At 38.6% G+C, this 106,701-nt stretch carries 100 protein-coding genes and 2 pseudogenes; 37 read left to right on the top strand and 65 right to left on the bottom strand.

Annotated elements, in window-relative coordinates:
* Together KSU66_RS15860 and KSU66_RS15855 are read left to right on the top strand one after the other, a co-directional pair.
* Positions 1-115: IS3 family transposase (locus tag KSU66_RS15860; RefSeq protein WP_269050945.1), on the top strand; the 115-nt coding region annotated here is incomplete at its 5' end.
* A 666-nt stretch (positions 116-781) separates the two neighbouring features.
* The gene (locus tag KSU66_RS15855) at positions 782-1,705 is read left to right on the top strand and encodes a S66 peptidase family protein (RefSeq protein WP_269052448.1); all 924 of its coding nucleotides are present in this window, start codon (positions 782-784) and stop codon (positions 1,703-1,705) included.
* Between the two features lie 231 nt (positions 1,706-1,936).
* On the opposite strand, the gene KSU66_RS15850 is transcribed toward KSU66_RS15855, so the two are convergent.
* The 5 genes from KSU66_RS15850 to KSU66_RS15830 all read right to left on the bottom strand — a co-directional run bounded on the left by KSU66_RS15850 (position 1,937) and on the right by KSU66_RS15830 (position 6,976).
* Positions 1,937-2,638: a VCBS repeat-containing protein gene (locus tag KSU66_RS15850; RefSeq protein WP_269052447.1), complete on the bottom strand. Its 702-nt coding sequence runs from the start codon at positions 2,636-2,638 to the stop codon at positions 1,937-1,939.
* A 79-nt stretch (positions 2,639-2,717) separates the two neighbouring features.
* Entirely contained in the window at positions 2,718-3,536 is an 819-nt protein-coding gene (locus KSU66_RS15845) for an alpha/beta fold hydrolase (RefSeq protein ID WP_269052446.1), read from the bottom strand.
* 88 nt (positions 3,537-3,624) lie between these two features.
* Positions 3,625-5,052 (bottom strand): serine hydrolase domain-containing protein, encoded by a 1,428-nt coding sequence (locus KSU66_RS15840; RefSeq protein WP_269052445.1) that lies wholly within the window; start codon positions 5,050-5,052, stop codon positions 3,625-3,627.
* A 665-nt stretch (positions 5,053-5,717) separates the two neighbouring features.
* The gene (locus KSU66_RS15835; protein ID WP_269052444.1) at positions 5,718-6,344 is read right to left on the bottom strand and encodes an alpha/beta hydrolase; all 627 of its coding nucleotides are present in this window, start codon (positions 6,342-6,344) and stop codon (positions 5,718-5,720) included.
* Between the two features lie 92 nt (positions 6,345-6,436).
* Entirely contained in the window at positions 6,437-6,976 is a 540-nt protein-coding gene (locus KSU66_RS15830) for a hypothetical protein (protein WP_269052443.1), read from the bottom strand.
* Positions 6,977-7,038: 62 nt separating this feature from the next.
* On the opposite strand from KSU66_RS15830, the gene KSU66_RS15825 reads away from it, so the two are divergent.
* Positions 7,039-7,212, top strand: coding sequence for a TetR family transcriptional regulator C-terminal domain-containing protein (locus KSU66_RS15825; protein WP_269052442.1), 174 nt, complete (start codon positions 7,039-7,041; stop codon positions 7,210-7,212).
* A 138-nt stretch (positions 7,213-7,350) separates the two neighbouring features.
* Here KSU66_RS15825 and KSU66_RS15820 read toward each other — a convergent pair whose 3' ends face one another.
* Positions 7,351-8,820 (bottom strand): protein adenylyltransferase SelO, encoded by a 1,470-nt coding sequence (locus KSU66_RS15820; RefSeq protein ID WP_269052441.1) that lies wholly within the window; start codon positions 8,818-8,820, stop codon positions 7,351-7,353.
* Positions 8,821-9,077: 257 nt separating this feature from the next.
* On the opposite strand from KSU66_RS15820, the gene KSU66_RS15815 reads away from it, so the two are divergent.
* On the top strand, positions 9,078-9,326 hold the full coding sequence (locus tag KSU66_RS15815; RefSeq protein ID WP_269052440.1) for a GrpB family protein: 249 nt from the start codon (positions 9,078-9,080) through the stop codon (positions 9,324-9,326).
* Between the two features lie 115 nt (positions 9,327-9,441).
* On the opposite strand, the gene KSU66_RS15810 is transcribed toward KSU66_RS15815, so the two are convergent.
* From KSU66_RS15810 to KSU66_RS15775, 8 genes are all read right to left on the bottom strand, one after another.
* Positions 9,442-9,735 carry an RNA polymerase alpha subunit C-terminal domain-containing protein gene (locus tag KSU66_RS15810; protein ID WP_269052439.1) on the bottom strand — a complete coding sequence of 98 codons (294 nt, stop codon included), beginning with the start codon at positions 9,733-9,735 and terminating at the stop codon, positions 9,442-9,444.
* Positions 9,736-9,842: 107 nt separating this feature from the next.
* Positions 9,843-10,157: a hypothetical protein gene (locus tag KSU66_RS15805; RefSeq protein WP_269052438.1), complete on the bottom strand. Its 315-nt coding sequence runs from the start codon at positions 10,155-10,157 to the stop codon at positions 9,843-9,845.
* 81 nt (positions 10,158-10,238) lie between these two features.
* A complete protein-coding gene (locus tag KSU66_RS15800; RefSeq protein ID WP_269052437.1) occupies positions 10,239-10,442 on the bottom strand; it encodes a hypothetical protein in 204 nt (67 codons plus the stop codon).
* A gap of 39 nt (positions 10,443-10,481) precedes the next feature.
* Complete coding sequence (locus KSU66_RS15795; RefSeq protein WP_269052436.1) at positions 10,482-11,939, bottom strand: NCS1 family transporter; 1,458 nt, start codon at positions 11,937-11,939, stop codon at positions 10,482-10,484.
* 57 nt (positions 11,940-11,996) lie between these two features.
* Positions 11,997-13,259 carry an NAD-dependent dihydropyrimidine dehydrogenase subunit PreA gene (gene preA, locus KSU66_RS15790; protein WP_269052435.1) on the bottom strand — a complete coding sequence of 421 codons (1,263 nt, stop codon included), beginning with the start codon at positions 13,257-13,259 and terminating at the stop codon, positions 11,997-11,999.
* Positions 13,260-13,271: 12 nt separating this feature from the next.
* Positions 13,272-14,615 carry an NAD(P)-dependent oxidoreductase gene (locus tag KSU66_RS15785; protein ID WP_269052434.1) on the bottom strand — a complete coding sequence of 448 codons (1,344 nt, stop codon included), beginning with the start codon at positions 14,613-14,615 and terminating at the stop codon, positions 13,272-13,274.
* Between the two features lie 28 nt (positions 14,616-14,643).
* Positions 14,644-16,047, bottom strand: coding sequence for a dihydropyrimidinase (gene hydA, locus KSU66_RS15780; RefSeq protein ID WP_269052433.1), 1,404 nt, complete (start codon positions 16,045-16,047; stop codon positions 14,644-14,646).
* Between the two features lie 341 nt (positions 16,048-16,388).
* Positions 16,389-17,636: a Zn-dependent hydrolase gene (locus tag KSU66_RS15775; RefSeq protein ID WP_269052432.1), complete on the bottom strand. Its 1,248-nt coding sequence runs from the start codon at positions 17,634-17,636 to the stop codon at positions 16,389-16,391.
* A gap of 194 nt (positions 17,637-17,830) precedes the next feature.
* Between KSU66_RS15775 and KSU66_RS15770 the strand changes: the two genes are divergently transcribed.
* Positions 17,831-19,000 (top strand): PucR family transcriptional regulator, encoded by a 1,170-nt coding sequence (locus tag KSU66_RS15770; protein WP_269052431.1) that lies wholly within the window; start codon positions 17,831-17,833, stop codon positions 18,998-19,000.
* Between the two features lie 355 nt (positions 19,001-19,355).
* Here the strand turns inward: KSU66_RS15770 and KSU66_RS15765 are convergent, their stop codons facing one another.
* From KSU66_RS15765 to KSU66_RS15730, 8 genes are all read right to left on the bottom strand, one after another.
* Positions 19,356-21,962 (bottom strand): cation-translocating P-type ATPase, encoded by a 2,607-nt coding sequence (locus tag KSU66_RS15765; RefSeq protein ID WP_269052430.1) that lies wholly within the window; start codon positions 21,960-21,962, stop codon positions 19,356-19,358.
* Between the two features lie 483 nt (positions 21,963-22,445).
* On the bottom strand, positions 22,446-22,859 hold the full coding sequence (locus KSU66_RS15760; RefSeq protein ID WP_269052429.1) for a VOC family protein: 414 nt from the start codon (positions 22,857-22,859) through the stop codon (positions 22,446-22,448).
* A gap of 45 nt (positions 22,860-22,904) precedes the next feature.
* A complete protein-coding gene (locus tag KSU66_RS15755; protein ID WP_269052428.1) occupies positions 22,905-23,141 on the bottom strand; it encodes a hypothetical protein in 237 nt (78 codons plus the stop codon).
* A gap of 182 nt (positions 23,142-23,323) precedes the next feature.
* On the bottom strand, positions 23,324-24,301 hold the full coding sequence (locus KSU66_RS15750; RefSeq protein ID WP_269052427.1) for an NAD(P)H-dependent flavin oxidoreductase: 978 nt from the start codon (positions 24,299-24,301) through the stop codon (positions 23,324-23,326).
* Between the two features lie 206 nt (positions 24,302-24,507).
* On the bottom strand, positions 24,508-24,942 hold the full coding sequence (locus KSU66_RS15745) for a WapI family immunity protein (protein WP_269052426.1): 435 nt from the start codon (positions 24,940-24,942) through the stop codon (positions 24,508-24,510).
* Positions 24,943-25,051: 109 nt separating this feature from the next.
* Positions 25,052-26,710 (bottom strand): DUF2207 domain-containing protein, encoded by a 1,659-nt coding sequence (locus tag KSU66_RS15740; protein WP_269052425.1) that lies wholly within the window; start codon positions 26,708-26,710, stop codon positions 25,052-25,054.
* 386 nt (positions 26,711-27,096) lie between these two features.
* Positions 27,097-27,510 carry a universal stress protein gene (locus tag KSU66_RS15735; RefSeq protein ID WP_269052424.1) on the bottom strand — a complete coding sequence of 138 codons (414 nt, stop codon included), beginning with the start codon at positions 27,508-27,510 and terminating at the stop codon, positions 27,097-27,099.
* A gap of 12 nt (positions 27,511-27,522) precedes the next feature.
* Positions 27,523-28,932, bottom strand: coding sequence for a SulP family inorganic anion transporter (locus tag KSU66_RS15730; RefSeq protein ID WP_269052423.1), 1,410 nt, complete (start codon positions 28,930-28,932; stop codon positions 27,523-27,525).
* Positions 28,933-29,052: 120 nt separating this feature from the next.
* Between KSU66_RS15730 and KSU66_RS15725 the strand changes: the two genes are divergently transcribed.
* Positions 29,053-29,616 (top strand): recombinase family protein, encoded by a 564-nt coding sequence (locus tag KSU66_RS15725; protein ID WP_269052422.1) that lies wholly within the window; start codon positions 29,053-29,055, stop codon positions 29,614-29,616.
* 60 nt (positions 29,617-29,676) lie between these two features.
* On the opposite strand, the gene KSU66_RS15720 is transcribed toward KSU66_RS15725, so the two are convergent.
* The 3 genes from KSU66_RS15720 to KSU66_RS15710 all read right to left on the bottom strand — a co-directional run bounded on the left by KSU66_RS15720 (position 29,677) and on the right by KSU66_RS15710 (position 31,932).
* A complete protein-coding gene (locus KSU66_RS15720) occupies positions 29,677-30,432 on the bottom strand; it encodes a YibE/F family protein (RefSeq protein WP_269052421.1) in 756 nt (251 codons plus the stop codon).
* On the bottom strand, positions 30,429-31,562 hold the full coding sequence (locus tag KSU66_RS15715; RefSeq protein WP_443028997.1) for a YibE/F family protein: 1,134 nt from the start codon (positions 31,560-31,562) through the stop codon (positions 30,429-30,431). Before KSU66_RS15715 ends, KSU66_RS15720 begins: the two co-directional genes overlap by 4 nt.
* A 235-nt stretch (positions 31,563-31,797) precedes the next feature.
* Positions 31,798-31,932 carry a hypothetical protein gene (locus KSU66_RS15710; protein WP_269052420.1) on the bottom strand — a complete coding sequence of 45 codons (135 nt, stop codon included), beginning with the start codon at positions 31,930-31,932 and terminating at the stop codon, positions 31,798-31,800.
* 116 nt (positions 31,933-32,048) lie between these two features.
* Between KSU66_RS15710 and KSU66_RS15705 the strand changes: the two genes are divergently transcribed.
* Both KSU66_RS15705 and KSU66_RS15700 read left to right on the top strand, forming a co-directional pair.
* Positions 32,049-32,708 (top strand): CotZ-related putative spore coat protein, encoded by a 660-nt coding sequence (locus KSU66_RS15705; protein WP_269052419.1) that lies wholly within the window; start codon positions 32,049-32,051, stop codon positions 32,706-32,708.
* A gap of 92 nt (positions 32,709-32,800) precedes the next feature.
* Positions 32,801-33,193 carry an S-Ena type endospore appendage gene (locus tag KSU66_RS15700; RefSeq protein ID WP_269052418.1) on the top strand — a complete coding sequence of 131 codons (393 nt, stop codon included), beginning with the start codon at positions 32,801-32,803 and terminating at the stop codon, positions 33,191-33,193.
* A 307-nt stretch (positions 33,194-33,500) separates the two neighbouring features.
* Here KSU66_RS15700 and KSU66_RS15695 read toward each other — a convergent pair whose 3' ends face one another.
* The gene (locus tag KSU66_RS15695) at positions 33,501-34,283 is read right to left on the bottom strand and encodes a YqhG family protein (RefSeq protein ID WP_269052417.1); all 783 of its coding nucleotides are present in this window, start codon (positions 34,281-34,283) and stop codon (positions 33,501-33,503) included.
* A 357-nt stretch (positions 34,284-34,640) separates the two neighbouring features.
* On the opposite strand from KSU66_RS15695, the gene KSU66_RS15690 reads away from it, so the two are divergent.
* Positions 34,641-36,221 (top strand): malate:quinone oxidoreductase, encoded by a 1,581-nt coding sequence (locus KSU66_RS15690; protein ID WP_269052416.1) that lies wholly within the window; start codon positions 34,641-34,643, stop codon positions 36,219-36,221.
* 70 nt (positions 36,222-36,291) lie between these two features.
* Here the strand turns inward: KSU66_RS15690 and KSU66_RS15685 are convergent, their stop codons facing one another.
* The gene (locus KSU66_RS15685; protein WP_269052415.1) at positions 36,292-37,824 is read right to left on the bottom strand and encodes a DEAD/DEAH box helicase; all 1,533 of its coding nucleotides are present in this window, start codon (positions 37,822-37,824) and stop codon (positions 36,292-36,294) included.
* A gap of 436 nt (positions 37,825-38,260) precedes the next feature.
* Complete coding sequence (locus KSU66_RS15680) at positions 38,261-39,019, bottom strand: SurA N-terminal domain-containing protein (RefSeq protein ID WP_269052414.1); 759 nt, start codon at positions 39,017-39,019, stop codon at positions 38,261-38,263.
* 350 nt (positions 39,020-39,369) lie between these two features.
* On the opposite strand from KSU66_RS15680, the gene KSU66_RS15675 reads away from it, so the two are divergent.
* From KSU66_RS15675 to KSU66_RS15660, 4 genes are all read left to right on the top strand, one after another.
* On the top strand, positions 39,370-39,552 hold the full coding sequence (locus tag KSU66_RS15675; protein WP_269052413.1) for a hypothetical protein: 183 nt from the start codon (positions 39,370-39,372) through the stop codon (positions 39,550-39,552).
* Entirely contained in the window at positions 39,545-40,963 is a 1,419-nt protein-coding gene (locus KSU66_RS15670; protein WP_443028996.1) for an amidase, read from the top strand. Before KSU66_RS15675 ends, KSU66_RS15670 begins: the two co-directional genes overlap by 8 nt.
* A gap of 514 nt (positions 40,964-41,477) precedes the next feature.
* Complete coding sequence (locus KSU66_RS15665; RefSeq protein ID WP_269052412.1) at positions 41,478-41,921, top strand: hypothetical protein; 444 nt, start codon at positions 41,478-41,480, stop codon at positions 41,919-41,921.
* Between the two features lie 173 nt (positions 41,922-42,094).
* Positions 42,095-42,382 carry a hypothetical protein gene (locus KSU66_RS15660; protein WP_269052411.1) on the top strand — a complete coding sequence of 96 codons (288 nt, stop codon included), beginning with the start codon at positions 42,095-42,097 and terminating at the stop codon, positions 42,380-42,382.
* Between the two features lie 222 nt (positions 42,383-42,604).
* Here KSU66_RS15660 and ytxJ read toward each other — a convergent pair whose 3' ends face one another.
* Together ytxJ and KSU66_RS15650 are read right to left on the bottom strand one after the other, a co-directional pair.
* Complete coding sequence (gene ytxJ, locus KSU66_RS15655) at positions 42,605-42,931, bottom strand: bacillithiol system redox-active protein YtxJ (RefSeq protein WP_269052410.1); 327 nt, start codon at positions 42,929-42,931, stop codon at positions 42,605-42,607.
* 424 nt (positions 42,932-43,355) lie between these two features.
* On the bottom strand, positions 43,356-43,811 hold the full coding sequence (locus tag KSU66_RS15650; protein ID WP_269052409.1) for a carboxymuconolactone decarboxylase family protein: 456 nt from the start codon (positions 43,809-43,811) through the stop codon (positions 43,356-43,358).
* A 256-nt stretch (positions 43,812-44,067) separates the two neighbouring features.
* Here KSU66_RS15650 and KSU66_RS15645 point away from each other — a divergent pair, with 256 nt between their 5' ends.
* Positions 44,068-44,205 (top strand): hypothetical protein, encoded by a 138-nt coding sequence (locus KSU66_RS15645; protein ID WP_269052451.1) that lies wholly within the window; start codon positions 44,068-44,070, stop codon positions 44,203-44,205.
* Between the two features lie 328 nt (positions 44,206-44,533).
* Positions 44,534-44,974, top strand: coding sequence for a YugN family protein (locus KSU66_RS15640; RefSeq protein ID WP_269052408.1), 441 nt, complete (start codon positions 44,534-44,536; stop codon positions 44,972-44,974).
* A gap of 254 nt (positions 44,975-45,228) precedes the next feature.
* On the opposite strand, the gene KSU66_RS15635 is transcribed toward KSU66_RS15640, so the two are convergent.
* The 3 genes from KSU66_RS15635 to KSU66_RS15625 all read right to left on the bottom strand — a co-directional run bounded on the left by KSU66_RS15635 (position 45,229) and on the right by KSU66_RS15625 (position 47,644).
* A complete protein-coding gene (locus tag KSU66_RS15635) occupies positions 45,229-45,585 on the bottom strand; it encodes a DUF378 domain-containing protein (protein WP_269052407.1) in 357 nt (118 codons plus the stop codon).
* A 141-nt stretch (positions 45,586-45,726) separates the two neighbouring features.
* The gene (locus KSU66_RS15630) at positions 45,727-46,929 is read right to left on the bottom strand and encodes an AI-2E family transporter (protein ID WP_269052406.1); all 1,203 of its coding nucleotides are present in this window, start codon (positions 46,927-46,929) and stop codon (positions 45,727-45,729) included.
* Positions 46,930-47,230: 301 nt separating this feature from the next.
* Complete coding sequence (locus tag KSU66_RS15625; RefSeq protein ID WP_269052405.1) at positions 47,231-47,644, bottom strand: pyridoxamine 5'-phosphate oxidase family protein; 414 nt, start codon at positions 47,642-47,644, stop codon at positions 47,231-47,233.
* A 384-nt stretch (positions 47,645-48,028) separates the two neighbouring features.
* Between KSU66_RS15625 and KSU66_RS15620 the strand changes: the two genes are divergently transcribed.
* The 5 genes from KSU66_RS15620 (at position 48,029) to KSU66_RS15600 (ending at position 52,199) form a co-directional block, all read left to right on the top strand.
* Positions 48,029-48,610 carry a protein-L-isoaspartate(D-aspartate) O-methyltransferase gene (locus KSU66_RS15620; RefSeq protein WP_269052404.1) on the top strand — a complete coding sequence of 194 codons (582 nt, stop codon included), beginning with the start codon at positions 48,029-48,031 and terminating at the stop codon, positions 48,608-48,610.
* Positions 48,611-48,755: 145 nt separating this feature from the next.
* A complete protein-coding gene (locus KSU66_RS15615) occupies positions 48,756-50,294 on the top strand; it encodes an AbgT family transporter (protein ID WP_269052403.1) in 1,539 nt (512 codons plus the stop codon).
* A gap of 16 nt (positions 50,295-50,310) precedes the next feature.
* Positions 50,311-50,751: an OsmC family protein gene (locus KSU66_RS15610; protein ID WP_269052402.1), complete on the top strand. Its 441-nt coding sequence runs from the start codon at positions 50,311-50,313 to the stop codon at positions 50,749-50,751.
* A gap of 71 nt (positions 50,752-50,822) precedes the next feature.
* Positions 50,823-50,966, top strand: a complete 144-nt coding sequence (locus tag KSU66_RS15605) for a hypothetical protein (protein ID WP_269052401.1) — start codon at positions 50,823-50,825, stop codon at positions 50,964-50,966.
* A gap of 267 nt (positions 50,967-51,233) precedes the next feature.
* Positions 51,234-52,199, top strand: a complete 966-nt coding sequence (locus KSU66_RS15600) for an urea transporter (protein ID WP_269052400.1) — start codon at positions 51,234-51,236, stop codon at positions 52,197-52,199.
* 146 nt (positions 52,200-52,345) lie between these two features.
* Here KSU66_RS15600 and KSU66_RS15595 read toward each other — a convergent pair whose 3' ends face one another.
* The 3 genes from KSU66_RS15595 to KSU66_RS15585 form a co-directional block, all read right to left on the bottom strand.
* A complete protein-coding gene (locus tag KSU66_RS15595; RefSeq protein ID WP_269052399.1) occupies positions 52,346-52,876 on the bottom strand; it encodes a GNAT family N-acetyltransferase in 531 nt (176 codons plus the stop codon).
* Positions 52,877-53,058: 182 nt separating this feature from the next.
* Positions 53,059-56,070, bottom strand: a complete 3,012-nt coding sequence (locus tag KSU66_RS15590; protein WP_269052398.1) for an efflux RND transporter permease subunit — start codon at positions 56,068-56,070, stop codon at positions 53,059-53,061.
* 396 nt (positions 56,071-56,466) lie between these two features.
* Entirely contained in the window at positions 56,467-57,306 is an 840-nt protein-coding gene (locus KSU66_RS15585; RefSeq protein ID WP_269052397.1) for a malate synthase, read from the bottom strand.
* Between the two features lie 850 nt (positions 57,307-58,156).
* Here KSU66_RS15585 and ilvD point away from each other — a divergent pair.
* Positions 58,157-59,824, top strand: coding sequence for a dihydroxy-acid dehydratase (ilvD, locus tag KSU66_RS15580; protein ID WP_269052396.1), 1,668 nt, complete (start codon positions 58,157-58,159; stop codon positions 59,822-59,824).
* 305 nt (positions 59,825-60,129) lie between these two features.
* Here ilvD and KSU66_RS15575 read toward each other — a convergent pair whose 3' ends face one another.
* Positions 60,130-60,816, bottom strand: coding sequence for a DUF3888 domain-containing protein (locus KSU66_RS15575; RefSeq protein WP_269052395.1), 687 nt, complete (start codon positions 60,814-60,816; stop codon positions 60,130-60,132).
* Between the two features lie 528 nt (positions 60,817-61,344).
* On the opposite strand from KSU66_RS15575, the gene KSU66_RS15570 reads away from it, so the two are divergent.
* Together KSU66_RS15570 and KSU66_RS15565 are read left to right on the top strand one after the other, a co-directional pair.
* Positions 61,345-62,475, top strand: coding sequence for a 5-methyltetrahydropteroyltriglutamate--homocysteine S-methyltransferase (locus KSU66_RS15570; protein WP_269052394.1), 1,131 nt, complete (start codon positions 61,345-61,347; stop codon positions 62,473-62,475).
* 13 nt (positions 62,476-62,488) lie between these two features.
* The gene (locus tag KSU66_RS15565) at positions 62,489-62,860 is read left to right on the top strand and encodes an SLAP domain-containing protein (protein WP_269052393.1); all 372 of its coding nucleotides are present in this window, start codon (positions 62,489-62,491) and stop codon (positions 62,858-62,860) included.
* A 225-nt stretch (positions 62,861-63,085) separates the two neighbouring features.
* Here KSU66_RS15565 and fni read toward each other — a convergent pair whose 3' ends face one another.
* Together fni and KSU66_RS15555 are read right to left on the bottom strand one after the other, a co-directional pair.
* Positions 63,086-64,114: a type 2 isopentenyl-diphosphate Delta-isomerase gene (fni, locus tag KSU66_RS15560; RefSeq protein WP_269052392.1), complete on the bottom strand. Its 1,029-nt coding sequence runs from the start codon at positions 64,112-64,114 to the stop codon at positions 63,086-63,088.
* Positions 64,115-64,191: 77 nt separating this feature from the next.
* Positions 64,192-65,040, bottom strand: coding sequence for a squalene/phytoene synthase family protein (locus tag KSU66_RS15555; RefSeq protein WP_443028994.1), 849 nt, complete (start codon positions 65,038-65,040; stop codon positions 64,192-64,194).
* A gap of 481 nt (positions 65,041-65,521) precedes the next feature.
* Here KSU66_RS15555 and KSU66_RS15550 point away from each other — a divergent pair, with 481 nt between their 5' ends.
* Entirely contained in the window at positions 65,522-65,704 is a 183-nt protein-coding gene (locus KSU66_RS15550; protein WP_269052391.1) for a hypothetical protein, read from the top strand.
* A gap of 955 nt (positions 65,705-66,659) precedes the next feature.
* Here the strand turns inward: KSU66_RS15550 and KSU66_RS15545 are convergent.
* On the bottom strand, positions 66,660-68,939 hold the full coding sequence (locus tag KSU66_RS15545; protein WP_269052390.1) for an ATP-binding cassette domain-containing protein: 2,280 nt from the start codon (positions 68,937-68,939) through the stop codon (positions 66,660-66,662).
* A 245-nt stretch (positions 68,940-69,184) separates the two neighbouring features.
* Here KSU66_RS15545 and KSU66_RS15540 point away from each other — a divergent pair.
* The 3 genes and pseudogenes from KSU66_RS15540 to KSU66_RS15530 all read left to right on the top strand — a co-directional run.
* Positions 69,185-69,265 (top strand): annotated as a pseudogene (locus tag KSU66_RS15540) (DUF2200 family protein); the annotation flags it as partial.
* Positions 69,266-69,305: 40 nt separating this feature from the next.
* Positions 69,306-69,998 carry an SDR family oxidoreductase gene (locus KSU66_RS15535; RefSeq protein WP_269052389.1) on the top strand — a complete coding sequence of 231 codons (693 nt, stop codon included), beginning with the start codon at positions 69,306-69,308 and terminating at the stop codon, positions 69,996-69,998.
* A 324-nt stretch (positions 69,999-70,322) separates the two neighbouring features.
* Positions 70,323-71,573: an amidohydrolase family protein gene (locus tag KSU66_RS15530; protein WP_269052388.1), complete on the top strand. Its 1,251-nt coding sequence runs from the start codon at positions 70,323-70,325 to the stop codon at positions 71,571-71,573.
* Between the two features lie 559 nt (positions 71,574-72,132).
* Here the strand turns inward: KSU66_RS15530 and KSU66_RS15525 are convergent.
* The 8 genes from KSU66_RS15525 to KSU66_RS15490 all read right to left on the bottom strand — a co-directional run bounded on the left by KSU66_RS15525 (position 72,133) and on the right by KSU66_RS15490 (position 78,912).
* On the bottom strand, positions 72,133-72,537 hold the full coding sequence (locus tag KSU66_RS15525; protein ID WP_269052387.1) for an HIT family protein: 405 nt from the start codon (positions 72,535-72,537) through the stop codon (positions 72,133-72,135).
* A gap of 216 nt (positions 72,538-72,753) precedes the next feature.
* A complete protein-coding gene (locus KSU66_RS15520; protein WP_269052386.1) occupies positions 72,754-73,158 on the bottom strand; it encodes a GNAT family N-acetyltransferase in 405 nt (134 codons plus the stop codon).
* Between the two features lie 245 nt (positions 73,159-73,403).
* Complete coding sequence (locus KSU66_RS15515; RefSeq protein ID WP_269052385.1) at positions 73,404-73,790, bottom strand: DUF5071 domain-containing protein; 387 nt, start codon at positions 73,788-73,790, stop codon at positions 73,404-73,406.
* A 389-nt stretch (positions 73,791-74,179) separates the two neighbouring features.
* A complete protein-coding gene (locus KSU66_RS15510; protein ID WP_269052384.1) occupies positions 74,180-74,737 on the bottom strand; it encodes a hypothetical protein in 558 nt (185 codons plus the stop codon).
* Positions 74,738-74,844: 107 nt separating this feature from the next.
* Entirely contained in the window at positions 74,845-75,801 is a 957-nt protein-coding gene (locus KSU66_RS15505; protein ID WP_269052383.1) for a M23 family metallopeptidase, read from the bottom strand.
* Between the two features lie 189 nt (positions 75,802-75,990).
* Entirely contained in the window at positions 75,991-76,527 is a 537-nt protein-coding gene (locus tag KSU66_RS15500) for a hypothetical protein (protein ID WP_269052382.1), read from the bottom strand.
* Between the two features lie 205 nt (positions 76,528-76,732).
* Positions 76,733-77,032 (bottom strand): DUF6526 family protein, encoded by a 300-nt coding sequence (locus KSU66_RS15495; protein WP_443028998.1) that lies wholly within the window; start codon positions 77,030-77,032, stop codon positions 76,733-76,735.
* 86 nt (positions 77,033-77,118) lie between these two features.
* The gene (locus KSU66_RS15490; protein WP_269052381.1) at positions 77,119-78,912 is read right to left on the bottom strand and encodes a DUF4153 domain-containing protein; all 1,794 of its coding nucleotides are present in this window, start codon (positions 78,910-78,912) and stop codon (positions 77,119-77,121) included.
* 290 nt (positions 78,913-79,202) lie between these two features.
* Here KSU66_RS15490 and KSU66_RS15485 point away from each other — a divergent pair, with 290 nt between their 5' ends.
* Positions 79,203-79,469: a hypothetical protein gene (locus KSU66_RS15485; RefSeq protein WP_269052380.1), complete on the top strand. Its 267-nt coding sequence runs from the start codon at positions 79,203-79,205 to the stop codon at positions 79,467-79,469.
* Between the two features lie 181 nt (positions 79,470-79,650).
* Here the strand turns inward: KSU66_RS15485 and KSU66_RS15480 are convergent, their stop codons facing one another.
* Complete coding sequence (locus KSU66_RS15480) at positions 79,651-80,889, bottom strand: NADH:flavin oxidoreductase/NADH oxidase family protein (RefSeq protein ID WP_269052379.1); 1,239 nt, start codon at positions 80,887-80,889, stop codon at positions 79,651-79,653.
* Positions 80,890-81,544: 655 nt separating this feature from the next.
* Here KSU66_RS15480 and KSU66_RS15475 point away from each other — a divergent pair.
* Positions 81,545-82,045: a hypothetical protein gene (locus tag KSU66_RS15475; protein WP_269052378.1), complete on the top strand. Its 501-nt coding sequence runs from the start codon at positions 81,545-81,547 to the stop codon at positions 82,043-82,045.
* 430 nt (positions 82,046-82,475) lie between these two features.
* On the opposite strand, the gene KSU66_RS15470 is transcribed toward KSU66_RS15475, so the two are convergent.
* The 5 genes and pseudogenes from KSU66_RS15470 to KSU66_RS15450 all read right to left on the bottom strand — a co-directional run bounded on the left by KSU66_RS15470 (position 82,476) and on the right by KSU66_RS15450 (position 87,381).
* Entirely contained in the window at positions 82,476-82,847 is a 372-nt protein-coding gene (locus KSU66_RS15470; protein WP_269052377.1) for a rhodanese-like domain-containing protein, read from the bottom strand.
* 69 nt (positions 82,848-82,916) lie between these two features.
* Positions 82,917-83,446 (bottom strand): annotated as a pseudogene (locus KSU66_RS15465) (carbonate dehydratase); the annotation flags it as partial.
* Positions 83,447-83,666: 220 nt separating this feature from the next.
* Positions 83,667-84,464, bottom strand: a complete 798-nt coding sequence (locus KSU66_RS15460) for a hypothetical protein (protein ID WP_269052376.1) — start codon at positions 84,462-84,464, stop codon at positions 83,667-83,669.
* A gap of 335 nt (positions 84,465-84,799) precedes the next feature.
* The gene (locus KSU66_RS15455) at positions 84,800-86,554 is read right to left on the bottom strand and encodes a GMC family oxidoreductase (protein ID WP_269052375.1); all 1,755 of its coding nucleotides are present in this window, start codon (positions 86,552-86,554) and stop codon (positions 84,800-84,802) included.
* Positions 86,555-86,580: 26 nt separating this feature from the next.
* The gene (locus KSU66_RS15450; protein ID WP_269052374.1) at positions 86,581-87,381 is read right to left on the bottom strand and encodes a gluconate 2-dehydrogenase subunit 3 family protein; all 801 of its coding nucleotides are present in this window, start codon (positions 87,379-87,381) and stop codon (positions 86,581-86,583) included.
* A gap of 429 nt (positions 87,382-87,810) precedes the next feature.
* Between KSU66_RS15450 and KSU66_RS15445 the strand changes: the two genes are divergently transcribed.
* Genes KSU66_RS15445 through KSU66_RS15435 form a run of 3 tightly spaced genes read left to right on the top strand, consistent with a single transcriptional unit; the run spans position 87,811 to position 90,396 of the window.
* Positions 87,811-89,067, top strand: a complete 1,257-nt coding sequence (locus KSU66_RS15445; protein WP_269052373.1) for a M20/M25/M40 family metallo-hydrolase — start codon at positions 87,811-87,813, stop codon at positions 89,065-89,067.
* A gap of 55 nt (positions 89,068-89,122) precedes the next feature.
* Positions 89,123-89,911 carry a DUF3100 domain-containing protein gene (locus KSU66_RS15440; protein ID WP_269052372.1) on the top strand — a complete coding sequence of 263 codons (789 nt, stop codon included), beginning with the start codon at positions 89,123-89,125 and terminating at the stop codon, positions 89,909-89,911.
* A complete protein-coding gene (locus KSU66_RS15435) occupies positions 89,911-90,396 on the top strand; it encodes a hypothetical protein (protein WP_269052371.1) in 486 nt (161 codons plus the stop codon). Before KSU66_RS15440 ends, KSU66_RS15435 begins: the two co-directional genes overlap by 1 nt.
* A gap of 267 nt (positions 90,397-90,663) precedes the next feature.
* Here KSU66_RS15435 and KSU66_RS15430 read toward each other — a convergent pair whose 3' ends face one another.
* The 3 genes from KSU66_RS15430 to KSU66_RS15420 form a co-directional block, all read right to left on the bottom strand.
* A complete protein-coding gene (locus KSU66_RS15430) occupies positions 90,664-92,823 on the bottom strand; it encodes a M28 family peptidase (protein WP_269052370.1) in 2,160 nt (719 codons plus the stop codon).
* Between the two features lie 1,165 nt (positions 92,824-93,988).
* Positions 93,989-94,429, bottom strand: a complete 441-nt coding sequence (gene psiE, locus KSU66_RS15425) for a phosphate-starvation-inducible protein PsiE (protein WP_269052369.1) — start codon at positions 94,427-94,429, stop codon at positions 93,989-93,991.
* Positions 94,430-94,654: 225 nt separating this feature from the next.
* Positions 94,655-95,059, bottom strand: coding sequence for a hypothetical protein (locus KSU66_RS15420; protein ID WP_269052368.1), 405 nt, complete (start codon positions 95,057-95,059; stop codon positions 94,655-94,657).
* 375 nt (positions 95,060-95,434) lie between these two features.
* Between KSU66_RS15420 and KSU66_RS15415 the strand changes: the two genes are divergently transcribed.
* Positions 95,435-95,656 carry a hypothetical protein gene (locus KSU66_RS15415; protein WP_269052367.1) on the top strand — a complete coding sequence of 74 codons (222 nt, stop codon included), beginning with the start codon at positions 95,435-95,437 and terminating at the stop codon, positions 95,654-95,656.
* Positions 95,657-95,809: 153 nt separating this feature from the next.
* Positions 95,810-96,031 (top strand): hypothetical protein, encoded by a 222-nt coding sequence (locus KSU66_RS15410; protein ID WP_269052366.1) that lies wholly within the window; start codon positions 95,810-95,812, stop codon positions 96,029-96,031.
* Between the two features lie 118 nt (positions 96,032-96,149).
* Here KSU66_RS15410 and KSU66_RS15405 read toward each other — a convergent pair whose 3' ends face one another.
* From KSU66_RS15405 to KSU66_RS15380, 6 genes are all read right to left on the bottom strand, one after another.
* Positions 96,150-96,572 (bottom strand): FG-GAP repeat domain-containing protein, encoded by a 423-nt coding sequence (locus KSU66_RS15405; RefSeq protein ID WP_269052365.1) that lies wholly within the window; start codon positions 96,570-96,572, stop codon positions 96,150-96,152.
* Positions 96,573-96,726: 154 nt separating this feature from the next.
* Positions 96,727-96,981 (bottom strand): GlsB/YeaQ/YmgE family stress response membrane protein, encoded by a 255-nt coding sequence (locus KSU66_RS15400; protein ID WP_269052364.1) that lies wholly within the window; start codon positions 96,979-96,981, stop codon positions 96,727-96,729.
* Between the two features lie 298 nt (positions 96,982-97,279).
* Positions 97,280-98,008 carry a hypothetical protein gene (locus KSU66_RS15395; RefSeq protein ID WP_269052363.1) on the bottom strand — a complete coding sequence of 243 codons (729 nt, stop codon included), beginning with the start codon at positions 98,006-98,008 and terminating at the stop codon, positions 97,280-97,282.
* Positions 98,009-98,103: 95 nt separating this feature from the next.
* Positions 98,104-98,574, bottom strand: coding sequence for a peptide-methionine (S)-S-oxide reductase (locus tag KSU66_RS15390; RefSeq protein WP_269052362.1), 471 nt, complete (start codon positions 98,572-98,574; stop codon positions 98,104-98,106).
* A 156-nt stretch (positions 98,575-98,730) separates the two neighbouring features.
* Positions 98,731-99,612, bottom strand: coding sequence for a restriction endonuclease (locus tag KSU66_RS15385; protein WP_269052361.1), 882 nt, complete (start codon positions 99,610-99,612; stop codon positions 98,731-98,733).
* Between the two features lie 552 nt (positions 99,613-100,164).
* Positions 100,165-101,115, bottom strand: a complete 951-nt coding sequence (locus KSU66_RS15380; RefSeq protein ID WP_269052360.1) for an AEC family transporter — start codon at positions 101,113-101,115, stop codon at positions 100,165-100,167.
* A gap of 258 nt (positions 101,116-101,373) precedes the next feature.
* On the opposite strand from KSU66_RS15380, the gene KSU66_RS15375 reads away from it, so the two are divergent.
* Positions 101,374-101,595, top strand: coding sequence for a hypothetical protein (locus tag KSU66_RS15375; RefSeq protein ID WP_269052359.1), 222 nt, complete (start codon positions 101,374-101,376; stop codon positions 101,593-101,595).
* A gap of 664 nt (positions 101,596-102,259) precedes the next feature.
* On the opposite strand, the gene KSU66_RS15370 is transcribed toward KSU66_RS15375, so the two are convergent.
* Entirely contained in the window at positions 102,260-102,991 is a 732-nt protein-coding gene (locus KSU66_RS15370; protein WP_269052358.1) for an FG-GAP repeat domain-containing protein, read from the bottom strand.
* 183 nt (positions 102,992-103,174) lie between these two features.
* On the opposite strand from KSU66_RS15370, the gene KSU66_RS15365 reads away from it, so the two are divergent.
* A complete protein-coding gene (locus KSU66_RS15365; RefSeq protein ID WP_269052357.1) occupies positions 103,175-103,474 on the top strand; it encodes an EthD family reductase in 300 nt (99 codons plus the stop codon).
* Between the two features lie 967 nt (positions 103,475-104,441).
* On the top strand, positions 104,442-106,016 hold the full coding sequence (locus KSU66_RS15360) for a BCCT family transporter (protein WP_269052356.1): 1,575 nt from the start codon (positions 104,442-104,444) through the stop codon (positions 106,014-106,016).
* Between the two features lie 270 nt (positions 106,017-106,286).
* Here the strand turns inward: KSU66_RS15360 and KSU66_RS15355 are convergent.
* On the bottom strand, positions 106,287-106,701 hold a 415-nt coding region (locus tag KSU66_RS15355), incomplete at its 5' end, for a transposase (RefSeq protein ID WP_269052355.1).

Here is a 106,701-nt window from a genome sequence, read left to right as displayed (position 1 = left end):
AAAAAGTGATATCGAATTGTATATTCATTACTATAATAACAAACGAATCAAACAGAAATTGGCGGGCATGAGTCCGGTACAATACCGTCTTCACACCAGCCAACAAGCTGCTTAATATAAAACTCTAACTTTAAGGGGTCACATCATTGGCGGATCATGCTTTTTTTCGTTATCAAATAACGAATCTGTTCTGTTGATAAGCATATAATAAAAAAATCTGTAAAATGGCTTAACCTATATCGATACACGGATTCCATCCCAAGAAATCACTATGCTAATTACATCTTGTACACGAGGAACACTTTATGATCGGCTTATTTTCCGGAATGACTTCTCCCTTTTATATAGAAAAGACCCATATGTTTCTGCAGAGTCAATTTCTCTTTCTGGTGCGACCATTTCAAATTGAAGCTGTTTGTAAATCTCGTGATTGCCTGATGATAAGTTTAAGATTAATTGGATCAATTCTTCTTTATTTTTGCTATGTAAAGTGTTTTTTATAGTACTATACTTGATTGGATATCCAGCGTAACCGATAAGAAACAACAGACATATACTTACGAAGACTACTAGTATTTTCTTTTTCTCAACTTCCCCAATATTCTACCCTCACAATAAATAATAAATACTGATTATTCATTTCCTAGATAAAGTAACCCTTCAATTAGTGAAGGTATTATTACCCGTTAACGGGGGTATAAAAAAATTCTGTTAAATCTCTTTCTTTTTACAAGCACATTGAATAACAAGTTTATTTTTTCTTAGGAAGGGGCTTCAAAATATGGCTACGAGACCACCTCAATTGCAGTCGGGAGATACTGTCGGAATTGTTACGTTGGGAAGTCCATTAGAAGCAAGTAGAATAAACGAAGGGATTGCTACTTTAAGAGCTATGGGATTGAACGTAGTCTTAGGTAATTATGTTTATGCATCGAATGGATTCCTTGCGGCGACACCCAAGGAAATGGCATCTGATTTGATGAAGATGTTTTTAAATAAGGAAGTGAAATGGATATTACCTACTAGAGGAGGCGTTGGTGTAGCAGGCATTCTGCCGTTCCTTGACTTTTCAATCATATCCCGAAATCCTAAAATCATTTCGGGATATAGCGACATTACGGTATTACTTAATGTACTGTACGAATATGCAAATTTAATTACTTTTCAAAGCCTTCTTCTTCTTGATATTAATCCAAGAACGCCAGCGTATAATTTCAACCAATTCTTCTTCGCAACTTCAAATTTAACGGCACCATGGGAAATTAAAAATCCCCTTGGCATGTCACTTATAAGCAACGTTCCAGGAAATGTAACGGGTCCCATTGTGGGCGGTAATCTAACTTCTTTCATAGGTACTTTAGGAACGCCTTATGAAACGAATACAAAGGGGAAAATTATTTTACTCGAGGAAACACATGAACCTATCAATACCGTTTATCGATATTTAAGCCATCTTTCGTTAGCCGGAAAATTTGATGACTGCATTGGAATCATTATGGGAGAATGCACAAATTGTATTCCGGCATATGGAAAAACATATAATGACCTTATAAACGAGTTTCTCGTTCCTTTTGGGAAACCGCTTATATCCAACCTGGCTACTGCGCATGGATTATATAAAGCGACGATACCTATCGGGGCAACCATTAATATGAACGCTTACAATCGGACATTAACAGTGATGGAACCAACTGTAAGTCCGTAAGTGCATGCCGTAATCCATAAGGCTTTCGGTAACGAAAAGAGAAACAAGTCAAGCTGTTGATAAATGGTTAGCCGACCAAACAAGGGGTAATTTGTTTTACATTACATTCGTGTAATCGGTGTGAAAGAATAATTAATGGAAAGAAAGCCCTACTTTATCCAAAAAAGCAAGCTATTTACGTGCATGACTGATTTCAATTATTTCTAATCCATCAATTCCATTAATAAGATATCATTCGTAAAGTACGGCTAAATTTGTACCAGGTATAGATGCAGACAACCGATTTGAAACTAATTGGGTGTCTTTCCATGTCAATAGGTTTTCAACATATCCTAATGTACCTGCATTTGTTGGTCCAATAATACGTTGTAGCGCTAATAAATCAAAATGGTAGCTTTCGTTAGTTGTAATGATTGGATATAGCGCCCCTAAGGCATGAACCTCGCCCTGTAATGGATTTTTAAGATTTCCATTATCATCGTAATACTGCGATAAATAATCGGGTCCTTTGCTGCTAATGTCTATTGTAAACAACACGTTAAGCCGGGGACTTCCAACTTGAACTTTATAGAAATCCTCATAATTTACTTGGAATGTGTATGCTTTATTGTACTTATCAACATTAAACAGTTCATGTAAACTATTATTTCTGAAGGAATAGATAGTAAAGATGCCATATCCTCCACTCCCGCCTGTATCAATACTCACCATAATATCAAGTATCGTATCATTGTTAAAATCGCCAAGGAACAACCGCGCATTATAGCCTTCATTGTTTTTGAGATGAACGGTTGTACTTTCATAAGTCGGGCCATCTTGAATAACAAGAGTAATATTGTCAGCAAAGATACTTGGTGGTCCATCGACTTGACCATATAAATAGACGGTGTCTAAAACATCATCTCCGGTTACATCCCCCGTCTTCAATTCCAACAATGCACTTTTACTGTTAAAATCAAACCCTCCTGTTCAAATTCAATGGTAGTTCTTTGTAATATATTCCTATATCCATTCACATTTCAAATTGTTCGATAAGTTTATTAAATTTCTCATTATGTTCCCAAAACATCAAGTGTCCACCCAGCACTTCCACTTTGGACTGAGGAGAAACCTTATGAGTAAATGCAGTCGCAATTTCGGCCCAGTGTTCTGCCACAATGGTTAGTGTCGGGACCGATTCACTTGCTAATTTTGCTTCCGTACGATAATCCGAAAACATCCCCGCTGAAAACAGATTTGCAGCGATATAAAACGGTGTATTCAATGACTGGTCGACAATCCAGTTTAACTCTTCTTCCTCTAACTCGCGTTGGACCATTACATTCTTCGCATACCCTTCGATAAACGTACGTTGTCCATCCGAGTTTTGCAAATACGTCGTATAAGCCGCTGCGATATCGTCAAGCGAACCTTCCACCCAATCTTGTGCTGCGTTCGTTGATAGTGGTTTCGGTGAAAGATCTACAAAAACGGATGATTTTATGTTTGCTACGCCGTGCTGACGAATGTATTCCCAAATTGTTAAACAACCAAATGACCAACCGACAAGCGTCACATCTTCCAATTCGAGCGTTTCCAACACTTTTGCCAAATCAGCCCCATGTGTAACGTAATCATTTCCGTGTTGAGTCATTGTTGATCGACCGTGACTTCTCGGGTCGATTACAATGACACGCCTTGTTTTCGAGAAATATGCAATTTGTTCGGAAAAAACTTCGGTCGTAAACGTCCAACCCGGAATGAAAACAATTGGGTCCCCGCTTCCAACGTCTTGAACAAATAATTTTACGCCTGCTTCAACTTCAATATACTTTCCGCCTTCGTTTGTCATCATCTCACTCCCTCAATTTTAATTTCGTTAAACAGCAAGCTTTCTAAAGATAGAATAGCTAATGTTGTATCGTGCAAAAATATCTGACTTATTTATAAAGATCCCAGCCTATAATTAAGCCCGAAAGCAGCAAAGCCATTACACAAGAAAGGATATAGCTTATTTTTTTCCTTCTCGTATACGCTGCTTTTTTCCACTGCACGAAAATCATAATTACACAAACTCCGGCAAATAATATATATGCATAAAAAATCCAAAAATGAATCATAAGCGAGGCATAAGATCCATACGAATATGCTCTAAAAGCCAGAATTACGAAATTAACTAATGCTGCGCCACCCGACAAGGTTAATAATGTATTCCATTTTTTCACTGAAGTATGTGCAACTGCTTTTTTTCGATTTCTGATAGCACCAATAATCATTAGGATTATGGAAGCAATGAAATAGAAAACAGAAATAACTGCAGTAAGTAGACTAATCATAATGAACAGTTTCTTATTTGCGGATACTGGTAGCATATCAGTAGTCATCATGGACACTTTCTTCACCTCACCGGCACTCATTGTAAAATGGAGTAATAAGTTATATTCATTTGTGGATTGATACACATTAGGAGCAATCTGTTTAAAAGTCATATCAAACATTGAAAAAGTATGACTATCTTCTGCTTTTAAATGGCCCGTCATTAGCACGCCCATGAGCTTGGTAAACCCTACATAAGCCTGTCTTGCCTGCATGTAACTTCCTTCAAATTTATCGGAATCTGGCAGGATTTCTGCTCCTTTTTCCGCTTCATATTCGCCATATACCAATACTGGTAGGCCATAACACAGCCCTGATTCAGCGATTTGATTTGTTAAGACAATAACTCCCAGTTTCTCTTCTTTTGAAAAGGTAAAGTTACTTGAAAAACTATCTGTATTCCCTCCATGTTCTAGCACGTCTACAGCATACATACCTTCCCAAAATCCATGTGCATTTCGAGGTAATCCATTGTCATAAAAATCACTAGTCGTTAACATTTCACTTAACGTCTGATTGCTACGAAACAAGGAGCTGTTTTTCCCATCGGCTGGCATCAACGCCATTATAAATTTTGCCGCATCTGTTGCTGTTCCAATCGCACTACCGGCGGGATACAAACCAATGAAGATTCGTTCGCTTTTCGAGCGACTAAATTCACCATTTTCATTCACTAAATACCCATGAATTGATTCTCTTTTTTCTGCCACATCTTTATTATCTTTTTGTGACGGATGGATTGCTGTGTCCTTCATGTCGAGGACAGTAAATATATGTTCATTCACATAGTCATAAAACGGCTGACCAGTGACCCTTTCCACAATATAGCCTGCCAGTGCAACACCATAGTTGGAATAGGCAACAACTTCTCCCGGCTCGTTCACCTGACTAGGTTCGGAAATATGCAGCATTTCCTCCAGCGGTTTTACATCATCAGATGAAAGATAGAATAAATCGGTATACTTATCCTCCCATCCAGCATCGTGGTGCATAAGGTTTATTATATGATTAATAGAGTACTAGTTATTCGGATATTTTAATTAGTTCTCCACAATTAACGGAAAATATAAGGTGCCTATCCAGTAATTTATGGTGCGGTTCACCGTTCCATTCCTAACTAAACTTCTACTAATAAGTAAAAACATTAACTTTATCGCTAGGAATTTACATAGAAGTCAAAGCACAAAAGTAAAAGTCGTGGACCCATTCTCTTCGCTAGTGACGGATATTTCTCCTCCCAAACTATCTATGATTGTTTTCGCAATTGATAGCTAAACCATAACTGCCACTTTCCATTGTTCTAGAAAGATCTACTCTGTAAAACCTGTCAAATATATTCGGTAAATTTTTCCGTTAACAAAAAATGATGATATCATAAATGCCGGAAAGCCCAGAGTCCAGACCATTATTCTCCAGATCAACGCTACAATTATTATTTTTCAGGACTTGAGTGACAGATTTTGCTGCATAAGTTGTACCAATGCCATTACTTTTGTAGTCTTCCCACAAAAGTAAACGTAAAAAAATCCCCTACCGTAAAATAAGTACTGATGACTAATCAGTTTCTTATCCTACTTAAAGGAGATTTCTTATAAAAAGTGTAGACCAAAACTTAGTCTTTCAATATTATAGATCTCTGAAATAACCAGATACTGAATTATTGCCGTAAAAACGCGATTAAATCTTGACGATTTTCCGGCGTTACGCCGTGTCCGTCATTGTATGTTTTAAAAATTACATTCGCACCTTGCGCTTCGAAATACTCCTTACTTTCTTCCCCCCATTTTGGCGGAATAATATAATCATACACACCATGTGAGATAAAAATATTCAAATGTTCGACTGATTGTTTCTTATACTCCGTCTTCACAAAATTAGGCACATACCCACTTAATGCGACAACTCCTTGAATCACATTGCCCATCGTAAGCGCCAAAGACTTTGCAAGTACAGCACCTTGACTGAAGCCAAGCACATAAATTTGTTCTGTATCCAATTCAAATTCAACAATCGCCTCGCGAATAAAAGATTGAATATAAATGAGTACTTCATCGAAAACTACGCGAATCGGCTTACCTTCCTCTTCATTCGTAAAGAAAGCGTAGCCCGGTTTAAATTCAATTGGACCCCGCAAGCTGAAAATATGATGGCTCTTTTCGAAATCTTGAACAAGCTGCGGCAAATCTCCCTCATGACTACCCATTCCGTGTAATAGAAAAATAGCTGGTTGCTTTTTATTCGCCGCTTTAGGCGCCGTATGTATAAATGTAAATGGTGATTTCACTAGAAACTCTCCCCTTCCAATCATATACATCTATTTTATCGTAATCGATGCCCAGAAAGCAAAGGCCCTGTCCATTAATGACAATACACTTATTAGCCCTTCGCCTGTCTTGGCCAAATAAAATAAGTAATGGAAATCGCAATATCGATACCAAGAACAAGCGTCCAAATTTTCAACGTCCCAAACAACGCTTCCGTTCTTGACGGGTCGTCGATGTAGTAAATCATTGAGGCAAGAAAAGCAGCGCCAATGACATAAGCAAGTATATGCTGCAAAGAGCCCTTCATCGAATGGCGAGCATGCGCGAACCCGGTTTTACGAACGGGCTTCGTTCCCTTTCTTTGGATGTAATAAAGGAACTTTTCGTCCGCCCAACGGATCATACTTTTCCCAAAAGCGATGGATACACCAAGGTAGATAGCCGCAATAGCGTGTATTTGCGTTGCGGTTGCACCATTATAGAGGTCTGTAGCCGTGACGATTAGTAACACTAAGTCGATGACAGGTGTAAGTGCAAAAAAGAAGAATCCAAGTCGTTCTCGTTTGAAAATATACCTAGTCATAAGTCCAAGTAGAATGACAACCCAAAAACCAATTTCACACGCAATAATTATCCAGGCTATGAAATTCATAAGAAGCCCCCTTTTAATACAATTGTATTGTTAAGCAAATCATAACATAACACCTTTATTTTTTGGCGACGAATCAATTGTTGAAGGAAAAACTCGATCACGACATTGAAATAGAGAGATTGTACGCTTTAATTGACGGAATTGCAATGCACGCAATGCCTGATCCAAAACGGTTGGATAAAGAGCGTGTTATTCATGTCATCCATTACCATATCAATTCCATCTGTGTTGAATGACCCCCCGACAGCTGAATAGATAATCTAGAATCTGTACACTTATTATACAAGAAAACAGCGAGTCTTACCCCCGTATATAGGGTTAAGACTCGCTTACTTTAAACTATTAGGGTATTCTTTTCACTCAAGCTGCCAACTTCATGTTCCACAAAAAGTTTGGTAAAGGCCCCCAGATTCAGGCAGTATTGCATAATCAACCTGCTCCAAAGTGTGGGCATAAGGATTCAATAGGACCTTCAAAAGCTGTTCCATCACGCCATAATCGCCTTCAACCGCGGCTTCTAGTGCAGCTTCCACACGATGATTTCGGGGAATGACTGCTGGATTGTTATCCCGCATTAATTGGTGGGAAGCTTCTTTGGACTCCTGCTGCCTACCTAGTCTTGCCTGCCACAACTCATGCCACTGAGAAAATTCTGAGGTTCCAAAAAGAGCAGACTCCTCTAACTTATCAAAAGCAAATGCACGGAATGTATTTGTGTAGTCCGCGTGAACCTTCTTCATCATAATAAGCAGGTCTTTAATAAGCGTTTCATCTTCTTTCTCTTCATTAAATAAACCTAGTTTTACTCGCATGCCAGAAAGCCAATTCGACTGATATTGTTCAGGAAAATCCAATAGCGCATCTTGTGCCAATCTCATCGCCTCCGACTCCTTCGCATGTAAAATTGGAAGGAGCGTTTCAGCAAATCGAGCGAGATTCCACCCCGTAATAGACGGCTGATTGCCATAGGCATAGCGACTTTGAACGTCAATCGAACTGAAAACCGTTGCCGGGTCATAGACATCCATGAACGCACAAGGACCATAATCAATCGTCTCACCACTAATTGTCATATTGTCGGTGTTCATCACCCCATGGATAAAACCGACAAGTTGCCATTTAGAAACTAACAGGGCTTGACGCTTGATTACTTCTTGAAGTAGTGAAAGATATCGATTGTCGTCCGCCTCAATTTCTGAAAAATGGCGCTTTATTGCGTAATCGGCCAACTCCTGAAGTTCCTCGGTTGTACCCCATTTTGCAGCATATTCAAAAGTACCAAAACGTAGATGACTACTACCTATTCGAGTCAATATCGCACCAGGTAGCAACGTTTCACGCATAATCGGCTCTCCTGTCGTCACCACAGCTAAACTACGTGTCGTAGGAATACCAAGTGCGTGCATCGCTTCACTAATAATATATTCACGCAACATCGGACCAAGCGCCGCTCGGCCATCCCCCCCGCGGGAATAGGGCGTTCGGCCAGATCCTTTGAGCTGAATATCAAACCGTTCACCTGCAGGCGTGATTTGTTCGCCAATGAGCATTGCCCGGCCGTCCCCTAACATCGCAAAATGCCCAAACTGATGCCCTGCATAAGCTTGTGCAAGTGGTAAGGCACCTTCAGGAACTTCGTTACCAGCAAATACCAGAGTGCCATCCCCACTTTTTAATGCGTCGGTATTTAAACCAAGCCCTGTTGCTAAAGAATCATTGAATATGATTAATTTCGGTTCACTTACAGGATTTGGATCCACTTTAGTGAAAAAGGTTTCCGGTAGACGAGCATAACTGTTGTCAAAGTTCCATCCGGCCTCTACTGCTTCACTTCTCTTCATCATTCGTTCGCCTCTTTCTTCTTTTCGCATTCATTTATATGAAATCAATTAGATATTCTTATTCTTAAGATAATCCCTCTTAGTATCGGCTTCTAATAATTCATTATACCCTTTCTATACATGGATGAATGGTCTAGGGCTTTCCTATTCGAAGTGCACTGGTGTTCATAAATCGTGATTAACTTTATTTCTTAACGAACCTGGCATCCACATTCATAACTTAGCATAGGCTGGAGTTTCTTGTTGTGTCTAAGGAATGTATGGATGCTGCATTAGCCATCATAAAAAATCCAAGTACAATCCACATTTTCCGCGTAGAAATTGAAAGGCACTTAGCATTTAGAGATTATCTTCGGGAACACCCTGAAGTCTGCAGCCAGTATGGGCAATTAAAGAGCAAACTTGCAAATCAATATCCACATGATATTGATGGATATGGCGACGGAAAGAAGGATTTTGTCAAAAGTGTTGAAAAAGACGCCATTAAATGGCACTGGACTATCCGATAACAGTAATTTGAACTCAATCAATTACGCCCCGTGACTTTAACTTAATGGATGCTAAACACCAAAATAACGTTCGCTAAACTGGATTCTTCTCTTCGGGAAATGATAACTCCCCCTTTTAAGGTTTAAATGATAATCCACTTCCCCTTAAAGAAGCTCTGAGTTTCGGTAATGAAGCCGGCCCTATGCCGTGAAATTGTAAAATCTCTTTTTCAGTGAACGTTGATAGTTGTTGCAACGTTGTGATGCGATGATGCTCCAAAGCTCTTCTTGCAGGTGCTGAAAGCGTTGAAAGAAATCCCTCGTCCGGCTTACGTTCTTGCTCACATGTCGGACAGACTGGACAATCACTACTTTTATAGTATTCGTGTCCGTTGCTACACACCCGTAAACTTCTTTTTGAAGTTGTCATTGTTAAATCTCCCCTTTCTTAAAATCCATCTCCCCTTATTATAGAATACTTCCGTTGGACTTTTTTAATGAAAAAGCGCGAGGTTCTCATTCGCTCGTAAACCACGCTTATTTCCTTACTTTTGAAATCATCAGCCCATCACCGATTGGAATGAGAGGCGACCCTAATTGAGCATAATTGGCCACCATTTCATTGAACTTCTTCATCACTTCCGTATAGCATTTTGATTTAACCGCCTGATTCACTATACTGCCAAATCCTCTGGCTAGGCAAATTCCGCTATAGCCTCCAAGCGCACCGATTTCAAGCACATTTTTAGCCCCTGAAATAGCTATCTGCATCGTTAGCAGTTTTCCAGAAGAAGGTGAGACCGATATCGCAGGCATTCCGTTTTCTTCAATGGACGAAATAACTTCCTCCAAAAGAGCATCTTGATTCGTAAATACAGCACAGTGAAAAATCTATTCTAGTACATACTAGAATAGATTTTTCACCACTTCATATTAAATTGACATACCTTCTTGCAACAGCGTTTGTTCTTGGAGCTTTGCTGCAAAATATTTACGCGCTTCGGCGGTCAAAATCTGCAAACAAGCTTCTTCTTTCTGCCGTTCAAACTCGACAAACATCCCGCTTAAATTTTCATACACACAATGGACTTTAAAACCCCTATCTAAACAGTCATCTACTTGTTTCATTTCTTCCATGCTTAGTATATGATCCGACATACACACACCCCGCTTTTCTTATTTAGCACCTTCTGCTTCAATTTCTTGCACGACGATATCGTCCCAATCGTGACCAACTGTAATACCTAAATACTTGGCGTCACTAGGATCGTCTAGTTCGGCTTGCGGGTACTTTTTGAACCACCAATATTTCGCCAAGACATAGTACACAAGTGCCCCCACGAAAAAGCCCACTAATGCAGAATACGTTGGGAACATATTTGCTAAGGCACCACCGATTACCCAAGCGATTAACCCCGCTAAATTAAAGCCATTCATATACTTATATTGCCCGCCTAACTCATACAGATCTTTTACGTTCACTCGACGTTTACGGATTAAATAATAATCGGCGAATAATATCCCCACAATTGCTGTTAAAATACCGCCAATGATTAATAGCGCATTGACTAAGACGCCAAATAGGCTCCACGGCTGTGCTAAAATCCCAATAACCCCCGCGATTATTACAGCTGCCCCGAACGGCACTTTTGGTCCACCAATGTTTGAGAATATCGTTGCCGCGGGAATAACGTTTGCGGACGTGTTTGTTGACCATTGCGCTAACACAATCATTAGCAATAAAATTCCCAACACAATTCCACTAGCACTTTGCTGCAAGGCATTTATCGGATCAGCGGATGCGACTGCCATATAAGCGACTGCACCAATCGTTACGATAAATGTATTCGTAATTGGCATGACGATTAAAGAGCCAACTAACTGCGTTTTATTGCGTTTGAACCAATTGCGTTCATTTTTAGGCGCTTTAAAGAAACGTGATAGTGTTGGCATATCAGCTGCTAACGTTGCCCAGAACCCCATGTTGGCCATCATCACAACCATGAATGCTGTAAAAGCTGCCATCCCTGTCGTCGGTGATTCCATCCAAGTCCACACATCTTTCCCTGAAGCCGTTGCTTGATCGGCAAGCGTAATGTACATCCAGCACGATATTAAAATGATAACTGGCGCAGCAAAATCCGCAAAGCGCTCAATGGATTTAATGCCTAGCGATGTGTTAAATAACTGTAATGCCGCAAAAACAAGGAAGCATAAAAACCAATTATTAAAGTCGAATAATAAATTTAAAATCCCATTGATGGCCATTGCACCAAAATAGGTGTTAAGCCCGAACCAACAAGCAGCTGTCACCCCACGAACAAGGGATGGTATATGCGTGCCAATTGTGCCAAATGGGGCTCGCATATAAACCGGGAATGACAAGCCGTGTTCAATACCAATATCACCGATTAATGTCATCAATATGCCGATTAAAACGGAACCTATCAAAGTCGCTAAAATTACCATCGGCAATGACAAACTAATAATACCTGATCCTCCAATTGCAAAGGCGGCTAAAACGATGGCCATTCCTATCCAAATCACTGCAAAACCAAATGTCCCGACACTTCTTTTTTGATGTGTAACTGGAAGTAAATCCGGTGATTTTAAATAATCTCCACCACTTTCCATACATGTCTCTCCCTTATATTAGATTTCCAGTTAACGAACAAACAATTGACCTCTTTTTTATCGGGCAAAATTACTAATAAGTGATTGACGTTCGTTCCAAGTCATTGGCGCAATAGTGGACTTTCTTTCGACCATCGAAATCGCACCGTCTACTGGGCACACAATCGCACATAAATTACAGCCTACACAATCTTGTTCACGCACCTTTAGCATCGGACGACCACTCTCTGTGTACAGGTCAATACATTGATGTGCCGTATCTTCACACGCAATATGGCATTTATTGCAATTAATACAAATATCATTATTAATTTCGGCAACAATATTATAGTTTAAATCCAAGTCACCCCAGTTAGAATAACGTTGAACCGATTTACCGACTATATCCATCGCCGATGCTATGCCTTTTTCATCTAGATAATTATTAAGGCCATCAATCATATCTTCGACAATACTAAATCCGTGGTGCATCGCTGCTGTACAAACTTGTACGCCTGTTGCACCCATCAGCATAAATTCCGCAGCATCCTGCCAATTTGAAATTCCACCAATGCCTGAAATTGGTACATTGACGAAAGGATTTCGCGCACATTCTGCGACCATATTTAGTGCAATCGGCTTGACAGCAGGCCCAGAATATCCGCCATGTGCCCCCTTCCCACCAACATGCGGCACCGTATTCCATGAATCTAAATCGACACCCGCTAAGCTGTTAATCGTATTAATCATACTAACGGCATCTGCCCCGCCACGCACTGCCGCTTCTGCCGTCATCGTAATATCCGTAATGTTTGGCGTTAGCTTGACGATAACAGGTGTACGTGCAACTTCCTTCACCCAGTGCGTTTGCTTTTCAACCAATTCAGGGACTTGACCAGAGGCGGCCCCCATTCCTCGTTCTGCCATCCCATGTGGACAACCAAAATTAAGCTCAAGACCATCAACCCCCACAGCTTCTACTTTTTTGACAATCTCATGCCACTTTTCCTGCTGTGGCTCTACCATTAATGAAGCAATAATGGCATGATTAGGAAACCTTTTTTTCGTTTCAAGAATTTCCTGTAAATTAACCTCTAACGGACGATCCGTAATGAGCTCAATATTATTAAAGCCCGCTACTCTCTGTCCGTTAAAGCCGACAGCCGCAAAGCGCGATGAAACATTTAAAATTGGTTCGCCCAATGTTTTCCAAACTGCGCCGCCCCAGCCCGCTTCAAATGCACGTTGCACTTGATAGCCCGAATTAGTCGGTGGTGCCGATGCTAACCAAAATGGATTCGGTGATTTAATCCCCGCTAAGTCAATTTTTAAGTCTGCCATGCTACATCCCCCCTATGCGATCTCGCTCGGTTTTCTTAAACGCTCATGAATGATGTAAGCAGCATCTTTACCTTGCTGTGCAGCTGTTACCACCATTGCTTCCCCTTGGCCATTGCCGAACACGACATCTCCACAAGCAAACACTTTGTCATTCGATGTTTGCATAGTCGTTTCGTCAATGTCTACTACTCCGTTCGTATGCTGTAATCCAAACGCTTCAATAAGCGAGACAAAGCGTGTTTGTCCAATTGCTTTAATGACTGCGTCCACCTCGATAATAAACTCAGATCCCTTGATTACTTCAGGTCGTTGCCTACCGTCTGCTCCCGCGTCTCCAAGCTTCATCTTGACACATTCAAGTCCCACTACTTTCCCTGCCTCATCACCAATAATTTGTTTCGGCGCTGTCAGCCACTTGAATCCAACGCCATCCTGTTTGGCAAATTCGTATTCATATTGGTAGGCAGTCATCTGTTTTTCCGTTCTTCTATAAAGAATGTCTACTTGCTCCGCACCTAGCCGCACAGCACAGGTTGCACCATCGATGGCTGTGTTACCGGCACCGATGACCGCAACACGTTTACCGATTAAGTCTTCTGTCAGTGCACCCATTTTCGTGTGCTTTACAAACTCAATGGCATCATGAACGCCAGCTAATTCCTCACCTTTAATGCCAAGATTAGGCACGGCCCCCATACCAACCGCTATTATAACGCTGTTATATTGCTCTAAAATTTCCTCGGCAGAAATATCTACGCCTACTCTTGTGTTTGTTTTAATGTCCACACCAAGCTTTACAATCTGTGCCACTTCCCAATCTACTACATCATTCGGTAATCGGAATGACACGATGCCGTAGTTGCCCAAGCCACCTGCCTTTGCTTCTGCTTCAAAAATTGTGACACTATAGCCGAATCGACTAAGCTCACGTGCTGCCGATAAACCAGCTGGACCAGCGCCAACAATCGCTACCTTGTGTCCATTTGCTTCACCTTTTTTAAATAGCTCGACGTCTGATTCCATCGCCCAATCTGTTGCATAACGTTGCAATTGTCCTATTTTAATAGGCTTTGTCGATGAATTTAACACACATGCCCCTTCACATAAAACCTCAGTCGGACATACTCGCGCACAGCTTGCACCAATCGGATTGGCCTCCATAATCGTCGTGGCCGAACCCTTCATATTACTGGAAGCAATTTTTTTGATGAAATTCGGAACTTGAATACTCGTTGGACACGCTGTAATGCAAGGTGCGTCATAGCAGTACAGGCAGCGATTAGCTTCTTCTATTGCTTCATTTTTTGTCATTCTGCTAGTCATTTCCACAAAATTACGTTCGAGTTGCGAACTCATTGAAACATTCCCCCTCATGGATTGATGTTTACACGGTGATCGTTTGTGCAGTCGTCGGCTGCGGTGCACGCTTGATATATTGGCCACTGCCTAATACTCCTACAAATTGTTTGTTTTTAATGACGTATTCACCACGCACAAGTACACTGATAGGCTCTCCTGTCACTACCCAGCCCTCATAAGGGTTGTAATCGACATTCATATGGTGGGTGTTCGCTGAAATTTCACGCTTCACCGTAGGATCAAAAATTACGATATCCGCATCAGAACCAATAGCAATCGTTCCTTTTTGTGGATATAAGCCAAAAATTTTTGCGGCATTTGTCGAAATCATATCGACGAAGTCATAGATGGAAATTCTCCCTTTCGCCACACCTTCAGAAAATAAAATGCTGAAACGATCTTCGATAAACGGTCCACCATTTGGAATTTTAGAAAAGTCATTTAACCCTAATTGCTTTTTCCCATTAAAGCTAAATGAACATTGGTCCGAGCCAATTGTTTGCAGTTGCTTGGCTTTTAACGCATTCCACAAATGCTCTTGATGATATTTCGGGCGAAGTGGCGGTGACCAAACATACTTCGCCCCCTCGAAGCCTGACTGTGCTAACGCTGACTGATCGAGCGTTAAATAAGGTGGACATGTTTCTCCATACACGTCATAGCCCTTTTCACGCGCTGCGATAATTTCATCTAGTGCCTCTTTACACGTAACATGCACAACATAAAGCTTGGCTCCTGCAATATGCGCTAGTTCAATGGCCCGTTTCGTCGCCTCACCTTCTAATTCTGCGGGACGCGTCAGTGCGTGATAAATTGGCGCCGTCTGACCAGCTTGCTTCGCCTCCTCTACTAATTCGTCGATAACTGAGCCATTTTCACAGTGCACCATTACAACAGCGCCTATATCTTTTGCGATTTTAAAGGCTTTAAACAGCGTACGGTCTGTCGCCTGGAATTCTTTCGCGTATGCCATGAACACCTTGATAGACGTAATCCCTTCCTGCTCTAGTAACAACGGTAACTCGGCCTCTGTTTCGGGCGTTAAATCACCAATCATTAAATGGAAACCGTAGTCAATGGCTGATTTGCCCTTTGCTTTTACATGCCATTTTTCCACAGCCGTCGCAAGTTTTTCTTCACCCGCAGATAGGCAAAAATCTAAAATGGTCGTCGTCCCACCGAAGGCAGCCGCAATTGTACCCGACTTCCAATCATCGTCTGTCACCGTGTTGTTGAACGGCATGTCCAAATGCGTATGCGGATCAATTCCCCCAGGCATCACGTATTTACCCGTTGCATCTACAATTTCCGCTCCGTCAGCGGATAAATTTTTGCCGATTTGCACGATTTTTCCGTTCTCTATTAAAATATCTGCCTCATACATATCTGAAGCTGTCGCAATGAGTCCACCTGTAATCACTTTTTTCACACTACCCTCACCCTTCGATTAATGAATGTAAAGCTTATCAACATCTGTTAATATGATGGCTCATCACCATGACGGGGGTTAATTTCCGTTCCGGCTGGGCGCTTTCCGGAGGGCGTCCGATGAGCCAGCTTCGGGCCAACGAGGAAAGATTGAACTACATCTTTCCCTGTTGGTCACAAAGGCGTTGTCACAGGAGGTGACGCTTTTAGCCTTTGTTCCTCCCACGCTCGCCCCAAGGTCTCATCTAGGATGCTAATCCCCAGGAGTCGCCCAAACGTCATCTCTAACTTTTAGTGATGAACCAATGTGCTAGCGAATTATAGTATTTTAGCCTGCACTCATCATGAGTTTAGTGTGTATTTTTCGCCCATGCTGAACTTCGTTTGTAGTGTCAACACGGTTTCCAGTAACACGTCTGCCCCCTTTGCACAGTCTTCAAATGTCGTTTCTTCCTCCTCGCAATGACTTTTCCCCTTGATACTTGGAACAAAAATCATTGCCGAGGGGATGATGCTCGCGATATACTGTGCATCGTGCCCCGCCCCGCTGAACATTCGATGGAAGGAATAACCAAAGTCATGACATGATTTTTCCACTTCATCGCAAATAGCTGCATCAAAAAATACCGTCTCCCGCCCCCATAGCTTGACCGGGCGAATGTGGCAACCGTTTTCCTCTGAAGCTAAGCCTGTCAATAGCTTCTCCACTTTGCGCATCACCTCTGGATTTTGATGACGCGAATCCATGGTAAACACTACTTCGTTCGGAATAACTGTATGAATATTAGGTGCCACGTGCATACGCCCAAATGTGAACACAAGCTCTTCGTCGATTTTGCCCAACTGCTCATGCAAAGATGAAATTATACGAGACGCCACAATCATCGGATCTTTACGCATCGACATCGGCGTTGTGCCAGCGTGATTTGATTCACCTGTCACGGTAATTTCATAACACACCATGCCTAAAACGCCTTCGACCACACCAATCTCACGTTGCTTTGCTGCTAATACCGGTCCTTGTTCAATATGCAGCTCAATATAAGCAAGGGCTTCTGTTAAACGATTTCCTTGCTCGCCCTCATAGCCACTCGCCTGTAATGCTTCTTGAAAAGTAATACCATTTTTATCGAAAGACTGTAGCATTTTTTCTTTACTGAATTTCGAAGCAATGACACCGGAACTCATCATCGCCGGATCGAAGCGCGCACCTTCTTCATTCGTAAAATTCACAAGCATTAATGGGATCTCGAGCTCAATGTCGTTTTCCTTTAACGTTCGTATCGCCTCTATTGCTGTTAAAATACCTAAGACACCATCAAACCTGCCACCTCTTTCAACCGAATCTAAATGTGATCCCATTACGATTGGTGGGCAATCTTTTTTTCCTGGTAGAGTCGCATAAATATTTGCCATATCATCTACTTGAATGTCCATGCCTAACTCTTTGCATATTTCACAAAAATAGTCTCTCGCTAATACATCCTCTTTTGACAGGGACAAACGGGTTACGCCCCCATTGGCAGTTGCACCAAATTGACTAAATTGTTTAATTAACCCCTGCAATCGACTATTATTACATTTATACATATGCAAGTCCTCTCCTTCATAGTTATTAAAAAATTACCACATGTGAGTATTCTGAATTAATAGTTATTATAAATTCTTGTTTATGAAAATTATAAAATAGAAAGTATTTGAAAGATATGGATATAAAACCAAAAAAGCATGTGCAAGTGCACAATATTTATGGTACGTTATTTGTATAATAAGGGGGTGCTGTTATGGGGACTATTGGCAAAATCGTAGAGGGGGCTCTATTCCCAATGCTGACATTAGTAGCTGGACAAGGCGGTATGTATCGAAGAGTTACAGGTATTAATGTATTAGAAAGCATTGATTTAACCATGTTTTGCCGACCAAATGAATTAGTTGTGACAACTGGCATTAACTTTCCACACCAAAATACATCCTTAGAACAACTCGTTAAACTGGCTTACACTAAAAAAATAGCTGGTTTTATCGTGAATACGGGACCTTACATTCCTGACATTCCTAAATCGGTCATCTCGTTTGCCAATGAGCATGAATTGCCCATTTTTCAAATGCCTTGGGACCGCCGTGTAGCCGATCTTTTAAAAACGACATTTCAATTTATCACCACTCACGAGCAAGAACAATCTACCGAAGACCAAGTCCTTTACAACTTACTGTTTCACTACAAACAGCACGCCGATTCCACAAGGCAAAATTTAACGCAATTTGGATTTCCACAAGGCGCAGAATTGGCCATCATCACTTGTACAACAACAGATGCACGTAGCAGCATTGATCGTTACGAGGTCCTCATTCAGTTCGCATTCCAAAATAGATATAAACGCTTTTTAAGACTCAAGCACAAAAACCACCTCATCTTTCTTATCAACCGAACACAAATTACTACATCCAATAGCCCTTTCTCAAAAACAGTTGAAGACATCTACGACAAAATCACCCAGAAAAACGGCAGCTTAAAAGTCATCATCGGCAAAGGAAACTTTTATGAAGACTACGAAAACATCCATAAAAGCTATGAGGAATCACTCACTGTCATTCAATTAGCACAGCTGCACAACAACCGCTTCTTATACAAATATAAAGAAATTGGTGCCTATAAAATTATTATGGGTGTGCAAAATCGGACATTAATTGAATCCTTTAGTCAGGATATACTTGGACAGCTTTATCGATATGATGATTTGCACAACACCGATTACGTGTCATTTTTACGTATTTTCCTTGAAGAAAACGGCAGTACGAGTAAAATTAGTAAACGTCTATTCATTCATCGCAACACTGTCCTATATAAACTCAAAAAAGTAGAACTGCTATTAGATATGGACGCCAGCAATCCTTTTACAAAAACCAATTTGTATATGGCCTTTTTAATAGAAGATGTGTTGACACATCAATAATTATGCGTCATAGAAGGAAGTTATGAATGGGTTGAAACTTTGGTTGATCTAACTGTTGCTTAATAGTTCAACGCTTCAGATTCATTCGCTCTAAAAAAGAAATGGCTCTTGCTTGGTGCTTATAGTTTTAATGAATTTCAGATTGAATTAGCCACGAAACACTCTTCAATTATCAAGGGCGTTAATCCAACAAGGATTGACGCCCTTTTAGTGGAACATGGCATTGTACAGAATAAGGGCCGAGTAAATGGAAGCACAAGTTCAAAGATAGTTTGTGAAATTAGGATTGGCAGACAAAGCAATCCAATGTGAAGCTACATGATCCAGCAAATTCACAATATCTCCCCCACTAGCATCATTTACGTCTCACAAACAACACCTTATACCACTGATTCACTAAAAACGGTATAACGGATAAGCAATAAATAAAACCTAATTGTCTTCCACTTAATGTTGCGACTTTAAACATACTCGTCAGCGATGGATGAAATAATACGACATTTAAACAGAAAAAACCAATCAAAAATGCGAGCCACGTATACATATTCGAAAACAGACCGATTGTAAAGATCGATTCTTTAGATCTCGAGTTGAAGCCATGTACTAATCTGGACAAACATAAGGTTGCAAATGCCATTGTGCTAGCTGTTAGCGTATCTCCCGTTGATAAGCCGATTCGAAAAGCAATAATCGTTGAGATCGCGATTAATGCTCCTTCAAGCACCACTTGGGTCGTAACTGATTTATTTAATAATGGCGTGTGAATATCCCTCGGCTTGTCCTTCATCGTTTTTTGATTATGCGGCTCTAAACCAATTGCAATGGCCGGCAAACTGTCGGTCAGTAAGTTAATAAATAATAGATGCACGGGTGCAAATGGAACTGGTAAACCAAGTACGGTTGCATATAACACAACGAATATCGCACCTGCATTGCCTGATAATAAGAAGAGAATGGCGTTTTTAATATTCGTATAGATGCTTCTTCCATTCGAAATCGCTTTGACAATCGTTGAAAAATTATCATCCGTTAAGATCATAGATGATGCATCTTTCGCTACCTCGGTGCCGGTCATCCCCATCGCCACACCAATATCCGCTTGTTTCAAGGCAGGGCCATCATTCACACCATCCCCCGTCATTGCAACAACATGTCCTTTTTCCTGCCACGCTCTAACAATCCGTATTTTATGCTCAGGTGTTACACGGGCGTAGACAGAGAAATCTTGAACCCTTTCTTGTAGTTGCTGATCCGTTAATCTTTCAATTTCAGCTCCTTCAATCACTTCGGATGAATCTTTTAATATGCCAATTTGTTTGGCAATCGCAGTGGCTGTTAGTTTATGGTCACCTGTAATCATCACCGGTTTAATGCCCGCTTTTATACAGCTTTCAACCGCTGCTTTGGACTCTTTTCTTGGAGGGTCCATCATCGCCAGTAATCCGACAAAGATTAACTCGCTTTCTCCCCAGGCACCGACTGTGTGATGTGCCCGTATCCCTTTGTAAGCAAGCGCTAATACTCTTAATCCATTCATCGAAAAATCACGATTCACGTCTTCAATTTTTTTACGATGTGCTTCCGTAATCGCATGTATGCCTGTAGACGTTTCAATTTTCACAAGCTTAGGTAATAGAACATCTACTGCTCCCTTAGTAATCAAAACTGTTTGCTGATCGACCTGATGCACTGTAGTCATAAGCTTTCTGTTTGAATCAAAAGGAATTTCCGCTACTCTTGGATAATGGTTCCTTACGATTAATTCGTCAAAATTGTACTGCTTCCCTAATTTTACGAGTGCAATTTCAGTAGGGTCACCAATTTCGTTTCGATCCCTTTCCACGGCGTTATTGCATAATAGTCCCTTTATAATAAGATTTTTCTCGATTGCATGTTTTACCTGTAGTTCATCATGTGGAATGACCTTTTGATCAACATATACTTGCTGCACGGTCATTTTATTTTCGGTTAATGTACCCGTTTTATCTGAACAAATAACAGAAACACTGCCCAAACTTTCGACAGCATAAAGCTTTCGAATCACAGCATTTTCCTTCACCATTTTTTGTGTCCCAAAAGCAAGCACGATGGTAACAATCGAACTTAACGCTTCTGGAATAGCTGCAACTGCAAGCGAAACGGCAAACATGAACGATTCAACTAACTCACGTCCCCTAAACAAATCAATCGTAAAAATAGCTACACAAATCATCGTAATCCCCAAAGCTAATTTCTCTCCAAAATGATCTAAACTTACTTGAAGAGGTGTTTTCTTCTCTTTTGCGGTATCTAGTAAATTGGCGATTTTTCCGATTTCTGTTTCCATGCCAATCGCTGTAACAACGACAGTCCCACGTCCATTGGTCACAAAGCTTCCAGTGAATACCATATTCTTTTTATCCCCAATAGAAACGTGATCTTCTTCGATGGGCACGATACTTTTTGCTACAGTCAATGATTCACCTGTCAGTGAACTTTCATTAACATGCAAATTATAGCTTTCTACTAGTCTGCCATCAGCACTAATATAGTCACCAGCCTCCAAATAGAGAAGATCTCCAACAACTAGCTCTTCTGAAGGAATTTCTACTAGTTCATTATTTCGCATTACTTTTGCAACTGGCGAAGTCAACGTCTTCAGACTATCCAAAGACTGTTCCGCCTTCACATGTTGCACGGTACCAAGAATGGCGTTTAACAGAACGACAAACAGTATCACAATCGTACTCTCTACCTCACCTAATAGAAATGAAATGAAAGCAGCTATTAGTAAAATAATGACTAATAAATCTTTAAACTGCCCAAGGAAAACGGCGAATGTACTTGTCCTTTTTCCTTCCGTCAATTCATTAGTACCGTATACTTCTTGTCTCTTTTGGACGTCATAATCACTTAATCCTTGGTCGGTAACGTCCAGCTTCTCCATAACTTCAACGGATAATTGCTGATGATATTCTGACATTCGATTCCCCTTCCAACCAATGTGAAATTAGTAGACAATCATGCTATCGAATAGAACCCTTTTGGTTTGTCCTTTCTTATACAGATAGTGAATCTATTTCCGTCAATCAACCTTTTACTTTCCCATAACAATCCTATTCCTTATTCGATCCCAGTATGCTAATGGGAAGAGAAATTAAATGACTTGCGCTAGATAATTCATAGTTCAATTTATCCTAATGAAACAGTTAACACGTGAAAAAACCTCGCCAACATTCAAGTTGTACACATTAGGGATTGTTTTTCGAGTTTTATTTTGAAGAATAATAAAAACCACGTATTTTGCAAAATCTTGAGCAAAATACGTGGTTTCTTATGTTAATGATGAATAATCGGAATGGCTGCTTCGCTGACTGGCACCAGCTCTTTTATAATCTATTCAAGTTACCGTTAAAAGTTTCCTGCGTCATTTTGCCAGCCCTATCTTTTTATTTTAATAGGTTTTTTAATTACTCGAATAGCTACAAAGCTCGATTAAAGTTCCATCAGTTGATGCAGGATTAATGTAAATGAGCCTTCTTCCACGAGCGTTAGTGCGCAGTGTGTCCTCTAGAAAACGAACTCCTTTTTTACTCGCCTCGAGTATTGCTTTGTCCAAATCGTCAACTCGATATGCAATATGATGCACCCCTTTTCCTCGTTGCTTTATAAACCGGGCCATTGGAGAGTTCTTGTTGGTTGGTGCTAGTAATTCAATTACTTTATCATTAGTTCTAACAACAGCAACGTGCACTTCAACACCAGGTGTATCACTTGTATAACGGTCCTCCAATAATCCATTCAATACAGTAAGATAAAAGGGAAGAGCATCATCAATACTTCTAACGGCAATTCCAACGTGATCTAAAACATATTCCAATTTAATTCCTCCCTTCAACATTATTATTCTTAGCCCTAAAAAAATCTAATTGTCTAAGCCACTATCGCGAACAATTTTTTCGAGTTCTTTGGTACCGTCGTTTAGATCTCTTTCCTTCATTAACAACAACATAAGACCCATGAAACCTGTAATAACACTGATGATTATTGGCAAATAACCAACTTCTGATTGCTCACCGACAATCGAAACTGAAATAACATTCGCACCATACAAAATAGCCGACATAAGGAGAAAAGTAGCCCCTATAATTACTTGTATCATCTAATTTACCCCCTGTAATTATTTTATATAACTTCTACGTTAGCGCCATAAGAAAAGCATTACTGTTGTACCAGTAAAGCACCCGTTAGTTTAAGTACATTATTTCACAATCTTAACTTTCATTGCAAAAAAGGTTGCCGAAGCAACCAGTAACAGATAATAGTAATAAATAAAGTTGAAAACTATCTATGAGTTCGTTCTCCAATAATATTATCTATACGACTCAATCCTTGTTCTGCTGTAAACATCATCTCATCAAATAACTCCTGAACCGTTGGAATATCGTTGATAAGACCGATTACCTGTCCAACCCATCCGAAACCGTCTGTTTCATTTCCGTCATAGATATACCTACAATTAGCTTTTCCACTAATTATATCTTGTAAGTCTTCATATGTTGCGCCTTCCTTTTCACGTTCGATAATGTTCAGAGTAAATTCAGATTTCAACACTCGGCCCGGCGAGCCTAATGTTCTCTTAATAATTACTGTATCGGTCTCTTTTGCATCAAGGATTGCCTGCTTGTATTTCTCATTTGCATGAACGCACTCTTGGGTAGCAATAAAGCGAGTACCCATTTCTATTCCTTCTGCCCCTAAAGCTAAAGCTGCTAATAAACCTCGTCCATCTCCAATGCCACCACTTGCTAATACTGGGATTGATACGGAATCTACCACACGAGGAGTAAGAACTATTGTGCCAATATCCTCACGTCCTAAATGTCCTCCTCCTTCTTGACCAACTACCATTACCATGTCAGCACCGAGTTCTTCCGCTTTTTGCGCTTGTCTAACTCCAGATACAAGAACAAGCGTTTTAATATTTTCTTCTTCAATTCGTTTGAAGACTGGTTGTGGATTAGCGCCAGTAATTGAAATTGCCGGTACTTTTTCCTCAATGGCAACTTCAAGTAATTCTTTATAATGCCCGTCATGTCTTGCAATAGCGAAGTTTACGGCGAATGGCTTATCTGTAAGTGTGCGTACTTTACGAATTTCCTCTCGAAGTTTTTCAGGTGAACCAAGCGTTGCCGCAGTAATTTGTCCAAGTCCCCCTGCATTCGAGACCGCAGCAGCCAGTTCAGCATAAGCAAGATAAGCAAGTCCCCCTTGTACAATTGGATATTTAATTCCTAAAATCTCCGTTACTCGTGTTTTCAATATTTCTCCCACTCCTTTTCAGATGTTCTATTTTATATAATCAGCACAAAAAATTATTAATCCTATAACGTTTTATAATTTTTTGAGTTGAATGTATACCGAAAAAGTATAAGACCTTATTACGCTATTCTGCACCTTTAGTTAAAGATCAGTAAAGCCTGTCTCCCGACAGTCCTATTCTGCTAAAGCACACGTTAGTTCACTAACTACGGCTTCCCGATTACAGGAAAAACAGCTAATATAGCATCTAATTCTTTAATTAGACTATCTAAATATGACTGATTAGATTTAAATTCAAAGTTAAGAACTGCCCCATAGCCAGCAGGATAACATGCCTCTCCTGCCCATGTTATTTGGCCTACATTGTTCATGTCACAACCAAAATATATATAGCCTTCTAAATTATTTAGTTCTGCTCTTCCCTTTAACTGTCTATTCATTAACTTTAGTTCATTAACAAAGTCCCTTAACTCATCTGTTCTTAAATCCGCTTTAAAATGAACAAGATAACCTGGGATTTCAGCTTTTATTTTTGAATCAATCCAATTAACATCCCAATAATCAGAACTATTAGGATAACTCCTCGATAAAATCTCTATCTCTACTTTTTCATCTTTTTCACCTAATATATGAAATTTCATATAACCACCTCAACTATCTTTAATTCTTACATCCGTTACTTCAATAAACTTTAACATTTTCTTTAAAACTCACTTGGGTTTCCTTGACTTCCAATTCATTAAGTCATAATCAAAACGCCCCAGATCCACCACCGCCGCCACCTGTTCCGCCTGAATAGGTGCTTGAAGATCCACTCGTTTCCGTATTTGCGCTTGTAAACGAAGTGTTCATCGTGACTGGATTGTAATAGAAAAAACCCGAACTGTCGTTAGTCATGTGTTTTTCAACTTCTGAAGATTTCGTGAAATGCTTCCCGAAACTTTTATCCCCACAACCAATTGAATAGGTGTATGCACGAAATTTATCATCCGTCGATAGACGTTTCCATTCATCTAAGTCGAGTTCTTTAAACTCTTCCTTAAACCGCCGCCACTCTTGAAATAAGAGATGACCTTCCTGATTTCTAGATTTGTAAAATGTTGCGAACAATAATCCACCTATTACTAAAATAATAGTCAACGCCATATACGGAAAAAGTTCATAATGAGCAAATTGTACCGCGACAACAATCATCGCCACGCTTATCAAAGCGACTGCCCACCGAAGCCCAACTTGTCTTTCATATAAACCTTTCGACTTTACTTCTTCTACAATACCGCCACGCCATTTTAAAAGCGCCGCATTATACGAAACATGATTATTCTCATTCTTTGTATAGACCTCCAAATTTGTAAGCTTAAATTTTTTCCCGTTACCAATTTTATCGAACAGCAACTCTATTAATTCTTTTTCATGCGAATATGCAACTTCCCGATTCACAAGTTCAAATTGTTCATCTGAAACCTGCTCTACATGTCCTTTTCGAATGAGATCGAGTAACGCAGCCGATGTTGCCTCTGTGCTGAAACCTTCACTAGTCGTGTAGTGAATCGTTGCTGGTATGCTTAGTTTTTCCGCCGGGACAGAAAATCCATTTGCTTCTACTAGCTCTTTTGCTTCTCGTTTTTTACGACGAGACGAAGCCGTTGTCCATCCGATTAAACTAAAAAGAAACACTCCAAATCCCGTCATAGTCCACAATCCGTAGTTCGCCACGTTAACACGACCGACGATATAGGCGGCCTCTTTATCAGCCAACCTGGTTTCCTCGGCAATAAGTTCGTCTTGAATCGTTCCTTTTCGCGCTGTAACATCCGGAAATAATTCCGGTTCATAGACAACACGTACATCCCCATTTTTACCCGACGGAACTTTTCCCATCACAAAAGCTACCGTACCTTCCGAAGCAATCATTCCTTTTTTATAGGCAGTATCATAGCCAAGAAAGAGCACATCTTTCGCCTCTGATGGAGGATGCACTTCAATTTGCATACTCCTGTAGTCGGTTTCATTTCGTTTATCAAAAAATGGCCAGTAAAACTGTGCACCATCCTCATATTTCTCTACTCCATTTACGATGCGATAATGCATTTCAACTTCAATCGTTTCTTTCTTACCTGATCTAAAAATTTTATATTCGCCTTTTTTATGTTCAACTTTAAGAGCCTTTCCATTTTCATAAGCTTTGAAGTTAGCAATAGCCGCCCCCTCTTTTGCGATAAGTTCTCGCGTAACCCCCTTGAATTTACTATCAAACACATATGTATGCTTTTCAATAACATTTGCATCTCCATTCGGCTGCAACTTGGCATCAATCGTCACTTCCGATATTTCGAAATCAACAGCGAATGCCGATATCGGAAATAGAACTGCAAATAGAAAAAGAAATAGGATCGTCGTTTTCTTCATTCCGCTCACCCCTTTCTATACATACGGATTGGGCGCAGAAAAGTTTCGACTATCGCAAACTCTATAAGCGATGTATATAGTCTATATACATAATTAGGAAAAAATAGCCATCTCAAAAAGCAGCTACTCTTGGTGGAGGCATAGTCTATCAATTTTTCAATACATACACTTTCGCGTTCTTTTTGGCTTTGTAATTCTTATTAAAAAACAAAAACCAAATCAACTAAATAAAGAAGAGTTACTGAATATATGAAAAGCCCGAATTTCCGTTAAACTAAATACTGGGAAATTCGGGCTTTTTTTGTGGAGGAATAAGGCTTGTTCAAAATGAACTCTTTATAGTACTCTCAGAAAACCCCAACTCAACCTCGACTATTTAAATCTATCTATTTAACAATTGTAACTGGACAATTCGCATGCTTCATTACCTTATGGCTTACGCTTCCTAGTACCATTTCTTGAAACGTATTTAAGCCGCGACTTCCGATTACTAGTTGATCAATCGAGTGTTCTTTTACGTACTTTATTATTTCCTGACTTGGATTTCCTTTTAACATTGTAATCTTTGTTTCTACTCCAGCGGATTGCGCGAGTTCTAAAACAGGACGTACCTTTTGTTCTCGTTTTAACGCTAAACTCTCTGGACTTTGCGATAACAGGCGTTCATCTTTTGCTTTATTATAATCCGCCACATAAATAATTTCTAATTGCGCATCGGGTAAATATTGGGCAAGTAAAATTGCATGTTTTGCGGCACGAAATGCATTGTCTGATCCATCTACTGCTACAGCAATCTTCATTCAGATTCCTCCCTATGTGAATTGTTGGTACAATTGTTCACTTGAAGAATTTAACCCTTGAATATGCACAACCACACCTTTTTGCTTAAGCTGCTGTTTCACTTTTAAAATAGCTCCTACTGCGGACTCATCCCAGAGCTGACTATCTTCAAAGTTAATGATGATTTCGCTTTCCACAACATTATCAAACGATTGAATAAATTTAGTCGTAGATGCAAAAAATAATGGACCTTTTACTCTATACCCCGTTTTGTCATGCGTTACTGTCACACGCGAAATTTTTGAAACAAAGAAAAGCGCACTTAAAATAACCCCAACGACAACACCGATTGCTAAATTATGTGTATATAAAATAATGACAACGGTGAGAAGCATGACGAGTGTTTCTGACTTAGGCGCTTGTTTCATAAACTTAAACGAACCCCAATTGAATGTTGTCGCACTTACCATAATCATCACACCAACTAGAACAGGCATCGGAATATTAATGACAACATCGCCTAAAACGATAATTAAAAACATAAGAAATACACCAGACGTTAATGTCGATAAACGTCCACGTCCTCCTGATTTAATATTGATAACCGATTGTCCAATCAATGCACAACCTGCCATCCCGCCAAAAAAACCATTGACGAAGTTGGCAATCCCTTGTCCACGCGCTTCTTTATTTTTATTACTCGGTGTATTTGTCATATCATCCAACACTTGCGATGTCAGTAGTGATTCCAATAAACCTACAACCGATAGCGCCAATGAATACGGTAAAATAATTTTTAACGTTTCAAAATTAAGTGGAATATCTGGTAAGAAAAAGATTGGTAACGAATTTGGCATCGTTCCAAGATCACCTATCGACTGTAGCTTCACGCCACTTATGAGTGCGATGCCCGTCATTACAACAATGGCAATGAGCGGTGCAGGAATCAGCGTAAAAAATCGTGGAATCGTGTACACTAAAATTAACGTAATGGCCGCAAAGACATATGTCATAATGCCTCCTCCAATTAAATAAGGCAATTGCGTGATAAAAATCATAATGCCAAGTGCATTCACAAACCCTAGCATGACGGAGTTTGGAATAAAGCGCATCAAGTTCGCTACACCAAAAATACCAAGTATAAATTGAATAACTCCCGTTAAAATAGTCGCTGCAAGTAAATATTGTAAGCCATGATCTGCCATTAATTTGACGAGCACTAATGCCATCGCACCCGTTGCTGCCGAAATTAGCGCAGGACGGCCACCGACAAACGAAATAATGACCGCAATTGTAAATGAAGCATATAGCGCGACACGTGGATCTACACCCACAATGAACGCAAAAGCCAGTGCTTCAGGAATGAGCGCAAGCCCGACAACGATACCCGCTAAAATATCGGCACGCACATTCCCAAACCACTGTTGTTTTAAAGTATGCATACTGTTCCCCTTCCATTAAACCTAAACAATCAACAAAGCTTATACCAATGTTATAATCTTAATAGCATATCATTTTAATTCCCATAAGTTAACCCTTTTGGGACGTCAGGAGCAAAAAAAATGAAATACGGATACATCCGACCGACTGTCCAAGATCAGCAATGTACAAAACAATTAACAAACATCAAAATAGATCAGCTATTTAAAGAAACACATGGGTTGGCTAAAAAACGCGGAGAACAGGAACATCTTTTCATGAAAATTCAACAAGGCGATAAACTATACGTTCAAAACATCGAAGTATTAGCTGATTCACTACACCAGCTTTTAGATATTTTACGACTAGCAGAACGCGATCAAATCATCATCCATTTCATCGATGAACAACTAACCAATCAAACAATCCAAGAAGGTTCACTGCTTCAAGGGGCTACTTTTTTCGCAAAGTTGCAATCAACCTTTTTAAGCCATTCTTCTACATTTACACTACAAGATGCGAAAAGACGTGGGAAATCAATTGGCCGTCCTAGAAAATCGGACGAAAATTTACAGCGCGCCTTCGCCATGTATGAAAGCAAGAAATATACGTTATACGACATTAAAGCAGCTACTGGAATTAGTAAGTCGACTTTATATCGTTATTTGGATAGTCGCCTCACGTCAATGGCTGATGAAGATAAGTAATTAAATAATGGTACGTGTGCAAGAAACAATCGTGATTGTTTCTTGCACACGTACGCGACACTAATCTTCTCTAACTAAAAAATAGGCATTAATCCAAGAAGCAATTGGAATAACAATCGCTATTCCAACTCCTGCACAAAGTATAATAACCACCTCAGCACTAAATACTTTTGAATTTACGATTTCTCCAACAGTATAAGATAAGTCTTTAAACCATAAAAGCAATGCCAAATAGCCACCAATGAAGGCAAAAAATAATGTATTCGTATTTGAGCCTAAAATATCCTTCCCTATATTTAAGCCAGATGCGAATAAATCTTTCCGGCTAATTAATGGATTATGATTAAATATTTCACGCATAGGAGATGTAATGGAAATAGCTACATCCGTAATAGCCCCTATTGTACTCATAATAATCATCGAAGCACTAATTTTAACAAAATCCATGCCCACGTAAAGAGAAAAAATGCTAAGTTCGTCTATTTCTTCTTCACCAAATCCTTGAATCATCGCCTTGTCTGTCACAATCGTAATGAAGAGAATTAAAATCACAATCGTAATCATCGAAGACAAGAATGCGGTTTTTGTTTTGCTATTCACTCCATTAATATAAAATAAATTTATACAACTAATTACCGTGCATGCAATTAATGTCAAGATAATCGGATTCACATTTGGATCCATCATAAAAAATATCGTAAGAAAGATCACGCCAAAATTTAGGAACAAAGAAATAAAAGATCGTGCGCCTTTTTTTCCACCGATAAGGATCATCAATATAAATAAAATAGCTGCCAGCCATACTAATACATTCATAATTTTGCCCTCTTTCGATTAACGAAAAAAATTGACGTATACAAACCGATTGGAATCGCTATCACGATGCCAATACCACCCGCTAAGGCGCGGGCCAATTCCAATGAAAGGTTCATGGACAGGGAATACGACAATGGAACCGCATTTTTCAAATACAAAATAAGCACTGGCATGGAACCACTTATATAAGCAAAAAACAAAATATTTGTCATCGTCCCCATAATATCTTTTCCAATATCTAATCCCGATGTTTTAAGCGCTTTTTCGGTGATGTCGTTATTTTTTTCATACAACTCGAAAATTGACGAAGACATTGTAATGGCAACATCCATTACGGCCCCCAAAGATCCGATGAATAACCCCGCCATAAACACCATTCGATAAGGACGCGTCAGGAATTGCATTTCTTCATATCGAAGGCCCCTTTCAGAAGTTAACCACAGGACAACATAGGCAATGAATAGAGAAATAAAAGTGCCTAGTAGAGTCACAACAATCGCTGCATATGTTTTTTCATTGAAACCGTTAACGAGTAACAAGGAAATGATTGTAAATAAAACGGCACTTATACCGCAGATTAATAACAAACTTATGTTTGAATTATTCACATAAATATCCAATGCATACCATAACAAGATGGCATTCACTGCCAAACTTATAATTGAAAAAAGCCCTTGCTTTTTTCCAACAATCAACAAAGTAAAGACAAAAATCCATGTAACCATTAAAATGTATTTATCACGTTTTACATCTTTTATCGTTCCCGTTAAACCTGTTTCTTCTTTCTTACCAATCGAAACAAATAATTCATTTCCAATGTGGTATTGCTGATCGTAAGCGCCAGACGATGAATATTGATTCGTTAAATGGATAAGCTCTCCTTTTTCTTCTCCATTTTTTAATTGAGCTATGATGTTTTGGGTGAATAACTGATCTTCATTATTATGCATGTCAACGACGTTAACTGTATCTTCTAGGTCTGCTTTGATAACTTCGGCGATTGGGCGATCATAAAATGAGTGATTATGATTCACAAAAATAATAGAGGCGGCAAAAAGAAGTCCTATTATGGTGTAAAAAGAAACTTTTTTGCAAGTCATTTTTTTAGATTTGTTTGCGTTAACAGTCAATAAAACCCCTCCACCTATCAGGATAAAAAAATCGAAAGTTCCTGAGTAAGAAAATAAATACAATAAGTTATTAATTTACAGAAACACAAAAAAGCTCCTAATATTGATAAAGGAGCCCACGATAATAACTAGTCTAAACCTAAATTTCTCCTTTCGTCAATACTTAGGCATGATTCTTACAATCAACTAAATAAACCAAAAGAGGAATTAGCCTATAATAGCGCTAATTCCCCTTTTATGTCCCTTTCACTTCACTTTTGTCACAAGAAAATACTTGCCGAATACTGTCTTTCATAAATAGTAAACGCCAAATATCCTGAGGCATTGCTTCAAACTTAGCTTCTTCTTTTGTTTCCGCTATGTTCACCATATAGGAAACATTGATTTCCAATGAAAAAAGGGAGAATAGTGTGTCCACCCTATCTAGGCCTACGTATGATAACAATAAGCACTATTTTTATAGTGAAGAAATGGGGTGATTATCTTATGACTAGTTGGATTGCCGAACGACTAAAGAAAATTGAACCAATAAATAAAAAAGAAACACATAAACTAGCGTGTCAGTCAGCACTGCCATTCATGTTAGTTGGAAAAGACGGTGAACCGTTTTCCGTAATAGGAATTTCGGGGGGGTGTTTTTTTGTATCATCATTTTTTACGGTGATATGTATAGATGAAAAAAGTAAATGTGCAGTGCTTGAAGTGCTTTTTCCTCGTTGTTGTGGAAGGGAATTATTTCGCACACAGGCAAGAATTTTTGTTGATCTTTCGTGCTTCTGCGGAATAGAAGCCTTACCCATCCCTGTTTTCGATTGTTTAATCGAATGCCATGTGAAGAAAGATCATTTATGTTTACCATTTATGTTAGTAAAAACAGATACCACGAAAACAGTATGGAGTACTGTTCAAGAAAAAATAGGTAATACGGCGACAATAACTGTTAATTACGTTGGACCGGACCCTATAGTAAATCTCACTTTAGTCACAAAAGATGAAGTGATTCCATTCGTAATGGTTAGAGGTGAATGCCGATCTGTTACCGTTTTAAATTTGAAATCTATCGAAGTATTGACCCCTCTTGAACAAGTAAGAGGGACAGTAGAAGTACAACTTAACCTTGTTGAGAAAAAGAAAGTTTGCTTTTAATAGGTACTTTGTACAATTTGTCCCAGTAACAACGAAATAACGGACATACAATACTATGTACAACAAAAAAAACGATAAAGGAGGTCAAGAGTATGGGTAAATTAGGAATGTGTCATGAAGACTTTTGCTGCGTGAATGAAGAGCTTTGCGTTAAATTAGTGATTCCTGGACATAAAAGATCTCATGGACATGAAGAATCTCACGGACATGAAGGATGTAAAAATGAATTCGTTGCTTCTGTTTGGACTAACAAAAGTCATTTATGTATTAATGGTACAATACTAGTAACAAACAAAGGGACTTGCGATAATGACCAAGGAATTACCGTGGAATTAATCGTGAATGGCAAAGAGAAATTTAATGTTAAACCCGGTGAGACAAAAGCTTTCACTTTTCAGAACTTGCAGTCGATTGTAATTAGAGAAAAGTCAGGAGTAGGGCAGACAAATGTTGATGTCTCTTTCACTCTAAACTATAAATTTTAAGTCATTGAAGGGAATGCATCCATCAATATAATGCGCAGTATGTTGGTGGGCATATCCGAATACATAGAATGGAATTCAAGGTTCAACGACTTTTATATTCGCTATTTTCATTTTTGGCACAACATTACGGTATCTCACGTGCTACCTCTTAGTTGGTGGATTGTGTTATGTATTCGTATTATAACTTATGCAATAAGTGAGCAAGTTGTGCATTTTCCACCCAAATCCATCCTTCCAATTTAGTGATAAGTACCTGTGTTACAAACATTAAACTTTCACGGCAAGTTCTTGCACAGGTACTTCAAATTCACTTCAAATAAAATAATCCACCATTTATGATGTCAATCTTAATTCTTGCTTCGTATTGTTGCTCCATGGCCTCTTTCTCCACCTCGTAACAATCCGGTTTATTTTCTACCCCTTCATAGAAATGTTCTAATACTTTCTGGTCTTTTTTCTTTCTCTTTTTTGCTTCTTCCGCCCACGTATGGTCATCTTGTTGTATGTTTTTTTCAATAACGGCATCCAGTCGTTCTAGAGCGCGAATGGGCTTAATAATATATGGCAAATTAAATGTATGTTCTGACATCTTTATATCTAAATCCACTTTACTTAACGATTCCTGAAACCCTTCTACCACATGGCCTGTCATTAGGTTAATACCTAACGAATAAAGAAATTCTTTCGTTTGATCACTGTAATACGAAACTTTATAATTAACACCTAACCAAGGTGTTAAGATCGTTTTTTTTTCGAATTTTCCGAGTACCTTCTCGTACATTTGGACAAATGAGCCCATCTCTTTCGTTGCTTGAAACAATTGACTAAGCCGCGGGGAACCGAAGTGGACAACTTCCCCTTTGATATCGTCAACAAGCTTAGTTCTATCTGTGATAAAAGTGAGTTGCGCTGGATTCGGTACGCCGTCTGTACTTTCTAAGTATCTCCAATAAAAGGGTCGATTCATAATTTTTTTATCCATTTCAATCGTTAATTGAACATCGATATAATGGTCATGATCATTTAAAATTTGGCAATGACTTTCTCGGAAAAATCGCAGTAAATAATCGTGAATTTGTTGTGGGTACATGTATATTCTCCTCTCAATACCCTAATCGTTTTTTCTTCGCCTTTATTTTAGGTTGTCCATAAAAGAAATTACTATGTTACATTAACCGTAATTACAGCCAAGTTCTGAATTGCCCTTGCACAATTAATTTCTTTCAAAGTGTACGATATCCGCCAAACTGTTGGATGTTGTATGTTTTGGTCGCTTTGTGGGCGAACTTCTTTCTTTTTATCACCTAAGGATTAATTGTAATACGGTATAAGATTGGTATAATTGAGACAGAAGGTATGTGACGAGGTCAATCATTAGTTTGTTGTGACGACAAAGCAGGAGCGCATACATCTTTTCTGCAAATCTTAGAGTATAAGGATGGTAATAATGAACAACAACGAAACGAAAACAGACGTCATCTTAATAGGTGCCGGAATAATGAGCGCGACTTTGGGAACAATGCTAAAAGAATTAGTACCGGAATGGAATATTAAAGTATTTGAGAAACTTACAAGCGCAGGCGAAGAAAGCTCTAACGAATGGAACAATGCAGGAACAGGACATGCGGCATTATGCGAACTAAACTACACGAGTGAAAAACCCGACGGATCGGTTGATATTAGTAAAGCGATAAACATTAATGAACAGTTCCAGGTTTCAATGCAGTTTTGGTCTTATCTTGTCAACAATAACCTGATACATAACCCACAGGACTTCATCATGGCATTACCTCATATGAGTATGGTACAAGGAGAACAAGACGTAGCATTTTTAAAGAAACGGTTTGAAGCGATGTCAGACAATCCTTTGTTCGAAGGAATGGAATTTTCCGATGACACCGAAAAACTGATGGAATGGATTCCGTTAATTATGCAAGGCCGTCCATCAAATGAAGCAATAGCAGCAACAAAAATCGACACTGGAACCGACGTCAACTTCGGCGCGTTAACGCGCATGTTATTTGATCACTTAAAAACTAAAAATGTCGAAATTAACTACAATCACAGTGTTGATAACATTAAACGTACTGACGATGGCTCATGGGAATTGAAAGTGAAGAATGCAAATAGCGGTAGCGTAGAACACCATACTGCTAAATTCGTCTTTATTGGCGGCGGAGGCGGAAGCTTACACCTACTACAAAAAACAGGGATTCCCGAAAGTAAACAAATTGGCGGCTTTCCAGTAAGCGGAATATTTATGGTGTGTAATAATCCAGACGTTATCGAGCAGCATCATGCAAAAGTATACGGCAAAGCTGCGGTTGGTGCTCCACCAATGTCTGTTCCACATCTTGACACAAGATTTATCGATAATAAGAAGTCATTGCTCTTTGGACCATTTGCCGGCTTCTCACCAAAGTTCTTGAAAACGGGTTCCATGCTCGATTTAATAACTTCTGTAAAACCGAATAATGTCTTTACGATGTTAGCGGCAGGTGCAAAAGAAATGTCATTGACAAAATACCTAATTCAGCAAGTTATGCTATCGAAAGAACAGCGTATGAAAGAGTTGCAAGTGTTTATCCCGAATGCCAAAATCGATGAGTGGGATTTTGTCGTAGCAGGCCAACGTGTACAAGTTATCAAAGACACTGAAGCTGGTGGTAAAGGAACGCTTCAATTTGGTACGGAAGTGATTACCGACGCTGATGGCTCAATTGCAGCGTTACTAGGTGCTTCACCAGGCGCCTCCACTGCCGTTCACGTTATGTTTGACGTCATTAAAAAATGCTTCCCTCAACATATGGAAGAATGGGAACCGAAACTTAAAGAAATGGTTCCTTCTTATGGCATCTCACTAATGGACAACCCAGAGCTTCTACGCGAAATCCACACTTCAACAGCCAAGACACTTGGTCTAAGCGAAGATGTGCCAGTCGAAATTGAAAACGTACCGGACGAAAGTGAAGACATACCGGTCGAAAGTGAAGACATACCGGTCGAAAGTGAATTATTAACTGAATAAATGTCCCTATGATAGATCTATGACCGCACACTTGTGACTTAAGTGTGCGGTCATTTTTGTATGGTTCATCTCAAATCGACTTTTTAAAAGTAGATAAGATATCATCTAACTCCCCCACCACTTGTTCAAAAACGCCAATTTTCACATAAAGCAAGTCTAATATATGGTCTTCGATTGTATGCTGTATCGCTAAATTGTAAATATGAACGTCATGTTCTTGCCCTAACCGGTGAACCCGTCCAATTCGTTGCTCTAACTTCATCGGGTTCCAAGGTAAATCGTAGTTAATGACATGGTGACAAAACTGCAAGTTAATCCCTTCACTACCCGATTCCGTCGCAATGAGCACTTGTGCTTTTTCTTTAAAGAGTTGCTTCATCCACTCACGTTTATTTCTGTTAAATTGTCCGTTAAAAAGGACGCTTGTAATTCCTTTTGAATATAAATATTCCTGCAAATAGGTTTGACTTGCTCGGTATTCCGTAAAAAGTATGACTTTATCATTTGCCTGTGAAATAATTTCATAAGCCTTTTCTGCTTTGGAGTTAGTTTCCAATGCCATCAGTTTTTGAATAATTTCTTCCATATAAGAAATATCTTCTGGTTGAATGCATTTTTGACGCATTTTAGTTAAGGTTAAGTACGTAGCTTCTTTACTGCTACACATTTCTCTTTGTAATGTAATCATCGAAAAGGCATCCGAAAAAACAGGTGAAACGGTTTTAAGTTCTGAAATCAGATCATACACTTCTTTTTCCTCGACAGTAAAATTGATGGGGATGATTTGAACACGACGATTTGTCCATTCAATTCCCGTATCTTGCCTTCTATTTCTTACCATTACTTGATTAACCAATTCTTTTAAATACTCATCATGCTCCACATTGTGTTTACTTGCGGAAAACGATGATTGAAACGTCTCGTAATTACCAAGATGGCCTGGTTTTAGCAAAGAGATAAGATAAAATAATTCAAACACATTATTTTGAATCGGCGTAGCCGTTAACAACAAACAAAACTTCTTCTTTAAATTTTGGACAAACTCATAACTTTTCGTTTTATGATTTTTTAATTTATGCGCTTCGTCAATGATGATCAAGTCATACGCTTGGTCATAGATTTTTTCTTTATGCGGGCTTCTTTTGGCCGTATCTACACTCATAACGACAATACTACAATGGTTTAAGTCATAATTTTTTCGATATTGCATGGCGGGAATATGAAACTTTTGATTCAGTTCTTCAATCCATTGATTGACAAGTGAAGCTGGGACCAAAATGAGCGCTTTTTTCACAAGCCCTCTTATTAAATATTCTTTCAAAATCAAACCGGCTTCAATGGTCTTACCAAGTCCAACCTCATCCGCAAGAATCGCCTTTCCATTCATCTGTTCAATGACTGTTTCCGCCGCTTCCAATTGATGGGCAAGCGCCGTCAGATTAGGTAAATACTTAGGTGATTGAAGACCTCGGAAATCCGTAATCAAATTCGTTTTGACGACTTCATAACTCATATTGTATAACGTCCAATTATCCCATGGCTCACGACTTTCCAATCGTTCGATTAGGCCTTCTTTCCACGCAGACGACCTTTCAATGATCATAAACATCACCTCATCCAATTTTCTCTGTCTTATAAGTTTGTCCCAAAATGAAAGACCTATGTTTATTTCATTGGATTTAAAAGTAGTCAACAAAAAAAGCGACTACATAATTTGTGTAGTCACCTTAGATTTTATTGACCTTTCGTGCCTGAAGAACTACACGATAGCCTAGCCATAATAACTGCACTATCTATAAAGAATTTCCAAGTATGTGGTTAGGTATCATTTGACTACGCTCAAGAAGCGTTCACAGCTGTTCACTAATATCTTTTGCGGAACAAGGCATCGAATGGATAAACCGCCATTCAATCACCCCAACAGTTGCCGAACTGAAAAACTGTACTCATATATCATTATGCAAACAAGAAAAAAACCCTCATTACCTTTTGACAAGGCAAATGAGGGTTACTCTATTTTCAACGACTTTTAAAACGCTTTAAATTTTCAACTCAATTTTCGCATCTTTTCTTAACTCTTCAACATGTGCAGCAAGCTTCTCTTGCTGTTGTTCTTGTTCAATAATTACTTGGATTTGCTCACTCGCTTCTTCTAGCGGCGGCAGATCTTGCCCATTTTCTTTTGCTTGAGCGGCAACTTTGTCGTAGTAATCCTGAATTTCTTTATCTGTAACTTCCTTTACAGGCGCTACCAAATCTTGATACTTTTTAAAAAGAATGGAATCAGCAATTTTTTCTTTCACTGTTTCTACATCCATGTTTTGACTTTCAAGCGCTTTTTTCATCGCTTTTTCATCGCCAAACTGTTTCCCAAATACTGCGTACTCTTCATCAATTTCAGCTACAGATGCGTTGATTTCCGCGGCTTTTGCCTGTTGAAGAAACAATGTCTGATTCACAATCGTATCAAGTACTAGCTTTTTTACTTGTTCAGCTGATTCTTTACTCGTTGGATCTTGTCCCATTTGCTGCATTTGGCTTTGAATCGATGTCAATACAACGTTATATTCCTCACCTTTAATTTCTTCATCATTTACAATGGCCACAATTTTTTTCTTGTCAATTTGCTGTTTGGCTAGCTTCGCCTGGCTCTCTTTAGCAGATGTGTTTTCATCTTTAGTGACTTCTTGTCCTTGAGGTTCTTCGTCTGTTTTCGCTTTATCTTCTCCACCGCAAGCAGCTAAACTCATCGCAAGTACTCCTGCTATAAACGGTAGTAAAACTTTTTTAAACTTCATTGGTGTGCAAACCCCTTTCAAATCTGACGCTCTTTATTCCTTGAGCTTAGAATGTATCTTATCGAATATTGGTCGAAAATTAAACCCATAACCCTCCATGACACCAAATTGTCACGCGATAAACGGTTCAGATAAAGGTTTCGCATTAGTCAAATTACTAGATAAATAATAAAAGGGTTTGCTCATCCTTTATAGAAGAGGTTAAGAGTAGCGTCTATATTATTTTATGAAAAGCAATCCTGGGACAAGTTTCACATAATTAGCATCGTGCTGGAACAACAAAAGTTTTATCGATCTTATTAAGCACCTCGCTTATTGAAGATAAATAATATTTCAAGGGAGTGTTTTGATTGAGCTTATCGATTCAAGAGTTATTAAAAAACAAAGGAATTAAAGTGAAAGAAACACATTTGGATATTCTTGAGGCACGTTGGAAAGGCATACAAACTTTGCGTGGAGATTTAGAGCATGTAAAAATTGACGATGCTGATATTGGTGTACGTAATATTCCAGGAGGCGATCACATTGAGTAAAAATCTAATTGACATGCCCGTTGAGGAACTTGCACCATTACTAAAGAATAAGTCTATCTCCCCTGTCGAATTAACAAAGGAAGTTTTAAACCATGCCGAAAAGAGTCAAGCACAAATAAATGCATATATGGCCTTTTACCGCGATGATGCCGAGATAGCCGCACAAGAAGCGGAAAAAGAGATTTTAAATGGTCATTATCGTGGCATGTATCACGGTATTCCGATGGCTTTAAAAGATAATTTATATTTTAAAGACAAAGTAACGACGATGTCTTCTAAAATTCATAAAGACTTTGTATCCGACCACGATGCAACAGTCGTTAAAAAACTTAGGGAGGCCGGCGTTGTTTTCACCGGTAAACTAAGCATGCATGAATACGCATGGGGAATCACGAATAATAATCCACATTATGGAGCTGTCAGAAACCCTTGGGATCTCGATAAAATACCCGGTGGTTCAAGTGGCGGTTCCGGAGCTGCGGTCGCGGTAGGATCAAGTGTTGCATCACTCGGAACAGATACCGCTGGATCTATACGGATTCCATCTTCTGCTTGTGGCATTGTCGGCCTAAAACCAACGCATGGCCTCGTTAGTAAATATGGATGTTATCCACTTGCCTGGTCATTAGATCATATTGGTCCTATGACGAAAACAGTAAAGGATGCCGCTGGCTTACTGGAAGTCATTTCAGGTTATGACAAAAACGACCCAACTTCTGTCCAAGCACCTAACAACGATTATTTATCAAAAATTACCGGGGACGTGAAGGATCTAGTCATCGGTGTCAATGAAGATTTCTTTTTTAATCAAGTTGACACTGACATTGATAAACTAGTCCATGCAGGCATACAAAGCCTTGTAGATCAAGGGGCCAAAGTGGAAGTAGTTAAAATACCAACACTACAATACGCAGAATGGGCGGAGCTGGTCACCTCTCTATCAGAAGCTTCTGCAATCCATCACTCGGATTTAAAGAAGAGACCTAATGATTTTGGAGATGATATTCGATTACTATTTGAATTGGGCGAACTTCCATCTGCTGTTGATTACTTGCAAGCACAACAAGTTAGAAGGCAGTTGAAGCAAGATTTCCAAAAAGCATTTGAAAAAGTTGATGTTCTAATCTCCCCTACTTTACCAGTTGCACCAAACACTATTGGAGATAACTTCGTTAATTTAAATGGTCAACAAGTGGATTTAATTGATAACATCATTCGTTTCACAGGACCTGCGAACTTAACTGGCATTCCTGCTCTTTCAGTTCCGTGCGGATTCAAAGGAAACTTACCAATAGGCTTACAAATTATGGGGCCAGCATTTAGCGAAGGTTTAGTCCTAAACACTGGATTTGCATTAGAACAAACGAAGCCATTACAAGGTAGAAAACCAAACCTACTCGTTCAATCTTAATAAAAACGCTAATGTCATATGAAACGAATAGCTAAAGACAACTTTAATCCTCTCCTATTCCCTCGGAGAGGATTATTTTATAATTCTCTCCAAAATAAAAAAACCTGACGGTACCCACTTATAATATAAAAAAGAGTCGTGTAAACCAATGCATTGGTTTACACGACTCTTTCTGTATGTTCACTTGAATAGGGCAAAAACAGATTCATTCCCCAAAAGGACGTAAGAGCCATTTCTACTTGACGGTTACAATTAAGTTGAACGTATAAATTTCATGTTCTGAAAAGTGTTGTGAATGAAGATCATGCTAGCACTTTTTACAGGATGAACATTTACTTGACTTCGCACCACACTTCTTGCATTTAGCCACTTTTTCACTCCTTTACAGTGGATTACTTTAAACATACTCTATCTTTGTAAAAATTATGCCTTGAACAGTTGAGTTTAGGATACGGTGCACTTTACGACTTATTTCCTGTCCTTCTCATACAATGGATTAAGGGGGGGATTCTGTATGTCAGCTTGGATTTGGGGGATGCTGATTTTTCAATGTGTACTTGCCATTTCCGGGTATCTATGGATATTTAGGCGAAGAGCGTTGATTGGCTTCCATGTTGGTATGAATGTCGCGATGGTTGCGGGCGGAGGTCTAGCTCTTGGGACGGGGGTCCTTCTGATTTATGAATTCCCCTTCTATTATATGGAAGTGACTGGAATCGCGACTTTGACAGGATTGGCAGCGGGTGGTCTATTCGGCAGATTATTTGGAAGACAACCTATGCTTTCCGGTTACGTTTGCGGTCTCATGACTGGAATGATGGCGCCAATGGTTGGGGCGGCTGCATTTTTTAGTATTCCGTTTGCCGTCATGATTGAGGTTTTTATTGTATGTTCTTTTATGATAGTAATGAAAGAAACGTTCCATGTCCAAGTGAACGATGGAAGAAGTGAGAAATGACTTCCATTAAGTTGTTTTTTCTTATTGTCGCCTGTTTATTGGCTGGGTATCTATATGTATTAGTCTACAAGTCGCAAGGGAAGCTTAGTGAACATCACCGATTTCCCATAGCTCTGGATGTGGGGCAGATGACCAGTTTTGTTATAGGGACTCTTTTATATTTAGTGTTCCCAATGAAATTCAGTGTAAGTTGTGCCATAAACATATGGATTGGTGCTTCCATTGGTACATTATTCTGTTCGATAAAAGGATGGCAATCGATAGCCGCCGGTTTCTTTTATGGCGGGCTCGCGGCCATTATGGGGACAATGGTTGGTGCAACAGCTGTCAATCCCGCCCTTTGTGGATTGCCTATTTCAAAATTACCTATAAATGATCCAGGTCTTGCCGTTGGAGTCTTTGGTCTCGTACTACTTGGCGTCACGGTATTGCTTGTTAAATCCTCGCTGAAAATTGAATGAAAAAAGAAGTAACCGCCCATTACCTTACTAGAGAAATCAAATGGGGGTTACTCTTTTTTGTTTAACTTGATCAACCGCACACCATTCGGTATGTTACTATAATTGGATGGACGTTTCCTATAACGTTGTTGTTTGTACCATAATCATACAAACGATTTCCATCCACGCACCCGCAAGTAATAATAGGGTCACCGTGCATTACAGGATATAGAAATCAAACCATCAAACATACATCTCAATCGCGTCAATTAAAACCGACTTGTTAATATGGTAATGGGTTGCTTGCCAAATTCCTTTCCCGTCTTTCACGATTAAAAGCTGTGGCGATTCATGTTTCACACCCAAATCTGTTTCAATTGCATTCGATACTTTCCTGTCCATCTGCACAATGACTATGTGGATAGGAAGCTCCGTCTTAAGTGCTTGAAGCTCCTTCTTTGCAGACAAACTACTAAAACACGTCATACTTAATTTGAATAGAAGAAAAGGCTGTTCCTTCGATTTCTCCAATAGCGCTCGCCATGCTTCGATGGATTTTATCCGTTTCAAAATGTATCCCCCCTGTTTTTGTAACTAGCTACCATAAATTATATACGCACAAGGGTATTTATTGCTTGTTTAGGGTCTGTTGTTTGATAATCCAGCTAGCATGAAGAGGTCTTTCACTTTCATGTAATATTGGGCTGCATTTTTGATTTGGTGGATAGTGATCACTATAGCACATGGAATGGAAATATAAAGGAATATATTTTAACAATGGACCCCGAACTTAAGTAATGGATGGATAGATTAAAAACAAATGAAGAAAGGAAGCTAACCCAATTCCGTAAGTACCTGTCATTGACTTTCCAATCGTTTTTTAATCGTAGCAACCGGGTTTGGAGAAGACAAGGTTTCGGGTCGTGTCAAATAGGATTTATGAAAGTCGCCTGTACATATCTTAAAAGATTCAAGGTGATTTCTCCTACCTTTTTTAGTAGATTGATTTATAGTTACCCGGGACACTATTCATCGAAATCGCGACCCGATTCCAACTATTGATTGTGTTAATTATTATGATTAGATCCACATATTGTTTTTCGTCAAAATGTTCGCGAACACGCTTATACAATTCATCATCCACACGACTAGTTGCGACCAGCGTTACCGCTTCGGTCAATTCCAGTGCCGCCCTTTCCGCATCCGTATAAAATGGAGATTCACGCCAAGCATTCAGACAGTATATACGCTGCTCCGCTTCACCAAGAGCACGGGCATCTTTCGTATGCATGTCCAAACAATACGCACAACCATTTATTTGTGATGCCCGAATTTTAATCAATTCTATTAATGACTGATTAAATCCAGTTGTTTTTGCATACGCTTCAAATTGCAACATTATTTTAAAAGCTTCCGGCGCTGCCTCCCAAGCGTTGATCCGTTCTTCCATCGTTATCCACTCCCAATAATTAATTTTATTTACTGTGTACTTCTAGAATACCCTTTAACTGATTTGCTACCAACAAAAAGCACCGATTACGAAATATACGGTATCTTTGATCTGATTTGCAACCATATTCCTGTATTTTCTGTACGAGACGCCATACGTGGAGGGTCGTCTCATGCAATCCTGCCTGTCCAAACAGGATGATTTTACTCAGGCCGGTCTGTATTTCCACGCTCTTTCTTCTGTGTAGCAAGAACATCTGGTAAATAATCTTTCTGCCGATCTTGCTGGCATATCCCATGAAACGCAAAGCATTGTCTTGAACTACCTGTATAATGCATCGGCGGAACTTGGAGAACGGGTTGTCCGGCAAATTGAAATGCAAACAAAGGGGTAATTCAAATAAGAAGTACCGATGGATATTACGGTCAACGATGAAATGTGACCTGAAAATGGATTTCTGGCGTTTACCCTTCATTTTACAGACGACAATGTCTGTAAAAAGTTAATCTTCATGAGGACCTCACTGCTCGTTAATTCGAATTAAAATTATTGTTCGACAAACGAAAAAAGTTCTAAAAAAACTCCAAGTTGTTTCACAACCTGGCACCCCAAATTCAATTAATATTAATTACAGAATTTCTTTATCCAAATTATCCCGGTAGTATTTTTACCACTTTTTTGTGAACACTATTAAGAGGTCAATTTAAAAGGAGTGAACAATTATGTTGGAGTTAGAAACGGGGCTAGAAGGACAAACTTCCTCTTTTGGTATCGTGCGGGATTGCATTCAAGGTCTCGGCTATAATTTGGGCGGAAATTGGGATTATTACAAAGGCTACTTTGATCATATTTTATGTCGTGAAGCAGGTGAAACGATTTATGTTCGAATTCCTTTTCTCGTAACTGATGGAGAACTAGACCAATATGAGGCATCGATTTTATTTGAAAAACCCTATATCATCAAGCATGTCGTACATGTCGGTTTAGACCATGACGGTAATTCATTAGTAGATGCCACTGGATTTAGTCAATTCCAAGCGCCTATTGATAAAGACGGAAAAATCACTAATAAAAACAGATGGATACATGCAGGAGAAGTTGCCGCGCAAGAACTATTAGATTGTTTATGTCAGGCTAAGCATATTAATTACTACACGGCTTAACTACGTTCTGATTTAAGCTTGCGGGCAGCAACCTATACAACTGAAATACAAAAAAAACAAAAACGCTTGGAAATTTATCCACGCGTTTTTGCGATGAAAATCATTGCTACTTGTCCGATGATTTTTAGGTGTTGCCTACTAATAATTCGGGTACCGCCTGCTAAAGTTTACGCCCATATTAGGCACACCTAAATAGTCTTTCCCCCATTGAATGGAGTGAAGACTATTTAAGATTTGGAAAGCATACGTCATACTTATTTTTTCTTCGTTGAATTATTTCTATTCTTATTATCATTCGCTTTCTTTTCAGGGTTATGTTGTGGCTTTGAGAAATCCGGTTCCTTTCCAAATTCACTATTGTAATTAAGGTTATTAATGTTTCGCCGATTTGAAACTACCTCTACATCTTCAACTTCATCCATCGGTTTAAACAATGTACCCAAGCTAACCAATCCACTCAAGCCAACAATCGCATATATAACCCGTGACATAAATGCATTTTGCCCACCAAAGATGGATGCCACCAAATCAAATTTAAAAAATCCAATTAAGCCCCAATTTACAGCACCGACTATTACGAGAGCCAAAGCAATTCGTTGTAATGCGCTCATGACCTTACTCCTCCTTTTTTCAACTCAATGGAAACAAGTTGTAATTGCTCTGCTTTAGAGTCATTCGTATCTTCTGCAATTAGAGGATTTTAATACATAAAATAAATAATATATAATCTGAACAGCATCGTGGACAGGCATTCATTTTTTCCTTTTTCTAATAGGTACGCTTGGTTTAGGCGCCGGATTATAGTCCTGCTCATATAAACCTGAATACGTCTCGTACCATTTAAACAAATGCTCAAAAATCACTTTCAATACGGCATACGCCGGAATACCAAGAATCACTCCAGGTATACCAAATAATTTCCCGGCCGTCAGCAAGACAACAATAATAGTTACTGGGTGTATTTTCAAATTACTCCCCAAAATCAAGGGCTGTATTAGCCGTCCTTCAAGTGTTTGTTCAATGGCAAAAACAATTATTACTTTAACAAGCATCGCAGGGGAAGCTACCAATGCGATGATTAAAATCGGAATAATTGCCAGAAACGAACCCAAATAAGGAACTAAATTTAATACCCCAGCCAATATTGCCAGTAACACTGCATATTCAAGACCGATAATTGCAAACCCAATCCAAAACATCAGTCCAACAAAAAAAGCTACCAATAATTGGCCGCGGATATATTGACTAATTTGCGTATTGATTTCTTTTAATAAATTATACGTACTTAAGCGCATCTTCGTCGGAATAAATTTCATTGTATAGTAAGGTAAATTTCGACCATCTTTTAATAAAAAGAACAAAATAATTGGCATCGTAATAAGTGCGATTACAATGTTAGTCACTGTTCCTAGTACGCTGCCAATTCCAGAAAAGGTTGAATTCATGACACTGTTTGCCTGCTCGGAAATGGATTTTATAATGCTCTGATTTACATCGGTTAATTGAACCTGTAATTGGGAAAATATATTGCTTCTCAATAAATTATCGAATTGAGAAATGACCTTGTCCCAATAAGTCGGCCAGTTTTCAATTAGACTCATTGTCTGCTCACGTATGATTGGAATTAGGATGATAATCCCCCACACAACCAAACCAATAATGACCATAAAGACAATCGCTATTCCAGCAATACGTGGTATTTTCTTTTTTTCCATCCAATCAATCAAAGGATTTACTAAATAAAATAAAATACCCGCCATCAAAATTGGTAATCCAATCACACTGAAAAATCCTTTGATCGGATTAAATACATACGTTATTTTAGAAAATACAAGGAGGTTTAGCAAAATCAATAATGAGACCAGTAAGATTGTTACAACTTTATTATTTAAAAACCATTTCCAAAACCACGTAGCCACACTTTTAACATTAACTTTGTCTTTTTCTTGCTCCATTTTCTGTGCCTCCTACTAACAATGACTGTTTACCACATTATACCACGACCGTCGATACTACAACTGTATCCGTTTCACCTTCCATTGGATTAAAAACTTGCGGGAAATACGTTTCCTCCAAAACCTCATATTCCGTAAATAAAAAGAACGCCCGGGTGGACATTCTTGATTTGCACTTAAATGTTCTTTGAGAATATGAGTAAGGCCTATGACTTTTCAATATCCAAAGAGACAATGGACGAAATATCCTGCTAATAATAACGAAAAAAAGGTACCAGCTCCCTACGCCGGTACCATCTGCTTACAGTGTAATCTCTTTCGGTTCCTCTCCTTTTTTATTCATCAAACGAATTGATTCGGGTGAAACTTTCAAAATGACAAGATCTGGATCCTCAGGGCCACTAAACCATGGTTTCATATGCTTATTCCATACTTTCTCTTTTACACTTTCATCGTCAGAAATACTGACTTTCCCTTCTATTTCAAGATATTCGTCACCCATTCCTTTCCCTTCATACCCAATTAAGATATGCGTATGCGGATTTACTTCAAGTTCATCCACTTTCTGCGTTTGTTTCGAAGTTGCGGTATAAAGCGTAAATTCATCACTGAAAAACGTCATATAACGTGTGTGAGGCTTGTTCTGTTGAACTGTCGCCATTGTTCCAATAAAATTCTCTTTAAGGATTTTCAGCGCTGCTTTTTTTTCATTCATCAATATCTACTCCCTTTCTTAGCCTTGTTGCAGTTTACCTCTTCAAGCGGGGAGCTAAACATCATTTACTTAAATGGAAATAAATTAGCGTAAGAAGTGAAATTATCCTATTAACAAAGCAGGGTTTGCAAAACGACGCTCACTTTTCCTTCCATTTTTATGTCACGTATAATCTAGTGCCTACATAAAAATTTCCAAGTGTTAAAAAAGGACGTGTCCGCCAAACTAGCACAGGTACTTTTCGCTCTGCTCCACCCTACTCACCTTTTTGTTCAGTATCCGAAAAAAATAGTGTCTTGCATGCGCATTTATAATTATATTGTTTACACATTCTTATTAACGGAAATGATTGAACCATACCTTTAATACAAAGGAGCCAAGACAATGACAAATCAAAACCAAGAAATCATCCCTTATTTTGAAAAACTAGATCGTGGCTTTTTCATGGATACGCACAAGGAATTCGCCTATTTGGACGAAGCTATTCCGATTGGGCATGACCAAACCATTTCCCAACCTTCCCTCGTGCTAGAAATGACATTGGCACTCAATTTACAACCCCAATCAAAAGTGTTCGAAATCGGAACCGGATCCGGATTTCAAACCGCCCTACTTGCCGCCTTTTCAGATTCCGTATATACAATTGAACGAATTGAGTCTTTGTATATACGAGCCAAAAAAAGACTAAAGGAAGCCGATTTTGTGAACATCCACTTTAAGCTCGATGATGGCAGCACCGGGTGGGAAGAACACGCTCCTTATGACCGCATTATGGTGACAGCCGCCGCTGCCCAGATACCACCCGAACTTATCGACCAATTAGCCATCGGTGGAAAAATGATAATCCCCGTAGGAACACCCTTCTTACAGGAACTCCTGCTGATCGAAAAGAATGAAGATGGCGGGATTCACACAGAAGTGTTGAATGAAGTGAGGTTTGTTCCTTTGAAAGGAAAATATGAGTAAAAAATAATTATAGCAAGATGTATCCCTAATCAGCCTCGATTACCTCCTTAGAAAACTTTCCAAAATAATACTAGACCAATTTCTGGTTCAGGTCCCCAACAAGCGGGTATACTTGTCAATAAATCCTTCGCGAAGGAGGAACACTATGGAACAGCTAAAAAAATCCAAGTCGATTCGACTATTGAACTTTATTGAGGAAAAAGGAAATAAACTGCCACATCCCGTTACAATTTTCATCATTTTCACGTTACTTATTATTGGTTTATCTCATGTTCTTTACGTAATGGGGACTAGTGTGAGTTTTGAAGGGGTAAACAAAGATTCGGGTCAGATTGAGACGCTAACTGTTCAGGCGGTTAGTTTACTTGTTCCCGAAGGCATTGCTTATATGTTTTCGAATGTTGTGTCGAACTTTACTTCTTTTGTGGCCCTAGGACCGGTTCTCGTTGCGATGCTCGGGGTCGGTGTTGCTGAAAAAAGTGGCTATATTAGTGCGTTAATGACGAATACTGTGACGAAAGCCCCAAAAAAATTCGTCACGCCAATTGTTGTCCTCATGGGGGTCTTGTCCAACGTCGCTGCTTCGGTCGGTTATGTTGTGCTTGTTCCGCTTGGTGCCATCATCTTTTTAGGATTTAAGCGACATCCCCTAGCTGGATTGTCAGCTGCATTTGCCGGGGTTGCGGGAGGATATTCCGCTAACCTATTCTTAGGGACGAACGATCCGTTGTTAAGTGGAATTACGACAGAAGCTGCACGTATTTTAGATGCTGGGTACATTGTTAATCCGACGGATAACTGGTTTTTCATGTTTGTTTCGACTTTCCTGGTCGTCATTATCGGAACGCTTGTCACTGATAAGCTAATTGAGCCGAAATTAGGAAAATATATCCCTAGTAAGGGAATGGAAATTCAAAATGTCATTTCCGTTGTAGAGAAAAAAGGGCTCTTATGGGCAAATATTTCGGTCTTCCTTACATTCATTGCAATTGCACTACTTGTTCTTCCTGAAAACGGTGTGTTACGAGGTGAAGGCGGCAGCATTATCCAATCGCCATTTATGAGCAGTATTATTTTCATGATGATGCTAATCTTTTTAGTGCCTGGCGTCGTGTATGGATTGGTTACGAAAACGATTAAAAACGATAAAGACATTGCGAATTTAATGACATCCTCATTGGAAACGATGGCCGGGTTTGTTGTCTTAATTTTCTTTGCTGCGCAGTTTGTAGCATTATTCAATCATACAAATTTAGGCACGATTATTGCCGTGAACGGCGCGGACTTTTTACAGACGATTCATTTGGATGGTGCCCCGTTACTTGGGGCATTGGTCTTCATCACCGCAATCATCAATTTATTTATCGCCGCGGATTCGGCAAAATGGGCGATTATGGCGCCCGTGTTTGTTCCGATGTTCATGCAAATGGGCATCGCGCCGGAAGTTACACAGGTCGCTTACCGGGTTGGAGACTCATCAACGAATATCATTTCTCCTTTGATGCCATTCTTTCCATTAGTTGTCGCTTTCGCACAGCGCTATGGTAAGGAAAACGGTGTAGGGACGGTAATATCGCTTATGTTGCCTTATTCGATTATCATATTGATTGGCTGGACAATCTTTTTTGTCGTATGGTATGTACTTGGTATTCCGGTTGGTCCGGGCACAAATTTAAATTACTAGAAAAGAGTGGATTGATATGAAAGTAGTTACAACATGGACAGGCGGACGCGCTTTTACCGCTGTTGGAGATTCAGGTTATGATATAAATATGGATGCGACAGAAGCATATGGCGGTTTAGGAAAAGGAGCAACCCCTACCGAAATGCTCCTCGGTGCTTTGGCGGGTTGCATCGGGATTGATGTTACGATGATTTTGAGACCTCACTTGGAAAAAATAACAAAAATCGAGATTGTTACCGACGGAACTCGAAAAGAAGAAGCACCTAAAGGCTTCACGTCTATGGAGGTAACATTTGTGATCGACGGCGACATCGACAGCAAGAAAGTTTGGCGGGCGATCCGTTTAGGTAAAGAGAAGTATTGTTCAGTATCGGATTCATTAAAAGCAGATGTTAATTTCAATTTGATATTGAACGGTGAAGAATCAATTGATTTGAATGGGAACAATAACCCTTGAAGATTGCTCGAACAATAAAGAAGGTATAAAAATAGCTAGAAACAACCCAAGCTCGAATAATCCAGCTGATTATGAAGATAATAGATCATAAATTAATTGAACGGTTAAAAAGGCTTGTTACAGCGATATTGCTGTTAGCAAGCTTTTTTGGTTCAGTTGTGATAATTATCGCTGCTTTTGTCTTCGCTGCGCTTGAAGATCTCGAATGTCAGTAAACGGGTCGAGTTTGTCCGCATTTTGATCCCGCCCTGGAATAGCCCAATTACGGTGCTTTCATTTTTCAAAATTAGCCAAAGAAAACAAAATCGAGTTAAGGTAAATTGATCTTCGAAATACTGAAAACTAGAAATTTATATGATTGGGTTAAAATACATTGTTTTTTGTGTTACCATACCTAAATACTTCTTGAACAAGGTTTTTAAAAGCATTGTTAAATAATTTGTTATCAGGAAAATCATAAATACGATAAGGGAGATGTCTAGATGCCCCAATCAGCACCTAACTATCAACTTTTTAAAAGACTCTATTTACTTATAGCAATTTCATTAAAAGGATTTTCACAAGTTTTATTAGTTGGAAATACCTTTTCGGGATGTCTAATTCTTATTGGAATTACATTGCACTCCCCTGCTCTTGGGGTTATGGCATTTCTTTGTTCGCTAGTGGGAACAATTACTGGAAAATATTGTGGTGGCGACCACTCTTTAATTCGCAATGGGATTTATAGTTTCAATTCTATACTATGTGGTATTTCCACAATTCTTTTTCTACATGGCGATAAGCGATGGTTTATCGCGTTATTTGCCGCCGGTCTTGCTGCAATATCTATGAAAATGCTGACAAAAGTATTGGATAAGTGGAACATCCCTGTTTTGACAATTCCATTCGTTTTCATCACATGGTTCGGACTTCTTATCGCATATCGCGTCGACACGCTTTATATGGATCCCGACTTTGTAATAAGTTCACCCGCAATGTGGAATTTGCCAGTTGAAGGGACGCCAACTTTATTGACGGGAATGATTAAAGGAATTGGCGAAGTGTTTATCATCGACTCGCTTTGGACTGGATCGCTCATTCTGTTAGCACTTTTTTGGGCGGGATGGCGATTTGGGCTGTATGCGATTATCGGCACTTTTGTATCGTGGTTAACCGCTTATTTCATCGGTGCTGATACGTATTCATTAAATTTAGGTTTGTATAATTACAACGCCGTTTTGACAATTATTGCTGTTAGTCTAGTCTTCGATAAAAAACAGAGAAAAACACCAATTACCGGCATTATCGCCGCAATGTTGACAGTTCCCGTAACCGCAGGATTGGAGTTGCTTCTTGATCCCCTTGGACTACCCGCTTTGACACTCCCGTTTATTTTATGTTCATGGTTATTTATTGCAATGAGGAAGGTTTTTCAAAAATATAAAATTAAACAAAAGGTGCCTGTATAAGGTTGAAGGCGGAGAACAGGCTTATACTAACGGAAGTAAGTTAAAGGTGTACCAATAAAAAGAATTTAGCAGCCGTCTTGAAGGATAACTCCCATTCAAAATGGCTGCTAATTTGTTGATGAAGGACATTCTTGCTCTCGTGAACATTAAAGGACCTTAAGGAAGGAATAAATATACGTATCATGTGGTTTCCCGTTTTGATACATATAGTCCTTTAATATTCCTTCTTTTTGGAAACCTATTTTTGTTAATAAATTATTAGATGCCCCATTTTGGGTAAATACAACGGCGCCTATTCGTGTTAAATCCATTTTTTCAAAACCATATGAAATAATTTCGAGTAACGCTTCGTGGGTGTATCCGTTTCTCCAATAATCTGGATGTATTTCATAGCCGATTTCAGCACGCTTGTGTTTAGGGAACCAGGCATGAAAACCAATTGTCCCAATAACTTCTTGATCACCTTTTCTCTGAATGCCCCACCGAATGCTACGTTTTTCAATGTAGTTCGCAGCAAATAAGTCGATGACTTTTTCTGCTTCCTCAATATTTCCAAGTGAATCTTGTCCATAATAGCGTGTAACTTCATCGTTGGCTAAGCTAGAAAAAATAGCATTGGCATCTTCTTTAGTAATCTCCCTTAATATTAATCTTTCTGTTTCTAACGTCGGAAACATTTCACCCCTCCTTGATAGTCAATTTAAGCACTAGTAAACAATCATATTTGTAGCTTTAACTGTTACAACTATTCTCTGGCGATGAAGGAATTCCCTTTTTTCATTCGAACGAAAAGAATAAAAAGCATATAAGCGAGTGCTTTCACCTATATGCTTTAATCGTATTCTTTTTATTTACGCATCTATATTATTGTTATCGAATCGTCTTTCTCCAATCGTTGTTGCTTCGCTTTTCGAAAGTGAAACAATTCATATACGACGGGAATAACGACCAAGGTAAGCAACGTTGCGACTGCTAATCCCCCAATAACCACTACTGCTAATCCTTTTGAAACAAGGATGCTTCCCATCTCTTCTTTTCCGATTAATAATGGAACCATCGCGAAGATTGTAGCAAGAGCAGTCATTATTATTGGTCGGAATCGGGTTGCACCGGCTTCAAGTAACGCCTCACGAATCGGCATTTTCTCTTCATTTTGTCTAACTCGATCTAAAAGCACGATCGCATTTGTGACAACAATCCCAATTAACATTAATGCCCCGAGCATTGCCCCTATATCAATCGGTGTTCTTGAGACGACTAAGCCAAGCACTGCCCCAATCATTGCAAGTGGTAGGGTGAATAGAATGACTAACGGTGCACGCAATGTTTTAAATGTGAGTACCATAATTAAATAAACAAGACCAATCGAAACGGCCATGAGCTGGAATAACTCCATAAACTGCTCGTCTTGAGCACTAGCAGCCCCGCCAGCTTCCAAACTAACATCATCCGGTAATGTTAGATTAGTCGTCTTCTCCGTAACCTCATTGGCAATACCCGATAAGTTACTTGAATTCACTTCCACGCTAATCCGCACATATTCATTTCCATCTTTTCGTAAAACACTAGTAGGTTTCGTTACTTTTTCTAACTTTGCGATAGATGAAAGTGGCATCATTTCTTCATTTACAGCAACAGATAACTTTTCTAATTCTGCATCTGTAGTTAATGATACCGAACTATCTAACAAGACGACAGTATCTTTGTCATCCAATTTTATTGAACCAATTGGAAAAGGGTTTAAGAAGGACTGAACCTGTCTTGCAATTTCTCCCGCATTTGCTTTATCTTGATCAACGACAATTTCGTAGACGGACTTTAATTCATTTTGGTTACTTGAAACTTTTTCAACGCCTTTAATATCTTTTACAACTTCCATGATTTCATCCGTTGCTTGAATGAGTTTACTGGCATCTTTTCCGACAACATCTAACGTGATTGTTGAATCATTAAAACTAATTAACGAAGCTAGAACCTGAACATCGAATTCCGCATCGCTATATTCCTTAGTTTTCCTGTTAATTTGTTCAATGAACTTTTCTGTATCCGCCCCCTCTTTCATCACGACATGAAATTGTCCCGTATTTTGTGAGTTTACAGTGCTAAACTGTGCATCTTCTGGATTCGATCCTAGAAAAAGAATTACTTCTTCGACAACTGACTGCTCATTCAGATATTTTTCTATATCAAATACTTCATCTTGAACTTTAGTAAAGGGAATTTCATCTGGGTATTCTAACCAGATGCTGACGTCATTGTCCGCGGCATCTTCTGCCCCTTTTGGCATAAGCGCATACATCCCGATTGAACCAATAAAAACGATAAATGACAAGACGAGCGGGACCCATTTATGACGTAAACACCACGTCAATATTCGGAGATACGTATGTGGTTTGTTATAGACTGGTAATTTCCCTTTTTTCATTAATCTCGTACTCATAAGGGGGACAACGGTTAACGCAACGAGCAGTGAAGATAACAAAGCGTACGTAATCGTTAATGCAAAGGGCAATAACAAGTCTTGCATTGACTTTACGAGACCCATCGGTAAAAAGACCGCGACTGTTGTTAATGTTGAGGAAGTAATTGCGGCAGCGACTTCCTTCGTGGCATTTACAATTACATCCTTCGAAAAATCACCATGTTGTGCTTTCCGGAAAATATTTTCAATAACGACAATGCTATCATCAACTAATCGCCCTACCGCTACGGCAACTGCCCCAATCGTCAACAGGTTTAACGTAACGCCTGATTGCGAAAGTAAAAATAACGTTAACCCTAATGATAGCGGAATACTTACAACCGTGATTAATGTCATTCGGATATGACGTAAAAACAAAAATATAATAATTGTCGCAAATAATGCCCCCATGAGCACCGCACCCATCATACTATTAACGGACTGGACAATAAAATCCGAGAATGAGATTAGCATTGAAGCTTTAATAGTAGACGTAAACTTTTCATTTACTTGCGCGATCGCTTCAGTCACTTTTTTACCAATCGCTACTGCGTTCGCATTCGAGTCTTTATATAGTAGTAAAGCGACTGCTTCCTCTCCATTTACACGCGTTAAAAATGTTGAGCTGGAATCAAGAATGGTAACTGTCGCAATGTCTTTCAACTGGATATTCGGTGCAATTTGCAATTCTTCAAGCTCTTTTACACCTTCAATTTGGCCAATTACTTTAATATTGGTCTTCTTTTCATTGATTGTTTCTTCACCTACTGCCACTGCTAGGTTTTTCCCTTGTAATATTCCCATTAGACTTTGAACTGGAATTTGATAAGTCGCCATTTTTTCAGTATCCGGCTTTATCGTAACTTGTGTTTGTTGACTCCCATAGACCGCAACATTCGCTACCCCGGCTATTCCTTGAAACGTAGGAACAATTTCATTCTCAACTTTTTCCATATCTTCGCGTGCAATTCCGTTCGGAAATGAAAGTCCGATTTGCCATAACGGAATCATGTCAAAGTTCAGTTGCGATACAATCGGCGTCGAAAAACCATCCGGTAACTGCAATCCATTAACGGCCTCTTCTACCTGGGCTTTTGCTTCATCCATATCTACAGATGAATCAAGAGATATGTCTACTGACGTGTACCCATCAGCAGAAGTTGAAAAGACATGTTTTTTTCCTTTCACCATCCCAATTGCTTTTTCAATTGGTTTTGTTACTTGTTCTTCCATTGTATCTGCATCTGTTCCGTGCCCCATCACAATTACAGTCACCATTGGATTATCCGCCGCTGGTAATAATTCTTTTGGCAGTGTGAAATAACTAAGCGTTCCAAGCCCTAACGACAAAACAATTAACAAAATAACCGCAGCTCTGTTCTTCAATGCCCACTTTGTAAACCGTACCATCTTAGCCACCCCTGTCTTTAAGTTCTGAAAACTATCTGTCCATATTTAGCTTAGTTGTAAATTCAGAATAATAGAACAGTCTAGGGGATGAATTCTCTTCAGACTAAAGTCTGACTACTCAAATAAATCCCATCCTAACCCAGAGTAATAAGCACTTCGGAATGGATGGTAATTTAAAAAAGTACCTGTGCGCCAAACTAACACGAATGTTTAAACATTCGTGTTAATTTTATACACAGGTACTTTTCGCTTGCTCTCAAATTCCCTACATCAAAATACTAGACATACAAAAAACTATGCCCACTAGGCAACTAGCTTAATGGGTATAGTCTATTTTCATGAAAATGAACAAACACAAGGCACAGTATCGCCTTGTATTTTAATGTCATCTGATTATTACTGCTTTAAAGCACCGCTCGCCTCTGGGATGTTATCCATGTCAAGGGCATTCATTTGACAGAAGTATTCGAGAAAGTTTTGAGCTTCTTTGATTTGCTCTTCATCCGTTTTTAATGCAATAATATCTTTTAAGATTTGAGCCGTCCAAATATTATCAAAATAACGAAACTTTCCGGAATTCCATGAAGTTCGTTGAGGATAGTTCTTATTGATATAATAATTCCAGAAAAGCATTTGCTCTGCTTCTTGATCGGTGAGCTCGATTCTAAATTCTGCATGGGACGGGACCATTCCACCATCGCTAAGATTGTCGGAAAACATTTCATTTACCATGTAGAGACCAAGAATCATTCTATCTGTTTCTGGTTGATCTGACCCTCTTGCAGTCAGAAGACCTGCGCTGTTCGGACTCACACGTGCTGCTCTGTTTGGCTGACCTTCATTTTTTCCGCTTTGAACCTTACCAGTAGATACTTGCCAGTCGACAAATACATTTTGTTGCTCTTCTTCGTCCAGCCAGAAAACAATTTGGGAGCTTTCATGAATGCTATGGTTCTTCAGTTTTTCCTTACGCTGCTGTTCAAGCGCTTGTTGCTCTTTTTCTTCTTCACGTTTCAATTCAAGTGCTTCTTCTTCTTTTTCCCTTTTCAAAAAGATTTCCTTGAAAGTTTTTGCAGTACTTTGGTCATTTAGTGTGATAAATTTTCGAAAAGCATCGGGATAAACGAATTTTTTAATTTCCTCATTAAAATCAACCGTGATGATAGATTCTTCATGATTCACAATATTTCCTTCACCAAACACTTTATGAGTTATTAATTCATTAATTAAATTCACTAAACCACTCTCCTTATTTAATATGTTTAGGTATTTATTTTGGTACCTGTTATTTTCTAATTGGTCTGCGTTCAATAAAGTTCATTTGACCAAATGGGACCAAAATAAGTTTTCAAATTCAAAAAAACGCACTCAAATCCTGTTCGGAAGAAGTTGCGCCCGATTATTGAATGCTGTCTCAATCACTGTTATAACTATATAATACCATATAACCTGAAATATTGCAAAAATATAGTTGACAAAAGGCATTTGTTTATTGTATAATAAAATTTTTTCATTCCAGAGTAATCAGAAAGGACGAAAGGAATGGTAATTTCGTTTCGGCATTTCTCCTAACATCTTGGGAGGCATACATACACTCATATCTTGAATCAAAAAAAGATACAAGGATAAAATAAAATGGCTCCAATCAACAAAAAAACTGCTGATTAGAACCATATAAAGGAACCTAGTCAATCGTCAGATGTTGTAACTGAGATACCACGTTCTTCAAACACTTGTTGAGCAGCTTTTAAAGCATTCAGGGCACGCGGAAACCCTGTCCTCAAAAGCCCTAACATCCATTTTGAATGCTAAGGCTTCTAAATTAATTTTATAATTTAATGGGAGAACAAAAATTATGATATGCAATACATTTGGGATGTAAGCGGATACATTAAAGTAGACTATTTATAATTGATCATTAATTCAAAAGAGACTGTTGACTCTGTTGAAAATCCAAGATATGATGACATAAATTCAATAATAGTTCGTGACTTGACTTACGGACAACAAGACATAATCAGACACGATTTGGAACTTATGAAAGTACTAAACAATGTGTGAATGATTTGATTAGGAGAGAATGCAAATGAGAAGTGACATGATTAAAAAAGGTGTAGATCGCGCACCTCACCGAAGCCTGCTTTACGCGACAGGTATTAAAACGAAAGATTTAGAGAAACCGTTCATTGGCGTATGTAACTCTTATATTGATATTATTCCAGGTCATAGACACTTAAACAAATTTGCTGAAATTGTTAAAGAAGCAATTTGGGAAGCGGGCGGAGTGCCATTCGAGTTCAATACAATTGGTGTTGACGATGGAATTGCAATGGGGCACATCGGAATGCGGTATTCATTGCCAAGTCGTGAACTGATTGCAGATTCCGCGGAAACAGTTATCAACGCACACTGGTTTGACGGTGTGTTCTACATACCAAACTGTGACAAAATCACACCGGGTATGCTGATGGCGGCGGTTCGTACGAATGTACCTTCCATTTTCGTTTCAGGTGGCCCAATGGAAGCGGGCGTTTCGTCAGAAGGAAAAGCACTGTCACTTACTTCCGTATTTGAAGGAGTCGGCGCCTATAAGGCGGGCAAAATGTCAGCTGAAGAACTTCTCGACATTGAAACGAATGCTTGTCCAACATGTGGTTCTTGTTCAGGAATGTTTACAGCGAACTCCATGAACTGCTTGATGGAAATGCTTGGTGTGACATTACCAGGAAACGGTACGATTGTCGCCACTTCAGATGAACGTCATAAACTCATTAAAGAAGCTGCTAAACAATTGGTTCGGATGGTGAAAGAAGACGTTAAACCTCGTGACATCATTACAAAAGAAGCAATCGATGATGCATTCGCTTTGGATATGGCTATGGGTGGCTCAACGAACACAGTGCTCCACACATTGGCAATTGCACATGAAGCGGAGATTGACTATAAAGTTCAAGATATTAATGTAGTGGCAGAGCGCGTTCCTTATTTAGCGAAGATTATGCCAGCTTCAGATGTTTCAATGGACGATATCTTTAAAGCGGGTGGCGTAAGTTCGATTATCAACGAACTAACAAAAATTCCAGGCGCCATTCACCCGGATCGTTTAACGGTAACAGGCAAAACGATTGGTCAAGATGTGGCAGAGTATCCAATTATCAATGATCAAGTCATTCGCACAAAAGATAATCCGCATAGCCCGGTTGGTGGACTATCCGTCTTATTCGGCAACATTGCGCCGGATGGCGGAGTTATTAAAGTCGGTGCTGTCGATCCATCTATTAAAGAATTCCGCGGTGAAGCCATTGTGTTTGAATCGCAAGAGGATGCACAGGAAAACATCGACAATGGCACTGTGCGTGAAGGCCATGTCGTAGTCATTCGCTACGAAGGACCAAAAGGTGGACCTGGAATGCCGGAAATGCTTGCTCCGACATCTGCGATTCAAGGACGTGGTTTGGGAATGAAAGTGGCCCTCATTACAGACGGACGTTTCTCCGGAGCATCTCGTGGAATTTCAATCGGGCATATTTCTCCGGAAGCTGCGGATGGCGGCCCTATCGCACTTGTGGAAAATGGAGACATTATCACTATTGATTTGACAAATAGAACGATAGAACTTGAAGTAGCCGAAGACATTTTGGCAGAACGTCAATCAAAGTTACAGCCGTTTGAACCGAAAATTAAAAAAGGTTGGTTAGCTCGCTATTCGGCACTTGTTACATCTGCAAGTACGGGCGGCGTGATGAAAATTTAAGATGGTACCATAAAAAGTTTTTTCATCCCTCTGCAAAGGAACATGTTTCTTTGCGTGGGTGAAAAGGCTTTTTTTATGACGATTTCCCCACTACCGCTTGTTGCCAGCGTATTTAGCAATGAGGTACTTTTTTAAATAATGAAAGATAAAAAAGCCTAATTCCTCCTTCTTTTTAGCGAGGAATCAGGCTTTTGATCTTCCACAATCGCACCCTATTCTTGCACAATGCTGTACGATTAAAGCACCCGATAAAAGAATAAGTTATTAGTCTAATGCCTGCGTTAGACCAAAACAGAAATTTAAATTCAATCAATTTCTAAAGCCATTTTTTCGATATTCGAAATATCTTTATGTTCGTATTTTACCACTTCGAAACCTGGTATTTGCAATGTAATTGTATCGAAACCAAAAGGGGGCATTATCGGTCCTTTATAAGTAATAATTTGAATTGTTACGTTGTACTTATCATCATTTTCATTCCAAGTAATATCAGTTATTCTTTCGGAATAAAAAAGCCTTTCCTCGCCATAATATGATTTTGTCGCCTTCAGTATCTCTTGTCCAATCGCTCTCAAGAATGCCTTTTCAAGTATAACTTCACTACCAACAGTAGGAAGTTTTTTTACTTCCCTTTTAATTACTTTCCATTGGTCGTTTTCTTTTTTTAACGTAAATAAAATATTCAATCCATCCAACTCTACTGCGTGTATATAAGCAAGATCGCCTTTCACATATATCCTTGGTTCTTTAACCCATTTCCGTACATCTGATGTTAATACATTTAAAACAGTTTTACCTAAAGGGGAAATTTGTCCTTTATCATTGTAAAATGGAAAATCCCCAAAGGTATATAATTCTTTAAATCCATTTAAATTGACATCAAAAAAATACTTATTTATAAAATCTTGACTGGGTGTTTCTTGTTTTGCAAAGACAACAGTATTATTTATGAGAAATAAGATACAAAAAAGGACATAGAGTTTTTTCTTCAATAAAAACCACCTACCTTTTCTTTATAGATATCTTTCCCGAATATTCTTCAATTATGATGCTCTTTAAACTAATACCAATTATTTCAAATCACCTTTTTTCACAAGAAGTTATTCGACTATCTGGCCCGATTGTTGAAGACCGTTCTTATTAAAAATCAATCACATTAGTACATCAAGCATAACATTGATAATTCAAAACACGTATGGCTTTTTAACTTTAATCATCCAGAAGATGTGAGATGGTAATCACCTGTCGTTTACTAGTACATTTCCTGTCATTCAGTGTTAAAAAGTATGTCAACGTTGGTACATTCTTATGACCGTAATCACCCGGAATTTCCCTGGAGTATGGGCGTATCATGTTCATCACCCCACCATCTTCTATGCACAGCAACTTGGCTCTCCCCAATCAAAACAATTTTGTTCAATATATAGGGATAATATCTTTTTAACTCGCATTCAATTCTGAATAAATATGTTACTATAAATACATTGATAACTATTACATAATGAACTGGGGGAAATGACATGGAACAAGTAGTAAAAGGACCTTTTCGCGCCGATCACGTCGGAAGTTTCTTACGACCACATGCTTTGAAAGAGGCAAGAGCGAACTATTTAGCAGGAGAGATTACGAAAGAAGAACTCCGAAAAGTGGAAGATGCAGAAATTGAAAAGCTTGTCAAAAAACAAAAAGAAGTTGGATTACGCGCAGTGACAGACGGTGAATTTCGTCGTAAATGGTGGCATTTGGATTTCATTCAAGCATTGGAAGGAATTCGCATTTATGATGTTGAAGCACCTAAGGCTTTCCAGGGGGCAATGAAAAAAGCGACGTTATACACCGTAGATTCTAAACTTGCTTTTCCAAAAAACCACCCTTCTCTCGAAGATTTCATGTTTTTAAAACAAGTCGCTGGGGACCATGTTGCCAAGCAAACAATTCCCGGACCAAATATGATTTTTTATTCAGGCGTAGTCAATAGCCAACCTTATTTAACGAATCCTTCTTATGATTCTTTAGATGCTGTCGCAGAGGATATTGTACGTGTTTATCAAGAAGCCATTCAAGCATTTTATGACGCTGGATGCCGTTATTTACAATTGGATGATACGAGCTGGGGCGCTTTGTTTAGCGATGACTTCAGAGAAAAAATAGAGGAAAGTGGATTTAATCCAGACGAGCTCATTAAGAAATTTGCGGATATTACAATTGAAGCTGTCGCAAATAAACCAAAAGATATGACAATCACAATACATATTTGTCGTGGCAACTTTAAATCGGCTTGGCTCTATCAAGGTGGATATGATCCCATTGCAAAAGAATTATTTTCCCGCGTCAATGTGGATGGATTCTTTTTAGAATTTGACGATGCACGTGCCGGTGATTTTTCACCTTTACGTTTTATTAAAAACCAAAAAGTTATCTTAGGCCTTATCACATCCAAAACAGCCGAATTAGAAGACCCTAATTATATAAAATCGCGTATTGAAGAAGCTACGAAATATGTGAACATTGACCAACTTTGTTTAAGTCCACAATGCGGCTTCGCTTCAACCGAGGAAGGAAATATTATCGAAGACGAAGACCAGTGGAACAAATTATCACTTGTCAATCAAATTGCTAATGATGTTTGGAAAAAGCAAGGGATTGATTAAGGGAGATGTAACTATGCAAAAGCTCTATTTTGAATCTGCATGGGATAAAACGATTGCCCCGGCCGATAGAGAAAAAATCATCAATCATTTTCAAGAACAAACAAAGCACCTTAAAGATGGTGTTCATTTCTTATTTTTATGGCAAGCTAAAAATCATAAAAATGAACGACTCATCACTGTACTCATTCATAATAATGAGGAACATAACTTCCGCTTACAAAATACAGCCATCGCCTATTACGAGCAAGATCAACCAATTGCTACTGGAATGTTCAGCTTACCTTGTGAGATTGCGGGAAATACATCTATGCCATGGACTTTCATATTTTCAGTGTCCAACCAAACAAATGCATTCCCACAGCATATGATTATGAATGATGAATGAATGAATAAAAAAGTTACATGAAAACGGAAAAGGCCTTTCGTCTACTTTTTGATAGACGAAAGGCTTTCTTATTTAAAGTGATTGACTCATACGACAAATAAATGAAATTAGAATCATCTTTTGTTAAACGTTGCTTCTGGCAATTCGCCTTTAATCAAGTCTATAATTCCTCAGTGACCTCAGTCGATGAACAGGACATCGCATTTTTAATCCAAAAATCTGTACTTACCGTTCCTTCAAGCGCGGGTTATTCTTCAATTCTTGAATCGTCTGCGCCCCGATTCCGAACATCGACATTCGAAGCTCCATTTCCCGGATTTCCATCACTTCAAGGACATCTTCCGGGCTCTGAGTTGCTTCTTTCAGAATGGACCGCCCGAATCCGACCAAGTCAGCACCTAACGCAATGGTCTTAGCACCATCCAGCCCCGTCCGCATCCCACCACTAGCAATCAGCGGGTGGTTCCCAATCATTCCACGGACCAACTTGATGGATTCTGCCGTCGGAATTCCCCATTCGCTAAACGCTTCGGCAGCAACGCGCCTAATTGGGTCTTTGGAGCGGAATTTTTCCACCTGGCTCCAGGAAGTGCCTCCTGCTCCAGCAACATCGATAAATGCAACACCGACCTCGCGTAACTTTTTGGCTGTATGACCATCGATGCCCCATCCGACTTCTTTCACCCCAACTGGAACCTCCAGCGTGTTGCACAGTTGTTCAATCTTCTTTAATAACCCTTTAAAATTCGTATCTCCCTTTTCTTGAATCACTTCCTGAATGCTGTTTAAATGAAGGACAAGCATATCCGCTTCGGTTATCCCGATAATTTTCCTACATTCCTCGACACTGTACCCATAATTGAATTGAACGGCGCCCAAGTTCGCAATAATGGGAACGCTCGGCGCGTACTCCCTCATTAAAAAAGAGCTAGCATGTCCATCGCTATCGAGTAACGCCCGGGTGGATCCGAGCGCCAACGCCCAGCCTCTTTCTTCTGCTGCTACTGCCAAGTTCCGGTTTATCGTCTCGGCAAGGGCTGTTCCGCCTGTCATGGAACTGATGAGGAACGGCGTTTTACATTCAAATCCGAGGAATGTAGTTTCAATGGAGATTTCGTCAAAAGCAATTTCCGGAAGCGCATTATGAATGAACGTAAACGACTCCAATCCTGTGGAAATCGACTCCCCCGTAACTTTTTCGTTCAACGTAATTTGAATATGTTCAGATTTTCTTTGCTCGATTGAATTAGTCAATGCCAACACCTACCTTTACATCGTTATTCTTACAGATTTTGCTGCTACTTTATGTTACAGACGGTAGATTGCAAGCTTTAATGAAGTTGAACTTCTTCCACCGTTTGTTCCACTTCCGCGCGTGTCATTTTCTCACGCCCCTCTTTCATCGCTTTTAACGTTTTATGAGCCAGGGTAAGCGGCAGACGGCAAAACAACAAAATCGTTTTCTTATGGAGAGACTTCATATATTCATCTGCTTTTGCCAAGTTTTCCTCTGCATATTCGAACAGCTCTGTACGACTCCAGCCATCAGGCACAAAGCTTATCCCACGCTCATCCAAATCTTCCTTCTCATTGCGTAAAATATTTACCATCTGAAGCCCGCGCCCATAACCGATAGCAAGTTCCCGATCCGTTTTTTCTTCCCCATAGTACTCCCAAAGATCCGAAAGCATAACTCCAACAAGTCCTGCAACGTAATATGTGTAATTATCCAAATCTTCACGTGTTCGGATTTCCCAGTTTTCTTTTGCCCATTTTGCCATTCCGGTGGCCATTTCACACGCAGCGTTCGCCACGATTGGCAGAACATCTTTTGGACATGCTTGCAACCATTCCCCCAAACGGAGTGTAACCTCCGGCATTTGATCTTTTGTCCGCCCAAGAATTTTTACATACGTTTCATTATCAAATGGTTGTTTAAATAATTCACTCACTTGCATTAAGATTGTGGATTTGACATCATTGGCCAATTCTTCATGATCTTCAATTTCATCAATTGCTCGAAATACTAAATAAGCGGATGCAACCGCATGCTTTAACTCCTTTTGCAAAAAAGTAATCGGAATATAAAATGTACGACTCGTCTCTTTCAATACACGCATTGCATCTTTCGGAAACATACTCATTCTAATCCCGTCCCTTCCTGTTTTAATTTGTATCATCGTAACTCCATTAAAAAAGGCACACTACTTTCTTCATCGCGAGTATTCGCTTCACAATTAGCAAATCAATTTCAAAATATACCAAAAATTCCAACCAAAAAACTTTTATCCCCCTAAAAAGAAGGAGTGAAAAAGATGGTTGTATAACTATTTAATCATAACCGTGGAGAAAACGGAAACAATTGGGACAATTAGTAACACATACGCTAAAAAACACTAGGTCTTTGCTGATATCCGCGAAAGTCTAGTGCTTAACACCCTTCCGAAAGAGATTGCCCACTTCTAAACATTACGGGCGCGCCCCAGTGAAAGTTCTAAAAAAAGAGTTCATGACAATCTAAATTGATTGGAAAATGAACCTATTTGGATTGATTGAACGTGATTCAAAGCGTTAATTAATTTTCAACAAAGGACAGACTTGTTTCAAAATCGGTTTATTAAGGTAAACATAATATAATACATCAAGATGGGAGGTTTAGAAATGGCTAAAGATGATAGAAAAGAAATTAAAGTTGAATCAGAAATGCGGACAAAAGAAATTTCTAATATGATTGATGAAGGCGGGCTAGGTGCTGAAGAGTATTACGAAGTTAAAAAAGTTCCCCCTACTCCCCAAAGTAAAACTGAGAGAGATAAGCAGAATAAAGAAGACAAAGATGACTAATCTTTTAAAAATATCAATCTTTCAAAATCAGGTTGTAAAACTAATTTTTACAACCTGATGACTATGTTGTTTTTAATTTAGCATTTAAGGAAGTTTTTTCAATGATTTTTTTGCAACTGCATGACGTTCCATGATCTTCCCTTTCTTTAATCCTTTCTCTATTCCCTTCTCAAATTCCAAATCAAAAGGATTCATATATCGTGTTTTTTTAGCAAGCGTAAAATAGTGCACACCTACTTTACACTTGCTTTCAAATTCCCTACATCAAACTACTAGACATACAAAAAAACTATACCCATTAGGCAACTAGCTTAATGGGCATAGTCTGTTTTCATGAAAATGAACAAACACAAGGCACAGTATCGTCTTGGATTTTAAGGAACTTTTCGACGCATTCATTTGACAGAAGTATTCCGGAAAAGCATTTTCTCTGCTTCTTGATCCGTGAGCCCGATTCTAAATTCTGCATGGGATGAGACCATTCCACCATCGCTAAGATTGTCGGAAAACGTCTCATTTACCATGTAGAGTCCGAGAATCAGTTATACTCTTTATTACAAAAACACAACCATCGACAAGACGAACATGAATACAACTCATAAACCTGCGAGTTCGACAGCGTTCCTTATGCAAGTAGTTAGTAAATTGATATGGACAAGTTAATAACAACGTATAAAAAAGCACCAGACATATGAGGCGATTCGTTCCGCCTTATAACCTGGTGCTAATGAGACGATCGTATGGAAGCTTTGCATTCGCTCTGTTCTTAATTGTATTAGGTAGCTTTTCTACCTTTTTTTTCGTTTGTTCATATATCCGAACTGGTTGAATACCACCAGAACCGAAGTCTGGTAGATAAAACGCTGGGTGACAAACAATCACGATAGTTTCTTGCACAGGTACGCGAAATTTATATAGGAACGGTTGTAAGTGCTAGTAATAAGCGGAAGAAGTTCTACGTAAAACATTTTGCAACTCCACCCTTTAACCATGTCGCTGTCAATGTTTCTGCATGTAACATTTCTTCTGGTGTGCCTTCAAATAGTATATGTCCGCCTTGTTTTCCTCCGCCCGGACCTAATTCTATTATCCAGTCGCTCGCCGCTAGAAAATCTAAATTGTGTTCGATTATTATAACGGAATTACCCTTGTTTACAAGATTCTGAAATACATCTAACAGTTTTCCATTATCTTTTGCGTGCAGTCCTAGGGATGGTTCGTCTAATAGGTAGATTTGACCTTCTTTTTGTAAATAGCTTGCAAGTTTTAGACGCTGAACTTCTCCTCCACTTAAAGAACTTGTCGTCTGTCCTAATGTTAGATACCCTAATCCTACATCTTTTAGCGTTTCCACTCTTTTTATGATCTTTGGCATGTTAAAATAATTCATAGCTTCGTCAATCGTTAAATCTAAAATCTCTGCTATATTTTTATCTCGATATCGGTATGACAATGCTTCGTCTGAATATCTTATTCCGTTACATGCTTCACACGGAACTGTCACTGGATCTGCAAATGCCGCATCTGGTTTTGTGACTCCTTTTCCTTTGCAAATAGGACAAGCTCCTAAGGAATTAAAGCTGAACAATCCTGCAGGTTCTCCTGTTTCTCTTGAAAATATGGAGCGAATATCATCCATTATTCCCATATATGTAGCGAGCGTCGAACGGCTAGAGATTCCTATACTGCCTTGCCCTACCATGATCGTTTCTGGATAAGTTTCCGGGAATGCTTCCAACATTAAAGAGCTTTTACCTGAACCAGAGACGCCACATACAGAGACCAGCACATTTTCGGGAATATTTAAGCTTATATTTTTCAAGTTATTGTGACTTGCACTTTTTATTGTAAAATAACTTTTTATATCTCTTGGATGTTTGTTTACTGTTAGCTCGTTGTTAAGGGTTGTTGCGGCTTTAGAGTGTTTCAGTCCTTCTAGTTTTCCTTGATAGACAACTTCTCCTCCATTTACACCTGCTCCAGGGCCCATTTCTATTATTTCATCCGCCGCTTTAATTACGGATAGATCATGTTCGATGACGATGACGGTATTATGTTGGGCTTTTAGACTTTTTAGCATCTGTATTAACAGATCCACTTCTTCTAGATGGAGTCCTGCACTCGGTTCGTCGAAAATGTATATGATATTGTTTAGACTGCCCCCTAAATGGCGAGCGATTTTTACTCTTTGGCCTTCACCACCAGATAAGGTGCCCATTTTTCTTGAAAGGCTCAAATAGCCTAATCCCATTTCAACTAGTTGTTTTATATGTGGGATTGCTTGCAGTGCGATAGACTTCCCCAAAGGATCTTTAATCTTCATTAGTTCTTCTTGTAATTCTGTAAGTTCTAATTGATCGTATTCTGCTATATTGAAGCCATTGATTTTACATGCTAATACTTTAGGGTTTAAACCTGAGCCTTGGCAGGTTGGGCATAAGAATTGAGTTGATACCGCCAAGACGTCATCTTGGGATACTTGTTTTAGCTTTGAGATATCTCTATTTATATAAAGGCGTGTAAATCTTGGCAATAACCCATCCCACTCATGATCTTGAGGTCCATTTTTTGTATGAAACGGTGCAAAAACTCTTTCGCCTTCCGCGGGACCCTTTATGAATAGGCGGAACTTTTCTTCGGAATAGTCTTTTATCCGTTTATCCGGATCGAATAATCCGCCGGTCATCATCCATCTGCCTTGCCAACCTGAAGGCGATAATGGCTTAAACTTCACTGCATAGTCCCGAAGTGATTTATCCATATCGATTATCTTATTCAGGTCTGGCGCAATGACCTTCCCATACCCACTACATTCCGGACATTTACCGAAGGAACTTTGGCTCAAAAAATCGGTGGCAGACTCTATTCGCGGCGTGCCGATTCGTGAGAATAAAAGTCTAATCAATGGATGTATATCCATATAGGTGCCAACTGTTGAACGGGAATTGCCACCTATTTGTCTTTGCTCTACTACGACAACCGGGCTTAAATTTTGCATCAAATCAGCATGGGGCCTTTCGTATCTTGGCATTTGATTTCTAACATAGAGAGGATAGTTCAACGTCATTTGTCTTCTGCTTTCTGCTGCTAATGTATCAAAAACAACTGAGCTCTTTCCTGAGCCTGAAAGACCAGTAAAGACGGTAATTTTTTCTTTTTGGATATTTAAATCTATATTTTTTAAATTATTTTCCTTAAGCCCTCTTAAAATAATCTCATCTTTTGTCTCCGACACTTTATCACCCTTTTCTAATATTTTTTAGATTCCCTCAATCCGTCGCTTGTTAATAAATTCATGCACCCTCTCCTGCTTGCCCAACTTAAAGGATCCTCCTAATAGTAGATGGTTTCCCTATTTTTCCAAACTTACCCCTGGCACCATTGTTTTATCATTAATCCATGTTTCGTAAATCAAAAATGGTATACTTATTATACAACCTTATTGATTTTCAATAAGGTCATTTTATACAAGTGAGTTGAAAAATTCGCTATTTGGATAAGCTAATCGATGAGTTAGCAAAGGGAAAAGCGATGGAAAAGATTTTACGTAATAATAATTAAAAGCGAAAAACACAATACAGAGTAGAAAGGATCGATTGAGTTGGTTAAAAAAATTGCTGTTATAACTGGAGCTGGAAGTGGATTAGGCGCTTCACTCGCGAAAAAATATGCAGAAGATGGGTATCACGTTTGTTTGCTTGGAAGAACGGAAGCTAAATTGGAGCGTACTACGAGGGATTTATCGACCGAAGATCATTCGATTTTCACAGTAGACGTATCCTCTAAACGAGAAGTGTCTCAAGTTTTCGATAAAATTAAGGAAAACTTAGGTACAGTAGACGTTCTCGTCAATAATGCGGGGGTCGGCGTGTTTGATCTAGCGGAAAATCTATCTGAAGAAGCGGTCCACCAAATGATCGACATCAATTTAAAAGGCACGATTTTCTGTACGCAAGAAGTACTCGCTGACATGAAAGAAAAAAATAGCGGCAGCATTTTAAACATCGTCTCCACAGCTGGATTAGCAGGAAAAAAGACGGAGACCGTTTACTGTGCAAGTAAATATGGTATGCGTGGTTTCCACGAAAGTCTACTCGTCGAGCTAGAAGAAACAGACATTCACGTATTCGGCGCCTATATGGGCGGCATGAAAACAGAATTCTGGGATGGTATTTTTGATGTGTCCCAAGCAACAGGATTAATGGAGCCCGAAGACGTTGCTGACATCATCTTCCATAACGCAAAGATAAGAAAAAACTTGAATGTGGATCAAGTTGTCATTAAGAATCATTGAAGTAGGGATTAGTCACCCTTTGCGTGACTTTTATTGATTACGTTCATAGGCATTAACCACTTCTGTCGTTGCCTTACTAGTGATTGTCACAAGACTTACCACCTGTTGTCAGAGCGGTAATAGTTAAAATATTGAAGGGTCAAAAAAAGCCTAATTCCTCCCTCTTTTTAGAGAGGAATTAGGCTTATAATTTTCACAATCGCGCCCGATTCTTGAAGAGGCTTATCATGTTATTTTGAGCGTAAGAATTCTTGCAGTCATTCACAACTGTTATAATAGTTAATATAACCATGTATTAGAATGGATAAAGGAGTAGTGTATAGTATGAAAAAGTATATTAATGCGAATATCTATGGGGACCCAGAATCCCATGAATTTTTAGTGGAAGACGGTCAGTTTAAAGCAATAGGTAATGATTTACACAACGCAGATGAAGTGATCGACTTACAAGGTCGTTTGGTGTTACCCCCTTATGTTGACCCCCATTTACACTTAGATTATATCTTTTCCGGGCTAGGAGAAGGAAATGCGAATGTTTCAGGTACGTTATTTGAAGGCATCCAGCGTTGGAGTGATAATAAAAAATCATTGACTGAAGAAATGGTACGTGAGCGTGCGCTTAAAGGAATTCGAAAAGAATTGAGTCATGGCGTTCAATTCATTCGTACACATGTAGATATTACGGACCCTAACTTAACAGGGATGAAAGCTTTAATTAAACTACGTGAAGAATTGAAAGATATCGTTACATTACAACTTGTCGCATTTCCTCAAGAAGGGTTCTTTCGATATAAAGGTGCAGAAGATCTAATGGAAGAAGCACTTAAAATGGGTGCTGACGTGGCAGGTGGAATCCCTCACTTTGAAATTTCTTATGAACATGGTGTTGAATCCTTGAAACGTATTGTGAACATGGCAATAAAGTATAACGTAATGATTGATATTCACTGTGATGAAAACGATGATCCGAATAGTCGATTTTTAGAAGTGTTAAATGCGCTTGTTATGGAAAAAGACTATGGTGAATATACAACAGCAAGTCATACAACTAGCTTTGGTTCTGTAGAAAATAGTTATGCCAATAAGATGTTAGGTTTATTTAAAGAATCACAAATTAACTTTATTTCTTGTCCAACTGAAAACGCACATTTACAAGGACGTGGCGACAGTTATCCGAAACGCCGTGGCTTAACACGAGTAAAAGAGTTGTTGGAAAATGGAAATACGGTTGCATTTGCACAAGATTCGATTGCGGATTACTGGTATCCACTCGGCAACGGAAATATGATGAACATTTTAGACAATGGGATCCATTTAGCGCACTATACACACATCGATGAAATCAATAAAGCGTTGGACCTGATTACATACCACGGTGCAAACCTTATGAGAGTTAACGATGAGTATGGCATAGAAGTGGGTAAACCAGCTAACTTTATCGTTTTAGATGCACAAGATCCTTATGAAGCAATTCGTGAACGTGCGGAAGTCCTGATGTCAGTTAGAAATGGTAACTATCTATTTAAACGTGAACCACGAAAAAATGAAATAGAAATAGATTTCTTAAAACAATAACATTCCTTAATCATCTCTAAAAAATTTATTCTAGATTTCTTTGCATTCGTCATGATCCAAGCTAGCTTTTCATACTTGAGTTAATTTCATAATAGATGATTTAGTCTTGAAATACGAACAAAGTTGATTTTCGCTTCGGGCGGACGCTTTCCGTGGGCACGGCTTCAATCTCCTCGTCACTGCGTTCCTGCGGGGCTTTCAGCTCGCGCTGTTCCCACCGGAGTCGCCGCCCTCCGCTCCAATCAACGAAACGCCTTCTATATTAATGAACAATAAAACTTAAAACCCCATTATCATTCGTATTTTAAGGTAAAATAGGGAATTATGAAATCGACTCACTTAGATAACCTTTTATTTTTTCTTTGAACAATTATAAATCTACTAATGACAAAAGCGATAACTATATAAATAAGATTTAAAGTTAAGGCTCTGTGAAATAATATTGTTGATAAAAGATTAATAAAGAAAAAAGGACCCGAAAGGTCCTTTTTTTGCTAATCTGCTTCATCTAGCGTCCTTTTTAGTTGATGAAGCTTGTTCAACAATGGCACCCGTTAGCTTAATAATTTCTCCTTTTATTATCAGCACTTTTAAACATATATCTAATACCTTTGCCCGCAAGTGGTTCATCTTCATACCTTGGTAATACATGAAAATGAGAATGAAATATATGTTGTCCTCCAATCTCGCCACAATTCCATCCGAGGTTATATCCTTGGGGTTGATACATTTTATCTAAGTAATTTTTCACATCTTGAAGAAGTGTATAAGTTGCATTCCATTCTTCTATCGTTAAGTCAAATGCAGTTTCCCTATGTTTTTTAGGTACAATTAGCCCAGCACCTTCAAGGTGTATACCTTTCTCTTGTGCTTGTTCTAACTGTAAAAACATACAAAACTCATTGCTTAAAATGACTTTTTGGGTTGGTTCTAATTCTGGATTACAAAATATACAATCTTTCATTCAAATCTCCTCCTCACTGTTCGGTATTTTCTATTTCTATTTTAACCCTGTTATTCAACTAACCTGCCCTTTAGTTCAATAAGAAGATAGGCTTTACTCCTTCTTGAAGTAAAGCACCCGATTGCTTATTAGTGTATATCTTTAATGGTTAATATTATGGGAATTCAATAGACAAAAACGCTTGGAACTGTCCAAGCGTTTTTATTATCTTTATTATTAAATTCCAGATTGCATTTTATAGTTCCTCAAAACCATCCCATTTGACCTTGTCATATTAAACTTTTCATAATAAGGGACTAGGTCATCGTCACAACATAAATCAACCATATATATATTATCAAGTTCCTTTAACATTCGGCTTACCAATTCTTTACCTATACCTTTATTTTTGTATTCTGGTAACACTTCAAGAAGTGGAATGTAAGCAGATAGAACGCCATCACTAATTGCGGTAATAAATCCAATGACTTGATTTGTTTTATCATCTAATGCAATAACTACTTTACTGCTGTTTTTCAACAGTTTTAAGTGAGTTTTTGGTTTAGGTGGATTTGGCCATCCTTCAAAAAAACCTTTTAACATATCCGGTGAAATACTATCGAGTGAGTTCTTATATAACATAATATATCAGCTCCTAATTTTAATATTTACTAATTAGATTGAAGATATATCAAAAATAAAGTAACAAAAGTACGACCTCCAAATATTTCAAAGTTCAATTTATTAGACAACTCACATTCATTGTAGCATATATAGAACCGGTATCAGCGCTATTTTACATAATGGCCCGATTGTAGCCCAGCCCTTATTCATTAAACGCGCCCGATTGCGGAACAGCACTATGCGGCACTTTTTGAAAAAGGCAGTTACATTGAAGATAGGATTTCACTTGCACTCTGGTCCACTTCTTCTAGTTGTTCATCTTTAGTTGGTGTTTCGTTCATCCTTATTAAGTCATCGCTCAGCAGCTTTTTTTCATAAATAGGCAAGTCTTTAACTATATGTTCTAAACACCAGTACTTCCAAACGGCATCTTCAGTTAAAAATACCCTTTTTATATGGGGAACAATTTCTTGTGGATATGCTGAAAGTACTTCAACAACCCCGGACGCTATGGGCCAATTCATATCCTGAATCCATTCAAGAAGACCAGGCAGTAGAGGAATAATGTCTTCATTCCTCATCAACTTAATCTTATTAATCCTTTTAAAATCAAACTTATCTCTTGGAAGTAGCTCATTGAAATTATCCACCTTGCACCTCACATTACAATGATTGGAAATTGCCTTACCAAAGAAAATGGCCGTTTACTTGATCTGGACGCAATCGTTTATACTGCAATCGCACCCTTTTATTTAATAACTATTATCTAAAATCTTTATTAACGAACTAACAGCGAACACTATAAATGCCATTTGAGTTAAGACATAGAAAAAGAGTTCAACTTTAGTCAGTTTCCTTTTCTTCTTGATACTTTTAAAATGAAAATAGTAATAAAGTGAACATAAGATTAAAACTGCACCTGAAAACTGGTACACACTCTCCAGTATTTCCTCCAAGTGAACCCTCCTCTTTTATTTGGCCCGTTGCTGAGAAAGGTGCAAATTCTTCTTCAAGAATCGCACCCGTTAATGCAATAAACTCACTCAATTAACACTTCAATTTCATCTTCGCTCTCTTCTACTAATTCCTCTAATAAATAGTCAACCTCCTCATTAAATTCCACCATACCTTTTTCAACATCAAACTCTTCCACTCCTAACTTTTTTGCAAGATAAGTAGCCAAATAAGCATTTTGTTCCTCAATTTTTTTTGCGTATTCTCGTTGGAATTCTTCTGGCTTCATATCTAATTTTTTGGCTTGTGATTCGGCAAATCTACGAATGGCCTTACCGTCTTCATCCTTTGTATCTTTAGGAGGCAGTTCCCCGAACCAGCCACCGTCTCTGTCTTCACTTAAGTTGTCGGAAATAGGAAGGTCCATTTCCTCTACTTTTTGTTTTACCAATTCTATTTTTATTGCCCAGTCAAGATAATCCAAGGCAGTATGATCGGGGTGTAAAAACCTTAAATCTCCTTTTGTAATTTCTTGTCCTTTTACAATGGCTACTGCTTCATTATCATCATATTTTGAAATACTGCTACACCCAGCCAGAAAAATAAAGAGACTGAAAACGAAAAACTGTAAGACTTTTGACATTAAAACACCTCCCCTCAATCCAGTTAAATGGCCCGTTAACGGCATAAAATTTGTGCAACAATCGCACCCGAATATAGAGAAATGTTAAAACCCATTGACTTCTAAACTTATTCCACAAAATCACCTTGGATAAATGGAGCCACGCGATCAAATTTAATATTGATACTTTTGGAAGTCGTGGGATTCGGAGAATCAGATACATGAAAATGGATATGTGGTTCACTGGAATTCCCCGAATTGCCAACTAGGCCAAGTACGTCACCCTCATGGACCTTATCTCCTTCATTTACTATGATTGACTCGTATTTAAAGTGAGCAAGATAGCTAAATTCCTTATTACCATGGTCAAGGATGACATAATTCCCCAAGGGCTGTTCCTCATTCATTTTTCCAACTGGTTGATTATCTTTCACATTATTATCCATTTTAACGACTATTCCATCACCTGGGGCCAGGTATTCCTTGCCAAATGCATAATAACTTTCGTTCAAGGAAGGATCTCCTTCGTAGGTGGTTTCCTCATTCATTATTACGAAGTCGTAGGCATAGCGTTGGTTTTCATATTCATAATGGTAATTAACCAGACTGTTTGTACCTCCCCAAAATACATACCACGTATCCTGAAAAGGAAAATGCATGACTGTTTCTGTATACACATTGTCAGTTTCCGGATACATAGTGAGTGGCATGATCTGTAATCCTTGAATAATATCATTCTCATCAAAGACTGCCACCATACCTTTCGAACCACTATCATCTGTCCACGTGTATTGCTTGGAGCCATTATTATAAGGAAGTTCCGATTGTAAAATATATGTGGTAACGTCCTGATTAAAATCATTACCTAACTCTTGCAGCTGCTTCAACGAAACTTCCTTTTGAAATGCTTTGCTCATCTGACTGTAAACCTTCTCATAGTCTCCATTTAGAAATGTACTGGAAAACTCCTCTGGCTTCATCAGTTTTCCTTTCTGATCAGTCTCTTTATCCTCTCCCATACTGCAAGCGGTTAAGAAAACCGTTAAAAATGCAATCCCTATTAAGACATGTTTAAAACACCTCATACTCGCCCTCCTAACAAATATTTGAATATGTCATAGTACGATGAAGCTGAGTCTAAATACAGAAGCCCGTTATTTTAGTTATTCCACAAATGACCCTGTTACTGAAAAGGGTGCAAATCCTTGTTAAAGAATTGCACCCGTTAGTGGTATAAATCATTATTCAAAAAACCTGATTTTTTCACCTTTTCATCAGTTTACATTTACCTTATTAGAAAGAACCGATTTGTTTATTGTGGCTGCCCTTTTATGATTTGTTAAAAAAATATAGACTGTTAAAATGATGCAAACAAATAACGCAAAATGAAAAGTAGTGTGGAGAGTATTCGGAACTATTCCGTTCATGACAGGTAGGAAAGCATGGGTATTTCCAAACATAGCATTGTATCTTTCCACCCTTTCTTCCGCACCAATCCCAAATAAATACGGAACCCACCATGCCATAATTGCACCTAAGAAAATACATGATGGATGAACAATCAACCAAATCCTTATTAAAACAGGGTATCTTTTTCCAATGAAAAATAGAATCCCGCCTATTAGAAGTAATATTTGCACTACGCCAATCATTGTAACAACCAATGTTTCATTAAAGGACTGTAATGAAGCAATAGCCTTAACGTCATTTAATGTCCCCAACGGAATCAAATCCTGTACTATCATGAATAACAAAATATAGGCGTACCCCAAAAATAGAAACTTTTCTGAAAGACGAATATTCCTTTTCATACACCACTCTCCAATCCTTTGCTTGAACTACACGACACTAAACGTTACTGAGTTATTCAATTAACTGGCCCGTTAGTTGAGTAATACCAGCACTAATATTGATACGTTCTTAATGACCGATAAGTTTCATTAATTGGAAATAAGCAGCTTTCTACTATCTGAGTTTGTGTTAGGGCTTTTCTCATTGAATTAGAAACATTAAATTTTAAACGCGATTATAATCTGCTCGCCATTCATGGATGGCTTGTTTAATTTCATCAGAGGAAAGGTTTTCAGCTAATGTACGATCTACTAAACTGACAAATTCCTCATCCGGCGCAAAATGAAGCGCGATTAACTGAGCTAACGTAAGGCTAGGATCAAGACGCTTTGTCGTTAATATATAATAACGAAATTGCTCTTCAGTACGAATGATTCGGTCTTGAAGCTTTACTGCATATATTCGTGCCAACATGCCAGGAATAATGGCCAAAATGACAACGCCTATTAAAATGAGTGAACCGATTGAAGAGTGTCTTGCACTGGTATCTAAAACTTACAAAAAAGCCTTGTTCAAAAGGCATTACACCATTTCAAACAAGGCTTCTCGCTTTATTTAATATTGATGAACATGTAGATATCAGCATTATATTGATCATCGTATCGATCAACGGAGTTAGCTATGACACTCAATTTCACTTTATCGTTTTCCTGAGTAATCGTGGCCTCCTCTACCGACATTTCGTTTCCATTGTACTGGCCAAGAATTTTAGTGAAGATTTCTTGAGTATCTAGTTGGATCAATTCTTCCTCATTTTCATTCATTACACGAATTGAACTAACACCATTTTTATTGTCGCTCTTTAAGATTTTGTAGGTAGAACCATCATGTTCAATATTTATTACTTGCTCGGAATCATATTCATCGTTTGAACTATGAATATTTAAATGAACCATATGTTGATAATCCGCGATATTGACGACTGGATTACTATCCCAGTTCAAGTATGCATATTGACTTTGATTCAAACCATCATCTACTTCATCGTAAACTTGTGTAAATCCAAAAGTTTCTTGGAAGTTATTATTATAATAGACGTTACTTGGCAACCAATCGATTTCATCAGTATAGCCCATATTCTCTAAATAACCGATCGTCTGTGTAATGACTTTTTTATCTTCATTAGATATCGTTGAATTCGGCAAAATTGTATCATTTTCAAGCATATTGTTTTCTAACAGTGTTCCTTTCAGCAAGCTGATTTGATTCGTACGGCTTACCGTAAATGCATCAACTGGTGGCATAATCGAGATGACTGAAAAAATGAGTAAGACTGCAACGATTAGACCATTTTTCCTAACCGGCATAAAGCTGAATACGATGCCCGCGATGATTGCAAAGACACCAAAGAGAATAACATAATACCTTCCGTACGTAATGCCCATTTCACTAATTTTAACAATAGATGCGATCGTTTGAAATAAAACAATCGGTATCAATACTTTAGGAAATACTTTTCTAAAGAAGTGTGCGAATTTATTATCGAGGTGACTCGCTAAAATATAAACTACAATAACTGTAATTGCATACGATACCAAAAGTGGTTCTAATAGGTTCTTCGTCCAGAAATCCCCGCCGATATTCAGTAGAATGTAAGCTAGAAGAATGACCGTATACAAGGCAGTTAACGGAATAATAATATAAGAAATTAAGATACTTAAATAGTTAGGACAACTAACAGCTCTTTGAATCTTTTCCTCTCGCAGCGTCAATTGCTCAGTTGTTAAATCTGTATCCTTTTTCCCGAAGTAAGGCGGTGTAAAGGATAGAAAAAAGATTGGAGCAAATAAAGTAAAGACGATATTTAATGTATGTGGAATCGTATTATTAGCTACAGAAAACAATAGATTATCGACTGCAAAAATGATTAAACTAATGCCGCCAGCAATTATTCCTGTAAAAAGGAATGTAATAAAAATAGCTTTAAATGTTGCCATAAAACTTTCATTAAAGGTCATTTTACTTTTAATAGAAGGTATCCATATGAATGCCATGAGAAGCGCAAACACTGTGACCCCTGTTTTTATACCCGTTTCCAAATTGAACGTATCATCGGGGTATATTGCGAAAAAGTATGCGCCCGCTAAAACTAAAGCACCGACCATTAGCAGTAGGCGTCCGCTCTCCTTCGTAAAGAAGCGTTCGTAAATCTGTTGTGCAACTACGCTTAATAGCGCACCTATTAAAAAGGTTACTAAATACTGTACATAATGATCCACATCCCGCTGGATTATGATTCCACTAGTAACGGCAGCAGCTAAAAGTAAAACAAACGTTAACGGATAACGGTTGGTAGCTTTTATAATGCCGTCAAACGTATTTTGAAATCGTTTTTTCACCTGCATCGTAATCACCTCTTTCAATTTTTAACCCTATATAAATCAATACCCTAATACTAAAATATTCACACCAGTAATATAAAGACTACGATGTTGAAATTGATATGACTAACTTTAGTATATACCTTTTAGGCGATAAGGTTAATTTTAATGAAAGATACCTTTGCGAGGTTGAATTATGACAATTCACGACTTTTGTTAAAGATTTAAGGGGATACCGACAAAGTGTTATTTAGTCGGTATCCCCCTTTCTCATTTTATGCAATTGTATTGTAGTGAATTAATTGAGTATTGACTTGCATAGCGAATCCGTCGTCGACATCAATATCTTTAACATAGCTCAAATCAACGACCCAGCAAAAAAAGCAAAACTTCACGGCCTGCTCAATGATTTTAGCCAGAAATTCAGATATATTAAATTCATTGATTTCGAAGGAAATGTAGCAGCTCAATACTCATACAATATAGAGGATCATTTTAATCCTCAACGTGTCATAGACTACGTCGGCCTGTTTTTAAACGCAGCTGAAAAAGTTTATCCTGAACTAGTTAAGTTACAATAAGCATAAACAACAAATCAAAAGAGCTATCGAGTGCATCCACGATAGCTCTTTTCTATTTAAAACGTTACTTATGCATATCCCTCAAGAAGAAAATACTACTCGGATAATGCCAGAAACTTTCTACTTCTTCGTTCCATTATGCTAATAACTCAGAGTGATAAAGGTACGCGACACTAAGTACCTATGCTCTTCTTCTCAAAAATACACTACGCCCATTCCCTAGAAGATTTTGTATTAAAGATACCCAGACATTATGGTTAGGGTTTGGAGATTTAGAATTACCGATTCTTGCTAACTGCTGTTCATACCAACCTATTTCTAACAAGGAAGCACTCTTATCTATTATCTTAATCCCCGTTCGGATTGGTTTTGCATGAACGGTTTCATAACTGCCATTAAAGATTTTATTTGCCAAGTCCGGCACTAAGGCAAAAGGTCTTGCAATGCCAACCATATCAACTTCTCCGTTCGTAACAGCATCCTCCATCCCTTTTTGGGAACGAAAGCCGCCTGTCACGACTATTGGTGTAGAGATTAATTTCTGAGCCTTTTTTGCATAGTCAATAAAATATGCTTCTCGTTTATTTGTTGATTCTTTTACATCTGTACCCATCATTATCGGATTCTCATAATTTCCTCCAGAAATTTCAATTAGATCAATCCCTAATCCTGACATTTTCCGAAGAACTTCCATAGACTCATCTTCTGTGAATCCACCTTTTTGAAAATCAGCAGAGTTAAGTTTAATGCCAATTGGAAATGATTTTCCGACTTGTTTCCGAATTTCCTTATACGCTTCTTCTAAAAACCTCATTCGGTTCGCTAAGGACCCTCCCCACTCATCTGTACGTTGATTGTGGTAAGGGGATAAAAACTGGTTAAAAAGATATCCGTGTGCTGCATGGATTTGAACACCTGTAAAGCCTGCTTTTTTCGCAATTCTTGCCGTTTCACCAAATCGGACAATCAAATCTTCAATTTCAGACACCTGAAGTGCGCGCGGTTGGTTAAAGAAACGTTTTAAACCTCCTGTTAGAGGAACAGCACTTGGCGCTACAGGTTCTTTTGAGAGCATTTTGGGTGATTGCTTTCCTGGATGATTAAGTTGCATCCAAAGGTGGGTTCCATTTTCAGTTCCAGCATTCGCCCACTTCATTAACATATTTAGATCACGTTCATCTTCTACAGCAACGTTATTTGGCTCTCCTAGAGCAGTTCGATCTATCATAACGTTACCCGTCATAACAAGTCCCGCACCACCGTTAGCCCAAGTTTTATATAAAGTAACCAATGATTGACTAGGATTTTGATTGGTAGTTCCCAACGCTTCACTCATCGCAGATTTAAAAATCCGATTTTTAATGATCGTTCCATTTGGAAGTTGTATAGAATTCTTCAAAACCGAATTTGATTGATTCATTTTTAGTATGTCTCCTTATTTTTTCACAAAAGTAGAAAGTACCTAACACTCGGCTCGCTGCTGCAGACCAATCATGATTGATTTTTACGATTATTCATTATGAAAGTATGCAAAAATTGAAAGGTACTGCATGGTTGAATTATGACAATTCACGACTTCGGATAAAAACTCATGGGGATATCGACAAAGTGTTATGCCTAGGTACCCGATTTTCTAAGTGTCTATCTAATAGGGTACATTTTTCCGTCCACCAAGTCTTCTTTTTACCTTTAAAACATAAACTTTACAGACCATAACTTTTCCAGACAGAATGGTGAAGTTTCTTCTTGATGGTGTAGGTCGACTAAAACCTTATATAGAATGAAATAAGGATGTGATTCCCAATCAAATTTTGCTTGTTGAATGATATTGGGTTGTAGCAGTAATAATTGATTTAGTCACCCTGTATTCTGAGGTATGGTTTAGGCCGTATTATTTTTCAACCAGCTATAAAGGTAAGTTTCATTTGCTTAGGTTTTATCGAACGGAAATAATTGATGATTCTGATGTAAATCGAGGAGAGTAATATTGGAGAGAGGTGCTTCATTTGAATTTGTCATCATTTTTACGATTTACCGGGGTATGTTCAATCATTTCAGGGATTCTTTTTCTTTCTTTGGCTATTTGGTATAACACCTCGTTAGAGCAAATTGGCGCATATGTTAACTTAATCGGAATGATCTTTTTACTATTTGGTCTCGTTGGCATTTACCTTCATCAAATGAATGCTGCTGGAGTATTCGGTTTTATCACTTTTGTTCTGTTCTTTATCGGGACTGCATTATGGATGGGGTTTGGGTGGGTAGAAGTGTTTGTAATTCCTGCATTGGAAGAGATAGCACCAGAAATACTAGCTGATGCTCCTCCAGCACTGTTAAATATAGGTATGTTTACTTCGTTACTTTTCTTTTTTATCGGTTTATTATTATTTGCAATTGTGACAGCCTGGAAGGGGATACATCCCCGAGGGGCTGCCATTTTACTCATCCTCGTTCCACTCTTAGACTTTAGCCCTATTGGAACATACGTTGGTCAGCCACTAGCAGGTGTTGCTCTGATTTGGTTGGGATACTCGGTTTGGAAAGGGAAAAACGAGGAAGTTGGTCATGGCAATTGACTAAAAGAGAACTTTAGTGTCTGGATGATTTATCATTTTCAATTTCATTAAAAGAGCCTGAAAAAGTGCCTGAAGCTATCCATTAAAGGATAATTCCTGGCACTTTTTCACTTCGGATTGGTATTGCCATTAGACCCTCTCCAAAATCACTTCCAACTACTCTATCAGAGTTGGCGTTTTTTGTTTGCAAGAAGATAGTGAAAGGTAACTGTGCAAGGTTCAATTATGGAAATTCGAAAACCTGGATAAAAGTTCAATGGGATATCGACGAAGCGTTATGTAGTCGATATCCCTTTTCCACTTTATGCAATCGTAGTGAATAAATTGAATAGTGTCTCGCACAGGCACCTAAAATCTAGCCATAAATAGTTCGTCCATTTTAGTTAGTGTCCATTTACAGGACACGGTTTAAACATTAGGATATTTGCCCTTAGTATTCCACTTCACCGGTCCATGATGACATCCCTTCTGAGACGTTAACTAAATCATAGCCTTCATCGATTAAAAGTTCACTTGCTTCTTTTGATCGACTGCCGCTGCGGCAAATCACAATATACGATTGTTTTTTATCCAAAACTGCACGCTCACCAGTCTTTAGTTTAGATAGGGGTGCGTTTATCGCTCCAATAATATGTCCTTCAGCAAACTCTTCTACCTCACGGACATCAAGAACAACAGCCCCATCGTCTTGTAGCTGCTGAACTTGACTAATGTCAACGGTTAGATATCCTTTTTCTGCTTCTGTCCCACAACCCGCTAGCAATAATAGAGCAACGAAAACTATCCAGCTAACCTTCTTCATTAAACCTTCTCCTTTATCAAAAAAACATGATTACTATCCTTCATATTACCAGTTGATGCGTGGTGAGGGTGCATCGGCCTTTTCCTGGGTGTCTATATGTGCGCCTGGAGGTACAAATCGATTCGATGCAATACGCACTCCATTTGTCACGACGGCATTGTACGAAATAAAAGCCCCTTTTTCAACAATGGCATTATACACAATGGATTTAAACCCGACAAACACGGCACTTCCAATAAAACAAGGACCGTGAACAAGCGCACCATGCGCAATCGTCACTTCGTTTCTAATGAAGATTGAATAGCTTTTTTTCCCAACAGAAATGCGTTTATTTAATAATCCATGAAGAACAACGCCATCTTGAAGATTTACATTCGAGCCAATGTAAAAGGGGTTCCTTCATCCGCACGAACATTTACATTCGGCGCAATATATACATTATCTCGAATGAAAACATCACCGATCACGCTCGAAAATGGGCTTAGAAATGCTGTATCACTAATTGTTGGGTAACGTTCGACTGGATTAAATGAAGTAATTGGATTCGCACTTATAAAAGGCTGAAAACACTCGGATTCTGAATCCCTTCTCCCCCTCAAACAGACACCTCTCTTTTAGTTAGTTTCTAACCAGTTTATGTCAGTGATAAAGAATGTAGTCCGCCATTTAATTTAAATAGCTCATAAGATTGAAAGTATTGGGTAAAGCAATGAAATACAGATAATAAATGGTTGCCTATGTCTTTCCCTCCTACTTCCAATCACTAAAAGAATCCTCATATTTTAAGTACATTTTTAAAAGTACTCATATCCCTTTCCATTACTCTATTTCCCATGTCACATCAATTTTACCTTTCAACTCATCCCCTGTGACGATTATGAAATATATTCCTTCTTTTACTGCCTGAAACTGAATTGCAGTCGTATCCAAATATCCATTTGCCCCGTCCGCCTCTTCTAACTCTTTCATCACTACATACTCTCCGTTATTATCTAAAATATGATAACCATATCCTCCCCCATTCATTTGGTCAAAGGATAGATAACTTGTGACTACATTTCCCTTTTTTAAAGGGATTGGAATCTCATTTTTTCCATTGAAACGCTCAAACTCTGCGAAAAATGAGGATGTTGTCCTTTCTTCGTTCCAATCTTCTTTTATCGTAAAATCGATTAATCTTACAGATAACAACAGCGGGAAGACTAAAAGAAAAATCCATACGAATTGCTTTTTCCCCGCTAAAAAATAGCTGCTAAATGCATAGATCAACGCACATAATGCACCAATACTCCCAGCTATCAATGCAAAAAAATTAAAACCCATTAACGGTAAAAACACAATAAACCCTGCTAAGCAGTGTAAAAGAACACTTACCTTGAATGTAAACGGGATCCATTTAACTCGCACTAAATCGATTAGTACTGTTGTAACGAGTGCATATCCGCATATTAATCCCCAAGCCTTTAGATTTGATAAAGATTCTGTAAACCCATACATATCAAATCCATTTACCAAAATGAGGTATATAGACATAGTTAATACTAATAAACCAAGCGCTGAGAGTTTATTAAGTATGTACTCCATTACATTATTATTGACTTTTCTTTTTAAATTCATAAATCCCCCTAGATGAACTTTTTCAATATACTATTATTATCGTATCAGACATTCCTTATGTATTACAGATGAAATTTATATAAAAAACAGCATGATATTTTTCGGAAATTAAAAAGCGTCCACTTGATTTAGCGTACCCGTGTGACAAACAATCATGATTGTTTAAACTTTCACGATAGTTTCTTGCACAGATACGTGAAATTAGAAGTGTTTAGTAGAATAGAAATGAACTGTACCCCGAATCTTGGCCGCTTTGAAAAAAGGCCCTTGATTCGTTGTACAGTTCACTTTTTTTAATGGTATTGAATTCACTTCATAAGCTATCTTTTTAGTCGTCATGCATTTTTTGCGTGTTCTATTTGGGTTAGCAGGCCGCCAGTTTTTAAATAGCTAATCATTCCTTCAGCAGCACGATAGGCGAAAGCGCCAATTGTTCCAGTAGGATTGTAACTGCTCGTGTGTGGAAAAGACGAGCCCCCCACGACAAATAAATTTTCCATATCCCACATTTGTGAATACGTGTTGACGGCAGAATTTTCTGGAGTTGGGCCCATAATCACACCACCTATAAAGTGATCCGTATAAAACTTATGGTCAAATTGTAAATCATCTGGAACTACGTCTACATCCACAATATCTGCACCCATATTATTCATGATTTCTTCGCATCTGGCGACCCCATATTTAGATCGACTAATATCCTCTTCCATATATTTAACCGTCACACGCAAGAGTGGATTTCCTAGCGCATCTTTATAGGTTGGATCTAAATCCAAATAGCTGTACTTATTGGGTAGAAATCCAGTTTGTGATGTGATAAACAAGTTTCGATTCGTATAATGCAATGAGTTTTTCTTAAATTCCTTACCCCACAAAGGTGTTCCTTTAGGGACTTGATTATTGGAGATTGGTCTTGCACCTAACTGACTATAATGGATTTCAAAACCATGCAAGAAATCGAGATTTGTATGATCTTCATGATCCCCTGCAAAATCATCAATGGTAACACCCATCGCACCCGTTCCCGCATAGAGATTAAACTTTTTATCCTCAAAGAAGCCGCGTGCACCAATATAAGTAGAAAGATTTGAGAAATGGCCCGTAAAGTTTTTACCGATTATCCCTTTCCCTGTTTCCGGATTGTATGGAACTCCGATTTCGGATAGTAAGAGTAACTTCGTATTCGTAAAGACAAATCCAGCAAGAACAACAATCTCAGCGGGTTGTTCGTATTCTTGTCCAGTGCTCGTATCGACATAAATGACGCCAGTCGCCCGTTTCCCGTCGTGGCTGACGCGCGTGACATTTGCCCCGTTACGCAGTTCCATGTTGCCAGTTTTCTTGGCAGTTGTAAGCACCGTTCCGATTGGGTCAGCTTTCGCGCCGAAATCACAACCGTATTCTTCACAAAACGCACAATACACGCATCCATTAAGCTTTTCTCCGTCAGGGTTTTCATAAGCTTGCGATATATTGGCAGAGGGCATCCGATAAGGATGATAGCCTAACTCTTTGGTTACCGTAGTAAATAAATTAATAGCCGGCGTAGTTTTTAGTGGTGGATTAGGATACTTATCGGAGCGTGGCGGCCCGAGTGGGTTTTCTTCTCCCGAAATTCCAGCAGTTTTTTCAAACTTGTCAAAATACGGCTCTAACTCATCGTAGGTAATCCCCCAGTCTTGGATTGTTGAATGTTTTGGAATCTTCTCCTTACCATAACGCTCGACTGTTTTGCTATATATTTCAAAATCATAAGGTAGCCAACGAAAGCTCCATCCATTCCAGTGAACCCCGGCCCCGCCAGTATTTTCACCCAATCTCGCATTCACATTATTTCTTACTGGAAGTGCCGTTTCGGATAGATCACTTCTTGATGTGATTGTTTCTTTATGAAGGTTTTGCATCAAATCATATCGTTGCGAGTAACGTAGTTCGTCCTTTGTACCAATAAAGTCTTCGTGCTTCTTATCTAGACCACGTTCTAGGATGACGACTTTGTGGCCAGCTTTTGTTAGTTCTGCCGCAACAATTCCACCGGTCCATCCTGATCCTACGATGACTACATCAACCTTATCGAGTTTTTTAACCATACCATTTCCTCCTAATAGACATACGATTAATGTCCCTGATAATTTCTTAAACTAACTGGATCTATTTTCACAAAGTCTTCACTTTCAATTACCCCTGCATATGATGCTTGTGCTCCAGGAAACTCCTTCATTCTCCAACCATCCATATTTTTATTACCCCCATATAGGGGATCCGAGTAAACACCTTCTATGGTAGATCTTTGAAGTAAAAAGAAGAATTCCTGTGACAATAGACCATTCAACTTTATGTCCCCAGTTTCAAAATCTTGAAGAATCTCAATTTGCTGTGTGTCATCGGCTTTATCAAAACTGACATTAAATCGTTTCATGCTTTCTTCATTCATTTTTCTTAGCCCAAGCAGAAAAATACTTCCTCTATCCAAAATCGATTGTTCACCCCGCATTTCCGTAGGTCTTTCGCTTATATTACGCTTAGGAACAAATGGGCCTGATCGATAGTCTCTGGCATTTACTCCCCATTGACCGGCTAACTGCTTGTCAATATAATAGGGTGCTCCCAATTCAATTGCACCTGGTCCATGCTCATCTTTCGGAAATATTTGTTCTGTCGCCGCCTGAAGTACGGCAAAGTCCTCATGCCGTGTAAAAAATTGCAATGCCTCTTGAAAATCCGCCGCATTTTCTGTACCTGTATTTGTAACTGTTTCATTTTTCGTCATGAAATTGTTAGTCAGCAGTCCACCAAGAAACGAACCCCCTACAACTCCACCAGCTACCAATCCTGTATTCTTTAAAAACTTTCGGCGACTCGGGTCATATTTTTTATGATCTTTCATTTGCTTGTCATCATCTGGAGATTTTTCCATCTCATTTATCCTCCTCTATTTTATGAATTTCCGTTCACATTTCTACTGTTATTTACAAGAGCCATTAAAGCCCATCTCCTTTATTATTAGACCTGAATTACAGATTTATACAGTTACTCAGTAAATTCTCTTTCATTGATTTACTTTCAACTAATAAAGGGTACCTGCGCAAGGTTGAATTATAACAATTCATAGCTTTGGATAAAAAGTCAAGGGGGGTATCGACAAAGAGTTATTTAGTCGGTACCCCCTTCAAAATTTATGCAATTGTAGTAAGTTGATTGAATATCGTCTTGCGCACATACCTAAAATTAATTGCCGTAAAATTGTCTATTCTTAATGTACGAAATCTATTGACTTTGACAAAAATGAAACGTAAGCTAAACTAGGTTAATATCCGAAAATGAAATACGTGGAGGCGTTTTTAGTATGATTTTTAAAGAGCAGTATAGCTCAATAAAACAAGTAGCTGACAATATATTTGCTAATCCGGAATTAGGTTATAAGGAATTTAAAACTAAAAAAACTGTTTACGACTTTTTAAAATCCGTTAATCCCGAAATTGAAATTGAAGAATTCAGCACAACTGGTTTAAAAACAAGTTTAGGTGAAGATAAAGAGTTAAATTTCGCCTTCATCTCTGAATTGGATGCGGTTTACGCACCATCACATATGAATGCCGATCCTGAAACGGGTGCCGCCCATAACTGCGGACACTATTCACAAGTCGCCATCGGACTTGCCCTGTATAAGTATTTATATGAATCAAAGGCGTATGAATCGTATGCTTATAAAATCACCTTCATTTTTGTTCCGGCAGAAGAATACCTCGACCTAAATTACCGAGAAAGCTTAATGCGCAATAATGAAATCACACATTACGGCGGGAAACCAGAAGCGATGAAGCTCGGTGTTTTTGACGACATCGATTTTGCAATCTGCACACATTCGATTGGCGGAGATGTTACAAAACGTTCGGTCGAAATCAACTACTCTTTAGCTGGATTCCTTTATAAGAAGTATAAATTTATCGGCAAAGCAACCCATGCCGGTTTTGATCCGTTTTCCTCTAAAAACGCCTACAACATGTCCACCCTCTTTAACGTTGCGTTAGGGTTAGGACGCCAGCAATTCAAAGATAGTGAAATGGTACGAATCAACCCGATTGTCATGGACTCCGACATGTCTACCAACGTCATCCCGAACCATATAACGGTCGGAACGGACCTTAGAGGACAATCTGTCGACTACATCAAGGAAGTCGCAGTTAAACTTGACGACGCCGCTAAAGGAAGCGCAATGGCACTTCAAGGCGAAGTCGAAATCGAGACGCAAATGGGCTACCTTCCATTTGTACAAAACCGCTACTTAAACGAATTTGTTAAAGAAGCCTACCTTGCGAATGATGAAATCGAAGAAATCATTGAAGACAACGTCATTAGTGCTGGCGGAGATGCTGGGGATCTATCCTTCATGATGCCTGTCATCAACATTAGTTACAGTGGATTTGCGGGTACTATTCACGGAGACGACTTTATAGACATCGATCCTGAATTTGTCTTTGAAATATTCCCAAGATTCCTCTCACAAGTGTTGGAGAAAATGAACGGCAACATCGACAAATCAAAATTGTACAAAAAAACGTATGCTGAATACAAAGTGTTAATTGACTCCATAGTAGAGTAATGCATTGAATTCATTTTCACCACATCAAATTCGAAAAAGAAATGAGGCCACTCCCATGAGGGGGAAAATACTATATTTAATCATCTTTTCACTAGTGGTTGTTACCATTTCCGAGTTTATCGGTTTTCAAGCCGTTAAACTTGGTCGCTTTACCATTGGTTTACTTCCACTCGTTTTCGCTATCGTTATTACGATGATTCTAGGAATTCAAACTTTCCGAAAAGGCATTCTGAAGAAAGTTTACAGCAAAGGGAACGTTGAGTTCGCAAGTAAATACCTCATCATTATTATGCTCCCGTTAATGGCAAGGTACGGTGCGGACGTTGCGCCGAAGATTAAAGAAATCTTAGGCATTGGCTGGATTTTCTTATTTCAGGAACTCGGAAACTTGGGAACGGTCTTAATCGGCTTGCCAATTGCTTTGTTACTCGGTTTAAAACGAGAAGCAATTGGTGCTACATTAGGAATAGGTCGTGAAGGGGAGCTCGCTTATATTAGTGAGAAGTACACGTTAGAATCAGCTGAGGGACGTGGTGTACTCTCTCTTTATATTTTCGGAACGTTATTTGGATCTATTTTCTTCAGTATTTTGTCTCCGATTTTACTGGATCTCGGATTCCGCGTTGAAGCGCTCGCCATGGCATCCGGAGTCGGTTCATCGAGTATGATGGTCGCTTCCTCTTCGACGTTGGTTGCAAGAGTGCCCGAGATGGAACAAACCATCCTCGCTTATGCGGCAACAAGTCAGATGTTAACGAGCTTCTTAGGGACCTTTACGATGGTACTTTTGGCCGTCCCTCTACAGAGATTCATGTATGGTCGTTTCACAAGGGGGAATAAATAATGGCAATTACTAAGAATAAATATGTAAAATATGGACTCATTTTGTTACTAAGTATCGGGCTAATTTTATTCACACAAGAAATTAAGCTCATTAAAAATCCGGACTCCACTCCTGTGACGAATATGACCTATTTAGGTTTAGCTATTTTATGGATGTTCTCCATGATTGGGATTGCTGTTTCTGACTTAAGCAAGAAAATCCCGGTGAAAGTCATTAGGGATTTTCCTGTACTCGGATGGGTTTCCATAACCTCTTTAATTTTATGTCTGATGTCGGATGTTTTTATTGAAGCAATACGGGCAGTCGACTTCCTTTCGATCACAACACCGATACTGACTTATGCAGGTATTTCAGTAGCCGACCGATTAATGGATTTAAGGAAAACATCTTGGAAAATCGCCATCGTTGCTGTATTCGTCTTCACTGGTACATTTTTAGGAAGCGCAGTGATCAGTCAACTCGGGTTAATGCTATCGGGTAGATAAGAGATTTAATGACGCGCTAGGTGTACTTCTGTTAGTAAAAAGAAAACATTATTTAAAAAGCGGGCATCCTTTCGTTTGAAGGGTGCCCGCTTTTTCCTGATTTTTTGGGATGTCAGCTCTTTTCTTCGGATTGTCCCCCCTTTCTATTCGAATGTCAGCTTTTTTTATGAAGATGTCCGCCCTTTCATTAGTGTGGAGTACCTGTACAAGAAACAAAAAAGTCTCCCCACCAATTGCTTGGCTAGAAGACCCTCAATTACTTACACCTTATTCCAACTCACTCAATAGCTCGCCTAGTTTTTTAACACTCTCCGTTTCATCCAACACAGTTGAATTTAACAACTCTTTTTGTCTTTCTAGTGCGCCTTTTAATGTTTCAATCTCTGTGGAAACATCTGCATTCGCTAGCCCACTTTTTGCTTTCAACGAATTAATTGTATCAAATAAGTCTTCGTGGCCGACGATTCTTCCCTCGCCCCACATTAGTTTTTCTTTTGGTGCTTTTAGTACGTAATCTGTGAAGTAATTAAATACTTCTTTATCGAAGTCATATGCGTACCAGTTGTTATCGATTGCGTATAAATACTCGTCGAGCGGCGTATCGATATCGCCTTCACGAAGCGCTTCAATAGAAGCCGCTAAGTTTTCGATGTTGTTTTGTGCGTGTTCGTGCGGGAAAATTTGCTCGTCTTCCCATGTTAAACGGACAAATTGATCCTCCGCATACTTAAAAGCTGCAAGTAATCCACTGTTCAACGATCTACTTTTTTCATACAATTTCTTAGCTGTATCTGCTTCACCTTTGGAGAGTGCAGTGAAATAGTCTTCATTTACTTTCGCTACTTTCGCATTTACCTCTTCCGCAATCGTAATCACGCGGTCGATTTCTGCGATTAATTCATCCGAAGAAACAGCTGCTTCTTCAAATACAGTTGCGTTCACAACTTCTTTCATCGCTTTCAAACGCATAGTGAAATCCAGTGGAACGACTGCTGTTTGATCGTAATGCATCGTAAGTAATCCGTATAGGTTTAAGTGGAATTTCAGTGCATGTGCATTGAACGCATCTTCACTATCGAATTGGGAATGATAATGCGAGTGCATAAATTCACTGTCCTGGAAGTCATTCCGAAGCGCAGGAACACCAGCGATACCAAACGAAAAGTCATCCGACCACGTACGTAATGGTGATACAACTGAAATTCCGTCTTTATATACTTCAGATAGTTTTGGTACTTCTTTTGCAAACTCTGTCAAATAATTGTTCAATTCATATACCGAACGAATTTCATCTTGCGTTGTATGTTCATAGGCTGGCAACTCGAAGTTCATATTGGCAAATGCTTTTCCAACCCACTCAGGATGGATGTTAAAAATTTGGTTGTATGCACCTGTTGACCAATCGTACCGGGAGTTCGAAACGCCCCATTCTTCCGCCGCAAGTGCGTTAAAGATAATCGTTTTTTCAGGTTGATACCCACTATCAATCAAACCTTTTGCAACACCCATCATAAGGCCAATTGCTGCGTTATCATCTTGAAATCCAGCAAAGTAAGAATCATAATGGCCCGATAAAATGATATAAGATTCCGGGTCTTTCCCAATAATTTTACCGTAGTAATTATACGTTTTTCCGTCCATTTTCACAGTCGATTTCGCATCGAACTTCACTGTTAGCGTATTTCCATTTGCTTGAAGTGCTTCTTTCAAACTAGTTGCATCTGTTTGGGACATTGAAAATGCAGGCGCATCATCGGGTCCACAAATATCTTGTGCATTCAACGCATCGGGATCTACTTCCGCATAGCCCGCTTCTTGCACAGTAATAATACCAGCTGCCCCTTTTACATGCGCTTGATACGCCGGGTAATTGACCCACCATTCTTCACGCTGATTAATATCTACTAAAACGAGCTTCCCTTCTATATCTAGTCCTTCTAAATCTTCCGCAGTTCCTTTACCAGCGTAAATCACCTCAAGTTCTTTTACGCCTTCTGTATCAAAGTTCACTTGATAAGCACCGAGGACAGCTAGATGTTCTTCCCCGTTACTATCTGTAAATGTTAAATCTGCTTTTTCAAATTCCCACGTGTCTACTTTGAACTCATCTTTTGTCACTTCGACAAGTCCAATTCTTTTCATTTCTTCCCCGATATGTTCACCGGTTTGTATCTCCGCAACCGATCCTGCAGTGCGGAATCCAAGCTTCTCATTCGTCTTAAATTGTTCTAAACTCTTTGCAAATTCAAAAGCATACTTCACATCAACTACAGAAAGGTAATTATCTTTTCCATCTGTTAATGGAACAGTTTTTACATCCTCAACTGTCTCTTCCTTCACTTTAGTTGGTTCTTCCTTAGGTGTGCATGCCGTTAATGATATTCCTACTATCATCGACAAAGTCAAGTAACTCATAAGCTTTTTCATTTACCACAGTCCTTTTCACTTTTTTTTTCAACTAGCTAATTAAACGATAAAAAAGGACAATTAGCAATACTTATTTAAAATATATTTTTTCCACGAAACTCCTTGTGAAAATGGAAAATTCCGCCTGTGCACCATACAATTCAAACCAATCCTGTATTGTGTCCGAATTGCACCGTGCACGGCAGCGCTTTAAAAATGACGCTTCGTCGCTTGGTGATGGCCTCACGCAATAAGCCCGTGGGAAAGAGCATTGTCGGTCTTCTTGCTTCGGCTCACACTAGTCGCTCCTGCGATAGTTCGATCATTACAAAATTACTTTTGATTTTATTTGAATATTTTTCAAAGGCTTCACCGACTTGGATGTGTTTTAAAACCGGAACCGACAACAAATTTCTTTGAGTAATCGAAAACTGCCTGCAGACTATCCCTTTCATCCTCAAAGAACGAGTCTTCTAAAAACAAAATTAGCTGATCATGCCCATCTACTTTGTACTTTTTAGTGAAACGATATCCTGTATTAATTTTACGAGGCGGTGCTACTGAAAGGCCGGTCCTTTGAGCAAACAGGCCCTCATCAAGATGTCGAGCAAGTTGTCATTAAGAATCACTGAAGTAAGGATTAAAGCACCTGTGAATGAAACGATCCTATTATTTCAACACTCACGTTTATATAAACATTCAATGATTGTTGCACAGGTGCGTGTTTTCAAAAAAATAAGATGACGACCTCTTTATCCGAAGAGACCTTTATCTTATTTTTAAATTCAAACTTGGCTTCTTCTACCATCAAGTCAGAACTGATAATGATCTTGTGTCGCATTATGAAAGGTACCCGCGCCAAATTCTAATTACTATTGCTTGAAAACTCCGTTCGCCTCTGGGATGTCATCCATGTCTATAGCATTCATTTGACAGAAGTACTCCAGAAATTTTTTAGCTTCTTTGATTTGCTCTTCATCTGTTTTTAATGCATTGATATCTTTTAAGTTTTCATATTATATTCCCAGTGATTTTACAGCTATGCAACCCTAGTAGGTACGCGAAATATTGTATAAAAGACAAGAGGATATCGGCAAAGTTATATAGTCGATATCCCCTTTCTTATTTTATGCAATTGTAGTTAATTAACTAAATAGCTTCGTGCGCAGGTACCTGAAATTCGACTCTATTGCTTTTTAAAATACCATTTACTATCAGGTCGATCACGTGGCGTCATATTGATGATAAAATAGCCAATAATTAAAATCAGAATGACAAAGGAATAGATTAATGTATGGGCGGGATGATCGTGATCAACAATGACCAATCTCACCATCGCAGTGATGCCAATATAAATAAAATAACGAAGCGGGAAATGATATTCTTCTTCAAAGTATTTAACAATCATCGCGATAAATTCGAAATATAAAAAGAAGATTAGAATATTTGCCAAGTAAGTTTTATAGTCGGTATGATCGCCAGTTAGCAATAGATGGCCAAAGACAAATAATTCTTTAATTAATACAACAGACAAAATAATGGCGAGAATAACGAGCATAATATTCAAGTACATTTGTAAGACTTTAGGGAAAACTTGTAAAACATGCGCATACTTTTTCTTGAGCATATAAACTCCCCTATTCGATGATTTATTATTATAAGCGCTAGTAATATTATTTGTCAATCGAATGATTTCACGATAGTGAAAGGTACCTGTGTCAGGTACAATTATAACAATTCACGACTTTGGATAAAAAAACAAAGAGATATCGACAAGTTGTGTTAAAATCTGCCGCAGTTCCCTTACCAGCGTAAATAACCCCAAGTTCTTTTACGCCTTCTGTGTCAAAATTCACTTGATAAGTACCGAGGACACTAGATGTTCTTCCCCGTTACTATCTGTAAATGTTAAATCTGCTTTTTCAAATTCCCACATGTCTACCTTGAACTCATCTTTTGTCACTTCGACAAGACCAATTCTTTTCATTTCTTCCCCAATCTGTTCACCGATTTCTATCTCTTCAACCGATCCTGCAGTGCGGAATCCAAGCTTCTCATTCGTCTTAAATTGTTCTAAACTCTTTGCGAATTCAAAAGCATATTCCACGTCAACTACAGAAAGGTAATTATCTTTTTCATCTATTAAAGGAACAGTTTTTACATTCTCAACTGTCTTCTGTTCTTCCTTAGGTATACATCCCGCTAATGACATGCCGATTACCATCGACAAAATCAAGCAACTCATGAGCTTTTTCATTTATCACAGCCCTTTTCTCTTTTTTTCCATCTAGCTAATTAAACGATAAAAAAGGACAATTAGCAATACTTATTTAAAATATACTTTTTCCATGAAACTCCTTGTGAAAATGGAAAATCCCGCCTGTGCACCATACAATTCAAACCAATCCTTTATTGTTTCCGAATTGCACCGTGCACGGCAGCACTTTTTATTGTCCAAGTAGTTTCTAGGTACCTGAAATGTGTTGCTTTATTCTCACGAAACTCTAATCTGCTTCACCTAACTTTTTAATTTTGAGTAGTTAATATAAGAACATAAGCTAAACGGAAACAAAACATAATCAAAACAGTTCAAGGAATACTTAAAAAACAACTAAAAAAGGGGATTTTCATTATGCTACAAAATATTGAAGTAATTACACCATTGTTTGAAGGTCAAGTTAACGAACGTTTTCAATTTAAACTAAACATTGAAGGGAACGACTATCGAGGGATCTTTCATGATAAGGAAGTTCAATGGTTTCATCCACAACCTCATAATAAAATTGAAAAAGACGAACTTAACTTCGTTGAAGCTAATGTTCGTAATTTGATGAATAACCGTTTAATACATTGACAATCTCTGAAAGAATACACTATTGTTGCTTTATTCTCACGAAACTCTAATCTGCTTCACCTAACTTTTTAATTTTGAGTAGTTAATATAAGAACATAAGCTAAACAGTTTAGGGAATACTAAAAAGACCAACTAAGAGAGGGGATTTTCATTATGCTACAAAATATTGAAGTAATTACACCATTGTTTGAAGGTCAAGTTAACGAACGTTTTCAATTTAAACTAAACATTGAAGGGAACGACTACCGAGGTGTTTTTCATGATGAGGAAGTTCAATGGTTTCAGCCGCAACCTCATAATAAAATTGAAAAAGATGAACTTAACTTTGTTGAAGCTAGTGTTCACAATTTGATGATTAACCGTCTATCACACTGAAAAACGTGGCTATATTAGCCACGTTTTTTTGGGCATTTCTTTATAGGTAAGCGCCAAATAGCGCCCACCTGTTTTTCAGGGGGCGCTATTTGGCGCTTACGTTTAACTCTACTAGACCTTAATTTCGAAAATCCCGCCTGTGGACAACACAATTTAACCCAATATTGTATTGATTGAAGTCAAACAATTTTCTAGCTTCATTATTAACGAATGAATAAATATAATTAAACGTAAATGCGCCAGATCCGCCTGATTCAATGGAAATCAGAATGTCCATGATGCCATCCTTAGTAAAATCCCCTAGGAACACAGTTGGGTGATAACCTGAATTTCCACTTTCATCTAGTGAAATGGTATAAACTTTTTTTGTTACACCATCTTGAATATTTAATGTAATCTGCTCTAAATAGGGACTGGATGGATCTGCCGACTTTACTGCTGTCAAATATACGTAATCTGTCATCCCGTCACCATTCACATCCCCATATGCACCGCTTACTATTTCCGGTTGTCTGTAGCGATATGGATTATTTACATACACGCTTCCCCACACTTCTACCTAATCGTTTATATCAACGTATTCACTCAATCGATTAGGTGACTCATTATTCATTATAATAGGTACCTATGCCAGTCGGAATTTTAATGGGATTCTGAATAATATCCAGGTTGTGTGAGGCACAGGCACCTTTTCTTCAATAATTTTTCCGCATTGATTTCATAACGTAACTTACAACTATTACAAAAATCAGCGCGCCAACAATAGCAGGCACGATAAAAAAGTCTCCTAATTGTGGGCCCCAATTACCAAATAAGTTTCCTCCAATCCAAGCACCAATAATTCCCGTAATAACATTCCCAACAACACCGCCCGGGACACCCCTACCAGTAATGAGACTAGCAAACCAACCAATCACACCGCCAACTATTAAATATAAAATTAAACTCATTCCATACGCCCCTTCTCATAGTTTCACGCTTATCCAAAACCCTTAAATTTAAGCAAAAAGAGAATTTTGGTGATGCAGCTGTACTAATAATCTATTCTCTGTAAAAGCATAGTATTCACCTAATGAAAGTCGTACGCTCGGACTTAACATGAGTAACGATAAAGATTAGTAATATTCTAGAATAGAAAGAAAGGTGACTGCGCAAGACACAAATCTAAGTAGTTTCCAGATTGTGTGATACACAGGCACCTTTACTCATTATTAAAGCACCTAAACGTAATGTTTAGGTGCTTTAACGTTAAATGATATTCTGTTCCCCAAATACATGCGTGATTAACGTACGTCTCTTATCTTCTACAACCGCCGTTAGACGATGATTGTTTGTAAACTCTTCATACTCATTTTTAGATATCATTCGCCTATCTTCATTGGAAAGAAGAACAAATTCGGTACCAGCCAATTTCTCTTGAAGCTTCATGGAAAGCGCCTCAACACTAATTCCACTAGAAGACCCTACATTAGACTCTTCCGACAATCCGTCCGCCACTTTCATCGATGCTTTTGCAAGTTCAATCGAACAATAAACAATAAAAAGATGTGCCTTAATCAGTTGATCATCCCATAACGGAAAAGCAGAATCATCGTCATGAAGCGCCTTATCGAAATAATTGATTGCCTTAATCCAGTTTCTATCCTCATAGTGGAGAAACGCATAACGGTAATTAGCCTCAGCGTTACGGGGATTTATTTTCAAAACTTGTCCGAATGTATTTTTTACTGCATAACGATCTTTATTTGTTCCAGTTTTCATATGAAAAGCGTAGTCCATCATTGAACGAATTAATTTATCTTGTTCTTCCTGAGTCAGAATATCTAGCGACTTTTTCAAGCGAATCTTCTGGCGGGATAAATCAGCAATACGCGCTGTAAATTTAAAAGGATCTTTTTGTTTTTCTGCTTTTAATAACTGAGTGATTTCCTTTAAACGTTCTTCATTAGATTGCTTTTTATTATTTTGTCGAATCACTGCAACGCCTCCACTATTGGTGAAAATTACTTTAATTGATGGCAGATCCAATCTTTTCATTGTGACTGTCACTTTTCATTTTTTAATTTTCTCTCTTACTTATACCTACTTAATAATTCTTCTGGAATATGACAATAATCATTTGGACATCTAGCTAACCTATCTTGATGTTCTTCTGCACTTCTCACATAGTTTGTAAGAGGTAATACTTCAACAACTATAAGGTCATAATCATTTCTCTCACTAAGAAACGCCTTCGCCTCTTTTAAGTGTTCAGGATTGTCACTATATACCCCTGTTCTGTATTTCTCGCCAACATCCTGTCCTTGTTTATTCAAACTGTATGGATCAATGATTTCAAATAAATATCCCGTTAATTCCCTGATCGTTACAACTGCCGGATCAAATTCTGTTTTCACACATTCGGCGTACCGATCATAATCACCCTCAAGTGTATGGCTTGTTCCATTAGCTCTTCCTGCTTCTGTAAACTTAACGCCAGGTAAAATTTTTATAAAAGCTTGTACGCCCCATAAACATCCACCTGCAAAATATACAACTTCCATATTGACTCTCCTCTTTGTTTAAAAAACCAAAATATTGCAAACTAGTCAAATCTGTATAGCAAGTATAACATTCCCATTTCTGAAATTTTTTTTATCAATGATCATCTAGAAGGTATGAAGTGGTAAATTTCGTCGGCTGAAATCTCCACAATCAACTTATTCAATAAAAAAATCTTCGTCTATTTTCTTCACAATAAACACATTGTCTTCGCTCACGCCAATATTATACTGGAACATAAATTCAGCAAGCTCTTTACCGCTAATCAAAATAATTTTCATTCCAATTTTACTTACATAATCAAGTGCATTCACAGTGAAGTCTGAAGTCGTAATAAACACACCCTTCTGGGCTTGTTGCCCAGCCAAACTTCCAGCGAATTTTTGAATTTCTGGTCGCCCAACTGAACCTTCCCATCTTTTCGCTTGTAAATAAATCATTTCAAGTCCTAAGACATCTTCTTTAATAATGCCATCTATACCTTCATCGCCGCTTCTTCCAATAGCCTTTCCCGCATCTTCAATGGAACCCCCATACCCCATTGATACGAGTAATTTAACGACAAGTTCCTCAAAGAACTCGGGTGAACCTAACTTTACCTTCTCCAACAACTCTTTCTTCAATGCGTTTTTAAGTTGCGCATAACTAATCGTTAACTGTTCTTCCGGGTTCAATTCTATTGGATCCAAACTAACGGGCTGAATAGGTTCTACTTTTGTTCCAACATTTTGGAAATCCCTAAACTCATCGAATCCCATTAAATCTTTACGTGTGAGCGTTGTTATACCTGAATCATTTAATATGGATTGCCCGCGTTCCGAAATTCTATATACACCTCGTTGAACTTGCTCTAAAAGACCTGCTTTAAATAAATAAGTGCGTGCCCAGCCGATTCGGTTACGGTAAACCAATTGCTTTCCACTTGGTAAATACTCCGCACGTTGTTCTTCAGTTAATGAAAACTCACGTGCCAATTGATCATATAAGTCCCCTGTTTTATGTACTTGTCCATCTTCAAATATTTTTAATAGTGGATACATGAAAGTTTGATAATCAGGAATCACTTTAAGTCGCCTACTTTCTGTGATTTGTATACTAATAAATTCATAATTAAAACTTATATCCCCATGAGAACCCCTAATAGGTATTAAAATAAGTTACAAAACAGTTCCCGGTTGCTTCATAACCTGGTTCCCAAACTCTATTTACTTAATTATAACACTTATAGGTAAATGTTCATGGAAGATAGGTGCCAGCACTTGGCTGTAATTTACACTTCACGACATGTAAAGTGTCTGTTGAGTGGTCATGAAGTATGCAATATAGGATTCCAAGGTATTGATTGGGATTCGATATGATCAAGGATACATTCGGCAGCATTTAATTTTCAATGAATAGTAAAGAATTCATTGAACGCAAAAAAACACCGTACGCACCAAAGAGGGGTCGGTGTTTGTGGGGATATTAAGAAAGACCCCTGTCCACGAAACAAATCTAGTACAAATCTAAATAGTTTCCAAGTTGTTTGATGCACAGGCACCTTTTCTTATGCTGCGGGGGCACCTGATTACCCCATCAAGAAAGGCACTTAATTAAGAGTAAAAAAATGGATGCAACCATTGCAGGAGACTGTATAGCAACGGGATTGTAAGCATACAAAGCAGTGTCGTCATCATCACACCAAATGATGCAAAGGAAGCATCGCCGCCAAACTTTTGTGCATAGACAGAGGTAGTGGATGCACTTGGCATGGCGGATGTCAACACTGCAACGATCAATAAGGGGTATGGTACATGTAGAAAGAGAAAAACGAATAAAAACAAAGGAAAGATCAGTAATTTAAACATGGCGGCATTCCAGACATATAGATTCTTACTATATCGCCTAAATTCTTGCCATCCTATGTCTGCGAGCAAACTACCTATCAATAGCATCGATAAAGGAATGGTCATCTTGCCAACACTTTCAAACGTAACTAAAAACGGACGAGGCCACGTATACGGAAGAAACAACATGACCAATCCGACCAAGGTGGAAAGAATGCCAGGATTGAAGAACAATGCAATCCAGTTTACGCCTTGTTCTCTTTTCGTAAAGATATAAATACCGTAAGTCCAAATAAGGATTAAATAGCAAATATTAAAAATGGTTAAGTAAATAATTCCCTGTTCGGCCATTAATAGATAAATGATAGCAAATCCGATAAAGCCTTGATTTCCAAAAATGATTAAACTTTCATACACAGTTTTTTGTTTTTCAGGTAGCATTGCTTTTCTCCTGAGCCAAGACGCCAAAATGACAGAAATGCACAAAATGAAGATGGACATGGCCACCAACCAAGCGGAATCTGTCAACAGTTCAGTTGAAAAAGTTGTGTTAAGTGAGTATAAAATTAATGCTGGTAATGTGATGTATAGCATGAGTTGTGTAATGACTTGGTTGGCATTCGAATTAAGTATGCTCATTTTTCGGCTTGCAAAACCAATCGCAGCAATAATATAGAGGGGAACTAATACTTGTAAAAACGCACCCGTAGATAGCAAGTACCTTCTCTCCTTTCTCCGCTGTTTTAGTATATGAATCTAAAGGAGAGTAGGAGATGCTTGTTTTTTCTTTATATCATGATCTTCTGCCGTTTTACTAATTGATGTGCGAATGCAGAACTATGTGTTTGTCTAAGTAAAGAGTGCCCGCGTGACCAACAAATAGGTACGCAAAATCAATTGCCCACGTTCTATATCCCAATCACCTTCATAAAATGAATGTATACCAACGCTAATTTTAAAAAAGGGGATTAGAAAATGTATGCCATTCATTATATTGAAAACAAAATTGAACTACTCAATGTAGCATCACGGATAATACCGGCCGTGGATGAAAGCGTGAGGATAAAAGGCCGTAACGGAAAAGTGATAAGAGTTGAGAAGATGAGTGAAACTAAATATTTTGTGTTTGTCGAGTTTGAAAAGGAAGTTGTAAAAAGCAACACAAACTTAAGGGGTATTGGTAAGAAAAGAAAATGACTTTCTATTGATATCGTGCATTTTGACAATTCGAAAAAGGGAATCAGGTATAAAACCCTGGTTCCCTTCATCCTAGTAGATTACCATTCCACCTGTGTCATAATAAAAGGTACTTATACTGCAAACAATCATGTTTGTTAAACTGTCTGAAAAACTTCTTCCACAGGCACGAAAGATTCCCCCACCAGTATCACTTCCCCCTCACAAACAACACCTTATACCACTGATTCACTAGAAACGGCATTATGGACAAGCAATAGATAAGACCCATAACGCTGTGCAACGAGGTCCTATAAGGCCTCAGGCACTCAATCCTATGTGCTCTACGCTCGGGGAAGGCGCCTATTGATTAATTCATTTCCAAGTTGAAATGCAGGATTTCTCAGACTTTTTCTTGCATGACAAATGGACTGTAATTGTCTACCTTTGCTGTTTCTTAAGCGGCGATTGCAGTTGGCGACTAGCTTAGTTATGGATTTGTTAAAGCGTATGTTTCCTTCAATTTCCCGATGACTTTCCCACTTACAGATAGTACTTAATACGAGTGCTTTGACCAGGGCAAAGTCCGTCAACTTCTTTTCATCATAGTTCATTAAAGGACATGCCTATCAAGGTCAACAAACTAGAAAATCACAATATTAATTCTTATTCTTCATTAAAAACATTAACTGTTTCCGAAGACCCCTAACCAATTCTGCCATATTGCAAACTTTTGTCCATCCCATTGCAGTGTATTGATGACATACCCAAACGAATCCGCATGGTAAAGGCCGCTAATTTTTTGATAAGCCTGTATTTCATACACACCATCACGGTCCATATCGACTGGATAGAATCCGCTTACCCCATCAGCCATCCCCGTAATTGGTTTTTTTAATGTTCCATTTTCATTGTAGATTTGTGATAGATAATCAGCGCCTCTGCCATTAATAGCAATTAGATACGATTGATCTGATGACAAACTTTGTACGCTTATTTTATATTGATCCAAATAATTAACTGAATACTGATTCACCTTATTATATTGATCGACATCAAACAATTTCCTAGCTCGATTATTAACGAATGAATAAATATAATTAAACGTAAATGCGCCAGATCCGCCTGAGTCAATGGAAATCAGAATGTCCATGATGCCATCCTTAGTAAAATCTCCTAGGAACACAGTTGGTTGATAACCTGAATTACCGCTTTCATCTAGTGAAATGGTATGAACTTTTTTTGTTACACCGTCTTGAATATTTAATGTAATCCGCTCTACATAGGGACTGGATGGATCTGCCGACTTTACTGCTGTCAAAAATACGTAATCCGGAATCCCGTCACCATTCACATCCCCATATGCACCGCTTACTATTTCCGGTTGTCTGTAGCGATATGGATTATTTACATACATACTTCACCACTCCTACCTAATCTTTTATATCAACATATTCACTCAAGTGATTAGGTGACTCTTTATTCATTATAATAGGTACCGAATAACCCATTGTATTTACCTTTCAGCAACATTTACGAATAGGGAGAAACAAAGAAGAATACATTACATAAGAACATTACAAAGGAGTGGGGTTACTTCATGGCTAAAATGATTATTATGTATGAACAACCTATGGACAAGGTTGGATTCAAAAAGCATTATTTTGATGTACATGTTCCCTTAGGTAAAAAGATACCAAATATTATCAATAATTCCGTACATCACGTTATTCAGTCTCAAAATACAAATCTTGATTTATACTTGATTACAGTACTAGATTTTGAAAATATGGAAAAGCTAACGGAAGCATTTGCTAGCCCAGAGGCAAAAGCTGCAGAAGAAGATGGTGTAAATCTTTTCAAGTATGTTAATCCACCAATTATTACGATAGTTGAGTAGTTTTTAACAGATAATCCACCAATTAATCGAATAAAAAAACAGGAACTTAACCATGGATTAATTTTATAGTTCGCCAATCTGTCTACCAATAAATAAATGAACCGCTCAGTTATAGTGTTACTGACGTATTAAATTAGTTATGCTAAGTGGTTCGAGCCGATGAGTGCGAGTAAGAGCGCTACTGATTAGTAAAAGAAAATAACAAAAAAGAGGATTTCGACAAAGTGCTATATAGTCGAAATTCTCTTTTTTATTATTATTTTATGAAATTGAGTTAATTTCATAATAGAAGATTTAGTGTTGAAATACGAACAAAGTTGATTTCCGCTTCGGGCGGACGCTTTCCGTGGGCACGGCTTCAATCTCCTCGTCACTGCGTTCCTGCGGGGCTTTCAGCTCGCGCTGTTCCCACTGGAGTCGCCGCCCTCCGCTTCAATCAACGAAACGCCTTCTATATTAATGAACAATAAAACTTAAAACGCCGTTATCATTCGCATTTTAAGTTGAAATAGGGGATTATGAAATCGACTCAATTGTAATCAATTAACTGAATAACTCCTAAGGAAATTCTAATATTTTATTCGATTTGTCACACACTATTTTAAATCTGACTATTCAAGGTAATTATGCGCGAAAAAATCCAACTAATTATACTTTAGGTGATTTCGAAATAGAATCTACCTTTCCCTTTCTTTTTAATCAATTTACAGATAGACTAGCTAATTCCGGCATTAATTATTTGAACGAAGTTTTCGGACTAACAGGTGTTAGTAAAATGAGTTCGGGTTAGGATTACTTTCTAGAGTATGTCCACCGATTACGCACCGTACGAACGACACGAATACTTGAAGGTATCTATTTTATTTGGTTCTCTTTCTTATGTTGTCATCGTAGCAGTCAAGTAATTTCACGACTTTTTTTCATACAATAAGCATTTACAGTACATACTATTAAAGGAGGTTTTTGTTTGAATAAATACGAATCGAAAACAGATCAACCCGTACTTATTATCAGTGGTGGGTTGCTTGTCGCTTTTGTTATTGCATCGTTTATCAATATAGATTTTGTATCGAACATGGTGAATCTATCATTCGCTTTTGCTGTGAAATACTTTGGGGCATTTTGGCAAGTTTTGTTGTTAGGGACGTTTTTCATCGCACTTTTCCTAGGATTCTCAAAATACGGTAACATTCGTCTCGGTGGGATTGAAAGACCAGAAATTAATTATTTCAAATGGATCGCAATGATTATGACAACATTACTTGCGGGTGGAGGCGTATTTTGGGCAGCTGCTGAACCAATGTTCCACTTTCTGGAGCGTCCACCTATTTTTGCAGGTAAAGGTGTAGAGTCGGGTACGGAGAGTGCCGTTATTCCCGCATTTGCACAAGCGTTCCTACATTGGGGTTTTCTTGCATGGTCGATACTTGGTACGTTAGGAACCATTGTATTGATGTATGCACATTACCAAAAAGGCATGCCGTTAAAACCACGCACATTGCTATATCCGTTGCTTGGTGAAAAAATCATGAAAAACAGTGCACTTGGCACGATTATCGATGCGTCTGCAGTGATTGCAGTTGCAGCGGGGACAATTGGGCCAATTGGTTTCCTCGGCTTACAAGCCGCTTACGGATTGGAAGCGTTGTTTGGAGTACCGAACAACTTGTTTACACAAGTGACGATTATCATTAGTGTCGTAGCCATCGCTACAATATCAGCGATTACAGGTTTACGTAAAGGGATACAATTCCTTAGTAATTTAAATGTCATCATTACGCTCATTTTAATGGTTGCGATTTTAATACTAGGCCCGGGTGGCTTCATCATTGATACGTTCCTTGCAGCAACTGGGTTTCATCTTCAAGAATTCCTAACAATGAGTACATTCCGCGGGGATTCGGTTTGGTTAGGTGCTTGGACAATCTTTTTCTGGGGTTGGTTCATCGGATATGGTCCAATGATGGCAATCTTTATTGCGACGATTACACGTGGACGCACAGTCCGCGAGTTAATTTTAGCAGTGTCCATTACTGCCCCAGCTGTTACCGCATTTTGGTTTACGGTTGTTGGCGGAACGGGAATGTTCTATGAACTCGCCGAGCCCGGCGTCGTGTCGGATGCCTTGAACACATCTGGTATGCCGGCCGCGATGGTGGCCATAACACAACAATTACCGCTGAGTTCTTTAATTGCACCGCTCTTCTTGATCGTTACCATTTTATTCGTTGTCACCACTGCTGACTCGATGGCGTATACGATTTCAGTTGCAATCACAGGTGATGGTCATCCACCAAAAAGTATGCGTGTTTTTTGGGCAATTATTATGGGTACTGTAGCTGTTGTGCTCTTAATGATTAGCGAAGGTGGAATTGAAGCGATTCAATCGTTTATCATCGTTACAGCAATTCCAGTTTCGTTACTTTTACTCCCAACGCTTTGGGCCGCGCCGAAAGCAGTTAAAATTATGTATAAAGAACAGTTTGGTAGCAAAATAAGAGTGAAGAAGAAAACAGAAGTTGATTCAACGAAAAAACCTTAATATGCGAACGCAACCCCTGTCGACGTGACAGGGGTTTTTCATACTACTAAACAAGTTCTTGCACCTATTCGACGGAAAAAGGGACATCAAGTGGATATTAATTTTGAAAAAGCGTGACAATGTTTTTGAGGTACTTGTAGATCAAATTATTATGAATGTTTATGACACGGGTATCGATCACTAGCGTTGCATAGTTTACAAATACTGTTAATTAATGAAAAATAATACAATAAAAAAACAAAAAAGAAAACTCTCCGCTAAAATAGGAATTTAAATTTTCTTCTCTTTATTTGTGAAGTGCTCTTTAGTAATGGGTAAGATGATTGCTACATTTTCTCCGTAATCCATTCGAATTGGAATGCACTCCGGAAGTTTTTGTCTGCCTTTACTTTTCTTTAAGCGACGAGTAGAACTTGCTAACAACTTGGCGATGGGTCTGAATAAATAGGCTCGCATTTGTCGAAGAAATTCCCAAGCTGATTTTTTGGGCTGGTGAGTTAACCGCATAATCTCGATCAAAGCAAAGGCTATTAATGTAATGTACATCTGGTTCCAGATACCTTTCGGAGACTGACTAAATAGATGATTGAGTTTCAAATGTTGCTTAATCCATTTAAAGAAAAGCTCGATGTACCAACGATTTTTGTATGTTTCCAGAATTTCTTCTTCACTCAAATCCAGACGG

This window comes from Sporosarcina sp. G11-34, assembly GCF_026931025.1.
This window is presented reverse-complemented; position numbering and strand designations above follow the sequence as displayed.

What these genes read in the sequence shown, in the direction of transcription:
- KSU66_RS15605 (WP_269052401.1), top strand. Translation starts at nt 50,823, where the DNA reads ATGAAGATAATAGATCATAAATTAATTGAACGGTTAAAAAGGCTTGTT.
- KSU66_RS15855 (WP_269052448.1), top strand. Translation starts at nt 782, where the DNA reads ATGGCTACGAGACCACCTCAATTGCAGTCGGGAGATACTGTCGGAATT.
- KSU66_RS15815 (WP_269052440.1), top strand. Translation starts at nt 9,078, where the DNA reads ATGGATGCTGCATTAGCCATCATAAAAAATCCAAGTACAATCCACATT.
- preA (WP_269052435.1), bottom strand. Translation starts at nt 13,259, where the DNA reads ATGGCAGACTTAAAAATTGACTTAGCGGGGATTAAATCACCGAATCCA.
- KSU66_RS15650 (WP_269052409.1), bottom strand. Translation starts at nt 43,811, where the DNA reads ATGGAAGAACGGATCAACGCTTGGGAGGCAGCGCCGGAAGCTTTTAAA.
- KSU66_RS15370 (WP_269052358.1), bottom strand. Translation starts at nt 102,991, where the DNA reads ATGTATGTAAATAATCCATATCGCTACAGACAACCGGAAATAGTAAGC.
- KSU66_RS15695 (WP_269052417.1), bottom strand. Translation starts at nt 34,283, where the DNA reads ATGTACCCACAACAAATTCACGATTATTTACTGCGATTTTTCCGAGAA.
- KSU66_RS15680 (WP_269052414.1), bottom strand. Translation starts at nt 39,019, where the DNA reads ATGAAGTTTAAAAAAGTTTTACTACCGTTTATAGCAGGAGTACTTGCG.
- KSU66_RS15845 (WP_269052446.1), bottom strand. Translation starts at nt 3,536, where the DNA reads ATGACAAACGAAGGCGGAAAGTATATTGAAGTTGAAGCAGGCGTAAAA.
- KSU66_RS15755 (WP_269052428.1), bottom strand. Translation starts at nt 23,141, where the DNA reads ATGATACAAGTAATTATAGGGGCTACTTTTCTCCTTATGTCGGCTATT.
- ilvD (WP_269052396.1), top strand. Translation starts at nt 58,157, where the DNA reads ATGAGAAGTGACATGATTAAAAAAGGTGTAGATCGCGCACCTCACCGA.
- KSU66_RS15665 (WP_269052412.1), top strand. Translation starts at nt 41,478, where the DNA reads ATGTCAGCTTGGATTTGGGGGATGCTGATTTTTCAATGTGTACTTGCC.
- KSU66_RS15610 (WP_269052402.1), top strand. Translation starts at nt 50,311, where the DNA reads ATGAAAGTAGTTACAACATGGACAGGCGGACGCGCTTTTACCGCTGTT.
- KSU66_RS15685 (WP_269052415.1), bottom strand. Translation starts at nt 37,824, where the DNA reads ATGATCATTGAAAGGTCGTCTGCGTGGAAAGAAGGCCTAATCGAACGA.
- KSU66_RS15615 (WP_269052403.1), top strand. Translation starts at nt 48,756, where the DNA reads ATGGAACAGCTAAAAAAATCCAAGTCGATTCGACTATTGAACTTTATT.
- KSU66_RS15445 (WP_269052373.1), top strand. Translation starts at nt 87,811, where the DNA reads ATGATTTTTAAAGAGCAGTATAGCTCAATAAAACAAGTAGCTGACAAT.
- KSU66_RS15530 (WP_269052388.1), top strand. Translation starts at nt 70,323, where the DNA reads ATGAAAAAGTATATTAATGCGAATATCTATGGGGACCCAGAATCCCAT.
- KSU66_RS15740 (WP_269052425.1), bottom strand. Translation starts at nt 26,710, where the DNA reads ATGAAGAAAACGACGATCCTATTTCTTTTTCTATTTGCAGTTCTATTT.
- KSU66_RS15480 (WP_269052379.1), bottom strand. Translation starts at nt 80,889, where the DNA reads ATGAATCAATCAAATTCGGTTTTGAAGAATTCTATACAACTTCCAAAT.
- KSU66_RS15470 (WP_269052377.1), bottom strand. Translation starts at nt 82,847, where the DNA reads ATGAAGAAGGTTAGCTGGATAGTTTTCGTTGCTCTATTATTGCTAGCG.
- KSU66_RS15400 (WP_269052364.1), bottom strand. Translation starts at nt 96,981, where the DNA reads ATGAGTTTAATTTTATATTTAATAGTTGGCGGTGTGATTGGTTGGTTT.
- KSU66_RS15810 (WP_269052439.1), bottom strand. Translation starts at nt 9,735, where the DNA reads ATGACAACTTCAAAAAGAAGTTTACGGGTGTGTAGCAACGGACACGAA.
- KSU66_RS15440 (WP_269052372.1), top strand. Translation starts at nt 89,123, where the DNA reads ATGAGGGGGAAAATACTATATTTAATCATCTTTTCACTAGTGGTTGTT.
- KSU66_RS15660 (WP_269052411.1), top strand. Translation starts at nt 42,095, where the DNA reads ATGAAATTCAGTGTAAGTTGTGCCATAAACATATGGATTGGTGCTTCC.
- KSU66_RS15720 (WP_269052421.1), bottom strand. Translation starts at nt 30,432, where the DNA reads ATGAATGTATTAGTATGGCTGGCAGCTATTTTATTTATATTGATGATC.
- KSU66_RS15595 (WP_269052399.1), bottom strand. Translation starts at nt 52,876, where the DNA reads ATGTTTCCGACGTTAGAAACAGAAAGATTAATATTAAGGGAGATTACT.
- KSU66_RS15520 (WP_269052386.1), bottom strand. Translation starts at nt 73,158, where the DNA reads ATGTTATATAAGAACTCACTCGATAGTATTTCACCGGATATGTTAAAA.
- KSU66_RS15765 (WP_269052430.1), bottom strand. Translation starts at nt 21,962, where the DNA reads ATGTCAGAATATCATCAGCAATTATCCGTTGAAGTTATGGAGAAGCTG.
- KSU66_RS15415 (WP_269052367.1), top strand. Translation starts at nt 95,435, where the DNA reads ATGCTACAAAATATTGAAGTAATTACACCATTGTTTGAAGGTCAAGTT.
- KSU66_RS15490 (WP_269052381.1), bottom strand. Translation starts at nt 78,912, where the DNA reads ATGCAGGTGAAAAAACGATTTCAAAATACGTTTGACGGCATTATAAAA.
- KSU66_RS15385 (WP_269052361.1), bottom strand. Translation starts at nt 99,612, where the DNA reads ATGTATCCACTATTAAAAATATTTGAAGATGGACAAGTACATAAAACA.
- KSU66_RS15630 (WP_269052406.1), bottom strand. Translation starts at nt 46,929, where the DNA reads ATGGAGCAAGAAAAAGACAAAGTTAATGTTAAAAGTGTGGCTACGTGG.
- KSU66_RS15365 (WP_269052357.1), top strand. Translation starts at nt 103,175, where the DNA reads ATGGCTAAAATGATTATTATGTATGAACAACCTATGGACAAGGTTGGA.
- KSU66_RS15785 (WP_269052434.1), bottom strand. Translation starts at nt 14,615, where the DNA reads ATGAGTTCGCAACTCGAACGTAATTTTGTGGAAATGACTAGCAGAATG.
- KSU66_RS15620 (WP_269052404.1), top strand. Translation starts at nt 48,029, where the DNA reads ATGACAAATCAAAACCAAGAAATCATCCCTTATTTTGAAAAACTAGAT.
- KSU66_RS15505 (WP_269052383.1), bottom strand. Translation starts at nt 75,801, where the DNA reads ATGAGGTGTTTTAAACATGTCTTAATAGGGATTGCATTTTTAACGGTT.
- KSU66_RS15635 (WP_269052407.1), bottom strand. Translation starts at nt 45,585, where the DNA reads ATGAGCGCATTACAACGAATTGCTTTGGCTCTCGTAATAGTCGGTGCT.
- KSU66_RS15435 (WP_269052371.1), top strand. Translation starts at nt 89,911, where the DNA reads ATGGCAATTACTAAGAATAAATATGTAAAATATGGACTCATTTTGTTA.
- KSU66_RS15795 (WP_269052436.1), bottom strand. Translation starts at nt 11,939, where the DNA reads ATGGAAAGTGGTGGAGATTATTTAAAATCACCGGATTTACTTCCAGTT.
- KSU66_RS15590 (WP_269052398.1), bottom strand. Translation starts at nt 56,070, where the DNA reads ATGGTACGGTTTACAAAGTGGGCATTGAAGAACAGAGCTGCGGTTATT.
- KSU66_RS15700 (WP_269052418.1), top strand. Translation starts at nt 32,801, where the DNA reads ATGGGTAAATTAGGAATGTGTCATGAAGACTTTTGCTGCGTGAATGAA.
- KSU66_RS15420 (WP_269052368.1), bottom strand. Translation starts at nt 95,059, where the DNA reads ATGAAAAAGCTCATGAGTTGCTTGATTTTGTCGATGGTAATCGGCATG.
- KSU66_RS15460 (WP_269052376.1), bottom strand. Translation starts at nt 84,464, where the DNA reads ATGAATTTAAAAAGAAAAGTCAATAATAATGTAATGGAGTACATACTT.
- KSU66_RS15510 (WP_269052384.1), bottom strand. Translation starts at nt 74,737, where the DNA reads ATGTCAAAAGTCTTACAGTTTTTCGTTTTCAGTCTCTTTATTTTTCTG.
- KSU66_RS15375 (WP_269052359.1), top strand. Translation starts at nt 101,374, where the DNA reads ATGTATGCCATTCATTATATTGAAAACAAAATTGAACTACTCAATGTA.
- KSU66_RS15450 (WP_269052374.1), bottom strand. Translation starts at nt 87,381, where the DNA reads ATGGAAAAATCTCCAGATGATGACAAGCAAATGAAAGATCATAAAAAA.
- KSU66_RS15525 (WP_269052387.1), bottom strand. Translation starts at nt 72,537, where the DNA reads ATGAAAGATTGTATATTTTGTAATCCAGAATTAGAACCAACCCAAAAA.
- KSU66_RS15555 (WP_443028994.1), bottom strand. Translation starts at nt 65,040, where the DNA reads ATGATACAAATTAAAACAGGAAGGGACGGGATTAGAATGAGTATGTTT.
- KSU66_RS15730 (WP_269052423.1), bottom strand. Translation starts at nt 28,932, where the DNA reads ATGCATACTTTAAAACAACAGTGGTTTGGGAATGTGCGTGCCGATATT.
- KSU66_RS15705 (WP_269052419.1), top strand. Translation starts at nt 32,049, where the DNA reads ATGACTAGTTGGATTGCCGAACGACTAAAGAAAATTGAACCAATAAAT.
- KSU66_RS15500 (WP_269052382.1), bottom strand. Translation starts at nt 76,527, where the DNA reads ATGAAAAGGAATATTCGTCTTTCAGAAAAGTTTCTATTTTTGGGGTAC.
- KSU66_RS15775 (WP_269052432.1), bottom strand. Translation starts at nt 17,636, where the DNA reads ATGTATAAATGTAATAATAGTCGATTGCAGGGGTTAATTAAACAATTT.
- KSU66_RS15725 (WP_269052422.1), top strand. Translation starts at nt 29,053, where the DNA reads ATGAAATACGGATACATCCGACCGACTGTCCAAGATCAGCAATGTACA.
- KSU66_RS15710 (WP_269052420.1), bottom strand. Translation starts at nt 31,932, where the DNA reads ATGGTGAACATAGCGGAAACAAAAGAAGAAGCTAAGTTTGAAGCAATG.
- KSU66_RS15550 (WP_269052391.1), top strand. Translation starts at nt 65,522, where the DNA reads ATGGCTAAAGATGATAGAAAAGAAATTAAAGTTGAATCAGAAATGCGG.
- KSU66_RS15770 (WP_269052431.1), top strand. Translation starts at nt 17,831, where the DNA reads ATGGGGACTATTGGCAAAATCGTAGAGGGGGCTCTATTCCCAATGCTG.
- KSU66_RS15410 (WP_269052366.1), top strand. Translation starts at nt 95,810, where the DNA reads ATGCTACAAAATATTGAAGTAATTACACCATTGTTTGAAGGTCAAGTT.
- KSU66_RS15625 (WP_269052405.1), bottom strand. Translation starts at nt 47,644, where the DNA reads ATGAATGAAAAAAAAGCAGCGCTGAAAATCCTTAAAGAGAATTTTATT.
- KSU66_RS15390 (WP_269052362.1), bottom strand. Translation starts at nt 98,574, where the DNA reads ATGGAAGTTGTATATTTTGCAGGTGGATGTTTATGGGGCGTACAAGCT.
- KSU66_RS15830 (WP_269052443.1), bottom strand. Translation starts at nt 6,976, where the DNA reads ATGAATTTCATAGCCTGGATAATTATTGCGTGTGAAATTGGTTTTTGG.
- KSU66_RS15455 (WP_269052375.1), bottom strand. Translation starts at nt 86,554, where the DNA reads ATGGTTAAAAAACTCGATAAGGTTGATGTAGTCATCGTAGGATCAGGA.
- KSU66_RS15690 (WP_269052416.1), top strand. Translation starts at nt 34,641, where the DNA reads ATGAACAACAACGAAACGAAAACAGACGTCATCTTAATAGGTGCCGGA.
- KSU66_RS15800 (WP_269052437.1), bottom strand. Translation starts at nt 10,442, where the DNA reads ATGGAAGAAATGAAACAAGTAGATGACTGTTTAGATAGGGGTTTTAAA.
- KSU66_RS15570 (WP_269052394.1), top strand. Translation starts at nt 61,345, where the DNA reads ATGGAACAAGTAGTAAAAGGACCTTTTCGCGCCGATCACGTCGGAAGT.
- KSU66_RS15640 (WP_269052408.1), top strand. Translation starts at nt 44,534, where the DNA reads ATGTTGGAGTTAGAAACGGGGCTAGAAGGACAAACTTCCTCTTTTGGT.
- KSU66_RS15820 (WP_269052441.1), bottom strand. Translation starts at nt 8,820, where the DNA reads ATGATGAAGAGAAGTGAAGCAGTAGAGGCCGGATGGAACTTTGACAAC.
- KSU66_RS15430 (WP_269052370.1), bottom strand. Translation starts at nt 92,823, where the DNA reads ATGAAAAAGCTTATGAGTTACTTGACTTTGTCGATGATAGTAGGAATA.
- KSU66_RS15600 (WP_269052400.1), top strand. Translation starts at nt 51,234, where the DNA reads ATGCCCCAATCAGCACCTAACTATCAACTTTTTAAAAGACTCTATTTA.
- KSU66_RS15745 (WP_269052426.1), bottom strand. Translation starts at nt 24,942, where the DNA reads ATGAAATTTCATATATTAGGTGAAAAAGATGAAAAAGTAGAGATAGAG.
- KSU66_RS15565 (WP_269052393.1), top strand. Translation starts at nt 62,489, where the DNA reads ATGCAAAAGCTCTATTTTGAATCTGCATGGGATAAAACGATTGCCCCG.
- psiE (WP_269052369.1), bottom strand. Translation starts at nt 94,429, where the DNA reads ATGCTCAAGAAAAAGTATGCGCATGTTTTACAAGTTTTCCCTAAAGTC.
- KSU66_RS15735 (WP_269052424.1), bottom strand. Translation starts at nt 27,510, where the DNA reads ATGAAGATTGCTGTAGCAGTAGATGGATCAGACAATGCATTTCGTGCC.
- KSU66_RS15840 (WP_269052445.1), bottom strand. Translation starts at nt 5,052, where the DNA reads ATGCACCACGATGCTGGATGGGAGGATAAGTATACCGATTTATTCTAT.